The 83718-nt window shown below is 71.7% G+C and carries 80 protein-coding genes and 2 pseudogenes (1 of these 82 cut by a window edge); 36 read left to right on the top strand and 46 right to left on the bottom strand.

Going from position 1 to position 83718, the window contains the following annotated elements:
• Both C3486_RS05505 and C3486_RS05500 read right to left on the bottom strand, forming a co-directional pair.
• On the bottom strand, positions 1-242 hold a 242-nt coding region (locus C3486_RS05505), incomplete at its 3' end, for a carboxyl transferase domain-containing protein (protein ID WP_308461219.1).
• A 17-nt stretch (positions 243-259) separates the two neighbouring features.
• Entirely contained in the window at positions 260-583 is a 324-nt protein-coding gene (locus tag C3486_RS05500) for a methylmalonyl-CoA mutase family protein (protein WP_103831421.1), read from the bottom strand.
• A gap of 69 nt (positions 584-652) precedes the next feature.
• On the opposite strand from C3486_RS05500, the gene C3486_RS05495 reads away from it, so the two are divergent.
• Complete coding sequence (locus C3486_RS05495) at positions 653-1336, top strand: TetR/AcrR family transcriptional regulator (protein ID WP_103831420.1); 684 nt, start codon at positions 653-655, stop codon at positions 1334-1336.
• 97 nt (positions 1337-1433) lie between these two features.
• Here the strand turns inward: C3486_RS05495 and C3486_RS05490 are convergent, their stop codons facing one another.
• The 12 genes from C3486_RS05490 to C3486_RS05435 form a co-directional block, all read right to left on the bottom strand.
• Positions 1434-1988, bottom strand: coding sequence for a flavin reductase family protein (locus C3486_RS05490; RefSeq protein ID WP_103831419.1), 555 nt, complete (start codon positions 1986-1988; stop codon positions 1434-1436).
• Positions 1985-2818 (bottom strand): serine aminopeptidase domain-containing protein, encoded by an 834-nt coding sequence (locus C3486_RS05485; RefSeq protein WP_103831418.1) that lies wholly within the window; start codon positions 2816-2818, stop codon positions 1985-1987. The genes C3486_RS05490 and C3486_RS05485 overlap by 4 nt, the downstream gene beginning before the upstream one ends.
• Positions 2815-3954: an LLM class flavin-dependent oxidoreductase gene (locus C3486_RS05480; protein WP_103831417.1), complete on the bottom strand. Its 1140-nt coding sequence runs from the start codon at positions 3952-3954 to the stop codon at positions 2815-2817. Before C3486_RS05480 ends, C3486_RS05485 begins: the two co-directional genes overlap by 4 nt.
• Before the next feature lie 59 nt (positions 3955-4013).
• Positions 4014-5210 carry an acyl-CoA dehydrogenase family protein gene (locus tag C3486_RS05475; RefSeq protein WP_103831416.1) on the bottom strand — a complete coding sequence of 399 codons (1197 nt, stop codon included), beginning with the start codon at positions 5208-5210 and terminating at the stop codon, positions 4014-4016.
• Positions 5211-5292: 82 nt separating this feature from the next.
• The gene (locus C3486_RS37155) at positions 5293-5598 is read right to left on the bottom strand and encodes a molybdopterin dinucleotide binding domain-containing protein (protein WP_181138455.1); all 306 of its coding nucleotides are present in this window, start codon (positions 5596-5598) and stop codon (positions 5293-5295) included.
• The gene (locus C3486_RS05465; protein WP_103831415.1) at positions 5595-6665 is read right to left on the bottom strand and encodes an ABC transporter ATP-binding protein; all 1071 of its coding nucleotides are present in this window, start codon (positions 6663-6665) and stop codon (positions 5595-5597) included. The genes C3486_RS37155 and C3486_RS05465 overlap by 4 nt, the downstream gene beginning before the upstream one ends.
• A complete protein-coding gene (locus tag C3486_RS05460; RefSeq protein ID WP_258052612.1) occupies positions 6662-7834 on the bottom strand; it encodes an ABC transporter ATP-binding protein in 1173 nt (390 codons plus the stop codon). The genes C3486_RS05465 and C3486_RS05460 overlap by 4 nt, the downstream gene beginning before the upstream one ends.
• Positions 7818-8819, bottom strand: coding sequence for an ABC transporter permease (locus tag C3486_RS05455; protein WP_103831413.1), 1002 nt, complete (start codon positions 8817-8819; stop codon positions 7818-7820). The genes C3486_RS05460 and C3486_RS05455 overlap by 17 nt, the downstream gene beginning before the upstream one ends.
• Positions 8816-9904, bottom strand: coding sequence for an ABC transporter permease (locus C3486_RS05450; RefSeq protein WP_103831412.1), 1089 nt, complete (start codon positions 9902-9904; stop codon positions 8816-8818). Before C3486_RS05450 ends, C3486_RS05455 begins: the two co-directional genes overlap by 4 nt.
• Complete coding sequence (locus C3486_RS05445) at positions 9901-11478, bottom strand: ABC transporter substrate-binding protein (RefSeq protein WP_103831411.1); 1578 nt, start codon at positions 11476-11478, stop codon at positions 9901-9903. The genes C3486_RS05450 and C3486_RS05445 overlap by 4 nt, the downstream gene beginning before the upstream one ends.
• 511 nt (positions 11479-11989) lie before the next feature.
• A complete protein-coding gene (locus tag C3486_RS05440; protein WP_103831410.1) occupies positions 11990-12925 on the bottom strand; it encodes a DsbA family protein in 936 nt (311 codons plus the stop codon).
• Complete coding sequence (locus C3486_RS05435; protein WP_103831409.1) at positions 12922-13359, bottom strand: Rrf2 family transcriptional regulator; 438 nt, start codon at positions 13357-13359, stop codon at positions 12922-12924. The genes C3486_RS05440 and C3486_RS05435 overlap by 4 nt, the downstream gene beginning before the upstream one ends.
• A 173-nt stretch (positions 13360-13532) precedes the next feature.
• Between C3486_RS05435 and C3486_RS05430 the strand changes: the two genes are divergently transcribed.
• Positions 13533-14138, top strand: a complete 606-nt coding sequence (locus C3486_RS05430) for a cupin domain-containing protein (RefSeq protein ID WP_258052611.1) — start codon at positions 13533-13535, stop codon at positions 14136-14138.
• 71 nt (positions 14139-14209) lie between these two features.
• Here C3486_RS05430 and C3486_RS05425 read toward each other — a convergent pair whose 3' ends face one another.
• From C3486_RS05425 to C3486_RS05410, 4 genes are read right to left on the bottom strand one after another with little or no spacing between them, the layout of a single operon-like run.
• Complete coding sequence (locus tag C3486_RS05425) at positions 14210-16717, bottom strand: glycoside hydrolase family 3 N-terminal domain-containing protein (RefSeq protein WP_103831408.1); 2508 nt, start codon at positions 16715-16717, stop codon at positions 14210-14212.
• A complete protein-coding gene (locus C3486_RS05420) occupies positions 16714-17535 on the bottom strand; it encodes a carbohydrate ABC transporter permease (protein WP_103831407.1) in 822 nt (273 codons plus the stop codon). Before C3486_RS05420 ends, C3486_RS05425 begins: the two co-directional genes overlap by 4 nt.
• On the bottom strand, positions 17532-18419 hold the full coding sequence (locus C3486_RS05415) for a carbohydrate ABC transporter permease (RefSeq protein ID WP_103831406.1): 888 nt from the start codon (positions 18417-18419) through the stop codon (positions 17532-17534). The genes C3486_RS05420 and C3486_RS05415 overlap by 4 nt, the downstream gene beginning before the upstream one ends.
• A gap of 36 nt (positions 18420-18455) precedes the next feature.
• A complete protein-coding gene (locus tag C3486_RS05410) occupies positions 18456-19763 on the bottom strand; it encodes an ABC transporter substrate-binding protein (protein ID WP_103831405.1) in 1308 nt (435 codons plus the stop codon).
• Between the two features lie 141 nt (positions 19764-19904).
• Between C3486_RS05410 and C3486_RS05405 the strand changes: the two genes are divergently transcribed.
• Entirely contained in the window at positions 19905-20936 is a 1032-nt protein-coding gene (locus C3486_RS05405) for a LacI family DNA-binding transcriptional regulator (RefSeq protein WP_103831404.1), read from the top strand.
• A gap of 126 nt (positions 20937-21062) precedes the next feature.
• On the opposite strand, the gene C3486_RS05400 is transcribed toward C3486_RS05405, so the two are convergent.
• Positions 21063-21818, bottom strand: a complete 756-nt coding sequence (locus C3486_RS05400; protein WP_258052610.1) for an SDR family NAD(P)-dependent oxidoreductase — start codon at positions 21816-21818, stop codon at positions 21063-21065.
• A gap of 362 nt (positions 21819-22180) precedes the next feature.
• On the opposite strand from C3486_RS05400, the gene C3486_RS05395 reads away from it, so the two are divergent.
• Complete coding sequence (locus C3486_RS05395) at positions 22181-22660, top strand: GNAT family N-acetyltransferase (RefSeq protein WP_103831403.1); 480 nt, start codon at positions 22181-22183, stop codon at positions 22658-22660.
• Positions 22661-24589: 1929 nt separating this feature from the next.
• Positions 24590-25525 (top strand): hypothetical protein, encoded by a 936-nt coding sequence (locus tag C3486_RS05385; RefSeq protein ID WP_103831402.1) that lies wholly within the window; start codon positions 24590-24592, stop codon positions 25523-25525.
• 172 nt (positions 25526-25697) lie between these two features.
• Here the strand turns inward: C3486_RS05385 and C3486_RS05380 are convergent, their stop codons facing one another.
• The 4 genes from C3486_RS05380 to C3486_RS05365 form a co-directional block, all read right to left on the bottom strand.
• Positions 25698-27008, bottom strand: coding sequence for a DUF1266 domain-containing protein (locus C3486_RS05380; protein WP_103831401.1), 1311 nt, complete (start codon positions 27006-27008; stop codon positions 25698-25700).
• Positions 27009-27322: 314 nt separating this feature from the next.
• A complete protein-coding gene (locus C3486_RS05375; RefSeq protein WP_103831400.1) occupies positions 27323-28228 on the bottom strand; it encodes a polysaccharide deacetylase in 906 nt (301 codons plus the stop codon).
• Between the two features lie 38 nt (positions 28229-28266).
• On the bottom strand, positions 28267-29463 hold the full coding sequence (locus tag C3486_RS05370) for an aspartate/glutamate racemase family protein (RefSeq protein WP_103831399.1): 1197 nt from the start codon (positions 29461-29463) through the stop codon (positions 28267-28269).
• A 101-nt stretch (positions 29464-29564) separates the two neighbouring features.
• Entirely contained in the window at positions 29565-30893 is a 1329-nt protein-coding gene (locus C3486_RS05365) for an MFS transporter (RefSeq protein ID WP_103831398.1), read from the bottom strand.
• Positions 30894-31050: 157 nt separating this feature from the next.
• Here C3486_RS05365 and C3486_RS05360 point away from each other — a divergent pair, with 157 nt between their 5' ends.
• Positions 31051-31719, top strand: a complete 669-nt coding sequence (locus tag C3486_RS05360) for a GntR family transcriptional regulator (protein WP_103831397.1) — start codon at positions 31051-31053, stop codon at positions 31717-31719.
• Positions 31720-31957: 238 nt separating this feature from the next.
• Here C3486_RS05360 and C3486_RS05355 read toward each other — a convergent pair whose 3' ends face one another.
• The 3 genes from C3486_RS05355 to C3486_RS36900 form a co-directional block, all read right to left on the bottom strand.
• Positions 31958-32617, bottom strand: coding sequence for an ankyrin repeat domain-containing protein (locus tag C3486_RS05355; protein WP_103831396.1), 660 nt, complete (start codon positions 32615-32617; stop codon positions 31958-31960).
• A 361-nt stretch (positions 32618-32978) separates the two neighbouring features.
• Positions 32979-33344, bottom strand: a complete 366-nt coding sequence (locus C3486_RS05350) for a hypothetical protein (protein WP_146074965.1) — start codon at positions 33342-33344, stop codon at positions 32979-32981.
• Positions 33345-33358: 14 nt separating this feature from the next.
• Positions 33359-33625, bottom strand: coding sequence for an FxLYD domain-containing protein (locus tag C3486_RS36900; protein ID WP_146074964.1), 267 nt, complete (start codon positions 33623-33625; stop codon positions 33359-33361).
• Between the two features lie 826 nt (positions 33626-34451).
• On the opposite strand from C3486_RS36900, the gene C3486_RS05340 reads away from it, so the two are divergent.
• Together C3486_RS05340 and C3486_RS05335 are read left to right on the top strand one after the other, a co-directional pair.
• Positions 34452-36563 carry a hypothetical protein gene (locus C3486_RS05340; protein ID WP_146074963.1) on the top strand — a complete coding sequence of 704 codons (2112 nt, stop codon included), beginning with the start codon at positions 34452-34454 and terminating at the stop codon, positions 36561-36563.
• A gap of 119 nt (positions 36564-36682) precedes the next feature.
• Positions 36683-38221 (top strand): ABC transporter substrate-binding protein, encoded by a 1539-nt coding sequence (locus C3486_RS05335; protein ID WP_103831392.1) that lies wholly within the window; start codon positions 36683-36685, stop codon positions 38219-38221.
• A gap of 58 nt (positions 38222-38279) precedes the next feature.
• Here the strand turns inward: C3486_RS05335 and C3486_RS05330 are convergent, their stop codons facing one another.
• Complete coding sequence (locus C3486_RS05330; RefSeq protein WP_103831391.1) at positions 38280-39308, bottom strand: LacI family DNA-binding transcriptional regulator; 1029 nt, start codon at positions 39306-39308, stop codon at positions 38280-38282.
• Between the two features lie 206 nt (positions 39309-39514).
• Here C3486_RS05330 and C3486_RS05325 point away from each other — a divergent pair, with 206 nt between their 5' ends.
• Entirely contained in the window at positions 39515-40588 is a 1074-nt protein-coding gene (locus C3486_RS05325) for a C45 family peptidase (protein WP_103831390.1), read from the top strand.
• 63 nt (positions 40589-40651) lie between these two features.
• Positions 40652-42019, top strand: a complete 1368-nt coding sequence (locus C3486_RS05320) for an MFS transporter (protein ID WP_103831389.1) — start codon at positions 40652-40654, stop codon at positions 42017-42019.
• Between the two features lie 83 nt (positions 42020-42102).
• On the opposite strand, the gene C3486_RS05315 is transcribed toward C3486_RS05320, so the two are convergent.
• Entirely contained in the window at positions 42103-43128 is a 1026-nt protein-coding gene (locus C3486_RS05315; RefSeq protein ID WP_146074962.1) for a hypothetical protein, read from the bottom strand.
• Positions 43129-43527: 399 nt separating this feature from the next.
• Between C3486_RS05315 and C3486_RS05310 the strand changes: the two genes are divergently transcribed.
• The 5 genes from C3486_RS05310 to C3486_RS05290 all read left to right on the top strand — a co-directional run bounded on the left by C3486_RS05310 (position 43528) and on the right by C3486_RS05290 (position 50070).
• Positions 43528-44508: an Lrp/AsnC family transcriptional regulator gene (locus C3486_RS05310; protein ID WP_103831387.1), complete on the top strand. Its 981-nt coding sequence runs from the start codon at positions 43528-43530 to the stop codon at positions 44506-44508.
• Between the two features lie 167 nt (positions 44509-44675).
• Positions 44676-45650 carry a polysaccharide deacetylase gene (locus tag C3486_RS05305; RefSeq protein ID WP_103831386.1) on the top strand — a complete coding sequence of 325 codons (975 nt, stop codon included), beginning with the start codon at positions 44676-44678 and terminating at the stop codon, positions 45648-45650.
• Entirely contained in the window at positions 45647-46963 is a 1317-nt protein-coding gene (locus C3486_RS05300) for an MFS transporter (RefSeq protein ID WP_103831385.1), read from the top strand. The genes C3486_RS05305 and C3486_RS05300 overlap by 4 nt, the downstream gene beginning before the upstream one ends.
• The gene (locus C3486_RS05295; RefSeq protein ID WP_103831384.1) at positions 46963-47772 is read left to right on the top strand and encodes an SDR family NAD(P)-dependent oxidoreductase; all 810 of its coding nucleotides are present in this window, start codon (positions 46963-46965) and stop codon (positions 47770-47772) included. Before C3486_RS05300 ends, C3486_RS05295 begins: the two co-directional genes overlap by 1 nt.
• Positions 47773-47823: 51 nt before the next feature.
• Positions 47824-50070: a M20/M25/M40 family metallo-hydrolase gene (locus tag C3486_RS05290; RefSeq protein WP_103831383.1), complete on the top strand. Its 2247-nt coding sequence runs from the start codon at positions 47824-47826 to the stop codon at positions 50068-50070.
• A 127-nt stretch (positions 50071-50197) separates the two neighbouring features.
• Here the strand turns inward: C3486_RS05290 and C3486_RS05285 are convergent, their stop codons facing one another.
• From C3486_RS05285 to C3486_RS05275, 3 genes and pseudogenes are all read right to left on the bottom strand, one after another.
• Complete coding sequence (locus C3486_RS05285; RefSeq protein ID WP_103831382.1) at positions 50198-51730, bottom strand: glycosyl hydrolase family 18 protein; 1533 nt, start codon at positions 51728-51730, stop codon at positions 50198-50200.
• A gap of 245 nt (positions 51731-51975) precedes the next feature.
• Positions 51976-52899 carry a hypothetical protein gene (locus tag C3486_RS05280; RefSeq protein ID WP_258052609.1) on the bottom strand — a complete coding sequence of 308 codons (924 nt, stop codon included), beginning with the start codon at positions 52897-52899 and terminating at the stop codon, positions 51976-51978.
• Positions 52900-53053: 154 nt separating this feature from the next.
• Positions 53054-53589: pseudogene (locus C3486_RS05275) on the bottom strand (hypothetical protein); the annotation flags it as partial.
• 78 nt (positions 53590-53667) lie between these two features.
• Here C3486_RS05275 and C3486_RS05270 point away from each other — a divergent pair.
• Entirely contained in the window at positions 53668-54771 is a 1104-nt protein-coding gene (locus tag C3486_RS05270; RefSeq protein ID WP_103831431.1) for a sodium-dependent transporter, read from the top strand.
• Positions 54772-54832: 61 nt separating this feature from the next.
• Here the strand turns inward: C3486_RS05270 and C3486_RS05265 are convergent, their stop codons facing one another.
• The 5 genes and pseudogenes from C3486_RS05265 to C3486_RS05245 all read right to left on the bottom strand — a co-directional run.
• Entirely contained in the window at positions 54833-56224 is a 1392-nt protein-coding gene (locus C3486_RS05265; RefSeq protein ID WP_103831381.1) for a HAMP domain-containing sensor histidine kinase, read from the bottom strand.
• Positions 56221-56883, bottom strand: coding sequence for a response regulator transcription factor (locus C3486_RS05260; RefSeq protein ID WP_103831380.1), 663 nt, complete (start codon positions 56881-56883; stop codon positions 56221-56223). Before C3486_RS05260 ends, C3486_RS05265 begins: the two co-directional genes overlap by 4 nt.
• Before the next feature lie 26 nt (positions 56884-56909).
• Positions 56910-57380, bottom strand: coding sequence for a phosphatase PAP2 family protein (locus tag C3486_RS05255; protein ID WP_258052608.1), 471 nt, complete (start codon positions 57378-57380; stop codon positions 56910-56912).
• A gap of 249 nt (positions 57381-57629) precedes the next feature.
• Complete coding sequence (locus C3486_RS05250; RefSeq protein WP_103831379.1) at positions 57630-58235, bottom strand: phosphatase PAP2 family protein; 606 nt, start codon at positions 58233-58235, stop codon at positions 57630-57632.
• Positions 58236-58279: 44 nt separating this feature from the next.
• Positions 58280-58744, bottom strand: a pseudogene (locus C3486_RS05245) (DedA family protein); the annotation flags it as partial.
• 118 nt (positions 58745-58862) lie between these two features.
• On the opposite strand from C3486_RS05245, the gene C3486_RS05240 reads away from it, so the two are divergent.
• Both C3486_RS05240 and C3486_RS05235 read left to right on the top strand, forming a co-directional pair.
• Entirely contained in the window at positions 58863-59234 is a 372-nt protein-coding gene (locus C3486_RS05240; protein WP_103831377.1) for a BlaI/MecI/CopY family transcriptional regulator, read from the top strand.
• Positions 59231-60157 carry a M48 family metalloprotease gene (locus C3486_RS05235; RefSeq protein WP_103831376.1) on the top strand — a complete coding sequence of 309 codons (927 nt, stop codon included), beginning with the start codon at positions 59231-59233 and terminating at the stop codon, positions 60155-60157. Before C3486_RS05240 ends, C3486_RS05235 begins: the two co-directional genes overlap by 4 nt.
• Before the next feature lie 29 nt (positions 60158-60186).
• On the opposite strand, the gene C3486_RS05230 is transcribed toward C3486_RS05235, so the two are convergent.
• A complete protein-coding gene (locus tag C3486_RS05230; protein ID WP_103831375.1) occupies positions 60187-61077 on the bottom strand; it encodes a LysR family transcriptional regulator in 891 nt (296 codons plus the stop codon).
• A 92-nt stretch (positions 61078-61169) separates the two neighbouring features.
• Here C3486_RS05230 and C3486_RS05225 point away from each other — a divergent pair, with 92 nt between their 5' ends.
• From C3486_RS05225 to C3486_RS37665, 3 genes are all read left to right on the top strand, one after another.
• Positions 61170-62033, top strand: coding sequence for a PhzF family phenazine biosynthesis isomerase (locus tag C3486_RS05225; RefSeq protein ID WP_103831374.1), 864 nt, complete (start codon positions 61170-61172; stop codon positions 62031-62033).
• Positions 62034-62144: 111 nt separating this feature from the next.
• Entirely contained in the window at positions 62145-63125 is a 981-nt protein-coding gene (locus C3486_RS05220) for a pirin family protein (protein ID WP_374936838.1), read from the top strand.
• Positions 63126-63185: 60 nt separating this feature from the next.
• Positions 63186-63524: a GNAT family N-acetyltransferase gene (locus C3486_RS37665; RefSeq protein ID WP_103831372.1), complete on the top strand. Its 339-nt coding sequence runs from the start codon at positions 63186-63188 to the stop codon at positions 63522-63524.
• Between the two features lie 68 nt (positions 63525-63592).
• Here the strand turns inward: C3486_RS37665 and C3486_RS05210 are convergent, their stop codons facing one another.
• Positions 63593-65056: a cytosine permease gene (locus tag C3486_RS05210; RefSeq protein ID WP_103831371.1), complete on the bottom strand. Its 1464-nt coding sequence runs from the start codon at positions 65054-65056 to the stop codon at positions 63593-63595.
• 498 nt (positions 65057-65554) lie between these two features.
• On the opposite strand from C3486_RS05210, the gene C3486_RS37150 reads away from it, so the two are divergent.
• The 4 genes from C3486_RS37150 (at position 65555) to C3486_RS05195 (ending at position 67765) form a co-directional block, all read left to right on the top strand.
• Positions 65555-65710 (top strand): hypothetical protein, encoded by a 156-nt coding sequence (locus C3486_RS37150; RefSeq protein ID WP_181138451.1) that lies wholly within the window; start codon positions 65555-65557, stop codon positions 65708-65710.
• Positions 65707-66306 carry an amino acid synthesis family protein gene (locus C3486_RS05205; protein ID WP_103831370.1) on the top strand — a complete coding sequence of 200 codons (600 nt, stop codon included), beginning with the start codon at positions 65707-65709 and terminating at the stop codon, positions 66304-66306. The genes C3486_RS37150 and C3486_RS05205 overlap by 4 nt, the downstream gene beginning before the upstream one ends.
• Complete coding sequence (locus C3486_RS05200; RefSeq protein ID WP_103831369.1) at positions 66303-66854, top strand: amino acid synthesis family protein; 552 nt, start codon at positions 66303-66305, stop codon at positions 66852-66854. Before C3486_RS05205 ends, C3486_RS05200 begins: the two co-directional genes overlap by 4 nt.
• 221 nt (positions 66855-67075) lie before the next feature.
• Positions 67076-67765 carry a GntR family transcriptional regulator gene (locus C3486_RS05195; RefSeq protein WP_103831368.1) on the top strand — a complete coding sequence of 230 codons (690 nt, stop codon included), beginning with the start codon at positions 67076-67078 and terminating at the stop codon, positions 67763-67765.
• Between the two features lie 209 nt (positions 67766-67974).
• On the opposite strand, the gene C3486_RS05190 is transcribed toward C3486_RS05195, so the two are convergent.
• The 5 genes from C3486_RS05190 to C3486_RS05170 are packed head-to-tail and all read right to left on the bottom strand — an operon-like array spanning position 67975 to position 72074.
• Positions 67975-69018 carry an LLM class flavin-dependent oxidoreductase gene (locus C3486_RS05190; RefSeq protein WP_103831367.1) on the bottom strand — a complete coding sequence of 348 codons (1044 nt, stop codon included), beginning with the start codon at positions 69016-69018 and terminating at the stop codon, positions 67975-67977.
• Between the two features lie 18 nt (positions 69019-69036).
• A complete protein-coding gene (locus tag C3486_RS05185) occupies positions 69037-69303 on the bottom strand; it encodes a tautomerase family protein (protein WP_103831366.1) in 267 nt (88 codons plus the stop codon).
• A 1-nt stretch (position 69304) separates the two neighbouring features.
• Complete coding sequence (locus C3486_RS05180; RefSeq protein WP_103831365.1) at positions 69305-70792, bottom strand: aldehyde dehydrogenase; 1488 nt, start codon at positions 70790-70792, stop codon at positions 69305-69307.
• Positions 70785-71516 carry an alpha/beta fold hydrolase gene (locus tag C3486_RS05175; protein WP_103831364.1) on the bottom strand — a complete coding sequence of 244 codons (732 nt, stop codon included), beginning with the start codon at positions 71514-71516 and terminating at the stop codon, positions 70785-70787. Before C3486_RS05175 ends, C3486_RS05180 begins: the two co-directional genes overlap by 8 nt.
• 6 nt (positions 71517-71522) lie before the next feature.
• Positions 71523-72074: an amino acid synthesis family protein gene (locus C3486_RS05170; RefSeq protein WP_103831363.1), complete on the bottom strand. Its 552-nt coding sequence runs from the start codon at positions 72072-72074 to the stop codon at positions 71523-71525.
• Between the two features lie 642 nt (positions 72075-72716).
• On the opposite strand from C3486_RS05170, the gene C3486_RS37905 reads away from it, so the two are divergent.
• The 4 genes from C3486_RS37905 (at position 72717) to C3486_RS05150 (ending at position 74976) form a co-directional block, all read left to right on the top strand.
• Positions 72717-73142, top strand: a complete 426-nt coding sequence (locus tag C3486_RS37905) for an ester cyclase (RefSeq protein ID WP_103831362.1) — start codon at positions 72717-72719, stop codon at positions 73140-73142.
• A gap of 27 nt (positions 73143-73169) precedes the next feature.
• Positions 73170-73673, top strand: coding sequence for a flavin reductase family protein (locus C3486_RS37900; protein WP_103831361.1), 504 nt, complete (start codon positions 73170-73172; stop codon positions 73671-73673).
• A gap of 41 nt (positions 73674-73714) precedes the next feature.
• Positions 73715-74410, top strand: coding sequence for a GntR family transcriptional regulator (locus tag C3486_RS05155; RefSeq protein WP_258052607.1), 696 nt, complete (start codon positions 73715-73717; stop codon positions 74408-74410).
• Between the two features lie 113 nt (positions 74411-74523).
• The gene (locus C3486_RS05150) at positions 74524-74976 is read left to right on the top strand and encodes an NUDIX domain-containing protein (RefSeq protein WP_181138450.1); all 453 of its coding nucleotides are present in this window, start codon (positions 74524-74526) and stop codon (positions 74974-74976) included.
• A 28-nt stretch (positions 74977-75004) separates the two neighbouring features.
• On the opposite strand, the gene C3486_RS05145 is transcribed toward C3486_RS05150, so the two are convergent.
• Positions 75005-76543: a serine hydrolase gene (locus tag C3486_RS05145; RefSeq protein WP_103831359.1), complete on the bottom strand. Its 1539-nt coding sequence runs from the start codon at positions 76541-76543 to the stop codon at positions 75005-75007.
• 431 nt (positions 76544-76974) lie between these two features.
• Between C3486_RS05145 and C3486_RS05140 the strand changes: the two genes are divergently transcribed.
• Positions 76975-77205 carry a hypothetical protein gene (locus C3486_RS05140; protein ID WP_103831358.1) on the top strand — a complete coding sequence of 77 codons (231 nt, stop codon included), beginning with the start codon at positions 76975-76977 and terminating at the stop codon, positions 77203-77205.
• A gap of 104 nt (positions 77206-77309) precedes the next feature.
• Here C3486_RS05140 and C3486_RS05135 read toward each other — a convergent pair whose 3' ends face one another.
• Positions 77310-77930, bottom strand: a complete 621-nt coding sequence (locus C3486_RS05135; RefSeq protein ID WP_103831357.1) for a TetR/AcrR family transcriptional regulator — start codon at positions 77928-77930, stop codon at positions 77310-77312.
• 98 nt (positions 77931-78028) lie between these two features.
• On the opposite strand from C3486_RS05135, the gene C3486_RS05130 reads away from it, so the two are divergent.
• Positions 78029-78415: a nuclear transport factor 2 family protein gene (locus tag C3486_RS05130; protein ID WP_103831356.1), complete on the top strand. Its 387-nt coding sequence runs from the start codon at positions 78029-78031 to the stop codon at positions 78413-78415.
• Between the two features lie 98 nt (positions 78416-78513).
• Here C3486_RS05130 and C3486_RS05125 read toward each other — a convergent pair whose 3' ends face one another.
• On the bottom strand, positions 78514-78981 hold the full coding sequence (locus C3486_RS05125; protein ID WP_103831355.1) for a MarR family winged helix-turn-helix transcriptional regulator: 468 nt from the start codon (positions 78979-78981) through the stop codon (positions 78514-78516).
• Between the two features lie 210 nt (positions 78982-79191).
• On the opposite strand from C3486_RS05125, the gene C3486_RS05120 reads away from it, so the two are divergent.
• The 5 genes from C3486_RS05120 to C3486_RS05100 form a co-directional block, all read left to right on the top strand.
• Positions 79192-80496, top strand: a complete 1305-nt coding sequence (locus C3486_RS05120) for an MFS transporter (protein ID WP_146074961.1) — start codon at positions 79192-79194, stop codon at positions 80494-80496.
• Positions 80497-80564: 68 nt separating this feature from the next.
• Positions 80565-80981 carry a heme-binding protein gene (locus C3486_RS05115; protein WP_103831354.1) on the top strand — a complete coding sequence of 139 codons (417 nt, stop codon included), beginning with the start codon at positions 80565-80567 and terminating at the stop codon, positions 80979-80981.
• Positions 80982-81102: 121 nt separating this feature from the next.
• Positions 81103-81945 carry an aldo/keto reductase gene (locus C3486_RS05110; RefSeq protein ID WP_181138449.1) on the top strand — a complete coding sequence of 281 codons (843 nt, stop codon included), beginning with the start codon at positions 81103-81105 and terminating at the stop codon, positions 81943-81945.
• A 52-nt stretch (positions 81946-81997) separates the two neighbouring features.
• Positions 81998-82792: an SDR family NAD(P)-dependent oxidoreductase gene (locus tag C3486_RS05105; protein ID WP_103831353.1), complete on the top strand. Its 795-nt coding sequence runs from the start codon at positions 81998-82000 to the stop codon at positions 82790-82792.
• A gap of 88 nt (positions 82793-82880) precedes the next feature.
• Positions 82881-83718: the 5' portion of an aldo/keto reductase gene (locus tag C3486_RS05100; protein ID WP_103831352.1), read on the top strand. It continues 176 nt past the right edge of the window; 838 of the gene's 1014 nt are visible here — the first part of the coding sequence; its start codon is at positions 82881-82883; its stop codon lies beyond the right edge, outside the window.

The raw sequence follows: 83718 nt of genomic DNA, 5'->3' as shown, positions 1-83718 counted from the left end.
GGCCGGTTGTCGGCCATCCCGAAGTCGGTCGCGCGGTGCCGGGCGAACTCGTCCAGCTCGACGAAGGACCCTTCGTCCAGCAGCAGATCGATCCGCTCACGCGCGGTCAGCTTGCCCTTGGCATGCTGCTTCTCCACCGCACGCGCGGAACCGGCATGCGTGGCCTCTTCGATACGGCGCTGAAGATCCGCCAGCTTGCCCGCTGTGGTGTGCATGGTGGTGTCGCTCACTGGTTGTTCCATCCCGGGGCTCATCGCTTTCAGAAGGTGTCGTGCGGGACGTGTCCGCCCCGTACGTCGCGCGCCGTGCGGAGGGTGCCGGCGCCAACCAGTCCGTGGTGGCGCTCGTGGGGTTCCTGCGCCGTGCCGAAGCCGGCGTACTGCCGCATCGTCCACGGCCGGCCGGCGGTCATCGCCGGATGCACACCACGGGCGTACGGACATGCCCCCGGAGCGCCCGGCCCGGCGTCCGCGGCGAAGCCCTCCCGTACCGAGCCGTCACAGAGCGGCTGGATCGGCAGGACGGATTCGCTCTGCGCCATGGCACCCACGCCGGACTCCTTCTCGGTACTCGATATCACCATGACGGTACTCAGTACCGCCAGCGGGGGCAAGTGGCGTCCGGGGCCCGGAACAGGGAAGGATGGGCACTCATGAGCAAGCCACCTGCGCGGATCCGGCTCGCGGACGCCGCATTCGCCCTCTTCGACGAGCGCGGATATGAGCAGACGACGGTCGATGACATCGCCGAGCGGGCCGGGCTGGGGCGCACGACGTTCTTCCGGCACTACCGGTCCAAGGAAGAAGTGATCTTTCCCGATCACGACCGGCTGCTGGAACTGATCCGTGACCGGCTGGCCACCTCCAGCCACAGCACCGCCCTGGTCACCGTCTCCGACGCCGTCCGCCTGGTGCTGCTGCACTACATCGAGGAGGGCGACCTCGCGCGCCGGCGGTACGCGCTCACCAGCAAGGTCGCCGCGCTCCGCGATCGCGAGATCGCCAGCGTGGCCCGCTACCAGCGGCTCTTTCGTGAATTCATCGCGGACTGGATGGGCGACCCCACCGAGTCTGCGTCACTGCGGGCCGAGCTCATGGCGGCGAACGTGGTCGCCGCCCACAACCACGTACTGCGCCGGTGGCTCCGAGGGGAATCCGCCGACCCGGTCGCCGAGCTGGACCAGGCCATGCGCGAAGTGCTCGCCCTCTTCGCCGCACCGGGCGCCCCGCCGGAAGCCGACGGCGGCACCACGGTCATCGCCTTCAGGACCGGCCAGGACCTCGACGCCCTGCTCCCCTCACTCCGACGTCTCGTCGAGGACGGCCCCGAGAAATAGGCCACCGTCGATGTGTTCCGCGCCCGGGACCGGGCGCGGAACACATCGACGGTGCGTGGCGTGGTCGCGGGCGACCCATGCGTCCCCGGTGGTCGGCTTATCCGCGCCCGTCGCCGCCGCCGGGCCGGAGCGTGCCGGCCGCGGCGAAGGCGCCTGCGTGGTGGACGAGGCCGGTGGCTCCCTCGTCGCCACCTCCGCCGTCCACCTGCCCGACGACCAGCAGATGGTCGCCGATGGCCTGACGGCGTGTCACGCGGGCGGTGAGCCAGGCCGGGGCCTCGTCGAGTACGGGCAGGCCGTCGTCGGCCGCTGTCCAGGACACCCCGGCGAACCGGTCGATGCCGCTGCGCGCGAACTGCCGGGCGAGCGCGGCGTTCTGCGGGCCCAGGACGTGGACGGCGAAGCGGTCGGCCGCGCGTACCGCTGCGGCGGTGGATGCCGTGCGGCCCAGGTAGAAGGAGACCAGGGGCGGTTCGAGGGAGACCGAGGTGAAGGACGTGGCGGTGAAACCGGCCGGTCCCGGGACCGTGACCACGACGACACCTGCTGCGTGTCGGCGCAGTGTGCGGCGCAGTATTTCGGCCTCCGGGGCGTGCTCCGCCGCCTCGGTGCCAGGCAGGGGCCGCGGGCGGCCGTGGGTGGTGGCGGTCATGCCGGGGTCCTTCCGGTGGGGCCTTCGAGGGTGAGTACCGGGCGCAGGCCCGCACCGGTCCGCAGGCGTTCGAGCCAGAGCACGATCGTGGCGGCGGTGCTGCGGTGCGAGGCGTCGTTGAGTACGTCGTGCAGGCCCTCGTGGAGTACTCCGAGGGCGGCGTGCGGCAGCCGTGCCGCGAGGGCGCGTGCCTGCGCCAACGGGGTGAGGGGGTCGGCGGCCCCGTGCAGGACGAGGGCGGGCAGGTCCGTCGTCGCCTCGATGGTCAGGTGAGCCGGTACGGGGGCGGCGAGGGCGCCGCGGATCAAGGCGCGGTCGTCGGTGAGCCGTGCGCGGTGGGTCGGGCAGGCGGTGCGCGCAGCGAGTTCGGCGTCCCAGTCGTCCGCTCCGGGCGCGCCGGTGCGGGCTGTCCCGCCTGAGGCCGCGAGGCCGTCGGGTGCGGTGCCGGGTGCTTCGGTGCCGCTCGGCGCGATGCCGGTCAGGATCACTCCCGCGGGGGACAGTCCGTTGCGGCCGCCCTCGGCCGCCGCGTGGAGGGCCTGGAGGGCTCCGGTGTCGCTGCCGACGAGGACGAGCGGGCTTGTCGGGGCGGTGCCCGCCCCGGCGGTGACGGCAGCGCTGATCTCCTCGGCTGTCCGGTCCGGTGTGATGTCCAGGGCGTGCACGACGTAGCCGTCGGCGGCGAGGCGGCGGCCGAACCGCTCGTAGACGAGGCCGTGTTCGCCGCGGCCCGGCAGGACGGCGAGGGTGCCGCGCGGGGCGACGGGAGCCGGCGGGCGCCAGGTGGCGGTGGCCGTCGCGGGTGCGGGCGCGGTGTGGAGGTCGGTCATCGGGCGGTTCCTGCCGGGGTGCGGGCGCCCTGGGTGGCGGCGCGGTGGGCGAGTTCCTGGCGGACGAGCGGGAGGAGGTGGCGGCCGTAGTCGATGGCGTCGTCCAGTGGGTCGTAGCCGCGGATGAGGAGGGTGGTGACGCCGATGTCGACGTAGTCCAGGAGTGCCCGGGCCACGGTCTCGGGGGTGCCGACCAGGGCCGTGGTGTTGCCGCCCGCGCCGCTTGCCGTGGCGGTGGGCGTCCACAGGGCGCGGTCGTGCAGATCCTGCTTGGCGGCCGCGGCGAGCAGCCGCTGGGAGCCGACGTTGGCCGGGCTGTCGACGTTCTGGTGGTGGCGCGCCTGGTCGAAGAAGGGGCGGCCGGCACCGGACTTGATGGTGTCCAGGATGCGGTGCGCCCGCTCCCAGGCCAGTTCCTCGGTGGGGCCGAGGATGGGGCGGAAGGAGACGCTGATGCCGGGCGGTTCGGTGCGGCCCGCGGCCTCGGCGGCGGCGCGTACCGAGGCGATCTGCTCAGCGGTCTCGGCCAGCGGCTCGCCCCACAGTGCGAAGGTGTCGGCGTGCTTGGCGCCGACCCGGTACGCGGCCTCGGAGGAGCCGCCGAAGTAGAGGGGGATGCCGGACTCGCGGTGGGGCAGTACCTCGGAGCCGTAGTCCTCGAAGCGGTAGTGCCGCCCGGTGTGGTCGAACGGCTCCGCGGAGGCCCAGGCGCGGCGGAGGATGCCGAGGTATTCGTCGGTGCGGTCGTAGCGCTCGTCCTTGCTCAGGTAGTCGCCGTCCCGGCGCTGTTCGGCGTCGTTGCCGCCGGTGATGGTATGGACGGCGACGCGCCCCTTGGTGAACTGGTCGAGGGTGGCGAAGGTGCGGGCCGCGAGGGTGGGGGCGATGAAGCCGGGGCGGTGCGCGATGAGCAGGCCGAGGCGTTCGGTGCGGGCCGCGACGTGCGCGGCGACCTGGCCGCCGTCGGGGCGGCCCGAGCTGTAGCCGATGAGGATGCGGTCGAAGCCGGCGTCCTCGTGGGCGCGGGCGAAGCGGACGGTGTAGTCGGGGTCGATCGCGGGGCCGGTGGCGGGCCGGGTCTCGGAGGCGTCCCGGGTGCCGATCATGCCGATGAACTCGACGGAGGGGGTGGTCATGGGTGAGGCCTTTCTGCGGACCGGGCTCTCTGGGTACTGAGGCCCTCTGGGGTCGGGCTCTACGGAGTGGGCGTGGTGCGGCGGGCCAGTGCGGCCTTGCCGGCCGAGGCGAGCACGGCGTCGTCCTGCGGGGTGTGGACGCGGGAGCAGAGCACGTCGCGGTAGTGGCGCTGGAGCGGGTTGGCGCGGGCCAGGCCGTGGTTTCCGGTGAGGGCGACGGCCTGCTCCACGGATTCGATGGCGGCGCGGGTGCCCAGCACCTTGGCGCCGGCGGCCTGTTCGGCGGCTTCGGCGTCCCCTGCGTCGACGGCGGTGGCGAGGGCGCGCAGCAGGGTGCGGGCGCCGGTGAGGCGGGTGTCGATCTCGCCAACGGCGGTCTGGAAGCGCGGCAGGGTGGCGAGCGGTGCGCCGAGTCCGGTGGGGACGCGTTCGTGGAGGAAGCCGACGAGCCAGTCGCGGGCGGCTTCGGCGACGCCGAGGTAGAGGGAGGTCAGGCCCAGTGCGTTCCAGGCGCCGGTGACGGTGTCGGGACGGGCGCCGGGGACGTCGCCGGGCACGTCGAGGCCGATCACGTCGCCGCCGGGGACGCGTACGGCGTTCAGGACGACGTCGTCGCTGCGGCTGGCGCGCAGGCCGACGTGGTCCCAGGTCTCCTCGACGGCGAGCCCCGGGCTGCCGGCGCGGACGATGAAGGTGCCGACGCGTACGGGGTCCTCGTCGGTGCGGGCGAAGACCAGCAGGTGGCTGAGGCCGACGGCACCGGTGGAGTAGATCTTGCGGCCGGTGAGCAGCCAGTCCTCGCCGTCGCGGCGGGCGGTGGTGGCGGGCAGCCCGCCGCGGACCGGACTGCCGAGCTCGGGCTCCACGCGCAGCGCGTTGACCAGGGCCGGGCGCCGGGCCGATGCGGCGAGGAGTCCGGCGTAGGCGACGGGCGGCCAGCCGGGGGCGCGGGCCTCGCCCGCGTGGACGAAGAGGGTCATGGCGGTGATCAGCGCGACGGCCGGGTCGCCGGCGCCGAGTGCGTGCAGGATCCGTACGGTGTCGGCGAGGCCGGCGCCGGGTCCGCCGTGGCGGGTGCCGACGGTGGCGGTGAGCAGCCCGGCCTCGTGCACGAGGGCGAAGCCCTCGGTGGGGAAGGTGGCGTCGCGGTCGTGTGCGGCGGCGCGTGCGGCCAGGGCGCGGCGTACGTCGGGCAGACGGTCGTAGTCGGCACGTGGCAGGCCGGTTGCCGTGTGGTGTGGGGGTGTGGTGGTCACGGTGTCTCCGGCCGGTCGGTGCGGGCCGCCGCGCCCTGCGCGGTGGTGGCGCGGTCGAGCAGGGGTGGTGGCTGGTGGACGGTCACGGGTGGTGGTGCTCCTCGGTACTTCTCGGCCTCACCCAGGGTGTGTGGGCCGGTGCGGCCCTGCGTGAGGCGGAGCTGGGAAGGCCGGCGGTGAGGGTGTTGGGGTTGCCGTGGACGCACAGCGGCCGGCCGCCCGGGTCGTGGGGTACGGGGTCGAACCAGGCGCCGGTCGGCAGCCGCACCACGCCGGGGCGCAGCCCGTCGTGCAGGACGGCACCGGCGAGGACGGCACCGCGGTCGTTGAAGAGCCGTACGACGTCGCCGGTTTCGATGCCGCGGGCCACCGCGTCGCGGGGCGTCATGCCGGCACCTCCTCCCCCGCCCGCCGCGTCATCCGGTCGCGCCAGGCGGCGGCGTGGTGGCAGGCGACGAGGTGCGGGGAGTCCTCGGTGTGGCCGGGCACGGGCCCGGTGGTCGGTTCCGTACGGCATTCCGGTGTGGCGAAGCGGCAGCGGGGCGCGAAGACGCAGCCCTCGTCGTCGGGCCACGGTGCGCGGTCCTTCGGGGCGCGCAGATCGGCGGGGAGCAGCCGGGTCCCGCGCCGTACGCTCGGTGCCGAGGCGGTCAGCAGTGCGGTGTACGGGTGCCGGGGGTGCTCCAGCACCTCCCCGGCCGGGCCCTGTTCGACCAGGCGGCCGCGGTAGAGGACGACCACGCGGTCGGCGATGCCGGCGAGTGAGCCGAGGTCGTGGGAGATGACGACGACGGCGAGGTGCAGCTCGCGGCGGAGCCGGTCCAGGAGGCCCAGGACGAGGTTGCGGTGGGAGGCGTCCAGCGCGCTGACCGGTTCGTCGGTGATCAGCAGCCGGGGGCGGGTGACGACGGCGCGGGCCAGCGAGACCCGCTGCCGCTGTCCGCCGGAGAGCTGCCCCGGGGTGCGGTCGCCGAACAGCTCCGGGTCCAGCCCGACCAGGGCGAGCGCCTCGTCGGCCCGGGCGGCGCGTTCCTGGCGGCCGGGTGTCCCCACGGCGGCGAGCGGTTCGGCGACGATCCGACGCACCGTCAGGTCGGGGTCCTGGGACCGCAGCGGGTCCTGGAACATGTACTGCAGCTCGCCGGAGCGCCGGAATGAGCGCAGTTCGCGGGGGCGCAGCCGGGTCAGCTCGCGGCCCGCGAAGCTGATCCGTCCGGTGTCGGCCGGGACGAGTCCCACGGTGGCGCGGGCCAGCGTGGTCTTGCCGGAGCCGGTCTCGCCGATGATGCCGACGATCTGCCCGGCCCGTACGGCGAGGTGCGCTCCGGCGAGTACGCGGGTGGCGCCGGAGCGGGCGCGGCCGAAGGAGACGGAGAGGTCCACGATGTCCAGCAGCGGCGGTTCCCCGGCCGGGGTGGCAGAGGTGTCCTTCGCGGGGACCGGTGGGGTGGTCATACGGTCGCTCCTTCCGTGGCGGTCGTGCGGGCCACGGCGACGGATCGCGTGGGCAGGTCCCGGGCCGGTGGTCCGGCGGGGCGCAGGCAGCGGGCCCGGCGCCCCTCGCCCACGCTGCGCAGGGCCACCGGAGCGGCGGTGCACTCCGCGGTCGCGTACGCGCAGCGCTCGGCGAAGCGGCAGCCGGGCAGGGCGGCGCCGGTCTCGGGCGGCCGGCCGGGGATGACGGCCGGCTCCCACCGATCCCGGTCTCCGATCGCGGCGACCTTCAGCAGGGTTTCGGTGTAGGGGTGGGCGGGCGCGGCCAGCACCTCGGCGGTGGGGCCGTCCTCGACGATCTCCCCCGCGTACATCACGATGACGCGGTCGCAGTTCTCGGCGACGACGGCGAGGTCGTGGGTAACCAGGAGCAGGGTCAGGCCGCGGGACTCGCGCAGGTCCTGGAGGAGTTCGAGGATCTCGGCCTGGACGACGACGTCGAGTGCGGTGGTCGCCTCGTCGGCGATGAGCAGTTCGGGATCGCAGGAGACGGCGATGGCGATGAGGACGCGCTGGAGCATGCCGCCGGAGAGTTCGTGCGGGTAGTGGTGGTACAGCTCGGCGGGGCGGTGCAGGCCGACGGCGGTGAAGAGTGCGACGGCCCGGTCGTGCGCCTCGGTGCGCGACAGGCCGCGGCCGACTCGCAGTTGTTCGGCGAGCTGGCGGCCGACGGTGAGCGAGGGGTTGAGGTAGGAGGCGGGGTCCTGGAAGACGGCACCGATGCGGCGGCCGCGTACGGCGTCCCACTGCGGGCGGGTCAGGGCGGTCAGCTCGGCGGACGCACCGCCTTCGGGGTCCGCGAGGGTGATGCGCCCGGCGGAGACGGCGATGCCCGGCGGGAGTACGCCGAGGACGGAACGGCAGGTCAGGCTCTTGCCGCTGCCGGACTCCCCCACCAGCCCGACGGCTTCGCCGCGGCCGAGCGCGAAGGACACATCCCGTACGGCGGGGACCGCGCCGCCGATGGTGACGTCGAGGCCGGAGACGGTCAGCACCGGTGCGCGGTCGGGCTCGGACGTGGCGCGCGGGGTGTGCCGGGGGGCGTGTGCGGGGTCGTCGTACGGGTGGGCGCCCGTCGCCGTTCCGTCGGCGGGGTCGGTGCTGCCCGGCTGTTCAGCCAGCGGTGACACGGTGCTCGGCCTCCTCGGTACGTACGGTGGGCGTGCCGGCGTCGCCGGCGGCGGTGGAAGCGGCGAGGACATCGGCGGCGGTGGGCGCAGCGGTGCCGGTGACACTGCCGTCGGTGGGAGGCGGCGCACCCGGCAGCGCGGCGGTGCCGGTGCCCGCAGCAAGCGCCGCGGAGCCCGTGCCGCTGTCGCGGATCGCGTCGGCCAGCAGGTTGAGCGCGCCGACGGTGAGCATGATGGCGAGGCCCGGCAGGAGCGGGGCCCAGGGCTGCTGGGCGAGGTAGCCGAGGTCGGAGGCGAGCATGCCGCCCCAGGTGGGGGCGGGCGGCTGGACGCCGAGGCCGAGGAACGTCAGCGAGGAGACGACCAGCAGGGCCTGGCCGACCGCCTGGGCGGTGGTGACGGCGACCGTCGGCAGGATCTTGGCCCAGACGTGGGTGCGCAGGATCCACCATCGCGAGGCGCCCATCAGCTCGGCGGCCTCGACGTACTGCGCCTGCTTCAGTCCGAGGGCCGCGGCGCGGGTGATGCGGAAGTACAGGGGTGCGTAGAGCACGCCGAGGGCGAGCATCGCCTGGTGCATCCCGTTGCCCAGTGCGGCGACGACGGCGATGGCGAAGACCGTGAACGGCATGATCATCAGCGTGTCGGTGAGCCGCTGCAGGCTCCACTCCACGCTCTTGCCGAGCCAGACGGAGGCCAGGCCGGGCAGGACGCCGAGCAGCATCGCCGCGGCGACGGCCTCCAGCGCGCCGGCCACCGACAGTCCGGTGCCCGCCACCAGCCGGCTGAGGACGTCGCGGCCCAGGTAATCGGTGCCGAGCGGGTGTGCGGCGCTCGGTCCGCTCAGCATGTCGGTGGGGTGCTGGGCCAGCGGGTCGTGCGGGGCGAGCGCGCCGCCGGCGACGGCGAGCACGGCGACCAGGGCGAGGACGACGAGGGCGGGGCGGGCCGAGCGGAGCCGGACGGCGTGGCGCAGGGTCCTCATGCGGTGCTCCCTTCGGCGGTGGCCGGGCGGCGGCCCGTGGTGCGCCGGCGCGCTGCGGGGTCCAGGGCGGCCAGTGCCGCGTTGACGGCGATGTTGGCGGCCAGTACCACGCCGACGGTGACGAGCAGGGTGCCCTGTACGACGGGCACGTCGTGCTGCTCGGCGGACTGGAGCGAGAGCTGCGCGATGCCGGGCAGGTTGAAGATCTTCTCGGTGACGACGGCGCCGCCGATGATGAGCGGCACGCTCATGCCGAGGACGGTCAGTGCGGGACCTGCGGCGTTGCGCAGGACGTGCCCGAACAGCACCCGGCGGGCCGAGAAGCCGCGCATCTCGGCGCCGGTCACGTAGTTCTCGCGCAGCGCGCCGACGAGGGAGGTGCGCAGCTGGCGGGCGAGGGAGGCGGCGGCGTCCAGGCTGAGTGCGAAGGCCGGCAGGATCGCGTACCGGATCCACTCGCCCACGCCGTTGTTCAGCGGCTGGTAGCCGCCGGTGGGCAGCATGTCCAGCTGGACGGCGAAGACGACGATGAGGACGATGCCGATGAGGAACGGCGGCAGGGTGGCGAGGGTCGAGCAGACGACGGTGACGCCCCGGTCGATGCGCCCGCCGCGGTCGAGCGCGGCGGCGATGCCCGCGCCGCCGCCGAGGAGGACGGCGAGCAGCAGCGCGAGCCCGGCGATGGACAGGTCCACCGGAATGGCCTCGGCGATGCTGTCGGAAACCGGTATCCCGGTGAACCAGGAGGTGCCGAGGTCACCGGTGAGGGCGTTCCCGAGCCAGCTGAAGTACTGCTGGTACAGCGGCTGGTCGAGGCCGAACTGACGCTCCATGCGGGCGATGTCGGCGGGGGTGGCGAGGTCGCCGAGGACGGCAGCTGCCGGGTTGGCGTCGGACAGCGCGCCCAGCGCGAAGGTCAGGAGGGAGGCGAGGAGGAAGACGGTGACGGTGACGGCGAGCACGCGGCCGAGTGGGCGGGGCGCGGCGGCCAGCCGCCGGGCGAAGGGGGCGAACCGCGGTGGGCGGTGCGGCACTTCCGGCTGCTCGCGCCGGTCGCCGCCGGCGAGCGGGGGTGCGGTGGTCATGAGACGGTGACCCCCTCGAAGCGCTGGACCACGGCGTGGGCCGGTATCTCGGAGACCTTGGCGTTGCGGGCGAGGATGCGCGGGACGGTGTAGAGGAAGACGTTGGGCATGGTGCGTACGGCGATGCCGGTGGCCTGCTGCAGCACCTCGGCGTACTCGGGTGCGTCCAGCGGCGTGCGGCGCACCACGTCGAGGGCCTTCTCCAGCTCGGGCGAGGTGGTGCGGCCCGGGTTCATCAGGCCCTCCTTGCCGAAGAGCACCTGGAACGCCTGGGTGGCGGCGTCGCGCCCGGCGAACTGGTCGAAGTAGAGGGCCTTGCTGCGCTGGACGTAGACGATCTGGGTGGCCTGTGCGGCGGGGATGGTCTCGATCTTCGCGGTGATGCCGACCTTTTTCAGCTGCGCCTGGATCAACTCGGCGGCGCCCTCGGCCTGTTGTGTGGTGAGGGTGATCTCCAGACCGTCCGCGTGCCCGGCCTTCGCCAGCAGCTGCTTCGCCTTCTCCGGGTCGTAGGGGAAGAGCTTTTCGAGCTCTTCGTCGTGACCGGCGTAGCCCTTGGGGAAGAACTGCCGGGTCACCTCGCCGTGGCCGAAGGCCGCGGTCTTCAGCAGTTCCTCGCGGTCCACGGCGTACTTCAGGGCGAGCGCCACGTCGGGGTCGTTCAGCGGCTTCTTGCCGATGTGCACGTCCAGGACCCGGACCACCATGGAGGGGATCACCTGCACCTGGAGCCCGGCCGCACGCGCCGCCTCGACCTGGCTGCCGGGGATCTGGGCGACGTTGTACTGGCCCGAGGTGAGGGACGCGACGACGGTGGATTCCTCGGGCAGCGGGTACAGCTCGAAGTTCTCGACCTCGATGCTCCTGGCGTCCCAGTAGCGCGGATTGCGGCGGAGCAGCGCGCGGGAGTTCTGTACGTAGGAGGTGAGGGTGTACGGGCCCGAGCCGGCCGGCCGGGTCGCGAGGGCGCCGGCGTCCTTCTCGAAGACCTTCGGGTTCACGACCATGCCGGTCTTGCCGGCGAGCAGGGTGGGGAACTGGTAGTCGGGTTCGGCCAGTTGGAGTTCGACGGTGCGGGCGTCGTGCGCGAGGACCTGCCGGACGCCGACGAGCTGGGCGGCGATGAGCGACTTGGGCGCGTCGCGGCCGCGTTCGACGCTCTTCTTCACGGCGGTGGCGTCCAGGGGTGTCCCGTCGCTGAACGTCAGCCCTTCGCGGAGGGTGAAGGTGACGGCGGTGCCGTCGTCGTTGTACTGCCAGGACCGGGCCAGGGCCGGTACGGCGTTGCCCTTCTCGTCGAGCTTGGTCAGGCCCGAGTAGACCAGCGAGAGCGCATGGACGTCCCAGCCGGCGGAGGAGGTGACCGGATCCCAGGACGTCGGCAGGTCCCAGCCCCACTTCAAGGTGCCGGCCTCCCCCGCGGCCGCGGTGGTCGCACGGCCCCCGCAGGCAGTGAGCGCGAGCGCGGAGCCCGCGCCGAGGGCGAGCCCGAGGAAGGAACGGCGGCCCAGGACGGCCGGGCGGCCGGGCGGATCCGGGTGCTCGGAGGCGGGCGGGGAGGGGGAATGCGGCATGGTGGTGCACCTTTCTCGGCCGCGGCGGGCATGCGGGCACGCCGGCGGGCCACGGGGCTAGCCGTGGAGGGCCCGGGGCGAAGGAGTGTGGGTACGGAGAGGGGACGCACGCGCGCGGGGCGAGCACGGTCGGCGGGAGGACGGCGCGGGGGCGGGATGGCCGGGCACCGCGACGGTGGGGCACCGCAGGGCTCGTACGCCCCTATGCGCAGGCGGGGAAGGCGGGGCTGCGCCCGGCTCACGCGGAAGTGGCCGCGGCCGTATGTACTCCGCCGCACACCGATGCGCCTCGCGCCGCCGATGCGTGCCGGCCGTCGGCCGGCGCGCGCGGAACGCCTGGGGTCAGCGACAGAGAGCGCTGGAGGTACGCAGGTAGTCGACGTAACGACAGACCACGCCGGGGTGCGTCGGGTGCATGTTCCGTATCCTCACCGGACCGTCACCACGCTGTCAATGGACACCTGAAGGTGTCTCATTGCCCGAGACCTGAATGCCGGCACCTTTCACGGCCTCACTCGGCGGCGCGCGTCCGCGTCATCGGATGCGTGCGGGCCTCGTCCGGATGCAGCCAGACCGGGCCGTTGGCGGTGTCGACGCGCACGGCGCCGGCGGGCGGCGCCGGCGTACCGGCCAGGGCTGTCAGCTCGGGGCCGGTCAGGCTGCGCCAGCGGGCGAGGGCCACGTCGGGCGGCAGGAGCACGGGGCCGGGCAGCGGGGCGCCGGCGGCGGTACGGGCGGCGTCGAGGTACTCGGCGAACGCCCGGCGGCCCGGCACGACCACCCGGCCGCCCGCCCCTTCGAACAGCAGCGTCGGCAGCGCGTACCGGTGCCCGTCGTCCAGCTCCTTGGCCCGCCCCGGATGCGGCCCGGGGGCCTCCAGGTCCCACACCTCGGGCAGCGGTCTGCGGGTCTCGGCGTGGTCCGCGCACACCGCGGCCCGCACCCCCTCGGAGCCCAGGTCGCGCAGCAGCCGGCCGGTGTCGAGCCCGGGCACGCCGAGCACCGCCTCGCGCACGCCGTCGGCGGTGTCGGCCGGAGTACCGAGCACGAACGTCGTCTCGCGCAGCCGCCGCAGGACGCGCTGCGCGACCGCCTCCCCCTGTGCCCGCGCCGCCGTCACGGCCTGCGAAGCGGGCCGGCTCGTGCGCGTCAGCCAGTGCAGCCGGGGTGCGTACGGCGCGCCGGTGTGCGCGGCGACGTCCGCGATGAAACGCTCGTACCAGCGGGCCTCGGCGTCCGGGTCGGGCGCCGGATCGTCGTCCTCGTCGAAGAGGATGCCGAAGACCTGCCGCCACTGGGCTCGCTCGCCCAGCGTCTGGCGCAGCAGCCGGAAGTCCGGCTCGGCGCCCCAGGCCCAAGGGCAGGCCGCGTCGGTGAACTCCGTTACCCGCAGCGGTGGTTCATCGCGGGCGGCGTCCTGCTTGCGTGGCGGCCGCTGCCCGCTCATGCCGGTACGGCCGTCGTCGCGTCGCGCGCGGCGCCGCCCCGCGCGGCGAGCTGGGCGATCGTCGTGCGCCGCAGCAGCGCGTCGGCCACCGCGGCCACGTCGCGCCACAACTCGGAGACGCCCTGGGCGGCACCCGGGTGGCTCAGCGCCTCCGGGACCTCGCCGCGCACGGTGAACAGTTCACCGTCGACCGCCGTCATGGCCTCGGCGACGGTGATCGACGCGGCGTCCCGGCCGAGCCAGTAGCCGCCCTCGCAGCCGCGCTGGCTGCGCACCAGGCCGGCCGCGCGGAGGTCCCGGAACACCGACTTAAGGAACCGGAACGGAATGTCCTGCGACGAGGCGATGCTTTCGCACGTCAGCGGCCGCGTGCTGTCCGCGGCGAGTTCGACGAGCGCCCGCACCGCGTAGTCGGCCTTGGCCGAGATCTGCATGTGCACCGTCTTCCGGGTGGTGGTTCGTTGCGTTCCGCGCCTGCCGCCCGCCCGGCAACCGGCCCTGGCGGCAATGGATACATCTTGACATCCTTTCGTCCGGCTCTCTACGGTCGGCGCCAGAAGACCGGCTCGCACCGACGGCCGGTGCCGTTCCGACCAGCAGGAACACCATGTCTGCTCAGACCGATCCCCCGGCCGGCACGACGCCGGCCAACGCCTCCGACGCCGCCACGGGTACCGAGTCCGGCACCGCGTCCGGGCACGACGCCTTCCACCCGGACCTGCCGCACCACCCGCACGGCCACGGCGACGACTCCGCACTGCCGCTGCGCGCCCGGCTGCACCACATCCGGGCGGACGCGCTGGACGGTGACACCGCGCAGACCGGCGGCATGCGGCGGTTCGCCGCGATCAGCGGCAACACCGTCGGTTCTGAGCGCATCTGGATGGGCCAGACCCACGTCGCCCCCGCCACCGCGTCCTCCAACCACCACCACGGCGCCTCCGAGACGGCCATCCACGTGGTCAAGGGCCACCCGGAATTCGTGTTCCTCGACGACTCGAGCGGGACTCCGGAGGAGGTCCGCATCCGCACCTCCCCCGGCGACTACATCTTCGTACCGCCCTACGTCCCGCACCGCGAGGAGAACCCCAGCCCCGACGACGAGGCGGTCGTCGTGATCGCCCGCAGCACCCAGGAAGCCATCGTCGTCAACCTCCCCGAGCTGTACGTCCTCGACAGCGAAAACCCACCGGCGGCGCCCGGCACGCACTGACACGTGCCGACTGCCGGGCACATGGCCGCGTGCCCGGCAGCCGGGCACTTGACCGTCGTGATGAACGATCTCTACCGCACCTGACGACGCGTCACCCGGAAGTCCGCGTGGAGTCGGCGGCGGTGGTCCACCGTGCGGACAGGGCCGGTGAGCCGGACCCGGGCCGTCAGGCGGGGGTCCGTACTGGAGGCGCTGAAGCGCAGTTCCAGGTCGCCCGGTTCGACGATGCGGTGTCCGTCGCGGCCGGTGAAGGACGCCAGGTCGGCGGGGACGGTCGCGTGCACCTGCGCCGCCTCGCCCGGCGCGAGGTCGAGGCGTACGTATCCGACGAGGCGCTGGACGGGCTGGACGACGGAGGCGACGGGGTCGTGCAGGTACAGCTGGACGACCTCGGTGCCCCGCCGCGTTCCGGTGTTGCGTACGGTGCAGGCCGCCTCGAACTCACCTCCGGTATCGGCCTCTTCGCGCGCGATGACGAGGTCGGACCAGTGGAACGTGGTGTACGTCAGTCCGTGGCCGAAGCCGAAGGCCGGGCTGGGGTCGACGTTGGAGACCTCGGTGGAGTGGCCCAGGCGGGGCGCGAGGTAGGTGGAGGGCTGCGCGTCCGGGAGCCGGGGCACGCTGACGGGGAGCCGGCCCGACGGGGCGACGCGGCCGCTCAGGACGGAGGCGAGGGCCGTCGTGCCCTCCTCACCGGGGAAGAACGTCTGGACGACGGCGGCGGCCTCGGACGCCGCGCGGCCCAGGGCGTACGGCCGGCCGGCCAGCAGGGTGACCACGAGCGGGGTTCCGGTGTCCAGCAACGTGTCGAGCAGCTGCTGCTGCACGCCGGGCAGGGCCAGGGAGCCGGCGTCGCACCCCTCACCGCTGCTGCCGCGGCCGAAGAGCCCGGCCCGGTCACCGAGCGCGGCGATCACCAGGTCGGCGCCGCGGGCCAGCTCGGCGGCCGCGGCGAAACCGTCGGTCCCGGCGCCCTCGATGTCGCATCCGGTGGCGGTGACGACCTCGCTCTCCGGGAATTCGACGGCGAGTGCCTCGTGGAGTGTGGGGAGTTCGATGCCCGCGGGTACGTGCGGGTGCTGGCTGCCGACGTGCACGGGGAAGGCGTAGCAGCCGAGTACCGCGGTGGGTGTGGCGGCGTTGGGTCCGATGAGGGCGATGCGTGCCGGGGTGCGGTCGTCCGCCAGGGGCAGTGTGCCGTCGTTGCGGAGCAGGATGACGGCCTGCTCCGCGATGCGGCGGGCCAGCGCGCGATTGTCCGCCGTGTCGAGGTCGACCGTGCCACGCAGGTCGGCGGTGGTCCGGAGAGCGGCTGTGTCAGGCGGCTCGGCCGTGGTCCGCCGGCCTGCTGCGGTGCGGAGGGCGCCCGTGTCACGCAGGTCGGCCGTGCCGTGCCCATCGGCCGCCGCCGCGTCCGTGGCGGCGAGTGCGGGCGGGGTAGGGTCCCAGTCGGCGTCGAGGAGGCCCAGCTGGGCCTTCTGTCTCAGGACCCGGCGTACGGCGCGGTCCACGACTGCCTCCGGGATCAGGCCCTCGGCGAGCGCCGCGCGCAGCGGCGCACCGAACGCCTTGACCGTGGGGAGTTCCACGTCGACACCCGCGGTGAGTGCCGCGGCGGCGGCTTCGCCGAGGCTGCCGGCGATGCCGTGCAGGGTCTGGAGGAAGGCGATGCCGAAGTAGTCGGCGACGACCGTGCCCTCGAAGCCCCAGGCGTCCCGGAGCAGGCCGGTGAGCAGCCGTTCGTCGGCCGCCGACGGGATGCCGTCGGTGTCGGTGTACGCGTGCATCACCGAGCGGACACCGCCCTCGCGCACGGCCATCTCGAACGGCGGCAGGATGACGTCGGCGCGTTCCCTGGCACCCATGCCGACGGGGGCCAGGTTGCGTCCCGCGCGGGAGGCGGAGTACCCGGCGAAGTGCTTGAGGGTGGCGACGACGCCGGCGGACTCCAGGCCCCGTACGTACGCGGTGCCGATGGTGCCCACGAGGTACGGATCCTCGCCGATGGTTTCCTCCACCCGCCCCCAGCGGGCATCGCGCACGACGTCCAGAACGGGCGCGAGTCCCTGGTGGACGCCGACCGCGCGCAGGTCACGGCCGATCGCCGCCGCCATCTCCTGGATGAGCCCCGGATTGAAGGTGGCGCCCCAGGAGAGGGGTACGGGGTAGGCGGTCGCGCCCCACGCGGCGAAGCCGGCGAGGCACTCCTCGTGTGCCAGTGCCGGGATGCCGAAGCGGTTCGCGGCGGCGATCCTGCGCTGGGTGCGGAGCAGCGACAGCGCGCCGAGCGCGGGGTCGACGGGGGTGGTCCCGAAGGGCCGGGTCAGCTGGCCGAGGCCGTGCGGCAGCAGGTCCTCCAGGGGGGCCGGTTCCTCCATGTCGTGCTGGTGCGGGGCGACTTCGGCCCCTTCCGCCGAGGCGCCGACCCAGACACCGAAGAGCTGGGCGGTCTTCTCCTCCAGTGTCATCTCCGCGAGCAGGGCGTCGGCCCGCTCCCCCGGGTCGCGGGCCGCGTCCCGCCACAACGGGACGCCGGTCGTTTCGGTGTGTTCGGTCTGTACGGACACGTGGCCGGTCACTTTCCTCCGACGCCCATCAGGCCCTGGACCAGGGCGCGGCGGGCGAACAGATAGACGAGCAGGATGGGGAGCATGGACAGGACGACCGCGGCGAGCAGGCCGGGGATGTCGACCCCGTGCTCGGTCTGGAAGTCGTAGAGGCCCATGGTGATGACCTTGGTGTCGGCGGACTGCGTGAGCACCAGGGGGAAGAGGAAGCCGTTCCATGCCTGCAGGGCGGAGAAGACGATGATGGTGGAGAGGCCGCTGCGGGAGAGCGGCAGGACCAGTTGGAAGAAGACCCGCCGGGAGGAGGCGCCGTCCATCGTCATCGCCTCGTACAGCTCCGGTGTGATGTCACGCATCACACCGCTGAGGATCAGGGCGCACACCGGCATGGCGAAGGCGGCGGTCGGCAGAATGACGCCGATGAGGTTGTCGTAGAGACCGGCCTCGCTCATCACGTAGAACATGGGCACGATGACGGCCTGGGAGGGGATGGCGAGGCCGAGCAGGAACAGCCGGAAGACCGTGTGCGTCAGCCTGCTGCGGCTGCGCACGATCGCGTACGACAACGGCGGTACGAGGAGCACGACGAGACCCACGACGCACACGGTGACGAGGGCGGTGTTGAGAAAGTACTGCCCGAATCCGCTGCGGAAGTCCTTGACGTAGTTGTCGAGCGTGAAGGTCTTCGGCAGGGCCAGCGGTCCGTTCGCCGCGTAGTCGGTACGGGACTGGAACGTCGCGACGAGCATCGCGTACAGCGGCAGTCCGACCAGGAAGAGCCAGATCAGCGAGCCGAAGCCGGCGAGGTGGTTGACGCGTCGCTTGCTCACAGGCCCTCCATCGTGCTGCGCATCCTGTCGTAGCCGGAGAGGCGCACCACGATCAGCGAGATGACCGTGGCGACCAGGACGAGCAGCACGCCGATCGCCGAGGCCGTCCCGTAGTCGAAGTTCTTGAAGGCCTTTTGGTACATGTAGTAGGCGCTGATCGTGGTGTCGGTGCCGGGGCCGCCCTGCGTGAGGATGAGGACGGTGTCGAAGGTCGTCAGGCCGCCCACCACCATCAGGATCGTGGACGTGATGATGCTGTTGCGCAGCTGCGGCAGGGTGATGTGGAAGAACTGCCGGACCCTGCCGGCGCCGTCGATCTGTGCCGCCTGGTAGAGGACGCGGGGTACCGCGCGGGCCGCGCCCTGGTAGATGAGTGTGTGCAGCGGGGTGAACTGCCAGGCGCTGACGAAGACGAGGACGCCGATGGCGCTGGTCTGCGCGCCGAAGAGGTTGCCGTCGCCGAACAGCCACTCGGCGTGTGCGGGCACACCGAAGTTGGGGTCGAGGACGGCGCGCCACAGCACGGAAACGGCCGCCGCCGACAGCAGCAGCGGGACGAAGTAGATGGCGGAGAGCACGGCCCGGTTGCGCTGGTGGCCCGCCGCCCAGACGCCCAGCAGGATGCTCAGCGGCGTCTGGACGGCGACGCCGAGCCCGGTGAGCAGGACGCTCAGCCAGAGGCTCTTGAGCATGACGGGGTCGTCGAACAGCTTGCTCCAGTTGTCGAGCCCGGTGAACTGCGGGGCGCTCAGCCCGTCCCAGTGGGCGAAGGAGAGCACGGCCACCAGGACGAGCGGGAGGAGCGCGAAGAGGCCGAAGAAGACGGCGGCCGGTGCCGCCCAGGCGAAGCCCGGCCGGCTGACGCCGGTGGCGGTGGGGGTCATGAGAGGGGATCCAAGTCGGGGTCGGCGTCGGCGCGGTCAGGAGGTGGGCAGGGCCTGCATGACTTTGATGAACCCGGCCTCGTCGAGCCCGCCGTTGAGGAACTGCTGGACGGCCTGGTACATGCCGACCGTCGCCGTCTGCGGGTACGCCTGGTCCCACGAGAGCTGGAAGGAGGGCGCCTTTTCGACCTTGTCGTACTGGTAGCGGGCGTAGTCCGGGTCGGCGGCGCTGCCGAGGAACTTGTCGGTGGTCGTGGTGGTGGGCACGTTGCCGATGCCGAGCTGCGCCTTGACGAACTCGTCGGAGTACTGGAGCTTCAGGAACTCCGCGACCGCCTCGGGGTGCTTGGTCTTCTTCAGCACCGAGTAGAAGTTGTTGGTGTTGCCGACGAGGTTGTCCGTATCGCCCTTGCCGCCGTCGACCGCCGGGAAGGTGCCGTAGCCGAGGTCGTGTGCGGCGAAGTCGGGGTGGCTGTCCTGCTGGGTGGAGTACTCCCACGAGCCCATCAGCTCGAATCCGGCCTTCCCCGTGGCGAGGAGGGTGGGCGAGCCCTGGTCGGTGAACTTCACCGAGTCGTAGTTCGTGCCGAAGGCCCCGGCGTCGACCAGGTCCTTGAGCATGCCGAGCGCCTTCCGGCTGTCGGCGCTCGCCCAGGCGTCCTTGTCCCCGTCCAGCGCCTTGCGGAACAGCCCGGGTCCTGCCACCCGGTCGTAGAGGTACTCGAACCACATGAGCGTGGGCCACTTGTCGCCGCCGCCCAGGGCGATCGGCGTGACGCCCGCCGCCTTGAGCTTCCGCACCGCCGCCAGCAGGTCGTCCCAGGTCCTGGGCGGTTCGACACCGGCGTCCCGGAGCACCTTCTTGTTGTGGAACAGCAGCACGGGCTGGGTGCCGCGCATGGGTATGCCGTACGGCTTGCCGTTCACCTCCGCGCTCTTGACCACGGAGGGGAGGAACTTGTCCTTCAGGCCCGGGTCCTTGGCGATGAAGTCGTCCAGCGGCATGAGGAGCCCGGCGTCGACGAACGGCTTGATGCTGCCGCCGCCCCAGTTGAAGAAGACGTCAGGGGCCTGCTTGCTGTTGATGACGGTCTGCAGCTTGGCCTGGTAGTCGGCGCCCGGGATGGTGTCCAGGACGGCCTTCACCTTGGAGGTCTTGTTGAAGGTGGCGATGATCCGCTTCTCCACCTTGTTCGCGCTGTCGCCGTAGACCAGGACGTGGATCCGGCCGTCGTCCGCACCCGCAGCGCCGGCGCCCCCGCCGCACGCCGACAGGGTGAGCGCCAGGCTCAGCACCGCACCGCCGACGGCGGCGTTTCTCAGGAACCGTGTACGACGTCTCATCGCCCCCACCTTTCGAAACTCTTTCGACACTAATTCCGAAACTTCACGCGTCGGGACGCTAGGGCTCCCCGCTCCGACGGGTCAACCCTCGGTCGACGAGTTATCAACTTGTGACGCTGCGCCCGGAGTTGCCGGTGCTCTATGCTCCTCACCATGCGCGATGACGAGGAGTCGAGCCGTGTCACCCTGGCCCAGGTGGCCAAGCAGGCCGGGGTATCCCTCTCGACAGTTTCGAAAGTCCTCAACGGGCGGCAGGACGTCGCCGCACCGACCAGGCTCAAGGTGGAACGCCTGCTGGAGGAGCACGCCTACCGGCGCACCACCCGCTCGGCTCAGGAGGCGCCCCTCATCGAGCTGGTCTTCCACGAGCTGGACAGCATCTGGGCGATGGAGCTGATCCGCGGGGTGGAGAACGTGGCCAAGGCCCACCGGGCCGGCGTCGTCCTCACCGAGAGCGGCACCCGGCAGGCCCCCGGACCCGACTGGATCGAAGGCGTACTGCAACGCCGCCCGCTCGGCGTGGTCCTGGTCTTCTCAGCACTGCCGGAGGAGGTCAAGCAGCAGCTGCGCTCGCGCGCCATCCCCTTCGTCATCATCGACCCCGCCGGCGATCCCGACCCCGACGTCCCGTCGGTGGGCTCGGCCAACTGGAGCGGCGGACTCGCGGCCACCCGCCATCTCATCGAGTGCGGGCACCGCCGCATCGGCATCATCACCGGCCCTGAGGACATGCTCTGCTCGCTGGCACGCCTGGACGGCTACCGTTCCGCGATGAGCATGGCGGGCCTGGAGATCGACCCCGATCTCGTCCTGTACGGCGACTTCCACGTCGAAGGCGGCTACGACGGCACCATGAAGCTGCTCTCGCTCCCCCGCCCGCCGACCGCGATCTTCTCCGGCAGCGACCTGCAGGCCCTCGGCGCGCTCGAGGCCGCACGCGTCAGCGGCCTGCGCGTCCCCCACGACCTGTCCGTGGTCGGCTACGACGACGTACCGGTGGCCCGCTGGTCCAGCCCCGCGCTGACCACGGTGCACCAGCCACTGCGCCGCATGGCCGAGGAGGCGACGGAAATGCTGCTGCGCATACGGGCAGCACAGGAGCCGGTCACGACGAGGCTCGAACTGGCCACCAGCCTCGTCGTGCGGAAGAGCACGGCTCCGCCACGCGACTGACGGGGCGGGGCCGTGTTGGCCTTTCCTCGGAATGTGTGCGGCGCTCCACCGCACCGAGCCCGCCGCCGCTGTCGCCCTGAAGGACAACACCAGCGGGCAGGTGCGGGTGGCGTCGGCCCCGCGAGCTCAGACCGCGAAGCCGCCGTCCACCGCCAGCTCCGCGCCCGTGACGTACCGGGCGCTCTCGCCGACCAGGTACGAAACGGCGTCCGCGACCTCCGCCGCCGTGCCGTAGCGGCCCAGCGCGGTGAAGCCGCGCTGGAAGTCGGCGGAATCGCCGTCGCCCGGGTTCATGTCGGTGTCGATCGGGCCCGGGTGGACCAGGTTGACGGTGACTCCGCGCGGGCCGAGCTCCCGGGCCATGCCCCTGGTGAAGCCGGTCAGCGCGGCCTTGCTGGTCGCGTAGAGCGCGCTTCCGCCGAAGGCCACGCGCTGGGCGATGCAGCTGCCGATGCTCACGATCCGTCCGCCCTCGGCCAGGTGCTCCACCGCTGCCTGGGTGTAGAGGTAGGGCGCGCGCACGTTCACCGTAAGCACCCGGTCGATGTCGTCGAGGCCCATCGCCTCGATCGGCCCGACGGCGCCGACACCCGCGTTGTTCACTAGGATGTCCAGCCGCCCGAACCGCTCGGCGACCGCCGCCACCGCACCGCGCACCGCCCCCGGGTCGGCGCTGTCCGCACGGACGGCCCAGCCGGTCCGCCCCATCGCGGTGATCTTGGCGGCCACCTCTTCGGCCCTCTCGGCCGAGCCCTGGTAGGTCAGCGCCACGTCTGCGCCGTCCTCGGCCAGCCGCAGCGCGACCGCTGCCCCGATCCCCCGGCTGCCGCCGGTCACCAACGCCACCTTGCCGTCGAGCGCCGTCCCACCGTTCATCGTCATCTCCGCAAAACTCCCTGTTCCAGTAGGGGACATGACGCAATCGTCGACCGGAACACCCTGCGGTTCCGGCGGTATTCAGACGTAGCGTTCAACCGACAGCGACGACTCCACGTACCCCGCGAGTACGCACCGACCGCGGCCGCCCGGTGCACTGCACACTTCGGTACGCCCGCCGGACCGGCAGCCGCGTGGGCGAAGAGTGGCTCGACCGGCCGACCGCCGCCGTCCATGACGTCCTCGCGCGGCAGCTGCGCCGCTGCGACGGCCGCCAGGGCGCGTGTCAGTGCACGTGTCAGAAGCAGGTAAGCCCTGAACCGAAGAGGTAATGGGCACGGGCTGGCTGCGCCCCTATACTCTGGCGGATGCAGCCCACGACGATCAGGCGTGCCGTCGCGCAAGACGCGCAGCGCCTCACCTCGCTGATCCAGCAGTCCAGCGCCTACCGGGGGCGGTACGCCTCGATCATCTCGGGCTACCGGGTCACAGCGGAGTACGTCGCCCGGCATCGGGTTTTCGTGGCCGTGGACGCATCCGATCAGATACGGGGCTTCTACTCGCTCGTGCTGGAGCCGCCGGAGCTGGACTTGGCATTCGTCGCGGATGAGGCGCAGGGGCTGGGCGTCGGCCGACATCTGATCGGGCACATGGCCGGTCAGGCCGCGGAAGCCGGAGTGACCAGCGTGCGCGTGGTGGCCCATCCGCCGGCGGAGAAGTTCTACCTGCGCATGGGCGCACAGCGCGTCGGGGCGGTTGCTCCATCACCGCCGAAGGTTGCCTGGGAACGCCCGGAGTTGCGGTTCACCATCCCGCCGGAACCGCGGGCGGTCGCAGCCACTCATTGACGGCCGCGACGAGGACGACGGATGCTCACCTCGTAGCGAACTGCGAGCTCGCCGTACCGCGCGGCCACGACCCGATGCGTTCTTGAGACGACTGCCCCGTACTCGACTGCCGCGTACTCGACTGCCGCGGGACCTTACTTCCTCCAGGACCGGTTCGCACGGCAGGCCGCCCCACCCCGCGTTCCCCCTCGGCGACCACGGGGACATCCGGACATCCGCTTCTGTCCCTGCTCGACGGCCGGCTGCAGCCCGGTACGCCCCGTGAGGTCTTCGCGCGGCGCCACGACACGAGATCGTTCCACGCCCGGGAGCCACTTCTGACGCACGCCCCAGCGGCCTTCGCACCATGGCCGCTGAGCTGAGCACGCTCACCTGCACCGGTCTGAGTACGAGAGCGGTTGCCCGCCGCGCGCGGTGCCGGAAAGCTCAACGCATGCGCCGACTGCTGCTGCTCGCCCCGCTGTTGCTGTTCACCGCCGGCTGCGGGCTGACGCAGCCCTCCGAGGGCGAGGCGGCGGACGCCGCACGGGAGAGGCACGATGGCGGCGGCCGCACCGACCGCAAGCCTCTCGTACCCGCAACGCGCCCCTGGCGACCGCCTCAAGAGCGATCGGGATGGACTCGCGGCGAGCGCAATCACTGTCACGATCCCACTGGAGCGAGAGCGGGCAACCACCCAGAGCACCACGGGGAAGCGAATCCGTCAGCACGAACGAGCGTCACCGTGAGCAGCGTGGTGCGCAGGCGGGTCTCCCCGCCGGGGACGGGGGCTCCTCGGCCGAAGTCGTCAGACCTCGTGACCGGCCAACGAGCCGCGCGGTCATCGGTACCGGCATCGGGGTCAGGGGGCACCGAGGAACTCTGAGCAGTGTATGCATCGCTTCGTCGCCCGGCGTGCAGTGTTGCCTGCCGAGGCCTGGAGCGGTGCTCCTTCGCTGATGCGAGTCCAGGTGGCCGCGTCCGCGCCGGAGACCCAACCCCACCCTGCTTCGTCGAGGGGGCCGTCGACGTAGTGCACGCAGGCGCCGGGGATGTGCGCCATGTCCGTAGGCGAGATGAGTACCTTGTCGAACGAGAAGTCCGGCCCTGCCGTCGGGCCTGTCCGGCGGGGGTCGAGCGCCTTCGGCGCACTTCCATCGGCCGGGCAGGAACAGCCCATCCCAATGGTCATCTCGCAGCGTTCGCACAGCTTCTCGGGCACGGTGCAATATTGCCACGGCACGGTGCAGACCGTGACACCTTGACTTCACGGTGACGTGACGGGGCGTAACGTGCGCCGGGCGGCCGGTGCCGGGCACGTACGGCCGCCCGTCGTGAGGCACAACACGAGCCGACTGTCCGTTTGGTGTCGGGGGCGCCAAACCGGTCAGCAAGGCGGGGAGCTTGCTGCAGGCGGTCGGTCGTAGCCGTCGGCGGCGAACACGTGCCGGGGTGATGGTGAGGGCTGCGCTGCGCAGGGGCTTGTCACCGGCCCGGGGCCTTGTCGGTCGACCGGTGGCGAATGCGCCGCGCAGGTCCAGCCCTGCTCCCAGTACGCTTCTGCGTTTCTTCGGCCGCCCATTGGTGTGTACGTGATGTGAGGGCCTGGGGCTCACGACGGTTGCTCTTCGAAGCTAGGGGGGTGTACGGCGACTGGAACAGGGCGCATCGAACTCATCCGTGCGCCCCGTCCCGCTCGCGCGTCCGCCTTCCGAAGCGCGCCACGACGGCCTCATGATGTGCGGATCGCCGGCGCCAACCTGCGGCTTGGTAGGCGCGGGGCTTGAGGTGCGGCGGCCCGGCTCGACGCCGATGTGTGCGGAAGTGCTGTGTCGGCAGGGGGCGGAAGGCCGTCGCGTCACACGGACGTTGCGCGGGGAGATACGAGCGGTCACATGGACAGAGTCGTCAGGGGGGCACATGCGATGGAGACAGCCGTCAGACGAGGTAATGGAGAAGCCGCAGAAGGACTGCGAACAACTGCAGCGCCTGGATGACCCGACGGTCGGGTTGGCCGCGTTGTCCAGGGAGATCACGCAGAGTCGCCTGAAGATCCAGGAGAACATCCAGACGGGAGTCACCGGGCTGCGCGAGGAGAATCGCGAGGTGCGCCGGCGCCAGGACCGGATGATCAGCGACCTGAACGAGACGCGGACTGAGCTGCGGCAGCTCTTGGCCCTCCTCGACGGGGTGAAGAAGGTGGCGCTTCCCCAAGCCGAGGGCCGGGACGGACAGGACCACGACGGGAAGGAGCCGCCTGAAGGCGCAGCCCACCGTGAACAGGTTGCAGGCGGCGCGCCTGCAGCTGAGGGTGCCGCAGCGGATCAGCAGGCCGGGAACGACAGCGACCAGCAGGGGGGCGTCATGGAGGACACCGCGCAGCAACCGGAGCCCCAGGACGAGGGCGGGCAGGAACGGGCGCTCAAGGCCACGATCGAGGCCGCTTACCGCGCCACACAGGTATCCGGACAGGCTGAACCCGCCACACCGAAGGGCTCCGAGGGCCGGTCCGAGGACCCGAGAGTCGCTCATGGCGTGCTGCTGCTCAAGGCCGCCGGCGTAGCCTCCGCCGAGCTCGTCGCCCATCGCGACACCTGGGAGTGGCTGGCCGCCCTGGCCGTGCGCCACTGCCACTTCCGCACCCCGCCGGCGGTGGAGGACATCGGGGAAGGGCGCATCCAGACCGTCCTGTCCGGACGCTCCCTGATCGCGCTGCTGATCGAGCTGTGGAACACCCGCTCCGCCGCCACGATGCTGGAGGCCGACTGGGCACTGGCCGCGACCGCGTACAGCCGCCTGGCGGCCGGACTCACCGACATCACCGGGCAGGGAAAGATGATCCGCATCGTCTTGGGCGACGGTCTTCCCCCAGACACCGACGTCTGAGCGCATCGCGGGAGGCGCGCTGGGCCGCCGACGGGCGGTCTCCAGTTTCCCGTCCCGAGCCTGCGGCAGCGGGCGCGGGCGACCGGCCGGTCGCCCGCGCCCGCTCCGTCGCTTCCGCCCTGGCGCTGGTTCCTTCTCCCTCGGTGAGAGGAAGCGCGCAGCCTTACGCGCATCAGCGCCAGGGGATGTTCAGCCAGGGGCTGGCGGGGTCGGTGGTGAGAATGCGGTGCACGGTGACCATGTCCTCGTACCAACTCCCGAAGTCCTCCTCGTCGAAGTGCAGGCAGCGTCCGAGGATGAAGGCGGCGGAGAAGTCCTCCCAGGAGCGGTAGTTGGCGGCCACCGCGCGGCCCGCCTGGACTACGGCGTGTTCCGCCTCGTCCAGTGTGCAGAAGCGAGCGGCCACACCCCAGCGGGCCATGCATGAGGCCCGCCCGAAGTCCCAGGCTTCCACTGTGCGCACAAAGCGGCCCTCGGCCAGCAGCCCGTCCGCCCGGAACCGGGCCTCGTACCGGGCGATCCGCCCGATCAGCCGCTGCACGCCCGCGATCTCGGCCGCCACGTCGGCTTCGTCGACCGGCTCGGCCTGGGTCACGCCCTCGGGGCTGATGCGGACCGCGGCGGCGCGTGCCTCGGCGTTGCGCCGGATAGTGCGTGCGGCCACCTGTTTCCAGTGGTCGACCTCCACCGGCCCGGCGAAGTCCAGCGCGAGGGAGCGCCGGATGCTGAGTGCGCACTCCCAGACGGCGCTGACCATGTCGGCGCGCAGCAGCCGGTTTTGTGCGTCCAGCCAGCCCGCTCGGTCGGTGATGCCCCACCATCGCGAAAGGCTCCGCTGTTCGGCCGCGTACCCCATCCCGTGGAAGGCCAGTGAGTTCCACAGCTGGCGATTGTTGACCATCAGGTGCGCTCCGCAGGCCAGCCCGAAGGCCACCGCGCCCTGGAGAGGCCCGCCCACCGACAGACCGCGCAGCGCGCGCTCGCGGTCGGGTGAGCCGACCACCGGTGCGGTGTGCCGCAGCCACAGTGCGCGGTTTTCGGATGCGGTGGGGAAGTACGCCTCGCAGGGGCTGCCGGGGTTGATGGCCATCCACTGCCCACGGCCCTCGTGCCAGGTCTCGGCGAACCACTCCAGAGGATCGGAATGGAAGACCAGATCCCCTCCATCGGGAGCGGGCAGCATGCCCTCGGTGTACAAGGCGAGGCACCGCGCCTGCAGCCGGGGATCCCAGTACGGGCTGAAGTGCACCCGTCCGGGGTGTGCGTCGACCCACGCACGAGACTCGGCGAAGTACAGATACGAACGCGCCAGCACATCGAAGTACGCGCCCCAGTCCCCCCGCAGCTTCGCGTCGTACAGCTGCTGCTCGATCCCGCTGGGCGCCTGCCAGCCCGTGCCCTGTGCCGGTAGCCCTTGTGGCCCGCCGTGCGCGCCGGACCAGGCTGCGGCCGGCGCGGCACCCTCCCCGTTCGTCCATGCCATGAACGGAAGCTTATCGATCACCTATGACGAGCAGCCGCGCAGGCGGCCGGCGCCACCTGCTCCCCATCTGCCTGCCGGAGGCGGCACACGCCAGGGCCAGAGCACGGGAGCAGGCGGCGCCGGTCCTGAGGGAACGGGACTGCACGGTCCCTTCGCCGCGGAGTGCGAGGACTGGGCCGGGCGTCCGGTCACCTTCGCTGTCACCACGCTCATACGCGAAGGGGGCAACGTGGTGACAGAAACCGCTCGCCGCGGTTGGGCCTGGTCGGGCCCGCTAGCCGGGACGGCGTACCCTGCACCGCTTCCCGCGTGCGTTATCGCATGTCGGCCGGGCGTTCCTCGCCCTCGAAGGGGAAGCGGCGGCGGAAGTCGTCGGCCGCGTCCTCCAGGGTGCAGAAGCTGACGCCCTCGTGGCCGGAGACGTAGGCGATGAAGCGCTCCAGCATCAGCAGGACCTGGGGGCGGCCGCTGACGTCTGGGTGGAGGGTGATGGGGATGACGGCGTAGTCCAACTCCCGGTGCACCCAGTCGAACTGGTCCTTCCAGTCCTGTTCCAGGGCGCGCGGGCTGACGTAGCCGTGGCTGTTGTGGCTGTGCTTGTTGAACATCATGGGCGGCAGGTCGTCGACGTACCAGTTGCCGCAGAACTCGACCAGGTCCACTTCGTGACCGTGCACGAGGGGCTTCATCCAGTCCTTGGCGTCGGCGGTGTAGTCGATCTTCGTCCAGCTGTCGCCGACGCGGGCGTAGAAGGGGGTGAAGTCCCGGTAGTTCTGGGAGTGGTCGTAGGAGAAGCCGTACTTGTGGAGCAGGGCCGCGGTGTGGGCGGACATCTCCCACCACGGGGCGACGTAGCCGCGCGGCTTGCGGCCGGTCCAGGACTCGATGAGTTCGACGCTCTTGGCGAGGACGTCCTCCTCCTGCTGCGGCGTCATCGCGATGGGGTTCTCGTGCGAGTAGCCGTGCGCGCCGATCTCGTGGCCCGCCGCGACGATCATCTCGGTCTGCTTGGGGAACGTCTCGATGGAGTGCCCCGGTATGAACCAGGAGGTACGGATGCCGTGCCGCTCGAAGAGCTTGAGCAGGCGCGGGGTGCCGATCTCGCCGGCGAAGACGCCGCGCTGGATGTCGTTCGGGGAGTCCTCGCCCCCGTAGGAGCCGAGCCAGCCGGCGACGGCATCCACGTCCACACCGAGTGCGATCTTGATGTCCTTGGTCATGTGCTGTCCTTCTGTCGTCTCGGCGAGTGGCCGGTGGGTCAGTGGGTGTCGAGGGCGGTCTGCAGACGGGCTACGGCGTCGGCCACGGCCGCCGTGTCGCGGCCGGTCCAGTCGCGTTCGGTCATGCTGTGTACGGAGACCCAGCCGGCCATGGCACCGTCGCGTTCCACGGGCGCCAGCAGCTGGGCGTTGACTCCGTACACGTCGATGAGCGCCTGCGGCGGACGCGGGTCGGCGCGGAAGTGGGACTGGACCAGTGGGGCGCGGTGGCGTTCCAGCCACTCCACGGTGTTGAGGCGGCGCTGGTCGAGGGAGGCGTCGCGGCGGATGGACCGTACGCCCTCCCCCAGCGCCTCGCCCGCGGTGAGGTTCACGTGCAGTCCGCGTGCGGGCAGGTCCACCCGGAAGGTGGTGCGGTCGGCTCCGGTGGCGGCGAGCAGCTCGGTGAGGGTTTCCTGGAAACGGGCGCGCAGGCTGCCGGAGCGCAACAGGTCGCCGTGACCGGTCAGCGCAGGGTGGGCACCCGCCAGGTCGAGGGCCTGCCACAGGGTGGCGGCGACCGAGTCGAACACCGGTATTCCCAGGGCCGGTTCGAGGTCGGCGGCGGGGCGGGCGCCGTACACATTGGTGCAGACGACGGCTACGGCGTGCACGGCCGCGTGTTTGTCCGCGCGCACGTTCCCGGCCGCGGCCTCGATCTGCCGGGCGACCTCGGGCTGCGGGACGCGGGCGAAAGCCTCGTTCTCGCTGATGCCGAGCGGTTCGGCGAGCTCGCAGGCGATGCTTTCCTTAGCGTACGTCTGCACGATCCGCTCGGCGACCTCCGCCGTGTACGGCAGGGCGAGCCCGAGTCGGGTCACACCGTACGCGGCACACGCGTCGAGGAGCGCGAGTGTGGAGGTGGTGGCGGGGATGCCGGTCTCCGCGGTGATCGCCTCGCACAGCCCGCGGTCGCGGTCGACGCCGAGCCAGGAGCCTGAGGTGCCGTTCCACGCGATGACGTCGACGCGTGCGTCGGCGAGCTGCCGGGCCGCGGCGAGCATGGGTGCGGGATCGAACTGGGCGTCCGAGCCCGAATCGAGCGCGATCCGGGTGACGGGGACGCGCGCGAAGTGCGCGGTGGCCGCGCCGCTGTCGTGCAGCAGATCGTAAGTGACCGGCTCCAGACAGGTGTTGGAGGACGGGGTGAGCATCCCGATGCGTACCGCCCTGCTCATGCGTCCTGCCGTGCTCATGCGTCCTGCCGTGCTCAAGCGTCCTGCCGTGCTCAAGCGTCCTGCTGTGCTCGTGCGTACTGCTGCACTCCTGCTTGCCGCTGTGTGCGCCTGACGGGAAGTCATCGGACGGCCGGCCTCCTGCTGTAGTCGAGGGCGAGGGACGAGGCGGTGAAGAGGACTCCGGCGCCGACGAAGTAGAGGAGCGCCCAGGTGTAGGAGCCGGTGCCGCCGACGATGAAGCCGACGGCGATGGGGGTGACGATGCCCGCGATGTTTCCGGCGAGGTTCATGGCACCGCCCACGACGCCGGCGTTGGCGCGCCCGCCGAGGATGGACGGCAGCGACCAGAAGAGGCCCGCCCAGCGGAGGAAGAACAACACACCGGACAGCAGGAGTACGGCGGTCAGGGCGTCGGGGACGAGTACCACACCGAGCAGTCCGGCGACGACCGCGGCTCCGGCGACCCCCATGAGCGTACGCATGACCTTGTTGGCGCCCGCGCCCCTGGACCGCCAGTGGTCGGCGAGCCAGCCGCCGATGAGTTCGCCGGCGAAGCCCGAGCCGAAGATGGCCAGGGTCGACCAGCCGATGGTCTTGATGTCGAAGCCCTTGGATTCGGAGAGATAGAGCGGGCCCCAGGTGAGCAGGCCGTAGAAGACGCCGTTGAAGCCCATCCAGCCCAGGCACATCGCCCAGAACGAGCGGTGCTTGAGGTAGGGACGCAGACCGGCGCGTTCGTCGCTGCCGGGCGCCTCGGCGTCCTCCTCGGCGTGTGCGCGCTCGATGTACGCGGCTTCCGCCTCATTGACGCCGGGGTGGGCGCGCGGGGTGTTGCGGATGTACCAGTGGGCGAGGAGGCCCACAGCCACGGTGGCGACGCCCGCGATGACGAAACTGATCCGCCAGCTGCCGGTCCAGGCGATGAGGGCGGAGATGATGATGCCGCCGAGGGCAGCGCCGAGCGGGGCGCCGCCGTCCAGGAGCACGGCGCCGCGGCCGCGCTCCTTGGCGGGCAGCCACTGGGCGTTGAGCTTGCCGCCCGCGGGCATCACCGGTGCTTCCACGACGCCGAGCAGCAGCCGGTAGCCGAGCAGCGAGCCCGCCCCGGTGGAGGCGGCGGTGGCGGCCTGGGCGAGGCCCCAGCCGACGCAGGCGCCGGAGGCCATGACGCGCGGGCCGAACCGGTCGATGAGCCAGCCGGCGGGGATCTGCATCAGGGCGTACGTCCAGAAGAACGCGCTCAGCACGAAACCGGTGGTTTCCTTGCTCAGCCCCAGGTCATCGGTGATGAGGGGCAGGGCGACGGAGACCGAACCGCGGTCGATGTAGTTGAGTGCGACGACCCCGAGGAGGAGCAGGAACATCTTCCAGCGGACCCGGCTGGGCCGGCCTTCGCGGGTCTCTCTGCCGGGGGAAACGGCGGCCCGTCCGGCCGCGGGTGAACTCATGGTGACCCTCGATTCGGCATGGCGGGGTACAGCAGTTCAGGTAGCTTCACCACGCGCACGACCTCGGCGTTCCGCGCTATGGCATACCAAATGATGGGGACGCCTCAGAGGGCCGTCAAGGGTTTGGTATACCGTAATGAGGACTTAGGAGGGGCTCATGAGCCGGAACACCACGCAACCCGCCGCCTCTCTCACGGGGACGGCATGGTTGCGCGATCAGGTCTGCGAGGACCTGCGCGACCGCATCATCACCGGGCGCCTGGCACCGGGCGACCGGCTCGTCGAACGGGACCTGGCCGAGGAGTTCGGCGTCTCCCGGGTGCCGGTGCGCGAGGCCATCCGCATCCTGCTCAGCGAGGGTTTCCTCACCGCCGCCTCGCCGCGCCGCATCGTCGTCAAGAGCCATGACCGCAAGGACGTGGAGAACCTCTTCGACCTGCGCGAGGCGCTGGAGGTCCTGGCCGTCCGGCGAGCCGCCGAACGCGCCGACGCCGACGGGCTCGCCACGCTGGCCCGCCTGCTGGAGAACGCCCGCCGCGCCACCCTCTCCGGCAAACCGGAACGCATCTCGCGCGCCAACGCCGCCTTCCACCACCAGATCATGGAACTCGCCGACAACGAGCTGCTGGCCACCACCGTGGAACCCCTGGAGGGCCGGCTGCGCTGGCTCTTCCAGCAGATCGACGAGCCGGGCACCCTGTGGGAAGAGCACCGCCAGCTCCACGAGGCCATCGCCGCACACGACGCCGAGGCCGCAGCCGCCGCCTCATTGAGCCACGTACGGCACTACCGGGACGTGGCGCTGCGGATGCTGTTCGGGGGGTAGGGCGGGGCGGGCCCACGTTCGTAGGCCGGTTCACCACCGCAATGCCGCTGGTGGCCGGCCAGGGCCTTCGCCCGAGGGCCTGCGCACGCTTCACATGGGACTTCGACGTGCGCGCCGCGACATCACCCTGCTCCCCTCCTGGGTCATACCTGGTGGTGTCTTCGGGCAGACACAGGGCCGCGGTGCCCGGTCGCCGGTCCGTTGCCCCTCGCCGCCTGCAACGCACTTACAGGCTGGTTCACGGGGATGGCGGCACGCGCTTGTGCTCGATTCTGAACCAGCCCTCGGGAGTCACGCGGTAGTGGTCCCCGTCGTCCGCGTCCATCCGCGAGTGGCCGTGCACATGCACCACTTCCCCCTCGATGCCGTAGGTGAAGCCGCCCATCATGCCGACCACAGGGAAGAAGATCTTCATATTCAGCCCCTCCGTCAACGGCTCGAGCGGCGGCAACAGGTGCTCGATCTCCTCGAAGCAGCGGCCGGTCCGCTCCCGCAACAGTGCATGGAAGTGATGCTCCAGTGCCTGTGCAGGAGAGGGAAGCCGCCGCACCACGACCGGCTCCAAGAGATCCAGCAAATGCGTGTGCCCCTCCGCCCGTGCGATGTCCACCGCGCGCCGCCCGTCCCGGGTGCGCTGCGTACGCCAGGCACCGTGCGCGATCAGCCGGGAGACGACGGCGAAATCCGCGCCATGCCAGGCCGCCTGGTGCAGCGGGGCAAAGCCGGTACGGTTCCCGGGCCGGGGGAGGTTGACCCATCCCGGTTGCCTCTCCAACTCCTCGAAAAGGCCGTCCCAGTCGGCGTCCCTGGCCATGTCCGAGAAACGGTCCCGCTTCTCCCGGTACCACTCGCCGAAGCGCTCGCGGTCGGTGAGGCCATCCCATTCCATGCTGATCATTCATACACGCTAGCCGCCTTGGCCGCGACACCACGGCGGTCCGGCAGCGCCGGAAACACCGGGCGACGGGAGCCGTGCCATCCGGCAGGCCCAGTCGCAGCCAGTGCAGCAGAGTCGGAAGGAATTTATGGCCCGGCGTACAAGACGACGGGAGTGCACGCACGCAGCGTCCGCCCAGCGGGGCCTGGGCTCGGGTCGAAACTATGCCGTCCGCATCCTCACCCGGACCTGCGTCGTGGAGGAGCCCGAGCGGTGATCTCTGCGACAAGATGCCGCTTGTACCTGGCCGCTGACACCGGCCTTTGGGGCGTAGCCCCGCAGAGCCCCGGTTACGCGGTTCTGTGATCAGCGCGCGCTGGGGCTACTGCCGCGGGTTCGGAACGACCACGTCACGCTCGGTCAACCAGGCGGTCAGCTCTCCCAGCCGCAGGAGCGGGAGCTGGCCGGACCAGCGACTCCAATCCAGCCCGCCGCCCGCGTGATGTGTCAGGACGCCCAAGACCGCACCTCGTTCACCTCGCACCGTGAAGCTCACATCGCCGGGGCACATGCAGGTGAGGGGGGCGGCCGTGAGATCGACCTCCAGGAGACCGGCCACCTCGGCGATCTCCTCAGCGCTCCCCACCATGACCGACCGGCCGCTCGCCTCATGGTGCCGAGGGGCCACTTCGATCGAGCGGGCGGCCGCCCAGAGAGCGTCCACATGTCTCAGCGGCGCTGCGTCCACGCTTTACCCCTGTCTCAGGGCGACGGGTAGCGCGTCACCGATGCGATCTTGCACCGCATGCCCGTGCCGGCCTTCTGCAGACCTTGGGCTGTCGTCCGCGCCTTCTGCCCCGCCTTGAGGTTGTTCTCCGCGGCCAGCCCCGTACCGACCCGCGTACCGTCCGCCTCGACGAACTCAATGGTGGCCATGTAGTTCGACTCCTGGTCGGTGCGGTTCGTGATCGTCACCTTCGCGGCCGGCCACCCGGTCAGCGGATCGACCGCACATGAGTCGATCTTCACGTCCCCCTCAGCACCGGCCTCGGTCGCGGAAGGCTCCGGCGTGGCCGAGGGCGAAGGTGCCTCGGTGCTCGGCGTAGCGGAGTGGGACGGCGTGGCCCTGTGCGCCGTGTACCGGGAGCCGGATGTGCTCGGCAGCATGCAGCCGGTCAGTACGAACACCCCGGCCGCCACACCGACGGCAGCAAATCTTATACGCATGATCCCCCCACGGAACACACCAGATGAGGGAGTAACCGTACGAGCCGGACGGAGCGATGGGTAGAGGTGTGACTATGTCGTGATCATTCCGCCGCAGACCAGATGTCGGACACCTAACGGGCACTGGAGGTCGGTCTTCGCGCAGGGCTGCAACCGCGTCTTTCCGACAGGCTGCCTGTGGGGTGGTTTGCTGATGGTGACGAGGAGGCCGGGCAGGACTCATGAGAGGCGAGGAGTCCTACCTGCGGACCGCGGCACGTGGCGCGGGTGCTTGACCGCGGCCCTCTATCCGTGTCGTGCCACGGCGGGAACCGGCTATCTCGTGGCACGCACCACGTGGCGTCGCGTCGCTCCCCCGGCTGTGAGGGGGATGCAGAGCGGCCATCGGCCCAGCCTGAGCGAACCGCCCAGCCCCGAGCCGCCCTCATGCCCGGCCGGTCGGCAACAGCCCACTGACCCAGCAGCCGATAAAAAGGACCCCAAGTACCTCTCCCGCCCCAGGACTTCGTGGGATTATGTCAGGAGTGCGTGGGTGAAGGGCGAGGCCGGGGCGCGTGGTGGGGAGGCGGGGCGGGCGCGGGGCGGTGGGGCTGGTTTCGGGCACTAGGGGGAGGGTGACAGATTGGCCGTGCCGACGGAACGCCCGCAGGGCGTCAAGGACATCGTCCGTCTGTTCAACGAGTGCCGGGCGCGCGGGCAGGGTGACCGGGAGCTGCCCGTCCTCACGCTGCTCGGCAGGCGGGGCAGCGGCAAGACGACCACGCTGCGGTGGCTGGGGTATCTGGCCTCCAACAGGCCCAATGCCTTCTACGACTTCGCCTCGGCCGTGCCCAAGCGGCCGCATGAGGTCGCGGCCCGGCTCGCCCTCGGCCTGTCCTACCGCCTGCCCCGCCAGCCCGCCGTCCACTTCCCCCGGCTGGCGCTCGGGCTGCTCGTGGTGCGCGCCGGCCTCACGCTCGACAGCGCGGACGCGCGGCGCGCACGGGCCGAGCTGAAGCGGGCCCTGCGGCAGGCGAAGGAGAGCACCGAGGTCTACGAGAGGGCCAACGGGGTCATCGAGGGGGTCGGGCTCCTGCAGGACCTGAACGTGGTGCAGCTGCCCGGCCTCGACCTCGTGCTGAAGCTCGTCCAGTTCAGCCTGCCCAAGCTGCCCGTCACCGTGATGTGGCGTACCGGGCTGACCTGGTACAACGACAGCCCGAACCGGCCGGTCGACGCGCTCATGAAGCTCAACGAGCTGGCCGGGAGCGAGGCGCCGGCGGACGTGGCGGAGGTCGACCGGCTGCTGTGCGGTGCGTTCCTGGCGGATCTGCGTGATCACTACGCCCGGCATCAGCGCGACAAGGAGTGTGTCGTGCTGCTGGACAACATCGATGCGCCGCAGGGCCGTACCTTCCTCGACCTGCTGGTACGCATCCGTGAGGTGAACGCGTCGTCGGGCGTGGAAGGCGATCCGCTGCTCGTCGTCGCGACCGCGGCCAACGCGCTCAGCGTGCCCGCCCCGTACGCGCCGGGCTCCCCGGCCGAGCTGCGCATCCGCACCCCGGAACAGGCCTCGTACGCCGACTGGCAGGAGAGCATTCCGCGTCCCGCGTCGACCACCAAGTGGCGGTGGTATCCGGTCCAGCTGCGTGACCTCACCGAGCCCGAGGTCGCCACGCTGGCCGAGCAGGCGGCGTCCGCCGTGGTCCACGCGACACCGCTGATCCACCGTCTCTCCTACGGGCATCCCTGGAGCGCGCGGTGCCTGCTGGACACCACGTACGCGATCGTGGTCGAGCGCGGTGGCGGGGCCGCCGAGCTGCGCCACATCCTCGAGCACTCTCCACCGCTCCCCCGCGCGGACGGCACAACCGCGGGCAGCGGCACGGGGAGTTCGGCGGATGCGGGGGAGCACGCGGCGCTGGACGAGGCGGCCCGCCAGTACCTGCTGTGCGATCTGACCGAGGGTCAGCGGGCGGCGCTCGTGGTCTGCTCCGCCGGGCGCACCTTCGACTCCGCCGTGGACGCCGGACTCCTGGAGGAGTACGACCAGCTCACCAAGGACACGCTGCGCAGGGACATCGACGCCCGGCTCTGGCTGGTTCCGCCGGTCCCCGAGGACGCCAACACCCGAGGCGGCCAGGGCAGTGGTTACCTGGAGCACTGCCGGGCCCCGGAGGAGAGCGAGCCGACCGGTGTGCTCCATCCGTGGCTGCGGCTCGTACTGCTCCAGGCGCTGGCCCGGCACGACCCGGAGGGCCCCTCGGGCTGGGTCACCATCCACACGGCCCTGCGCGACTGGCACCGGCGCGAACCGCAGAACCGGCGGCACCGGCTCGACGCCCTCTACCACTCGCTGGCCCTCAACGACCTGGATCAGGTGGTCGCCCACCTCGCCGCGCAGTTCACGCGGCTGCCCAGCACCGACGAGTGGCTGTACGAGCTGTACGCCATCACCGCCGCGCCCATGCTCCTCCCGGTGGCCCCGCGGCAGGGCGGAGAGCGGGACTCCTCGCCCTCCGGCCGGGTCCGCGAACTGGCCAGGGACCTGGCGCCCGAAGCCTTCGTCACGCACTGGGCGCTGACCATGCTCGTGACCGCCCTGTGGCTGGCCGCCGATCCGCGCAACCGCGTGGCGCACACCACTCCCGAACTCAACTCCACCATCGCAGCCATGTTCCACACACTTGCCGCCCTGCCTCACAGCGGTGCCGCCGGGCTCCTCAGAGAGGCCGAGCGGTACGAACCACGGCCGTGACAGCGCGAGGTACGCACCACGGCACTGCCCACGTGAGGTACGGACCACGACCCCGACCAGTGAGGTACGAGCCCCGGCCCTGACAGCGTCCACCGGCCGAGACAGGAGACGACAGCACGATGGCGACGACGCACGTACAGGACCGGCCCGACGACACTCCCCCCGTTCCGCGGTGGCGGTACGTCGCCGCCGTGATCGCCGCCCTGCTCCTCGTCGGCGGGGGCACCCTGTTCTTCCTGCGGCCCGAACCCACCGACTGCGCCGAGGGCGTGAAGAAGTTCGAGGCCGCGGGCGGGACGCGGTGTGTCGGTCTCACCGACGGCAGCTTTGCCTTCACCGAGGACCTGCGCGAGGTGTCCCGCAGCATCGAGAAGGAGAACCGGTGGGTCGCCCGCGAAGCCGCCGAGCCGGACGGCACGCCCTACGTCAGCGTCGTGTACCTCGTGGGCATGGACCCGGGGAGGGGGGACAGCAACACCCCCGAGTCCGTACGCCATGAGCTGGAGGGGGCGTACACCGCTCAGTACGAGGTGAACCACCGCCGGGGCCACGGTCACACTCCCCGGATCAGACTCCTGCTCGGTGACACCGGGGACGAGAAGGCGCACCGCGACTACACCCTCGGCCAGGTCAAGGCACGCCGGGACACCGACCGCATCGTCGCGGCCGCCGGACTCGGCACCAGCCTCAAGGACACCAAGGCGATGATCTCCGAGCTGAGCAGGCTGGACATCGCGGCCTTCGGTTCCGTCATCACCTCCGACGAGCTGGAGAAGTCCGACGGTCTGGTGCGGGTCGCCGCGCCGAACGCCGACGAGGCGGCCGCCGCCGTACAGTTCCTCGATTCGAAGAAGTACCGCCGGAGCAAGGTGCTCATCGTCCAGGACGCCAACAAGGACGACCTCTACACCAAGACGCTCGCTGCCAGGTTCGGTGCGGAGCTGCCGAAGGACCGGCTCGTCGCTCCGGAGCCGATGCAGTTCGACTCCTCCAAGTCCCAGCTCGCCACCTACTTCAGCAACCAGATGGCCAATCTGTGCCTGGGACATCCCGGCATCGTCTACTTCGCCGGCCGCGGCCGCGATCTGCCGGACTTCCTCGCGCCGCTCGCCAACCGGCAGTGCAAGGCCGACCAGATCACCGTTCTGTCGGGTGACGATGTGTCACAGGCCGCGCAGTCGGCCGGCTTCAACGACGTCAAACAGGCGCTGCAGAACGGGAACATCAAGCTCCTGTTCACCGGGCTCGCCCACCCCGGGGCCTGGGCGAAGGCGCCGCAGTACTTCGTCAAGAACGCCATCGTGCCCTTCCAGGCGGGCGGCACCTTCACCACGACGTTCAAGGACGACAGCCTGGACGACGGGCAGGCCATCATGGGGTACGACGCCGTCCTCACCGCCGTCACCACGATCAGGAAGGCCGTTCCCCTGGAGAACTCCCACCAGGAGATCAAGCGCGATGCCGTGCTGCAGATGCTGACCACGCTCAACGGCACCAACGCGATTCCCGGGGCCAGCGGCTGGATCTCGCTGCAGAACAACGGCAGCCCCAAGAACAAGGCCATTCCCATCATAGAAATCGCCAGCAACGGCGAGACGCGGACCGTCGGCGTCACCTCCAGCGGCACCGGCGACGGCGGTCCGTACACCCCCGAGTGAGGCCCTGTGCCGGTGCGGCCCCGTTCCCGTCCGCCGGGAAGGGGGCCGCCGTACGCCGTCAGCGCGCAGCAGGCTGCCGCCGGGTCGACGCGCGCGGCCGGAAGCGGGCCTTGGTGCGCCGGGGCGCGACGGTGTCCTCCCCTGCGATGAGGGCCTGCAGGAGGTCCAGCAGGGCGCCCGCGCTCTCGACCGGGTTCAGCTCCAGCGCGGAGATCGCCGGCCGGCTGTTGCGTGCGTGCTCCGAGTCGGAACCGGCCGCCACCATCGTGTGCTCCGGCACCCGGACCCCTCGTGCCATCAGCCCCTGCTGCACTCCGGCCGCGTGCCGCCCGGTGAGGCAGAAGACGGCCTCCGGCACACCGTCGTCGACGATCCGCCCGGCCAGGGCCGCACCCCCGTCGACACCCGCGCGTTCGGGCAGTTCGTAGAGCCGGGGCGGGACGTGCCGCTCGGCGCACCACTGCAGGTAGACGTCCTGGTGGTCGAGGTTCCAGGCGTTGGGGTCGGTGCCGCGTACGAGGGCGATGCTGCGGGCGCCGGCGGCCTGCAGGTGGGAGAGGACCAGGCGCGCGGAGGCCGCGTCGTCCTCGGAGGCCCAGTGCCGGAAGTCCGGCCGGCCGGGGACGCCGCCGTACGTCACGTACCGGATGCCGCGCTGTTCCAGCAGGGCGATGACCGGGTCGTCGACGTGCGGGTTGGTGACGATGTAGCCGTCCATGGAGAAGGTCAGCGGCGGTACCGGCACCCGCGTCAGGTCCGGTACGAGCATCAGGCTCAGGCCGCGGGCCAGGGCCTGTGAGGCGGCCGCGCCCACGAACCGCTCGAAGACGTCCACGCCGGCCGGGGCGTAGTCGCCCAGCGCGTCCAGGGAGCGGAGCACCAGGCCGACCGCCCCCATCGTGGAGCTGCGCAGGCCGCGGGCGAGTGCGTCGGCCGTGTAGCCCATCTCGTCCGCGACACCGCGGATGTGCTCCCGGGTGGCCGCGCTCAGCGTGCCCTTGTCGTTGAGGGCGTGCGAGACCGCGGTGATCGAAACACCTGCTCTGCGCGCGACGTCCTTGATGGTGATGCCCCGCGTGCGTGCCATGGCGCCGCCCGAAGTCCGCAACGAATATGTCCGCCGGGCATTGTATAAAACGTTTTACCTTCCTAGCGTGATCCGCGCCGCGCCCCACTCGTGGGCAGCGGCACCGGGCGCCCACTCATCACCCCGCGCAGGACGCGGACACCGCGTACGCCGTGCAATCGGCGGGACCGCGTACGTCCGCGCGCCTGCAGCCTGGAAGGACACACGTGGAACTGCACACCCTCAAGACCGTGACGGTCGACCCGCGGGAGCGCGGAGCGCTGCTCGGCACCCGGTTCGGCGCCCAGGTCCGGCGCGTCGCGCAGCTGTACCTGGACCACTTCGCGGTGCTCGGCGTCCCGGCGGAACGGGTCCGCGAGCTCGCCGAACGCAGCCATGCGGCCCTGCGGGCGTGGGCGCCTGGCCTGGCCGAGGAGTCGGACGCCTGCGCCGACGCGGCAGACATCGAGCGCTGGCAGGTGGCCGCGGTCGGCGCCCGTACCGAAATCCTCGCCACCTGTCCGCCGGCCGGTGCGGGCGAGTGCTCGACCGCGGTGTTCGCACCCGTCGGGGCCGTGCCGGAGACGGTGCAGACCTGGGACTGGCACGACCTGCTCGTGCCCGAGGCGCTGCTGCACGAGCTGAGCCCGCGCGCGGGACGTACGGTGAAGCTCTTCACCGAGTTCGGTGCCGCGGGGAAGATCGGGGTGAACAGTGCCGGGCTCGGCGTGCACTTCAACATCCTCTTCCACGCCTCCGACGGTGCGTCAGGTACCGGCGGCGGGGTCCCCGTGCACGCGATCGCGCGCCGCATCCTCGATGCCGCTGACACCCTCGACGAGGCGCTGGCGGTGGCGTCATCGGCGCAGGTCAGCGCGTCGACCTCGCTCACCGTCGTCACCCGCGGCGGCGGTGCGGCGAGCCTCGAGCTCTCCCCCGCCGGGCTCGCGGTGGTCCCGGCCGACGCGCAGGGCTGGCTGCTGCACACCAACCACTTCCTCGACGCCGGGCTGGGCGCCGGTGACGTCTGCCCGGCCGACTCCTCGACCGCGGAACGCCACGCACATCTGCGTACGGTCCGCGCCGCGATGCCGGGGCTGGCGCCGGCCGAGCGGGCGAAGGCGCTGTGCGGTGACGCCGGCGCCGACGCGGTGGTCTGCATGCGGCCGGACGCGGCGAAGGCGCCGCACGAGCAGTGGGGCACGCTCCTCACCATCGGTCTCGACGTCGGCCGGTGCGCGATCGACTACCTGGCCGGCACGCCGGACGAAACCGCGAAGCGCGGCCTCGCGCGCTTCTGACCCTCACCGGCCACCGACCGGCCGGACCTCGCCCCCGCCTTCCCCTCCCCCGAAGGACCCGCCATGACGGACACGGCCCGCCCCGGCCAGGAAAGACCGACCGAGACCCGCACTACGACTCCCCTCACCACGGGCGCACGCGCCTTCTTCATCTCCGGTTTCGGGACGGCGCTGGAGTTCTACGACTTCATCATCTACGGCCTCGCGGCCGCGCTCGTCTTCCCGAAGCTCTTCTTCCCCGGCTTCGATCCCACGGTGGGCACCCTCGTGGCGTTCGCGGCCTTCGGCAGCGGATTCATCGCCCGCCCGCTCGGCGGCATCGTGATCGGCCACTTCGGCGACCGGATCGGCCGCAGGGCCATGCTGGTGCTCACACTGCTGGTCATGGGAGGCAGTACCTTCCTCATCGGCTGCCTGCCTACCTACCGGACCGTCGGCATCACCGCGCCGGCCATGCTCATCGCCCTGCGCCTCGTACAGGGCTTCGCGGCCGGCGGCGAGTGGGGCGGCGCCTCCCTCTTCGGCATCGAGAACGCACCGGAGGACCGGCGTGGCCTGTGGGGCAGTTTCACCAGCGCCGGAATCGGCATCGGCAGCCTCTTCGGCACGGGCGTGTTCTCACTGATCACGCTGCTGCCGCAGGACCAACTGGACGGCTGGGCATGGCGGTTGCCGTTCTGGCTGGGCGGCCTGCTGGTCCTGGTCGGCGTCGTGGCCCGCAGCCGCATGCCTCAGGAGGAACGCCGTACGGAGCCCGTGCCGCGGGTGCCGATCCTCGACTCCATCAAGCGGCACCCGCGCCGGATGCTGCTGGCCATCGGCGTGGCGTTCGGCTACAACACACTGGCCTACATCGGCACGATCTTCACCGTGACGTACGCCGAGGAGCGCGGCTACAGCCACACCGAGTCGCTGCTGCTCCAGGTCGCGGGTTCCCTGGCCTTCACCATCGCCGTACCGGTCATGGCCCTGCTCTCCGACCGGACCGGCCGCAAGCCGGTGGTGGTCCTCGGCACGCTCGCGTACGCGGCGTTCTTCTTCGCGTACTTCCCCATGGTCGACGGGCACGTCCTGCTGCTGGCCACCCTCGCCTATGTTCTGGTCAACGTGCTGATGGCCGCGCCGCAGGGCTGCATCCCGGCCTTCCTCGGCGAGCAGTTCCCGAGCACCACGCGCTACTCCTCCCTCTCCGCCACATACCAGACCGGCGCCGCCCTGGGCGGCGGCACGGCGGCCACCACCGCGACCGCCCTCTTCCTCGCCTTCGACGGCAACCCGATCGGCGTCGGCCTCTACTCCGCCGCGGCCGCTCTCGTCCTGACGCTCTGCGCGTGGGGCCTCCGCGAGACGCACCGACAGCCGACGGCCGAACTGGGCACACCCACGGGCCCGAGCGCGGCTCCGGGCAGGGGGAAACTGGCGGGTGACTGAGCGTCATACAGGGGCTGCGGACGCCGCGCCATCGGCTTGGTGGCGTGGCGGTCGGGGGCGACTTGCCGGCAACGACTGGCTCGTCACTCTCGTTTCCCTCCTTCGCCTTGACCCTGCGGCGCCTTGGCGTTGACGTTTTCCGCCAGGAGTTCGTTCATTTCGCCGTATGCCGTGGCGGCTGCTTTGTTGTTCGTGTCATGGAGGCGCAGGAGGTAGTTGTACATCACGCTCACGCACTTGTCGCGGCTGCGGTAGGCGGCATCGTCGGTGAGTCGCAGGTCCGGTGCGATTTCCCTGAGCGTGCCGTCGGGGTTGGTGTAGAGCGGGTGCCAGAGGATTTCGACGGCGGGGTTGAGTTTCTGGATGATGCGCAGCTGCGGGATTTCTTGTGCGATGAGGACGCTGTCCGGGTTGTAGGCCCGCAGGAAGACATGTACCGGGCCGGTCGCCCGCTCGACGAACGCGCGGGAGAGCACGTTCCACAGCGGGGCCTGCAGTTTCCAATTGGCGTGCAGTTCCAGCTGGTCGACGATCTTTCCGAGCCGGGTGAACTCCAGGGAGGTGTGGCCCTTCGCCTGGGCGTACTTGCTCACGTCGAAGCCACCCGACCAGAGCGCCATCGTGGGCGTGGTGACGCGAAGGTGGTCGCCGACGAGATTGACCAGTTCCCGGTACCAGGTGTTCGAGGCGCGGCGTGCGCGGCGTTCGGCGGGGTCGATGGACGTGTCGGCCGACTGCGTATTCAGCTGGTCTTGTTCGACGAGGCCGCCGAGAAGGAGTTGCCAGGCGCTTTCCGTGACGTCGGCCGGGAATCCGCCCTTGTCCATCATTTCTTGGAACAGCGGCCATTCAGGGTGGTCGGTGGCCTTGGTCGCGAAATGCTCTTTGGGGGCGTTCGCCGTGGGCTTGCGGCGCTGTACGGTGCGGGCCACCGCGGCATTTCCCGCCGATCGCTGCAATGACCTCACGGCGTCCGGCGTCAGGCCGGCCGGTAGCCCAGTGGCCTGCTCCGCCGCCCGTTCGTGTCCGTGCGGCCGGGCCCTGCGGGACGTCTTGGGCGCGCTTTCCCGCTTCGCCGCAGCGCTGATGCCTTGCTCCCGCTCCTGCACCCGATCACCTTCCGAGACGTTCTCCGTCCCGGCCTTCCTAACAGGGCCACCGGGAAGTGCCAAGGAGCGGAAGGGCATATCCGTCTGCCCGTTCGGCCCGTAGCCACGGAGCCGGGCCCACACGCGAGGGGGGGACGCATCCCCGAGGAGGACGCGAGCACCCACGGAGAGGAGATGCGCGCCCACGGGGACGGGCCTTCCGTGAATTCCCGGTGACGGGATCCCGCATCGCGTCACCTCTCGGACGTCCCCGCTCCGACTTGGGAGTATCCCTCAGCCTGACATCGCCGTGCGGTGGATTATCCGCTCTGGTGGCCATCTGATGCGGGGTTCCGGCATTGACGGGGGTCAGCCCGCTGCCTACCGTCTCGGCCCATGACTCCGCGAGCGAGCGCCGACATGATCGATGAGCTGGACCGCCGCATCATCGCCGCACTCCAGCTCAACGGGCGTGCGCCGTGGAGCAGGATCGCCCACTGGGCTGGCACGAGCGAGTCGACGGCGCAGCGCAGGTTCAACTCGCTGCGCGAGCGGCGGCTGGTGCATGTGGTCGGCGCCGTGGAGCTGGACCGGACGGGCTCTGCGTCCTCGATGCTGGTGCGGGCCCAGGCCCGCCCCGGCAAGGGCCTGGAGCTCGCGGAGCTGCTGGCCGAGCGCCCGGAGGTACGGTTTCTGGCGCTGGTCACGGGGGCCGCCGACCTGATCGTGGACTTCGTGGCGCGGGACAACGAGGAGCTGCTGCGGCTGCTGCACGCCGATCTGCCGGGCGCGGACCTCATCACCAGCACGGAACACGTCGCCGTGATCCGTACCTTCACCTCGGCGGCGCTGTGGGACGCCGGCCTGCTGCCGCCCGAGGCCGTCGCCGATCTGCGCCCCGCGCGCTCCCTGCCGTACGAACGGGCCGGCTGGGACCAGCCGCCGCGGCCGCTCTCCGCGCTGGAGAACGCCGTCGTCGGCGAGCTGGCCAAGGACGGGCGGCTGCCCGTCAGCACCCTTGCCCGGGTCCTCGGCCGGAACGAGTCCAGCGTGGCGCGGGCGCTGGACCGGCTGGTCGAGCGGGGCAGCCTGCGCTTCCGCACCCTGGTGGAGCCCGCGCTGCTGGGGTACGAGGCCGAGTTCATGCTCTGGCTGTCCATCGAGCCGGGGCGGCTGGAGGCGGCGGGACGGCAGCTCGCCGCGCATCCGGGCACCAAGTTCCTGGCCGCCGCGACGGGCCGCTTCAACCTGGTCGGGCACATGGTGCTACCGCGCCGCACCGATCTGTTCCGGTACACCGATGAGGTGATCGGGGCGCTCCCCGGCCTCGACGCCTCCGACATCACCCTGCACCTCGTGACGCTCAAGGGCGCGTGGACCCGCATGGACCAGTTCGTATGAGGCTGCCGCGCGCTGGACAGCTCCGTACGCCGGTCCGGGCCTCCATGCCTCCCTTCGACTCCTGTCCGTCCGTCTTCCCCCTCCTCCCCCTCTTCCTCCTCCCCCTCTTCCCCCTCCCCCTTTCATCCGCTCTCGTCCTGCCCAGCTCCCCCTACCGGAGAGGCACCATGTCGCATTCCGCTTCCAGCGCCCCCGTCTCCCACCCGTCCGAGCCCGACCCGTCGGTTCCCTCCTGGCAGTGGCCGGAAGCGGTGTGGCGCGGGCACGTCGAGGCGGTCCGCGCCGGGCGCCCGCTCACGCCGGCCGGCTGGCCCGGCGGTGCGCGGGTGGCCGTGGCGCTGTCCTTCGACTCCGACCACGAGACCATTCCGCTGCGCGACGGGGAGACCAGTCCCGGGCGGCTCGCGCAGGGTGAGTACGGCGCGCGGGTCGGTGCCGTACGCGTTCTGGAGCTGCTGGAACGCCGTGGTGTGCCCGCGACGTTCTTCATGCCCGCCGTCTCCGCACTGCTGCACCCCGAGGAGGTGCGCCAGTACGCCGAGGAGGGCCACGAAGTCGCCGTGCACGGGTGGATCCACGAACGCAACACACTGCTGTCGGCCGAGGACGAGCGCACCCTGATCTCCCGCGCGCTGGACACCCTCACCGAGCTGACCGGCACCCGGCCGACCGGCATCCGCACGCCGTCCTGGGACTTCTCCGACTCCACACTGCGGACGATCCTCGGCCTGGGCTTCGCCTACGACTCCTCCCTGATGGCCGACGACGAGCCGTACGAGGTGGTGGCCGAGGGCCGTGCCACGGGTCTGGTCGAGATCCCGGTGGACTGGATCAGGGACGACGCGCCCTACTTCACCATGGACCGTTACGCCGGGGTGCGCCCCTACACCCGGCCCCGCGACGTGCTGGAGATCTGGCGGGACGAGTTCGACGCGGCGTACCGGGAGGGCGGGGTCTTCCAGCTGACCCTGCATCCGCACGTCATCGGGCACCGTTCGCGCCTGGTGATCCTGCGCGAACTGCTGGATCACATCGGCGGCCACCCCGGCGTCTGGTACGCGACCCACGCGCAGCTCGCCGAAGCGGCCCGCGCGCAGCTCCTCCCCCGCACCGGCTCCGCGTCCCCGGAGGGCTCCCGATGAGACCCACTCCGACAGCGGCGAGGTCCGCCGCCTCCACCGCACCGCGCCGGAAGCTGACCCGCGCCCAGCGCAAGGCCATCGTCGCCGGCACCATCGGCAACACCGTCGAGTGGGTCGACTGGGCGCTGTACTCCATCTTCGCGAAGATCATCTCCGAGGTGTTCTTCGCGAAGTCCGAGGGCGCCGTCGCACTGCTCGCCACCCTCGCGGTCTTCGCCGTCGGTTTCGTGATGCGTCCGGTGGGTGCCGCCTTCCTCGGCGCGTACGCCGACCGGCACGGCCGCAAGAAGGGCCTCACCCTCACCATCGCACTGATGGCCGGGGCTTCCTTCGTCATCGCCCTCACCCCCGGTTACGGGACCGTGGGCATCGTCGCGCCCGTCGTCCTGCTGCTGGCGCGGCTGGTGCAGGGCTTCTCGGCGGGCGGTGAGTTCGGCTCGTCCTCGGCCTTCCTGGTCGAGTCCGCCGCGCGCGGGCGGCGGGCCTTCGCCGGGTCCTGGCAGCAGGTGTCGGTCGCCGGCGGCGTGCTGATCGCCTCGCTGCTGGGCACGCTCGTCACCTCCTTCCTCAGCGACGCGGCACTGCACTCGTGGGGCTGGCGGGCCGCGTTCGTCGCCGGCGGGCTGCTCGGGCTGCTGGGCCTGTGGCTGCGGGTGTCGGTGGAGGACACCGAGTCCTTCACCCGGGCGCGGGCGGCGGGCCGGGCCCGGGTGAACCCGCTCAAGGCCATGTTCGTCGAGCACCCGGCCGCCGCGCTGCGGGTCGCGGGCATCACCGTCGCCGGCACGCTCACGTACTACATCTGGGTCAACTACCTTCCCACCTACGCCAATCTGGCCACCGGCATTCCGCTCAACAAGGCCCTGCTGTCGCAGACCCTGTGCCTGGTCGTCTTCGTGGTGCTGCTGCCCTTCGCCGGGCTGCTCTCCGACCGCTTCGGGCGCAAGCCGACCCTGTCGGTCTTCGCCGCCGGGTTCGCCGTACTGGCCTGGCCGCTGCTGCACCTGATGAGCGGCAGCTTCCTCAGCCTCTTCCTGGTCCAGCTGGCGGGGATGCTGCTGATCCTCGGTTACTCCGCCAACTGTGCGGTCATCATGGCCGAGCAGTTCCCGCCGGAGGTCCGCGCGACCGGCATCGCCCTGCCGTACGCGCTGGCGGTCGCCCTGTTCGGCGGTACCGCGCCCTACGTCACCACCTGGCTCAACGAGGCCGGGCACCGCGACTGGCTGTGGCTGTACGTCGCCGTCGCCTCGCTGGTCTCCCTCGTCGTCTATCTGACGATGCCGGAGACGAAGGACAAGGAGTTCGACTGATGACAGCGGCTCATGTGCTGATCACCGGTGCGGCGCGCGGTATCGGCCGGGCCGTCGCCGAGGAGTACGCCCGTACCTGGAACGCCCGGGACGGGGCGAGTCCCGGCGAGGGCACGCTGACGCTGGTGGACCGGGACGCCGAGCCGCTGGCCCGTACGGCGGACGGGCTGCGGGAACGGTATGGCGTACGGGTGGCGACCCAGGTCGTGGATCTGGCCGGGCCCGATGCGCCGGCCACGGCGGTGGCGGCCGCCTGGGAGACGGACGGTCCGCTGGACGTGCTGGTCAATGCCGCGGGTGCCTACCCCTCGATCGACATGCTGGACGTGACCGCCGCCGGCTGGGACCGCTTGTTCGCGCTCAACACCCGCGCTCCGGTGCTGGCCACCGCCGAGCTCGGCCGCCGTGCCATCGAGGCGGGCCGTGCCGCCTCCGTCGTGAACATCTCCTCCGGCGCCGCGTTGCGTTCCCGTCCCGGCGGCGGCCCGTACGCGGCGACCAAGGCGGCGCTGGAGATGGCGACGCGGGCCGCCGCTCTCGAACTCGGCCCGCACGGCATCCGTGTGAACGCCGTCAGCCCCGGTTTCGTGCCGGTCGACAGTGACGTCAACCCCGTGGCGCCCGAGTACGCGGCGATCGTCTCCCGCAACCCGTTGGGCCGGCCCGGCACGCCGGCCGACATCGCCCGGGCGGTGCGCTGGATCGCCGGGCCGGAGGCGGAGTGGATCACCGGCGAGGTGCTGCGCGTGGACGGCGGATCCCACGCCGGGGCCGCCCACCTGCCCCGCCTGGGCCCCGCATCCTCCTAGCCGGTCCCGCCCTCACGCCCCTGCCCCCCTCACAACCTTTAAGGACGTCTCATGACCGTGGAGCCCCTGCGGGTCCGCACCGTGGTCGGCGGTGGCGCCATCGGCGGCACCCTCGCGTACGCGCTGGCGCGCGCCGGACACCCCGTCACCCTCGTCGACAGCGACCGGGCCCACGTCGCCGCCCTCCGCGCGCACGGGCTGCGGGTGCTGCGCCGCGACGGCAGCACCGACACCGTCCGGATACCGGCGTGTACGCCCGAGGAGTTCGAAGGCCCTCTGCACGAGGTGCTGTTGGCGGTGAAGGCCCAGGCCACCGGGGCAGCCATCCGCTGGATCACGCCCCGCCTCGCGGACGACGGCTTCGTCGTCTCCGTACAGAACGGCTTCAACGAGCCGCTGATCGCCGAGCACATCGGTGCCGCACGCACCGTACCGGCCTTCGTGAACATCTTCGCCGACGTCGCCGAGCCCGGTGTGATCCGGGACGGCGGCCCCGGCGCCCTCGTCATCGGCACACCGGCCGGCGCACCCGCCGACGACGACCGGGTCCGCGCGCTGATCGCCGCTCTGCACCCCGGTACGGGCGCCGTGGCCTGCGACAACGTCGAGGGGTACCTGTGGGCCAAGGCCGGGTTCGGGGCCATGCTGGCGGCGACCGCGCTCGCCGACGACGCGATGGCCGACCTCATCGACCGGCACCCCGCCGCCATGCATGCCGTGGCCGCCGAGGTCTTCGACGTGGCCGACGCGCTCGGCGTACGGCTGGAGCCGTTCGACGCCTTCGACGCCCCCGCCTTCCGGCGCTCCGCCGACCCCGCCGTACGGGCCGAGGCCACCGCGCGGCTCACCGCGTGGCTGCGCACCCAGCCCAAGAACCGCAGCGGCATCTGGCGGGACCTGGCCGTACGCCACCGTCCCGTGGAGGTCACCACCCACTACGAGACCGTCTTCGCGCAGGCGGACCGGGCCGGGCTGGCCACGCCCGTACTGCACGCGGTGATCGGCGGCCTCAAGGAGCTGGAGGGGGCTCCGGAGCGGATGAGCGAAGCCCGGCTGGACGCCCTGGACGCGCTCGCCGAGGGCCGTACGCAGCAGCCCGCGGCGGCGCTGCCCGCGCAACCGGCCCTCACCCCGGAACAGACCCGCGCGGCGCACACCTGGCTGACGAAGCATCAGGAGGACATGGTCGCCGACCTCGCTGCTTACACCCGCCTGGAGAGCCCCAGCGACGACCCCGCGGCACTGCGGACCTGTGTGCGGTGGCTGCGGCAGTGGCTCGACGCGGCCCTCGGCACTCCCGACGCCGAGGAACTGCTGCCCCGCGAGGGCGCGGGGGACGTCCTGATCCGCCGGTACGCCGCCACCGGCCCGGCACTCGGCGGCGACCCGCGGCCGCTGCTGCTCCTGTGCCACTACGACACCGTGTGGCCCGCCGGGACGCTCGCGCAGTGGCCCTTCCACCGCGACGGCGACCTGGTCACCGGACCCGGGGTCTTCGACATGAAGGCCGGACTGGTCCAGGCCGTATGGGCACTGCGCGCGCTGGAAGCGCTGGGACTGCCGCGGCCCGCCTGCACGCTGCTGCTCAACGGCGACGAAGAGACCGGGAGCCTCGCCTCCCGCGACACCATCAGCGCCGAAGCCCGCGCCTCCCGTGCCGCGTTGGTCTTCGAGGCGAGCGCGGACGGCGCCCTGAAGACCGCGCGCAAGGGCGTCGGCCTCTTCCGTCTCACGGTCCAGGGCCAGGAGGCACACGCGGGGCTGGACCCCACCGCCGGAGCCAGCGCCGTGCACGAGGCCGCCCACCAGATCCTCGGTCTGGCCGCGCTCGCCGACCACACTGCCGGGACGAGTGTCAACGTCGGTGTGGTGCACGGCGGGACGCGCAGCAACGTCACCGCCGGACAGGCGGTCGCCGACCTGGACGTACGGGTGGCCACGGCGGCCGAACAACAGCGCATCACCGCCGCGCTCACGGCACGGGAACCGGCGCACCCGGGCACCGCGGTACGGGTGACCGGTGACTGGAACCGCCCCGTCATGGAACGGACGCGTGAGGTCGCCGGCCTCTACTCCCTGGCCCGCGCCTGCGCCGTCCCGCTCGGCCTCGACCTGCGCGAGGCCGCCGTCGGCGGCGCCAGCGACGGCAACTTCGTGCAGGCCGCCGGTACCCCGGTGCTCGACGGGCTGGGCGCCGTCGGCGGTGGTGCGCACGCCCGCTCGGAGCACGCCACCGTCTCCGGCATGACCATGCGCGCCGCCCTCGCCGCGTCCCTCATGGCCTCCTTCACCTCCTGACCCCCTACGGACGAGTGGTCCGGGCCCTCCCCACATGGGCAGGGCCCGGACCACTCGCGGCCGGAGCGCCGTCAGGACCGGGGAAGCGGGTGGCGGGTCCTGTGTCAGCAGGCGCCCGGCGCTCGCGTCAGCAGGAACCGAGGTCCTGCCACACGCCCCACTCCCCCGTCGTGCCGGGCTCCTCGCCCGTCGTCCACCACTTGGCCTTCCAGGTGTGTCCCTTGTGGGAGACCTGCTGGCCGCCGGTGTACACCGTGTCCTTGGCCCACGGGGCCGCCGTGCACTGGCTGCCGCTGCCGCCCGTGACGGTCAGTGCGTACGTCGCCGAGTGGCTGCCGGAGGCGCTCGTACCGGTGACGGTGAGGTGGTACGTGCCCGAGGCGGCGGCCGAGGTCGTGGCCAGGGTGAGCGTGGCGGAGCCGCCGGCCGTCACGGAGGCCGGGCTGAGGGAGGCGGTGACGCCCGCCGGCGCGCCGCTGACGGCGAGCTTCACCGGCTGGGCCTCCCCGGCCGTCACGGCCGTCTTCACCGTCGCGGTGGCCGTACTGCCCGCCGTCACGGTCCCGGCGGCCGGGCTGAGCGCGACGGAGAAGTCATTGGCCGGCTGGGTGCTGCCGCCACTGGTGAAGGGCGCGAAGATGCGGGTGAAGTCCCAGGTGTTCTGCTGGATGCCCGAGCAGTTGTCCGCGGCGGCGCCGCCCGGGCACGAGCCGTTGTCGCGCTGGAGCGCCCACATGGAGAGGGTGTTGATGCCCTTGGCGACCGCCCAGTCGTACACCGTGCGGGCGTTGGCCAGGGTGAAGGTCTCGGCGGGCCCGAAGTCGTCGACGCCGGGCATCTCGGTGACCCCGGCCATGCCCCACAGTTGCGCCGTGGTCTTGCCCGGGTAGAGCTGGGCGAGGGTGTCGACCAGGCCCTGGGCCGCGGTCTGGGTGTCCTTCGCCATGTCGTGGGGCTGGTTGTCGTAGTAGTCGAACGTCATGAGGTTCACGACGTCCACGCGGGCGCCGTTCTTCACCGCGTTCCGCAGCAGGGCGACGCCGCTCTCCGAGGGGCCGTGGGTGGTCGTGGGCAGGGTGTAGGAGATCTCCACCTTGCGCCCGTTGGCGGCCGCCCAGTCCTGGACCAGCTTGATCGCCTTGTTGCGCCGGTCGATGCCGGCGGTGTTGTCCAGCGAGTCGACCTCGATGTCCATGTCCAGCCGCGAGACGTCGTAGGTGGTGATGACCTTCTCGTACGCGGCGGCGATCTGCTGCACGTCGGTGCAGCTGTCGGCGATCTCGGTGCCGGTGGTGTCGGCGGTGTAGCCGCCGAACGACGGGATGACGTCACCGCCGTTGGACTGGAGGGTCTTGATGTCTCCGCCGAAGGTGGAAGCGGCGACCGGCATGTCGGTGTCGCCGTTCCAGTACGGCGTGCAGGAGCCCTTCGACGCCGTCTGCAGGAACGCCATCGTCAGGTGCTTGGTGCCCGACTGGGCGGCCAGTGCGGCGGGGCTCTCGCCGGTCCAGGCCTCGAAGTAGGGGGCGAAGACGTGGGCGGGCAGCGGGGTCGCCGCCTGCGCCGTGCCGGTGCCCGTCAGGGCGAGGCCCACCGCTGCCGCCGTGGTGGCGGCAGCGGTGAGGGCCGCGCGTAAGCGCGAGGAACGCAGGGATCTCATGTCAGTCCCGGTGTGAGGAGGGGTGTCCGCCATGTCCGTTGCGGCGGTGCGGAGTTGATGCGTATGGGATAGCGTCCGCCGACACGCCGGGTCAATGGTCTGGACCAAAAAGGGACTAGACCAATATCTTGGGACTGCGGGTCCCCTGCCTGCACAGGGACGGTGACGGCCGACTGGACCACCTACGAAGAGGACGGTGACGGCCGACTGCACCACCTACGAAGGGGCTCGTCCGCGGCCACCTCTCATGGCGCGTCCGCAGCCTCGGACTCCGCGCGTGATACCGGCTCAGCGGGTGGCTCCGGATCAGCGGCCGACAGCGGGGAGCGGGCCCGGTGCTCCTGGGCGTACGCGTACGCCATCAGGCCGAACAGGACGGCCAGCAGCAGGGCGGACGAACCGGCGGTGCCCAGGTCCAGGCCGCCCTTGGCCACCGGCTTCGTGAAGAAGTCCCCTGCGGTGGCGCCCAGTGGGCGGGTGAGGACGAAGGCGATCCAGAACAGCAGCACGTTGGGCACCGCCGGCACGCCCATCAGGGCGACGAGGACGGCGAGCACGCCGATGACGAGCAGCGCGCCGCCCGCGTAGCCGAGGCCCGAGCTGTCGGAGAGGAAGTCCCCCATCGAGGTGCCGAGTGTGTTGGAGACCAGGATCGCGGACCAGAACAGCGCCTCACCCCGGAAGGTGACGATGTCGCGGATCTGGAACGTCATGCCGCCGGCCTTCCACACCGCGAAGACGACCAGCAGGATCGAGATCAGGATGGCCGCACCGGCCGGGTAGCCCAGACCGATGCCCTGGGGGCCCCAGCCGAGCGAAGTGGCGCCGCCCGTCAGGTACTTGGCGCTGGCGTCCCGGTTCATGAAGTCGGACATGGTGGTGCCGGCCATGCTGGTCGACAGGATCACCGTCCAATAGCAGAACGGGTTGTAGCGGCGCGAGCGCAGCTGCACGACCAGGGTCACCACGAAGATCAGGAACAGTGCGATCGTGGTGAGGAAGTAGCCGAGCTTGAGGGTCTGAGCGAAGAGGTCGCCGGCCGTCTCGCCCAGGGTCGTGGCGGCGATCTTCATGATCCAGAAGGCCAGTGTGGCCTCGGGGAGTTTCTTCATCACTGTCGTGGTCGTGCCCGCGATGCCACGGTCACCGAGGACTTCCGTGCTCTCCAACGTCAATACTCCGGTCGTTCATGGGACAGGGCGCCCCGTCGGCCGGTAGGAGCCGTGAGCGCCCGCTGACCGGGGACGCGCGCACGCGGCCCCGTGGTACCGGACCCTGGCAGCAGCAGCCTGAAAACATCCTGAACGGCTGCGGGGCGCATGGTCAGGCGGCATGGCCGCGTGCCGCCGGCGCTTCGGACACGTCCCTGCGTGTCACCGCCAGGTAGACGACCAGGCCGAGGATGACCGTGAGGAACAGCGCGCTGGTCACGACGGTGCCCAGGCCGAGGCCACCGCCGCCGGCCGGCTGGGAGAGGTGGTCGCCGATGGAGGCGCCCAGCGGGCGGGTGAGGACGAAGGCGATCCAGAAGCCCTACACCGCGTTCAGCCCGAGGGTGCGGCGGGCGACGGCGACCGCGGCGATGGCCAGGGCGAACAGGACGGCGGAGAGCCAGTATCCGAGGCCCATGCGCTCGGCCACGAGGTCGCCCGCCGCGGTGCCCAGTGCGAAGGTGAAGAGCACGGCCGGCCAGTAGCAGGACTCGCGGTGGTGGTGTCGATGCTGTGGGTGGAGAGGGTCCGCTTCCGCCGGTGCCAGACCACGAACACCACCGCGAGGAGGAGCGCGAAAACGGTCGTGCTCAGCTCCAGTGGCAGGCCCATGTTGTCCGTGAGGTTGTCGCTGATCAGCGTGCCAACATGAACGCATCCTGACTGCGGCGCGGTTCCCCGGCGTTGTGCCCCGTGCCGCGCCTGCGGCAGGTGGACCATGTGTCCGTGCCCACCCCCTTTCCGTACCGCCGTGCCGCCGTTGTACGTCCTGCCGCGCGTGCGACCGGCTGGCTGCGGCGCCGGCTCGGCCGCGCCGTCGTCCTGTCCTACGCGGCCGCGCTCCTGCTGCCGGGGCCGGGGCTCTGGCTGCGGCGGTCGCACGGCCTGCCCATGGGCGGCGCGCTCCACCCCTCGCTGCACACTGCCCCCGCCCTGCTTTCGCTGGTGCTGTTCTCGGCCGGGCTGCAGGTTCCCGTGACCGCGCTCGGCCGTCTGCTGCGCCGGCCGAGCGCCTTGGTGGCCGGGCTCGTGCTGCACCTGGCCATTCCCCTGCTGGTCATTCCGTGCCTCGCGGCCGTACTGCAGCAGGCGCCCGACGCGGACGGCGGCAGCGGCCTGGTCACCGCGATGATGCTCATCGTGGCCATGCCCGTCGCCGCCGGGGCCACCGTATGGACCGGCAAGGGCACCGGTGACCAGCCGACGATGGTGGGGCTCGTGCTCGCCTCCACCCTCTCCAGCCCGCTGACCATTCCGCTGACGCTCCAGCTCCTCGCGCCGCTGCTCAGCCTCCGCTACGCGCACTCCCTCGCCGCGGCCGGTCACGCGGCAGGCAGTGGATTCGCCCTCGTCGGCGTGGTGTTGCCGTGTGCGGCGGGTCTCGTCTGCCGGCTCGCGGTGCCCGCGTCGTGGCTGCCCCGTGTACTGGGCGTCGTCGTCCCCGCTGCCCTGCTGGGCTCGCTCGTCCTGACGTACGTCAACGCCAGTGGTGCGCTGGGGTCCTTCTTCGCCCGGCCGCGTCCGCTGCTGTTCTGCGCGGCGCTCGGCGTGGCGGTGCTGGTGTGCCTGTCGTCCTTCGTCCTCGGCCGGGTGGCGGCGCGTTGCCTGCGGCTGGACGCCCCGGCGGCGTCGTCCCTCACCCTCGCGTGCGGCATGAGCAACAGCAGTGCGAGTGCGGTCCTGATCAGCACCGCACTGCCCGACAAGCCGCATCTGCTGCTGCCCGTACTGGCCTACGGGCTGCTGCAGAAGACCGCGGCGAGTCGCGTCGTACGCAGCGCCCGCCGCCGCACACCGCGTACGGCACCGGCCCCGGTCTGCACTTCCTGACACCGGGAGCCGGACGTCGGGAGCCGGCGCCGCGCGAGGGCCACGCCATCCGCCGTACGCGTCAACGTGCCGGTGCGTGGGAACTCATCGGCAGGGTGATCAGGAAGCGGGCTCCCGGGCCGTGGTCCGGGTCGTGGGTCACGTCGCCGCCGGCGGAGCGCGCCAGGCGCCGGGCGAGCGGCAGGCCGAGGCCCGCTCCGCTGTGCCCGTCGCCGGGGTCGGCGCGCCGGCCGGGCTGGAAGAGCCGGCCGGCGAAGGAGGGTGGTACTCCGGGGCCGTCGTCGGTGACCGCGATGCACACGCCACCGGGCTCCTGGCTGGTCAGCACGGTGACGGTGGAGCGTGCGTACCGGTGGGCGTTGGCGAGTACGGGGCAGACGATGCGTTCGAGCAGCGCGGGCATGACTTCGGCCAGTACGGGCCGGCCGGGGTCGGTCAGGGTGGTCGTCACATGGGCCGGGGCCGGCAGTGCTTCGGTGAGACGGCGCAGGGTGGGCAGGACGTCCGCGGTGCCGGGTGCGGTGGTGGCGTTGTCCCGCGCGTCCCGCAGCAGTGTGTCGCAGATGGTGTGCATGGACCGGGCGGCGTCGGCGATGGTGTCGTGGACGGCCCGGGTCTCGGTCGCGGAGCGCGGGCGCATCTGCCACCAGTCCAGTTCGGCGATGATCCGGCTGAGGGGCGTGCGCAGTTCGTGCGAGAGCTCCCCGGTCAGTCGCCGTTCGTGGCGCAGCACCGCGCGGGTGCGGTCCAGGAGGGCGTCCAGCGAGGCGCCCAGCCGGGCGAGTTCGAGGGGCCGGTCCAGGGCGCCGAAGCGCTCCTGCGAAGCCACCGCGCTCCACTGGGTGGCCTGGTCCGACATGGTGCTCACCGGCCGCAGCGCGCGCCCGACCGCCTGCTGCGTGATGAGGTACGTACCGAGGAGCATCACGGCGTCGAGCACGAGCGAGGCCAGGAGCAGGGTGCCGGCCGAACTCTCGTAGGGCGACAGGGAGAGCGCGGTGACGACGGTGACCACGCTCCCGTGCGCGCGTCCGGCCCGGACGCAGAGCCGTACGGGGTCGTCCCCGCCCGCGGTCACGCAGCGCCGGCCGCCCTGCCGGGCGAGGGTGGCGGCGGTGCGTGTCAGCGGGCTGGTCGCCGAGGAGGGCGGTTGTTCGAGGAGACGGTCGTCGGCATAGATCCAGGCGTTGGTGTCGAGCAGGGTGTCGTCGGGGACTTCGAGGACGCGCGGGGCGGGGCCGCGGGTGTCGACGGTCGCGGCGACGGCGGTGGCGCGGGCGCGCAGCTCGTCGTCCGCCTGGCGTTGCAGGTGCTGGCGTACCACGGTGTTGAACGCCACGGTGAGGAGCAGCATCACCAGTGCTGCCGTGGTGAGCGCCGCCAGGGAGAGCCGGCCGCGCAGGGTGCGCGGCGCCGGCGGGAGCAGGCGGGGCCGCCGCGCGGGGAACTTCATGACAGCCGGTGCCCGACCCCGCGGGCGGTGCTCAGTGTCAGCCCTGCGCCCGCGTCGCGCAGTTTGCGGCGCAGTCTGGTCAGGTACTGGTCGAGGGTGTTGTCGCTGACCCGGGCGCCTTCGGGCCATGCCGCGCGGGTGAGGTCCCGGCGGCGCACGAGGTCGCCGGAGGCCGCGATGAGCGCGGCCAGCAGGCGGAATTCGGTGGGGGTGAGGTCGACCCGGGTGCCGTGGACGAGGAAGCCGTGCCGGGCCGGGTCGAGGACGAGGTCGCCGGCCTCGGCGGTGGGGCGGGGCCCCGCGCGTTTGATGGCTGCCCGGAGGCGTGCGGCGAGTTCGACGAGGTGGAACGGTTTCGGCAGGTAGTCGTCGCCGCCGGCGGAGAACCCGGCCAGCCGGTCGGTGAGCCGGTCGTGTGCGGTCAGGAAGACGACGGGCGCGAGGAACCCGCCCGCCCGCATCGCCTGGCACACGTCCCGGCCGTCCGCGTCGGGCAGCCCGACGTCGAGTACGGCAGCGGCCACGCCGCCGGTGGCCAGCCGCAGGGCGGTGGCACCGTCCGGTGCGGTCAGGGTGTCGAAGTCTTCGTCGCGCAGGCCGCGCACGAGGACGTCACGCAGCGCGTGATCGTCCTCGACGACCAGGATCGTGTGGCGCATCGTCGCTCACGTGCCTTGCATCTCGCTCAGGTGCCTTCGGGCGGGGGCTGTGGTGCGGTGGGTGCAGAAGATCTGGTGGGTCCGGTGGGTGTTGAACGGCGCAGGTGGAGGGCGGTGCCGCAGGTCCACGGCCCGAGCCGGCCGAGGGCGAAGATCCATCCGAGGGCGAAGAGCCAGCCGCCGATGACATCGCTCGGCCAGTGCACACCGAGGTGGACACGGGTCAGGCCGACCAGCCCGGCCCAGCAGCAGACGAGGACGGCGAGCGGGGTTCTGCCGCGGTGGACGCGCAGGATGGCGGCGAGGAGGAGCAGTTCGGCGGTGAGGGCCGCCGTCGTGGTGTGTCCGGAGGGGAAGGCCCAGCCCGAGGCGTGCGTCGCGCAGGCCCGGTGGGGCGGGCGGGGCCGGGCGAGAAGTGTCATCAGGCCGTACCGCGCGGCCTGCCCGGCGCCGAGGTGGGCCGGGCAGCAGACGGCCGCGAGCAGCCGCTGCCGCACGGTGCGGCCGATGACGAGCGCCGCGAGCAGGGGCGAGGACGTACGGGCGGGCGCCCGTCGCGGTGTCGGTGAGTGCCCGGGCCGCCGTCAGTGCGGTGGGCGGGCGGTGTGCCGCCGACCAGTCCAGCAGGGCCCGGTCGCCGGGGAGCGGCGCACCGCCCCCGCCGGCCATGACGAGGGCCGTCGCACCGAACGCCGCCAGTGCCGCGAGCCCCGTCCGGCCCGCGCGGGCGGCGGCGTCCGCGGGGTTCACGACGCCAGCAGGAATGGCCGCAGCCGGGTGGCGGTGATGCGCTGGATCAGGGCTGTCGGCCCGCGGCGCAGCGCGAGGCCGGCGAGCAGGGCGAGGAAGGCACCGACCAGGGCCCCTGCGAGGGCGTCGTGCGGATAGTGTGCGCCGACCCAGACGCGGGAGGCCGTCATCGCGCAGGCGGCGATCACGGCGACGGCGCCGAGCCGGCGGGAGACGTACAGCAGGATGACGGCGGCCGCCGCGGCGATGGCGGCGTGGTTGCTGGGGAAGGACCAGTCCCCGGGAGCCGGGCACGCCTCCAGCGTGATGACGTGCAGGGACTGGCAGGGCCGGTCCTCCCGCACGATCAGCTTCAGCCCTGAGTTCACCGCGTACGCCATGGCCACGACCGCGGGTGCGGCCAGGGCCGTCAGCGCGGCCGCCGCGCTCCGGTACCGTGCGCGCCACCAGCCCACGGCCATCAGGACGAGGAAGAGCAGCAGGCCGTACGTCGACCAGACCGTGACCGCCGTGTCGAGCCAGGCGGGCGAGTGCTGTGCGAGTCCCACCACGTCCGTGTAGGCCGGGCCGTCGATGACGGCGCCGTTGAAGCCGGGGCTCATCCGCGCGCCTCCTCGGCCGGTGCCTGCGTGGCCTGCGCCGCCTGCGTCCGCGCCGGTACGCCCAGGGCGCCCGCCATGGGGTTGGGCACGGTACGCACGACCGGCACGAACCGCGCGAGCACGATGGCCTTGGCGTGCCCGTAGCGTGCCAGCAGTTCTTCCGCCCGGCGTGCTCCTTCGCGCAGCCGGGGCGACCGGCTGCGGGCCGGCAGGGCGCCGCCCGCCTTGCGGTCCAGCAGGTAGCCGCACTGCGAGCCGGCGAGGGTGCCGGCCGCTGCGGTGACGAGCAGGGGGACGAGCGCCGGCTGCGTTCCGCTGCCGGCGGCCCCGCTGCACAGCAGTCCCGCGGTGAACAGCAGGGAGTCGCCCGGCAGGAAGAAGCCGATGAGCAGGCCGGTCTCGGCGAACAGCACCACACCGACGCCGAGCACGCCGAAGGCGGTCAGCAGGGACCGTACGTCGAGCAGGTTGACGGCGAGCTGCGATGCCAGATGTACGGGTGGGGTCATCGCCGAGGTTTCCTTGCTTCCTGGACGATCGGATGTGAGGGCTGACATCCGACGACCGACTACAATGATGTAGACGGTCTACTGAGCTGTAGACGATAGCAGAGCGAAGGACGTTTCCATGACCGGAGCGAAGGACGAACGCCGGCCGGCCGGTGAGCTGGAGGCCGCCGTCATGGCCGCCCTGTGGGCGACCGGCACCCCGCTCACCCCCGCGCAGGTGCAGGCCGAGCTGGCGTCCGGACTGGCCCGCACGACGGTGACGACGATCCTGTCCCGCCTGCACGACAAGGGCATCGTCCGCCGTCAGCGGCAGGGCCGCGGCTACGCCTACTCCCCCGTCCAGGACGGCCCCGGCCTGACCGCCCGGCGCATGCACTCCGAGCTGGCCCGCGACACCGACCGGGAGACCGTCCTCGCCCGCTTCGTCGCACAGCTCAGCACCGACGACGAGCAGCTGCTGCGCCGGCTCCTGGAGGAGAACGGCCAATGACCACCGCCCTGCTCCTCCTGCCCCTGCTGCTCCCCTTCGCCCTCCGGCCGCTGACCCGGCGCGTCCTGGACCGCCTCGCGCCGACCGCGGCGCTGTGGGCGCTGACCTGCGCGGCGCTCACCCTGTCCGGCTGCTCCCTGGCCGCGCTCGGCGCCTTCGTCCTGACCGGCCTGCTGAAGCTGCCGTTCTTCGCGGCACTCGGCAAACTGATCCACCCCCTGCACACCGCCTCCGACCTGGTCGTCGTCCCGGCGGCCGCGCTGTCCGCCGGCGCGCTGACCCTCTGCACCTGGTCCCTCGCCCGCTGGGGACTGCGCCAGACCCGGGCCTTCCGCACCGCGCGGGCCGAGGCCGGCGTCCGCCCCGCCGCCGGTGACCTGTGCGTCGTGCAGTCGCCCCACCCCGACGCGTACGCGCTGCCCGGCCGGCCGCACCGCATCGTCGTCACCACCGGCATGCTCCGCAGCCTCTCCGCCGCCGAACGCCAGGCGCTCTTCGCCCACGAACGCGCCCACAACCGCGGCGGTCACCACTACTTCCTGGCCGCCGCCGACCTCGCAGCCCACTGCCACCCCGCACTGCGTGCCACCCGCGACGCGATCCGGCTGGCGGCGGAGCGCGCGGCCGATGAAGCGGCGGCCCGCACCGTCGGCGACCGGCGCCTGACCGCGCAGGCGATCGGCCGGGCCGCGCTCGCCACCCGGCAGGGCCGTACCGAGCGGCCGTCCTTCACCCCCGCCGCCACGGCCGGCCCGGTCCCCCAGCGCGTCGCTGCCCTGCTGTCCGCTCCGCGCGCACCCCGCATCGCCTCGTGGGTCTGCCTCCTGCTCCTGGCCTGCACGGCCATCTCGGCCACCACCGCGGCCACCGGTGTGCTCGACTTCCACCACGACGTGGAAGTGGCCCAGGGCGAAACTCGCTGAACCGCGGAAACGCCTGGTGAACGGCGGCTTCAGTCGCTACGGAAGTGCCGTACGACCTGGCTCGCGACGGCCCGCGCCGCGCGGGAGGGGTGGCGGCGGCGATGGCGTGCCAGGTGGATGGAGACATCCGGGAGGGCGGGGCCCGGTACTACGGTGAGGCGGCCGTCGCGCAGCGCCTCGGCGACATTGGCGCGCGGCAGAACGGTGAGGCCCAGTCCGGCCGCCACGCACGAGCGGGTGGCTTCGATGCCGCCGAAACGGGTCAGGCGGGGCCTGGCCCCGGCGACGGCCAGCAGGCGTTGGGCGAGCCAGTCGCTGTACGAGCACCCCTCTTCGTGGAGGAAGAAGCTCTCACGCGCCAACTCCCGCCAGGAGACGGGCTTTTCACGGCCGGCGAGGGGATGTCCGGGGGCGCACAACAGGACCAGCGACTGAGCGGCGATGCGCTGAGCTGCCACGTCCGGATGGTCGACCCGTTCCTCCAGCAGCAGAGCGCAGTCCAGCCGTCCCGCCCGCAGCCCCTCCAGTGCGGAGGCGGTGCTGCACGGCTGCAGATGCACCTCCACCTCCGGGTGGCGGGTGCGCAGCGCGGTGATCACGGCGGGCAGGTGGGCCGAGCACAGGGTCTCCCCCGCCCCCACCACCACCGTCCCCGTCACGGGGCCGTCCTCGGCGGCGGCCGCGAACAACCGTGACTCGGCCTCCAGGACCTCCTCGGCCAGGGTCAGCATCCGCCGGCCCGCCTCGGTGAGCCGTGCGCCCTTGGTGAGCCGGTCGAAGAGCCGGGCACCCAGCGCCTTTTCGAGGGCCTTGATCTGCACCGTGACCGTGGACTGCGCGAGCTGCAGCTCAGCGGCCGCACCGGTGAAGCTGCCGGTCCTGGCGAGTGCGGTGAAGGTCTGCAGCAGCCGGGTGTCCATGCCCGGACACTAGCAAGCCATTACGGTATTCGATGACTCTCATCCAAAACCATCGTTGGCCATGATGCGGTGCGGGGCGGGAGCATGACGGCATGACGTCCTCCACGACCGTTACCGTCCTGCGCTACGCGGCGTTCACCTCTCACCCCGGCGGCGGGAACCCGGCCGGCGTCGTCCTCGATGCGGCGGCACTCACCGACGAGGAGATGCCGGCCATCGCCGCCGACGTCGGGTACTCCGAGACCGCGTTCCTCACCTCCCGCGACGACCAGCGGCGCCGGTTCACGCTCCGCTACTTCAGCCCGCTCGCCGAGGTCGCCTTCTGCGGCCATGCCACCGTCGCCACGGCGGTGGCCCTCGCCGGCTGCATCGGCCCCGGTGACTTGACCTTCGACACCCCGGCCGGCGAGATCGACGTCCACACAGCGGCCGATGAGCAGGGCGCCGTGCGGGCGACGCTCACCAGCGTCCCCACCCACTCCCGTCCGGCACGGACCGCCGAGCTGGACGCCACCCTCGCGGCGTTGCGATGGGACTACGCCGACCTCGACCCGGCACTGCCGCCGCACGTGGCCTTCGGCGGCAACGAGCACCTGATCCTCGCGGCCCGTTCCCGCGCCCGGCTGGCGGAGCTCGACTACGACTTCGAGGCCCTGGCCGGCATCATGCGGGACCACGGCTGGACGACGGTGCACCTGGTCCGGCGCGAGAGCGACAGCCGCTTCCACGCCCGGGACCCGTTCCCCGTCGGCGGTGTCGTCGAGGACCCCGCGACCGGCGCTGCGGCCGCCGCGTTCGGCGGCTACCTGCGCACACTCGGCCTGGTGCCCACGGCCGGTGCGCTCACCGTCCGCCAGGGCGAGGACATGGGCCGGCCCAGCGATCTCCTCGTCGAGGTCGCCCCGGACGACGCCCGCGTGCGCGTCACGGGCCACGCCGTGCCGATCACCGAATGACCGCGACGGGACGCGGCTGAGCGGGGCAGGCGCGTTCCGCGGCAGTCGGGGCTATGATCGGTACGAATCTTGTTGAACATGCAACATTATGGTGTCGGGAGGCGAGACGTGGTGAGCAACGTCGAGGCGGAGCGCGCCGGATTGCGCCGCGGGGCGCCGAGCGGTGACAGCCCGGGGCCCGAGGTGGAAGTCCTCTCCCCGCGTGCCGTCCCCCTGGGCGGCCCCCGGGCGATGACGGTACGCCGTACGCTGCCGCAGCGCGCCCGGACACTCATCGGCGCCTGGTGCTTCGCCGACCACTACGGCCCCGACGACGTCGCCGAGACGGGCGGCATGGTCGTCGCGCCGCATCCGCACACCGGGCTGCAGACGGTGAGCTGGCTGTTCAGCGGGGAGATCGAGCACCGCGACAGCCTGGGCAGCCACGCGTTCGTACGGCCGGGCGAGCTGAACCTCATGACGGGCGGACACGGGATCAGCCATTCGGAGGTCTCCACCGCACGCACCACCGTCCTGCACGGCGTGCAGCTGTGGGTGGCACTGCCCGGCGAACACCGGGACGCCGCACGGGACTTCCAGCACTACGTGCCTGCTCCCGTACCGGTCGGCGGGGCCGAGATCAGGGTGTTCCTCGGCTCGCTCGCCGGTGCCGCTTCCCCGGTACGGACGTTCACACCGCTGCTCGGCGCCGAGATCACCCTCGCACCGCACAGCACGACCACCCTCGCCGTCGGCCCCGCCTTCGAGCACGGCCTCCTCGTCGACCAGGGTGAGGTGCGTCTGGCCGGCCGCCCGCTCCGCCCTGCGGAACTGGGGTACGTCACCACCGGCCACACCACCCTGACACTGGAGAACGCCTCGGACGACACCGCCCGGACGGTGCTGCTCGGCGGAGTGCCGTTCGAGGAGGAGATCGTCATGTGGTGGAACTTCATCGGCGGCAGCCACGAGGACATCGTCCGGGCGCGGGAGGAGTGGCAGGCCGCCTCCGACCGCTTCGGCACCGTCGACGGCTACGAGGGGGAACGCCTCCCCGCTCCCGCCCTGCCCAACGCGACCCTCGCCCCGCGCGCCAACCCGCCACGCCGCTGATCCACTGCCCCGCTGACGTACCGTCCCAGTGCTCCAGTGCCCACCGAAAGGCAGCATCCCGTGACCCAGCCTGACGACACTCCCACCGTCGAGCGGAACGACGCCGCGCACCGGTACGACATCCTGCTCGGCGGCACGGCCGTGGGCTACGCCGAGTACCGCGACCGCGGCGACCAGCGAATCTTCCACCACACCGTCATCGACGACGCCTTCGCCGGCCGGGGCCTCGCGTCCCTGCTCGTGCGCCAGGCCCTCACCGACGTACACGCCGCCGGCAAGCGCATCGTGCCGGTGTGCCCGTACGTGGCCAAGTACCTCGGCAAGCACGACGAGTTCAACGACATCACCGACCCGGTGACGCGTGACGTCCTGGAGTGGCTCAAGGCGGAACTCGCCTGAGGGACGCGCTCACCGGAGCGGGCCGTGGACGGCTCGCTCCGGTGGGGAGTCCCGGCGTTCCGGCCCTGTCAGTGCTGCTGGCCGGCCACTGCCCTGGCCTCGTCGGAGGCGGCCGGTGCCGTCGGCTGCGCGCCGTCGGCCGTGCCCGTCCTCCGCCAGAGCGGCTCGAGCCGGTACGTGAGCAGGTAGATGAGCGAGCCCGCCGCGGCCGCGACGAACATGCTCAGGTCGCCGGCGCCCGGGAACGCCTTGGCGAACGGGCCGGTGAAGAGGTTGGACTGCCAGAAGGGCACCGAAGCGGCGACGCCGCCGACCCAGGCCACGAAGCCCCAGTCCAGCACCCGGGACCGGTCGTACAGCTCGGGGATGCGGCTGGTGTCGGAACGGCCGCCCAGGTAGTAGTCGAGCAGGAGCACCGCGGCGAACGGCGCGATGAAGTACGCCGTCAGGTTCAGGAAGACCTTGAACTTGTCCTCCGTACCGGACGCGCCCCACAGGCTGATGACGTACGCCAGCGCGCAGATGCCGATGACCGCCTGGGAGCGGGTGACGGGCACCTTCAGGGTCTGGATGGAGATGGCGCCGCCGTAGACGTTGAGGAAGTTCTGCGCCAGTGCGGAGAGGCCGACCGCGAGCAGTGCGGGGACGGCGAACGGGCCTGCCAGCTCGTGGAGGGCCGTGATGGTGTCGGAGCTGTTGGCGCTGCCGCCGACGACCACGCCGAGGATGCCCAGCCAGCACAGGGTGACGAAGTTGCCGAGGCCGGTGTACCAGGCGGTGCGGGAGACGACGCGCGGGGTGTCGGGCAGGTAGCGGGAGTAGTCCGAGGCGAAGGGCGCCCAGGCGACGAGGAAGGAGAGGAACCAGCCGCCGAAGGTGATCAGACCGCCGGTGCTGCCGATGAAGCCCTGCGCGTGGGGGTTGGCCTCGAAGAGCCGGCCGCCGCGGATCACGGCGACCACGGTGATCAGCGCGAAGAGCGGGGTCAGGACGTAGGTCAGCGCCTTCTGCAGGAAGTTGATCATGTTGTAGCCGTAGACGGCCACCACCATCTCGATCAGTGTCAGCACCGCAGCGCACAGCCAGAACGGCAGGTGGGTCAGCTCCGCGAAGGCCTTGCCGCCGAGGATGACGGTCACGGCCGCCCAGCCGACTCCGGCGAAGACGTTGATGTAGGCGACGGGCAGGAAGTTCCCGAAGAAGCCCAGCGGTCCCCTGGCCTGGATCTGCTGTGGTACGCCGAGCCGGACGCCCATCCGGGACATGACGGCCATGAGGAGGCAGCCGATTCCGGACCCCACGACGATGGCGACGACGGCGGCGGGGAAGCTCAGTCCGAACGAGGCCGCGTTGAAGCCGAGCAGGATGATGGGGAAGTTCAGCCCGGCGGCGAACCAGACGAAGAACTGTGAGCTGGGTTTCCCGTGCCGCTCATTGGCGGGGATGTGGTCGACGCCGAAGGGCTCGACCTTGGTGACCGAACTGCCGTAGACCGGGGCGGCCGATTCGGGCGGCGGGGAGTCATGGGTCATGCCGTACTCCTGACTGGGCGAGGGTGGGAAGGGGTCACCACGGCACCGCGGCCGTGTGCGAGGTAGCGAAGAAGCCGCCGGCCGTCCACGGGACCCTCGGCGGACTCGGCGTCGGCATCGCTGCGCCGGCCCACGCCGCCCGAGCGGATCGCCGGGCGCTCGCCCGTCCCGCCAAGGTCCTGGACCTCGGCGGGCCAGCGGGGAAGTCTCTCACATCCGCAGGCGGGGTGAGCGCGGGAGAGGCGGTCTGCAGGAGTGACGGTGCGTTCGAGAGTGCGGCTCATCACGATCCCATCAGCGAAGCTCTTGCATGGCAGAGGACCGTAGATACGCAGCCAGGTAGTGTCAACACCTCGCGCTGGAGAACTTCACGCCCTGCAGGTCAGGGCGTGTACATACAGGTCAGCACACATCCGCCCAGGTGATGCTTGACGCGCCTTGTTCGGCGAACCTAGCCTCTCTTGCATGGCACAGCCAGCCAGGACGAAAGGACGGCTGATGAGGTTCTCGATCGCTCACCACCTGGGAGCCCCCGGGCGGCCCTGTGCGTACGCCCGAGCCGTGGACGGCATCACGACCGCGGGCCGGCACGGGTCCCGGACCGCCGCGCGTACGGCGCACCACTTCGGCGCGCTGCCGGAGTCCGCCTCATGACCGGCCTCGTGCGGAAGGTGGTGACCGTCGTCGACGAGGTCCTGCTGGAGCTCGGGCGCCCGGTCGCCACGCCGGTGAAACGCGTCGCGGCCGCCGCGGTGATCCGCAACCCGTGGTCCGGGCGCGGCTTCGTCGCCGACCTGCAGCCCGAGGTCGAGGATGTCGCCCCGGGACTGGGCAGGCTGCTCACCGGAAAGCTCATCGAGACCCTGGGCGGCGTCGACCGGATCGAGGCCTTCGGCAAGGCCGCCGTGGTCGGTCTGGACGGGGAGATCGAGCACGGCGGCGCGCTGATCCATACGCCGTACTTCGGCAACGTCCTGCGCGAACTGACCGAGGGCACCTCGATCATCGTCTTCAGCGACGACCGGCTGCCCGCGGGCCAGCCCCTCACCGTGCCGCTGTGGCACAAGACGGCCGCCGCGACCCGCTCGCACTACCAGACCGTCCAGATCCGGATTCCCGACGCTCCCCGCGCCGACGAGATCGTCGTGATCGCCGCCGCTTCGTCCGGGCCGCGCCCCAACGCGCGCATCGGAGACCGCCGCACCGACCCCGCCGTCCGCCTCGCCGACCTGGAGGACGCAGCCCGATGACCGTCCGGAAGATCATCACGCTCACCGAGGACATCCACTCCGAAGGCGGCAGGCCCGTCGACCCGCCGGCCCGGACAGCGGTGGTACTCGCCGTGATGGAGAACCCGTGGGCGGGACAGGGCTTCGTGGCGGACCTCCTCCCGGGGATCGACGAAGTCGCGCCCGGGCTCGGCGAGTTGCTGGCACCACGGGTGGTCGAGGCGCTGGGCGCGCCGGTCGAGGCGTACGGCAAGGCCGCGATCGTGGGCCTGGACGGCGAGATCGAGCACGGCAGCGCGCTCATCCACACGCTCAAGTTCGGCGATCACTTCCGCAGGGCGGCGGACGCCACCACACTGCTGCCCGCGGTGGAGAAGCGGGCGGCGGCCGGCAGCGTCTTCGACATCCCGCTCAAGCACATCACCGATGCGACCATTCGCTCGCACCACCAGACGATCGAGGCACGGGTGCCGGACGGTCCCCGGCCGGACGAGATCGTGATCGGACTCGCGGCGGCCTCCCGCGGGCGCCCGCAGGCCCGGCCGGCGCCGCTGTCGACGGAGCGGTGACGGCCGGCTGAGGAGGCGGCACCGCGAGGCCGCGAAGCGGTGCGGCCAACACGGCATCGCCCCGGAGGGACCCACGGTGGGCCTTCCGGGGCGCTCGTGTGCGAAGGGCGCTGCCCCGTCTTCGCGTGACACCGTACTCCGCTGACACCCTGCTTGTATGGCAGTGACGCCGCCAGGGAGCAGTTGACGCGCAAAGCATGGGCGCACTAGCGTCTTGTGCCATGCAAGAATCCACGGGGTCGGCCAAGCGTCTGCACCGCACGAGCATGCAGGCGCGCGTAGCCGGAGAGCTGCGCGAGATGATCATCAGTGGTGAGCTGCAGCCCGGTGCCGGCCTCTCCGAGATGGCACTCTCGGAGACGTTCGGCGTCAGCCGGACTCCCATCCGCGAGGCGCTCAAGCAACTCCAGATCGAAGGTCTGGTGGAGGTGCGGCCGCGGGTCGGCACCTTCGTGGCCGAGCCGTCGCGGCGGGAGATCACCGAGCTGTTCCAGATGAAGGAGCTGCTGGAGGGCGCCGCCGCCCGGCTGCTGGCCCTCCGCGGCCGGGTACCGGAAGTGGACCGGCTCGAGGACACCATGCGCCAGGCCGACGAGGCGGTGCACGCCGGTGACGCCGACCGGTACGCGGAGCTGGTACACGAATTCCACGAGCTGATCGTCATCGGTGCGGACAACAGCAAGCTCGACGCGCACTACCGCACCCTGATGAACCAGCTGGCCTACACCCGGCTGGTCCGTACGTCGCTGATGCAGCCCGGCCGGCTGAGCGAGTCCGACCACGAGCACCACCGCGTCCTGGACCTCATCCTCGCCAAGGACGGCGACGGAGCCGAGCGCGTGATGCGCGAGCACGTACGCCGCAGCCACCAAGCGGTCATGGCCGGCCTGGACGACTCGAAGCGCGGCTGACGAGGGCTGCAGCGTCCCGCTGCATATCCGAGTGCCCCCGCTGAAGACCCGAACGTCCCGCTGAAGGCCCGAGCGCTCCGCCGCGAACCGAAGCGCTCCGGAACCACAACGGCCTGCTCCCCGCACGGCCGGCGGGGAACAGGCGAAGGGTTGGCGGTCCGAGGGCGACGCCGCGCCACGGGGCGTCAGCGGCTCAGCGGCTCAGCGGTTCACTGGAAAGCGGGCACGACTTCCTTGATGAACAGCTCCAGGGAGGCGCGCTTCTCCTCGTGCGAGAGGCTGTTGTCGATCCAGAAGCTGTACTCGTCGACGCCCAGCTCCTCGTACGTGCGCAGCCGCTCGATGACCTCGGCCGGGGTGCCGATCACCGCCGTCCTGTGCAGCGACTCCGGCGAGAACTCCGGCCGCTCGGCGAACTTGGACTCCGGGCTGGGCTCGAGGAACCCGTTCACCGGGGTGGTCTTGTTGCCGAACCACGCGTCGAAGGTGCGGTAGTAGCGGTTGATGCCCTCAGCGGCCGGGCGCCAGCCCTCCGGGTCGTCGGGCGAGTGGACGTGGGTGTGGCGCAGCACCATCAGCTGGGGACGCGGCACCTCGGGGTGGTTGGCCACCGCGGTGTCGAACTTCCGCTTGAGGTCGACGACTTCCTCGTCGCCCTTCATCAGCGGGGTGACCATGACGTTGCAGCCCTGGGCCACCGCGAAGTCGTGCGAGGCGGGGTCGCGCGCCGCGATCCACATGGGCGGCGTGGGCTGCTGCACCGGCTTGGGCACACTGGTCGACGTGGGGAACTTCCAGATCTCGCCGTCATGGGCGTAGTCGCCCTGCCAGAGCGCGCGGACGGCGGGTACGAGCTCGCGCAGGTGCTTGCCGCCCTCGGCGGCCGGCAGCCCGTCCGCCATCCGGTCGAACTCGAACTGCTGGGCGCCGCGGGCCAGTCCGACCTCCATGCGGCCGTTGCTGATGACGTCGAGCAGTGCGCATTCGCCGGCGACCCGGAGCGGGTGCCAGAAGGGGGCCACGATGGTTCCGGCGCCCAGGCGGATGGTCGAGGTCTGCGCGGCCAGGTGGGCCAGCAGCGGCATCGGGCTCGGGGAGATCACGTACTCCATCGCGTGGTGCTCACCGATCCACACGGTGCTGAACCCGCCGGCCTCGGCCATCAGGGTCAGCTCGGAGAGGTTCTCGAAGAGCTGCCGGTGGCTTTCCGTCTCGTCCCAGCGCTCCATGTGCACGAACAGGGAAAATCGCATGGTTGGTCCTCGTGATGTCTACGGGAGCGGCCGGCTGCCGGGCGCGGCGTGCTGGTCGCTGTGGTTCTCGGTGGTCACGCCGGCCTGCGGCGCGCCTGCATCGAATTCGGCGAGGGTGACGTCACCGGTGGCCCAGTGCGTCCGGGGCACCTCGTGGACGACGACGCGGATGTGTTCGGGCCGGGTGTTCACGGTGCGCAGGACCGCGGCGTGCACCTCGTGCATCATGGTGCGGAGCTGCTCCGGGGTGCGGCCCTCGGCGATGGTGATCGCTACCTGGGGCATGTCAGCTCCGCATCGTGAACGGATCGGCCACGGGCTCCTCGCTCGTGTTGATCCAGACGCTCTTGAGCCGGGTGTACTCCTTGATGGTCTCGGTGCCGTGCTCGACGCCGGCGCCGCTGGTCTTGAAGCCCTGCCGCGGGGACATCGGCGACATGGCCCGGTAGGTGTTCACCCAGACCGTTCCCGCGTCCAGCCGCGCCGCCATCCGGTGGGCCCGCGAGAGGTTCTGCGTCCAGACGCCGGCCGCGAGCCCGTACTCGGTGTCGTTCGCGAGGCGGACGACCTCCTCCTCGGTGTCGAACGGCATGACAGCGACGACGGGCCCGAAGATCTCCTCGCGCACGACGCGCATGCTGTTGTCGACGTCCACCAGGACGGTGGGCTCGTAGAAGTAGCCGCCGAGGCCGCCGTCGGTGGGGCTGCCGCCGGTCAGTACGCGGGCGCCCTCGCTGCGCCCGAGGTCGACGTAGCCGGCGACCTTGTTGCGCTGCTCGGCGAAGGCCAGCGGGCCGAGTTCGGTCGTGTCGTCCAGCGGGTCGCCGATGCGGATGCTCTTGGCGCGTTCGCAGACGCGCTCCAGCAGCTCGTCGTGGACGGAGCGGTGGGCGAAGACCCGGCTGCCGGCGATGCAGGTCTGCCCGGCGGCGGCGAAGATGCCGGCGATCACGCCCATCGCGGCGTTGGCGATGTTGGCGTCCTCGAAGACGATGTTGGGTGACTTGCCGCCGAGTTCAAGGGTCGAGCCGATGAAGCGGCTCGCGGCCGCCGCGGCGATGCGCGATCCGGTGGCGGTGCTGCCGGTGAAGGAGATCTTCGCGAGGTCGCGATGGTCGACCAGGGCCTGGCCTGCCTCGGCGCCGAAGCCGGTGACGACGTTCACCGCGCCGGGCGGGAACCCCGCCTCCAGCGCCAGTTCGGCCAGCTTGAGGACCGTGGCCGAGGTGTACTCCGAGGGCTTGATCACGACGGTGTTGCCCGCGCAGAGCGCGGGTGCCAGCTTGCTGCTGGTGAGCGTGAGCGGCGAGTTCCAGGGTGTGATCGCGCCGACGACGCCCAGCGGCTCCCGCGCCGTGTAGTTCAGCACCTGGCGGTCGGAGGTGGGGATGAAGTCCCCGTGGATCTTGTCCGCCAGCCCCGCGTAGTAGTGGTAGTACTCCGGCAGGGTGGCCAGCTGTCCGCGCATCTCGCGCAGCAGCTTGCCGTTGTCCTGCGTCTCCATGCGGGCGAGTTCTTCGGCGTTCTCGGCGATCAGGTCGCCGAGCCGGCGCAGCAGGTGGCCGCGGCGCGTCTGGCTGAGGTCGCGCCAGCGCGGGTCCTCGTACGCGTTCCGCGCTGCGGCCACGGCCCGCTCGACGTCGGCGGCGTTGCCGCGGGCCGCCCGGTAGAGCGTCTCGCGGGTGGCCGGGTTGGTGCTCTCGAAGTACTCGCCGGACGCGGGCTCGACCGGGGTCCCGCCGATGAAGTGCTCCAGCGTGGTGAGGTCAGGCATGTGCGCACTCTCCGATGAAGGTGGTGAGGCAGTCGGCGAAGGCCTCGGGGCGCTCGACGGGCAGCATGTGCCGCGCCGCGGGGATGACCACCGCACGGCAGTCGGGCAGCGCCGCGGCGAGCCGGTGGGTCATCTCGGGAGTGGATCCGGGATCGTTCTCCCCGGTGACGGCCAGCGCCGGCCGGGTGATCCGGTCCAGGTGCGGTGCGATCTCGGCGTCCGCTGTGGCGAAGACGCGGTAGCAGTTGAGGAAGGACGAGACGTCGTTGGCCCGCAGTGTCGCGGCGGTGCGGGCGACCTGGGCGGGGTCGACGTCGGTGCCGGCGTACCAGCGCTCCAGGGACGCCTCCGTGCTCGCGGTGAAGTCGGCCTGCGCGCACCGCAGCCGGGCGAGGACGGCCGCCCGCTCCTCCAGCGTCCGCCGGCACACCGAGCTGACCGAGGTCAGTGTGGCCACCAGATCGGGGCGGTGCAGCGCCAGGTGCTGGGCCACGAGCGCGCCCAGCGAGAATCCGACCAGGTGCGAGCCCGCCGGGATCTGACCGGCGACCCCGCGGGCCAGGTCGGCGAGCGTCACGCCGTCGGCCGCCGGCGGGCGGCTGCCGTGGCCCGGCAGGTCGGGGGTGAGCACGGTGAAGCGGTCGGCCAGGAGCGTGGCGGCGGGCTCCCACATGGTGTGGTCGAGCCCGACACCGTGCAGCAGTACGACGGTCGGCTTGCTCATGGCCGCCTACTGTTCGGTCGAGAGCGCCGCCAGGCGCTGCTGGGGGCGGCCCTGCGCGGCGGCGGCGAGCGCGACGACGATTTCGCCGGGGCGCGGGGCGTCGCCGATCCGGGCCTCGACGGTCTGGTGGTGGGACCGGATGGTGGCGTCGGTGATGTGCTTCAGCGGGATGTCGAAGACGGTGCCGGCGTCCGCGCGCTTCTCGACGGCGGGCAGCAGGGTGGTGGCGTTGGCGGCCTTGCGGAAGTGGTCGCCGAACTTGAGCGTGTGGATGAGGGCCGAGCCGTGCTCGATCTCGCCGTCCAGGCCGACGATGGCCGCCTTGCCGTACGCCTCGGCGGGGGCGCCGAGGGCGTCCAGGACCGCGGGGGCCAGCAGCGCGCCGAGGTCGGAGGCGGTGGCGTCGATGCCCGGCGCGAGGTCCTCGACGAATCCCTGGCCGGCCCACGGGTTCTCGATCACCGCTGCGACGACGGCGACCCGGGCGGCGGGGGTGACCTCACGGCCGCCTTCGGTGCGGACCTCCTCGACGGTGGTCACGATCTTACGGACGTTCATGGCAGGACTTCCTTCAGTAGGGCAACGGTGACGGCGGGGCCGGCCGTACGGGTCCCGGTGCGCGGGACGGTCGAGGCATCGTCGGCGGGGCGGTGCCGGTGACGGCTGCCGGAGGCGGTGGGTGGTGCGAGGCAGCGCGAGTCGCCGGTGTGCGGTGTGCCGGAGCGGTGCGGGCACCGTTTCCGCCTCGGGAGCGTCGGTGCGCGTACACCTGTCCGCAGAAGGTCCGGGGAAGCCACCACGACGGGTGAAGCACCTCGTACGCCGGCACGATCCGCGATGCGCTCTTGCATGGCACAGACCGTAGACATCGCGCTTGTATGGGTCAAGAGGATGAGGCACGGGATTTCTCCACGCCGTCGCAATGCCCCCTCCCCCGCCTGCACGTGCACCAACTGACCTGCCTCTTTACCGGCCTGCGCAGGTGGGGACGCAGTCCGTTCGCGGTGGACCCTTGACACTCAACTCGTCAGCGGTCTTACTACTTCTTGTATGCCAGACCGGCGGCCCGAGGACCGCCGTGGAGCCGGCTGCACCTGCCAGCACCCCGTATCACCACGCGCGCCTTTCTCCGTGCTCTCCACCGGCCTGACGGTGCCCCTTCTGGAAAGAGCCGGGCGCAGACCGAAAGGAGAACGAACGATGTCGACCACTGAAGCGCGTCGCACGCTCATCGAGCAGGTATGGGCCGCTGCCTGGGGCCAGGGGGACGTCGACGCGCTCGACCAGCTGCTCAGCCCGGACTACCGGCGGCACAGCGCGGAGGGGGACCCGCAGGACCTGAGCGCCTTCAAGACCTCCGTCCTCGCCACCCGCTCGGCCTTTCCCGACCTGGTCACCACCATCGACGACATCGTGGTCGACGGTGACCGGGCGGCGATCCGCTGGCACAGCAACGGAACCCACGAGAACTCCCTCCTCGGCGTTCCGGCCACCCAGCGGCGGGTCGAGGTGGGCGGCGCCACCTTCGCCCGCTTCGAGGGCGACACCGTCGCCGAGGAGTTCGTGACGTGGGACCCCCGGGCGCTGCTCTCGGCGCTGGGGATCATCCGGGTGGGACAGGACTGAACGATCACCATGACGAGGAGCAGTGTTATGCCCGCGCTTTCCGCACAGCCCGACATGGACCTGATGAAGCAGGTCAACCGGCAGTTCATCACCGGCGTCACGGTCGTCACCACGAGGGACGCGGGCACCCCCAAGGGGCTGGCCGTCAATGCGTTCTCCAGCATCTCGCTCGATCCCGCCACGGTGATGGTGTGCGTCCAGCACACCTCGTCCACGCACGACTGCCTCTTCCGGGCCGACCACCTGGCGATCAACATCCTCTCCACGGACCAGCTCGACGTCGTCACCACCTTCGCGAGGAAGTCCGACGACAAGTTCGCCGACCTGGAGTGGGAGCCGGGGCCGTACGGAAGCCCGCTGATCGCCCGCAGCAGCGCGCAGATGGAGGTCGAGATCCGCGAGCGGCTGCAGGCCAGCACGCACACCGTCTTCATCTGCCGGGTCGTCCATGCCGCGGTCACCGAGAACCCCCCGATGGTCTACGCCTCGGGCAAGTTCTTCGACGGCGGCGCCCTCGCACCGCTGGGATGACCGGCGGGCGACGGCAGGGACGAGAGGAAGGCCGGCAGCCGGTGAATCTCAGCACGAGCGGCTCGCGCAACGGGTCGATGCAGGTCACGGTCACCGCTGAGATGCGGCGCCGCATCATCGAGGGTGACATCGAACCCGGCGCACCGCTCTCCGAGCTCGCCCTCGCGGAGGAGTTCGGAGTCAGCCGTACACCGGCCCGCGAGGCCCTCAAGCAGCTCGCGGCCGAGGGGCTGGTCGAGATCCGGCCGCGCGTCGGCACCTTCGTCACCACCCCGTCCCGCCGTGAGATCACCGAGCTCTTCGAGATGAAGGAGCTCATCGAGGGGGCGGCCGCGCGACTCCTCGCGAAGCGCGGCCGCGTGGCGGAGATCGGCCTGCTCGAACGGAACCTGCGCGAGGCCGACGAGGCGGTGGCGCGGGGCGACCGGAAGCGGCACGCCGAACTGGTCCAGGAATTCCATGACGTGCTCATCACCGGCGCCGACAACAGCAAGCTGGAGGGCCACTACCGGATGCTGATGAACCAATTGGCCTACGGCCGGCTGGTCAAGACGTCGTTGAGCCAGCCGGGGCGCGCCCTGGAATCGGACCGCGAGCACCATCTCGTCCTGGAGCTGATCCTCGAGAAGGACGCCGACAGCGTCGAACACGTCATGCGCGAGCACGTGCGGGCCAGCCGGCGCGCCTTGCTGGCGGGCCTCCCCACCAGCCGGCACGAGAAGACACTCTCCGCCTGATGCGGCCCCAGGTGGCCGGGACGCGGTCGGGGCCGGCCGGGAGGTGTTCGGCAGCCGGCCGCGTCCCGGCCGGAACCACCCCAGGACAGGACGACAGGACCGTGAGGAAGACCATGAGCGACGTGTACGCCCCCAGTCCGGCCCTCCGCGCGCAGGCGTCCCCGCTCCCCCGCACCGTGGTGGCGGTGGTCCTCTCCTGGCGCGGGCGCGTCGGCCTGTTCAAGCGCAGCCGCCACGTCGGACACGACGCGGGCCTGTGGCACTGCGTCACCGGCTTCCTCGACGCCGACGGCAGCGCACACGCCCAGGCGCTGCTGGAGCTGTACGAGGAGACCGGGCTCACGGCCGCCGACCTCACCGGCTTCCGCGCCGGACCGGTCCTGGAGCCGGCCGACGCCCACGGCGGCCACTGGCAGGTGCACACCTTCCACGCCGAGACCACACGCAGGAAACTGCGGCTGAACCGGGAGCACGACGCATACCGCTGGGTGCGCCCGCAGTCCGTACCCCGCTTCGACGGCCAAGTCCCCTGGCTGCGCGACGTACTGACCACACTGCCGGACTAGTTGGCGCCTCCTGCGCAGGCCCCGGAGGCTACTTGCCCGCCATCTCGCGGCGTGACAGGCGGCCGCCGGAGCGCAGCCATTCGACACGTCCGCCCGCGCCGCGCACGAAGTCGACCCGGGTGTGGGTGTCCTCGCCGTCCGGAGTCAGGGCGAGCGCGTGGTCGGGACGGTAGAACGCCAGCCGGCCCACGGGCTTGGCCTCGACCGTGGCCACGAGCCCGCCCTTCTCGGCGAAGACTTCCTCCTGTTCGAGGGTGACCAACTGACCTGCCTCGTCGACCTCCTGCCGGGTGTAGCGGCCCTCGTACCGGGCCAGCTCCCGCCGGGACAGCGCATGCGGGCGGGCCGGAAGGTTGCTGAGGCCGGCGAAGCGGCGCAGCGCCCAGTCGTCGGCGAAGAGGTCGAGCACCAGGCGGGCGCCGCCCTCGGAGTTGGTGAGCAGGGTGAAGGCGAAGCCGCGGTCGGGCACCAGCAGGAAGCCGGAGTGCTGGCCGGGTGTGTCCCCGCCGTGTTGCACGATGCGGACGCCCTGTGCGCTCGGCCGCAGCATCCAGGTGACGCCCACGCCGTCGATCTCGACGTACAGCGTGCCGCCCGGCCCGGGGTGCGCGCGCATCGCCACGAGGGACCGGCGGGTGAGGAGCCGGGTGCGGCTGCCGGGTACGGTGCCGTCGCCGAGGTGGAAGCGGGCCCAGCGCAGCTGGTCGCGGGCGCTGGAGATCAGGCCGCCGGCGGCGGCGAGACTCCGCGGGAGGGCGAAGTCCGACGGGGCGACCACCGGCTTGCCGTCCGCCACGCGGTGGGAAGCGGCCACGTTCAGCCCGATGACCTCGTTCACGAAGTACCGGCTGTGGGTCATCCCCAGCGGGTCGATGAGCAGGTCGCGCACCGCCGACTCGTACGGCCCGCCGGTGACCCTCTCGACGACCCGGCCGGCCAGCTCCACCGCGGCGTTGTTGTAGGCGAACACCGCGCCGGGCGGGGAAAGTTGAGGGAGGCGTACCATGCCCGCCACGTACTGCGCTGCCGCGTCGTCCCCCGCGCCGGTGTCCTGGTAGTCGTCGCCCAGCCAGCCCGCCGTGTGGTTGAGCACCTGGCGCAGGGTGACCCGGGATGCCACGGACGGTTCGGCGGTGCGGAATTCCGGCAGGTAGCGGCGCACTGGCGCGTCCAGCGCGAGCCGGCCGCCTTCCACCAGCCGCATCACGGTGGTGCCGGTGAACGTCTTCGTCGTGGAGCCGATGCGGAACACGGTGTCGCCGTCGACCGGCACCGGGTAGTCGACGTTGGTCACCCCGTACCCCTTGACGTACTCCGTGCCCCGGTACAGCACGCCCACCGCCGCTCCGGGGATGCCGTACGCGGCCATGCCCGCCCTGATCTTCTTGTCCAGCTCCCGGAACAGCGGGTCGGTGCGTCCGGGGGCGGCCGCGGGCCGGGGCCGGGGCGGCGCCGGGGTGGCCGGCGTCGACGGTCCGAGCACCGGGACGGCCGCCGCCGTCGCCGCGGACACCGTGGCGGCTCGGAGCAGGGTACGACGCGTGACGCAAGAGGTGGCTCCGGGCATGGTCTTCCTCCAGTCGCGTGCCGTCGGGGGCAGTCGTGGGAGGTGCGTGAGCGGACCGGATGGCAGAGCACCCGCAGTATGCCGCCGCCACGGGCCCGGCGCGGCGGCGCGAACCGGCCGTCCTGCGAGTCGACGCGATGCCGCCCGCGTGCCGGCCGCCGCACGCGACGGGGAGCGGCCGGCGTCCGGGCAGGGCGGCCGTGCGGTGCGCTCGCCATCGAGGAACGCGTGATCAGCGCTCTCCCGGAGGACCGCCTGGCGGCCCGGCTCGCCGATCTCGACGCCATGGCCGAGGCGCTCGGCGAGTGACAGCGGCGGGACGACGGCGGACGAAAGTGGCCGAAGCCTGCAAATAGTTACCGAACCTTCACGCGCGGCAACCGGTAATCCCCACCAGGGCGGCAACCCGATCCTTTGGTGACAGAGGGGAGATGACCGTGGTGATCGCTATCGCCATTTCGCTCCTGCCGGTCTTGGTAGTGCTGCTGTATACGACGGATCGCCTGGAGGACTGGCTTCTCGGCCAGTCACCGACGGCCCGTCAGGCACGGGGCCGACACCTGGAGTTGGTGCACAGCAACGACGCGGCGGACGGCCGACGTACCGGACGGCGCACAGACCGCTCCGGTACCGAGCACACTCAGCAGTCCGATGCTGCGTGAGGCGGACTTTCCACAGGCGGAAAACTCAGCTGAACCCACAGTGCTGCCGGCCGAACCGCCCGGCAGCACCAACTGATCCACTCGGCCGGCGCCAGTGGCCCCGGCTAGCGGAGAGGCTGCCCCGGGCTCGGCGGCGTGCCGTCTCCCCCATCGCCGGCACTCCCCAGCTCGCACAGTTCGGCGACGAGCCCCCGCGCGTACCCCTCGTCCGTCTCCGGGATCGAGAAGACCACCCGGAAGTACAGCGGAGCGACCACGCGGTCCAGCACCCGCTCCAGTGACGGCGTCTCCTCCCCCCGCCGCGCAGCGGCCTCCAGCGGCTCCTGAAAGCGCGCGCTCACCCGCTCCAGGCACTCACGCAGCCCGGCCCGGCGGTCGTCCACGTCCGGTGCCACTTCGGCGCGGAAGAACGCCACGCCGCCGGGGCGGGACAGATCGGTAAGGGTCCACACCGCCGCCTGCTCCAGGTCCGCCCGCAGGTCACCGAGCAGTTCCGGTGCCGCCTCGTCCTTGCGCTGCGCGGCCACGTCCGCCAGGAGGGCGGACGTCGTTCCCCAACGGCGGTAGACGGAACTGGGGTTGACACCGGCGCGGCGCGCCACCGCGGGGACGGTCACCTTGTCGGCGCCGATTTCCTGCACCAGGTCGACCGTCGCCCGGTGCACGGCGGCACGTACGCGCGCACTGCGGCCGCCGGGCCGGCTGTCTTTGCTTTTGGCGGGCATTCCTCCACCTTAAAGCAAAGAGTTGCGCTTTAGCGATCGCTCCGCCTAAGTTGCTTAAAGCACAGACCAATGCTTTTAGGGCTCTCATGGAGGTTCCCATGTCCCAGTACGAAGCCGCCCACCAGCTCGGCAAGGAGTTCCACGGTTACCTCACCGCAGGTGACTGGGACGGCATCCGGACGCTGCTCACGGACGACGCCACGTGGACGCTCCCCGGCGACAACACCATCTCCGGTACGGCGGTGGGCGCCGACGCGATCGTGGAGCGGGCGAAGAAGATCGCGTCCTACGGGCTGCGCTTCGAGCTGCTGCACATCCTGGTCAGCCGCGAGAACATGGCCCTTTCCCTGCACAACACGGCCCGTCGCGGCGAGCTCCGGCTGGACGAGCACCTGTCCACGGTCTGCCGGCTGCGCGACGGCAGGATCGCCGGCATCGAGACCTATCTGTCCGACGTCACCGGCATGAACGCGTTCTTCGTCTGAGGACGGCAACGCGACGTTTTCCCCGGCGCCCGCCCGGCCCGGCGCACCCGTACGTCAGGGTGCGCCCCGCCGCGGGCGCCGTTCCGCATGCCCGCACGTCACGCCTGGCGGGCAGCCCCCTGCAGCTGCTCGACCGCCTCGACCAGGGGCGCGAGCACCGGATCGGCGGCGGCCTGGTCCAGGGCCTCGCGCAGGGCCGTGTTGTGAGTGGGACGGGCCTCTTCCAGGAGGCGCAGGCCGGCGTCGGTGACGTTGGTGTAGATGCCGCGGCGGTCGGTGGGGCACAGGTAGCGCGAGAGCAGGCCGCGGTCCTCCAGCCGGGTCACCAGCCGCGTGGTGGCGCTCTGACTGAGGACGACGGCGTCGGCGACCTGCCGCATCTGCAGGTGGCCGCCCTCGCCGTCGTGCTGGCGACTCAGCACGTCCAGCAGCGAGTACTCGCGCGCGCTCAGCTTGTGCGCGGCCTGCAGCGCACGTTCGACCTGGCTCTCGATGCGTCCGTGGAGCAGTGAGAGGGCCGACCAGCTGTGCGCCAGTGCGGTCATCGCCGGGTCGGTGGCGGTCATGAGCAGCTCCCTCATTCGGGTCGTGCGAGCGGAGGCGCCGACGGGCGGCCCGCCCCGGTATCACGCACTTCACTATACCCGCATTTGCCATTAGCCCGCGCGTGCAATTATTGTCGACGCTTGTAAGGCGCTCTTGCCCGTAAGGCGCTGGCGCAACTTCGCTCCGTGCGGCTCTGCCCGTACGGTTCCGCACCTCAAAGGACCCTCGTCATGCCGCTCGCACTGCTGGCCCTGGCCATAGGGGCCTTCGGAATCGGCACCACGGAATTCGTGATCATGGGGCTGCTGCCCCAGGTCGGCGCGGACCTCGGTGTGTCCGTCCCGACGGCCGGCTTCCTGGTCACCGGCTACGCCCTCGGCGTCATGATCGGCGCTCCGATCATGACCGTCCTCGGCACGAAGATCTCCCGCAAGAACATGCTCATGCTGCTCATGGGCCTGTTCATCCTCGGCAACGTCATCTCCGCCGTCGCCCCGGTGTTCGCCGTCATGCTGATCGGCCGCGTGGTGGCCTCGCTGGCCCACGGCGCCTTCTTCGGCATCGGCTCCGTCGTCGCCGCCGAACTGGTGGCGCCGGAGAAGAAGGCCGGCGCCATCTCCATGATGTTCACCGGCCTCACCGTGGCCAACGTCGTCGGCGTGCCCCTGGGCACGTTCGTGGGTCAGAGCGCCGGCTGGCGCGTGACCTTCTTCATCGTCGCCGCCCTCGGCGTACTGGGCCTGGCCGGCGTCGCCAAGCTCGTGCCGGACGTCCCCAAGCCGGCCGGCGTGCAGCTGCGGCACGAGGTCGCCGCCTTCAAGAACACGCAGGTCGTCCTGGCCATGGCCATGACGGTCCTCGGCTTCGGTGGTGTGTTCGCCGCGATCACCTACATCGCGCCGATGATGACCGAGGTCAGCGGCTTCGCCGAGTCCTCCGTCACCTGGCTGATGGTGATCTTCGGGCTGGGCATGGTGGCGGGCAACCTCATCGGCGGCCGGTTCGCCGACCGCAAGCTCATGCCGATGCTCTACACCGCGCTGGGCGGCCTGGCGCTGGTCCTGCTGCTGTTCACCTTCCTGGCCTCGGGCAAGGCCGCGTCCGTCGTGGCCGTCTTCCTCATCGGCGCGCTCGGCTTCGCCACCGTCCCGCCGCTGCAGAAGCGCGTACTGGACCACGCACACGGTGCCCCGACGCTGGCCTCGGCGGCCAACATCGGCGCCTTCAACCTGGGCAACGCGCTGTCCGCCTGGCTCGGCGGCCTGGTGATCTCCGCCGGGCTCGGCTACACCGCGCCCAACGCCGTCGGTGCCGTCCTGGCCGCCGCCGCCCTGGTGCTGGCCGTCATCTCCCACCGGCTCGAACTGCGGCCCGCCCGTACCGCCGGGGCTTCCGCACCGGCGGACCTCGGTCCGGCCGCGACGAAGCCCGGCTCCGCCCGTACCCGCGTCGGCTCCGGCCCGGCGCGCCCCGACCTCGCGGCGGCCGCCGACCCCGGCACCACTCCCGCCGCGGCGGAAGCCGCCCGCTCCTGACCGCCGTACGTGCGGCACCCTCCCCCGGCCCCCGCGGGCTCCCACCCCACCACGCAAGGAAAGTCCCCATGAGCACCACCACCGTCACCCCGCTGACCACCGCCGACGCCGAGACCCTCGTCAACGCCGCGCGCCGCGCCGCCGACGAGGCGGGCGTCCCCGTCAGCATCACCGTCCTCGACGCCGGCGGGCACCTGCTGGCCTTCCGCCGCGACGAGCGCGCCGTCCTCATCTCCGGTGAGACCAGCACGGCGAAGGCGTACACCGCGCTGCAGCTCAACGCGCCGACGGCCGACCTGGCCGACCTGGTGAAGCCGGACGGCCCGTTCCACTCCCTGCCCACCGCGCTGGACAAGCCCCTGCTGTTCATCGCCGGCGGTGTGCCGGTCCACCGCGACGGCCGGCTCATCGGCGCCCTCGGCCTCGGCGGCGGCGCCCCCGAGCAGGACCACGGCTTCGCGCAGGCCGCCCTCCAGGCGCTCTGACCAGCTCCGCCCCTCGGCGGGCCGCGGAGCCGCACACCGGCCCGCCGCCCACTCCCCCGCCCTCCCTCGCGCAGCAACAGCAACAGCAACAACAACAACAGCACCACCGAAAGGACCCCCGATGACTTCCGTACCGAACGTGTCGAACGTGCCGAACGTGCCGCTCAACAACGGTGTGACCATGCCCCAGCTGGGCTTCGGCGTCTTCCAGGTCCCCGACGAGGAGACCACCGCCGCGGTCACCAGCGCCTTGGAGGCCGGTTACCGCAGCATCGACACGGCCGCGATCTACGGCAACGAGCGCGGCGTCGGCAAGGCCATCGCCGCCTCCGGCCTCGCCCGCGAGGAGCTGTTCGTCACGACCAAGCTGTGGAACGAGGACCAGGGTTACGACCGCACCCTGGCCGCGTTCGACGCCTCCCTGGAGAAGCTCGGCCTCGACCACGTCGACCTCTACCTCATCCACTGGCCCACCCCGGCCCGTGACCTGTACGTGGAGACCTACAAGGCGCTGGAGAAGATCCTCGCCGACGGGCGGACCCGCGCCATCGGCGTCTCCAACTTCCAGATCCCGCACCTGCAGCGGCTCATGGAGCACACCGGCATCACCCCGGCGGTCAACCAGGTGGAGCTGCACCCCGGCCTCCAGCAGGCCGAGCTGCGTGCCTTCCACGCCGAGCACGGCATCGCGACCGAGGCCTGGAGCCCCCTGGCCCAGGGTGCCGTCCTCGGCGACGAGGCGGTCGTACGGACCGCCGAGGCGCACGGCGTCACCCCGGCGCAGGCCGTACTGCGCTGGCACCTGCAGACCGGCAACGTCGTGATCCCGAAGTCCGTCACCCCGGCCCGCATCCGGCAGAACCTCGACGTCTTCGGCTTCGAGCTGACCGACGCCGACATGGCGGCGCTCGCGGGCCTGGACCGCGGGCTGCGCACCGGCCCGGACCCCGACACGCTCAACTGACCGCCCCCGGACGCCTCCGAACGCCCCACAGCCTCGACGAGAGGAACCCACCATGCAGATCGACCTCTCCGGCCGCACCGCCCTGGTCACCGGCTCCACCCAGGGCATCGGCCTCGCCATCGCCACCGGCCTGGCCCGCGCGGGAGCGCGCGTCGTCGTCAACGGCCGCGGCGCGGAGCGCGTCGCGGACGCCGTCCGCACCGTACGCGCCGACACCGGCAGCGACGACGTCTCCGGCGCCGTGGGCGACCTGGCGACGGAGGAGGGCGCCGCGGCCGTACTGGAGGCCGTGCCCTCGGTCGACATCCTGGTCAACAACCTCGGCGTCTTCGGCTCCGCCGATCCACTGGAGATCGGCGACGCCGAGTGGCGCCGCTACTTCGAGGTCAACGTCCTCTCCGCCGTCCGGCTCATCCGCGCCTACCTGCCCGGGATGAAGGAGCGGGGCTGGGGCCGCGTCCTCAACATCGCCAGCGACTCGGCCGTGGTGATCCCCGCCGAGATGATCCACTACGGCATGACGAAGACCTCGCTGCTGGCCGTGAGCCGTGGGTTCGCCAAGGATGCCGCCGGCACCGGCGTCACCGTCAACTCCGTCATCGCCGGGCCGACCCACACCGGCGGCGTCGAGGGATTCGTCCGCGAGCTGGTCGGCGACGAGCTGCCCTGGGACGAGGCGCAGCGCGAGTTCATGGTCAAGTACCGCCCGCAGTCGCTGCTGCAGCGCCTCATCGAGCCCGAGGAGATCGCCAACCTGGTCGTCTACCTCGCCTCGCCGTACGCCTCCGCCACGACCGGCGGCGCCGTACGCGTCGACGGCGGTTACGTCGACTCGATCCTGCCGTGATCCCGGCGCCTCGGCCCGCCACCTGATCCCGCCGTCGGCCACGGCACCCCGCACGACGGCCCCCCACACGTACGAAAGAGAACGACTGATGAGCCTCACCCACCTGCTGCCCGGTTCGCTGGGCTTCGGTACCGCCCCGATGGGCAACATGTTCCGCGCCATCCCCGAGGACGAGGCGCAGGCCACCCTGCAGGCCGCCTGGGACCAGGGCATCCGGTACTACGACACCGCCCCGATCTACGGCGCGGGCCTGGCCGAGATGCGGCTCGGCGAGATGCTGTCCCGGCATCCGCGTGACTCCTTCGTCCTGTCCACGAAGGTCGGCCGGATCATCCACGACGAGGTGGAGGACCCCGCCACCCGCGACCTGGGCGAGAAGGGCGGCCTCTTCGAGCACGGCCGTCCCAACAAGGTGACGGACGACTACAGCGCCGACGCCACCAAGCGCTCCATCGAGGACAGCCTCGAGCGGCTGAACACCGACCGGCTGGACATCGTCTGGGTGCACGACGTCGCCCAGGACTTCCACGGCGACCGCTGGCTCGCCCAGTTCGAGACCGCCCGCACCGGCGCCTTCCGGGTCCTGGACGACCTGCGCGACCAGGGCGTCATCAGGGCCTGGGGCCTGGGCGTCAACCGCGTCGAGCCCATCGAGCTCACCCTGTCCCTGGACGAACCCCGCCCCGACGGATTCCTCCTCGCCGGCCGCTACACCCTCCTCGACCACCGCCAGGCGCTGCAGCGGCTGCTGCCCGCAGCGCAGGAGCAGGGCGTCGACATGGTCGTCGGCGGCCCGTACAGCTCCGGTGTCCTGGCCGGCGGTACCCACTTCGAGTACCAGGAGGCCCCGGCGCACATCGTGGAGACCGTGCGGCGCATCCGGGAGCTGACCGACCGGCACGGTGTGTCCATCAAGGCCGCGGCCC

Origin of the sequence: Streptomyces sp. Ru73, from assembly GCF_002920575.1 — a bacterium.
Lineage (GTDB): Bacteria > Actinomycetota > Actinomycetes > Streptomycetales > Streptomycetaceae > Streptomyces.
The sequence above is the reverse complement of the archived record's forward strand: the minus strand, read 5'-3'. Positions and strand labels throughout refer to the sequence as shown.

Excerpts from the sequence above, each read along its gene's own strand:
- C3486_RS05310 (WP_103831387.1), top strand. The coding sequence starts at position 43,528 with ATGATCGATGAGCTGGACCGCCGCATCATCGCCGCACTCCAGCTCAAC.
- C3486_RS05375 (WP_103831400.1), bottom strand. The coding sequence starts at position 28,228 with ATGACCAAGGACATCAAGATCGCACTCGGTGTGGACGTGGATGCCGTC.
- C3486_RS05110 (WP_181138449.1), top strand. The coding sequence starts at position 81,103 with ATGACTTCCGTACCGAACGTGTCGAACGTGCCGAACGTGCCGCTCAAC.
- C3486_RS05305 (WP_103831386.1), top strand. The coding sequence starts at position 44,676 with ATGTCGCATTCCGCTTCCAGCGCCCCCGTCTCCCACCCGTCCGAGCCC.
- C3486_RS05225 (WP_103831374.1), top strand. The coding sequence starts at position 61,170 with ATGACGTCCTCCACGACCGTTACCGTCCTGCGCTACGCGGCGTTCACC.
- C3486_RS05380 (WP_103831401.1), bottom strand. The coding sequence starts at position 27,008 with ATGGCATGGACGAACGGGGAGGGTGCCGCGCCGGCCGCAGCCTGGTCC.
- C3486_RS05410 (WP_103831405.1), bottom strand. The coding sequence starts at position 19,763 with ATGAGACGTCGTACACGGTTCCTGAGAAACGCCGCCGTCGGCGGTGCG.
- C3486_RS05400 (WP_258052610.1), bottom strand. The coding sequence starts at position 21,818 with ATGACGATGAACGGTGGGACGGCGCTCGACGGCAAGGTGGCGTTGGTG.
- C3486_RS05295 (WP_103831384.1), top strand. The coding sequence starts at position 46,963 with ATGACAGCGGCTCATGTGCTGATCACCGGTGCGGCGCGCGGTATCGGC.
- C3486_RS05465 (WP_103831415.1), bottom strand. The coding sequence starts at position 6,665 with ATGACCACCCCACCGGTCCCCGCGAAGGACACCTCTGCCACCCCGGCC.
- C3486_RS05495 (WP_103831420.1), top strand. The coding sequence starts at position 653 with ATGAGCAAGCCACCTGCGCGGATCCGGCTCGCGGACGCCGCATTCGCC.
- C3486_RS05230 (WP_103831375.1), bottom strand. The coding sequence starts at position 61,077 with ATGGACACCCGGCTGCTGCAGACCTTCACCGCACTCGCCAGGACCGGC.
- C3486_RS05500 (WP_103831421.1), bottom strand. The coding sequence starts at position 583 with ATGGTGATATCGAGTACCGAGAAGGAGTCCGGCGTGGGTGCCATGGCG.
- C3486_RS05490 (WP_103831419.1), bottom strand. The coding sequence starts at position 1,988 with ATGACCGCCACCACCCACGGCCGCCCGCGGCCCCTGCCTGGCACCGAG.
- C3486_RS05365 (WP_103831398.1), bottom strand. The coding sequence starts at position 30,893 with ATGAGTTCACCCGCGGCCGGACGGGCCGCCGTTTCCCCCGGCAGAGAG.
- C3486_RS05355 (WP_103831396.1), bottom strand. The coding sequence starts at position 32,617 with ATGATCAGCATGGAATGGGATGGCCTCACCGACCGCGAGCGCTTCGGC.
- C3486_RS05480 (WP_103831417.1), bottom strand. The coding sequence starts at position 3,954 with ATGACCACCCCCTCCGTCGAGTTCATCGGCATGATCGGCACCCGGGAC.
- C3486_RS05190 (WP_103831367.1), bottom strand. The coding sequence starts at position 69,018 with ATGCGATTTTCCCTGTTCGTGCACATGGAGCGCTGGGACGAGACGGAA.
- C3486_RS37905 (WP_103831362.1), top strand. The coding sequence starts at position 72,717 with ATGTCGACCACTGAAGCGCGTCGCACGCTCATCGAGCAGGTATGGGCC.
- C3486_RS05200 (WP_103831369.1), top strand. The coding sequence starts at position 66,303 with ATGACCGTCCGGAAGATCATCACGCTCACCGAGGACATCCACTCCGAA.
- C3486_RS05300 (WP_103831385.1), top strand. The coding sequence starts at position 45,647 with ATGAGACCCACTCCGACAGCGGCGAGGTCCGCCGCCTCCACCGCACCG.
- C3486_RS05145 (WP_103831359.1), bottom strand. The coding sequence starts at position 76,543 with ATGCCCGGAGCCACCTCTTGCGTCACGCGTCGTACCCTGCTCCGAGCC.
- C3486_RS05150 (WP_181138450.1), top strand. The coding sequence starts at position 74,524 with ATGAGCGACGTGTACGCCCCCAGTCCGGCCCTCCGCGCGCAGGCGTCC.
- C3486_RS05185 (WP_103831366.1), bottom strand. The coding sequence starts at position 69,303 with ATGCCCCAGGTAGCGATCACCATCGCCGAGGGCCGCACCCCGGAGCAG.
- C3486_RS05130 (WP_103831356.1), top strand. The coding sequence starts at position 78,029 with ATGTCCCAGTACGAAGCCGCCCACCAGCTCGGCAAGGAGTTCCACGGT.
- C3486_RS05370 (WP_103831399.1), bottom strand. The coding sequence starts at position 29,463 with ATGAGCACGGCAGGACGCATGAGCAGGGCGGTACGCATCGGGATGCTC.
- C3486_RS05195 (WP_103831368.1), top strand. The coding sequence starts at position 67,076 with ATGCAAGAATCCACGGGGTCGGCCAAGCGTCTGCACCGCACGAGCATG.
- C3486_RS05180 (WP_103831365.1), bottom strand. The coding sequence starts at position 70,792 with ATGCCTGACCTCACCACGCTGGAGCACTTCATCGGCGGGACCCCGGTC.
- C3486_RS05415 (WP_103831406.1), bottom strand. The coding sequence starts at position 18,419 with ATGACCCCCACCGCCACCGGCGTCAGCCGGCCGGGCTTCGCCTGGGCG.
- C3486_RS05240 (WP_103831377.1), top strand. The coding sequence starts at position 58,863 with ATGACCGGAGCGAAGGACGAACGCCGGCCGGCCGGTGAGCTGGAGGCC.
- C3486_RS05405 (WP_103831404.1), top strand. The coding sequence starts at position 19,905 with ATGCTCCTCACCATGCGCGATGACGAGGAGTCGAGCCGTGTCACCCTG.
- C3486_RS05455 (WP_103831413.1), bottom strand. The coding sequence starts at position 8,819 with ATGAGGACCCTGCGCCACGCCGTCCGGCTCCGCTCGGCCCGCCCCGCC.
- C3486_RS05105 (WP_103831353.1), top strand. The coding sequence starts at position 81,998 with ATGCAGATCGACCTCTCCGGCCGCACCGCCCTGGTCACCGGCTCCACC.
- C3486_RS05445 (WP_103831411.1), bottom strand. The coding sequence starts at position 11,478 with ATGCCGCATTCCCCCTCCCCGCCCGCCTCCGAGCACCCGGATCCGCCC.
- C3486_RS05235 (WP_103831376.1), top strand. The coding sequence starts at position 59,231 with ATGACCACCGCCCTGCTCCTCCTGCCCCTGCTGCTCCCCTTCGCCCTC.
- C3486_RS05360 (WP_103831397.1), top strand. The coding sequence starts at position 31,051 with ATGAGCCGGAACACCACGCAACCCGCCGCCTCTCTCACGGGGACGGCA.
- C3486_RS05430 (WP_258052611.1), top strand. The coding sequence starts at position 13,533 with ATGTCTGCTCAGACCGATCCCCCGGCCGGCACGACGCCGGCCAACGCC.
- C3486_RS05210 (WP_103831371.1), bottom strand. The coding sequence starts at position 65,056 with ATGACCCATGACTCCCCGCCGCCCGAATCGGCCGCCCCGGTCTACGGC.
- C3486_RS05290 (WP_103831383.1), top strand. The coding sequence starts at position 47,824 with ATGACCGTGGAGCCCCTGCGGGTCCGCACCGTGGTCGGCGGTGGCGCC.
- C3486_RS05265 (WP_103831381.1), bottom strand. The coding sequence starts at position 56,224 with ATGAAGTTCCCCGCGCGGCGGCCCCGCCTGCTCCCGCCGGCGCCGCGC.
- C3486_RS05205 (WP_103831370.1), top strand. The coding sequence starts at position 65,707 with ATGACCGGCCTCGTGCGGAAGGTGGTGACCGTCGTCGACGAGGTCCTG.
- C3486_RS37155 (WP_181138455.1), bottom strand. The coding sequence starts at position 5,598 with ATGACGCCCCGCGACGCGGTGGCCCGCGGCATCGAAACCGGCGACGTC.
- C3486_RS05385 (WP_103831402.1), top strand. The coding sequence starts at position 24,590 with ATGGAGAAGCCGCAGAAGGACTGCGAACAACTGCAGCGCCTGGATGAC.
- C3486_RS05485 (WP_103831418.1), bottom strand. The coding sequence starts at position 2,818 with ATGACCGACCTCCACACCGCGCCCGCACCCGCGACGGCCACCGCCACC.
- C3486_RS05285 (WP_103831382.1), bottom strand. The coding sequence starts at position 51,730 with ATGAGATCCCTGCGTTCCTCGCGCTTACGCGCGGCCCTCACCGCTGCC.
- C3486_RS05175 (WP_103831364.1), bottom strand. The coding sequence starts at position 71,516 with ATGAGCAAGCCGACCGTCGTACTGCTGCACGGTGTCGGGCTCGACCAC.
- C3486_RS05440 (WP_103831410.1), bottom strand. The coding sequence starts at position 12,925 with ATGAGCGGGCAGCGGCCGCCACGCAAGCAGGACGCCGCCCGCGATGAA.
- C3486_RS05170 (WP_103831363.1), bottom strand. The coding sequence starts at position 72,074 with ATGAACGTCCGTAAGATCGTGACCACCGTCGAGGAGGTCCGCACCGAA.
- C3486_RS05125 (WP_103831355.1), bottom strand. The coding sequence starts at position 78,981 with ATGACCGCCACCGACCCGGCGATGACCGCACTGGCGCACAGCTGGTCG.
- C3486_RS05260 (WP_103831380.1), bottom strand. The coding sequence starts at position 56,883 with ATGCGCCACACGATCCTGGTCGTCGAGGACGATCACGCGCTGCGTGAC.
- C3486_RS05135 (WP_103831357.1), bottom strand. The coding sequence starts at position 77,930 with ATGCCCGCCAAAAGCAAAGACAGCCGGCCCGGCGGCCGCAGTGCGCGC.
- C3486_RS05140 (WP_103831358.1), top strand. The coding sequence starts at position 76,975 with ATGACCGTGGTGATCGCTATCGCCATTTCGCTCCTGCCGGTCTTGGTA.
- C3486_RS37900 (WP_103831361.1), top strand. The coding sequence starts at position 73,170 with ATGCCCGCGCTTTCCGCACAGCCCGACATGGACCTGATGAAGCAGGTC.
- C3486_RS05120 (WP_146074961.1), top strand. The coding sequence starts at position 79,192 with ATGCCGCTCGCACTGCTGGCCCTGGCCATAGGGGCCTTCGGAATCGGC.
- C3486_RS05395 (WP_103831403.1), top strand. The coding sequence starts at position 22,181 with ATGCAGCCCACGACGATCAGGCGTGCCGTCGCGCAAGACGCGCAGCGC.
- C3486_RS05330 (WP_103831391.1), bottom strand. The coding sequence starts at position 39,308 with ATGGCACGCACGCGGGGCATCACCATCAAGGACGTCGCGCGCAGAGCA.
- C3486_RS05335 (WP_103831392.1), top strand. The coding sequence starts at position 36,683 with ATGGCGACGACGCACGTACAGGACCGGCCCGACGACACTCCCCCCGTT.
- C3486_RS05115 (WP_103831354.1), top strand. The coding sequence starts at position 80,565 with ATGAGCACCACCACCGTCACCCCGCTGACCACCGCCGACGCCGAGACC.
- C3486_RS05435 (WP_103831409.1), bottom strand. The coding sequence starts at position 13,359 with ATGCAGATCTCGGCCAAGGCCGACTACGCGGTGCGGGCGCTCGTCGAA.
- C3486_RS05320 (WP_103831389.1), top strand. The coding sequence starts at position 40,652 with ATGACGGACACGGCCCGCCCCGGCCAGGAAAGACCGACCGAGACCCGC.
- C3486_RS37150 (WP_181138451.1), top strand. The coding sequence starts at position 65,555 with ATGAGGTTCTCGATCGCTCACCACCTGGGAGCCCCCGGGCGGCCCTGT.
- C3486_RS05450 (WP_103831412.1), bottom strand. The coding sequence starts at position 9,904 with ATGACCACCGCACCCCCGCTCGCCGGCGGCGACCGGCGCGAGCAGCCG.
- C3486_RS05250 (WP_103831379.1), bottom strand. The coding sequence starts at position 58,235 with ATGAGCCCCGGCTTCAACGGCGCCGTCATCGACGGCCCGGCCTACACG.